Annotated in this window: 108 protein-coding genes and 1 riboswitch (1 of these 109 only partly in view); of the genes, 59 read left to right on the top strand and 49 right to left on the bottom strand. The window is 53.2% G+C overall.

Translation table 11 applies throughout. The features are described from left to right. Both KA369_14425 and KA369_14420 read left to right on the top strand, forming a co-directional pair. On the top strand, positions 1 to 790 hold the 3' portion of the coding sequence (locus KA369_14425) for a GMC family oxidoreductase (GenBank protein ID MBP7737171.1). 506 nt of this gene lie to the left of the window's left edge; the window shows 790 of its 1,296 coding nt (coding positions 507-1,296); the start codon falls outside the window, past its left edge; its stop codon occupies positions 788 to 790. A 77-nt stretch (positions 791 to 867) separates the two neighbouring features. Then, positions 868 to 1,755 (top strand): 4Fe-4S binding protein, encoded by an 888-nt coding sequence (locus KA369_14420; protein MBP7737170.1) that lies wholly within the window; start codon positions 868 to 870, stop codon positions 1,753 to 1,755. A 92-nt stretch (positions 1,756 to 1,847) separates the two neighbouring features. Here the strand turns inward: KA369_14420 and KA369_14415 are convergent, their stop codons facing one another. Further along, complete coding sequence (locus KA369_14415) at positions 1,848 to 2,477, bottom strand: TetR/AcrR family transcriptional regulator (GenBank protein MBP7737169.1); 630 nt, start codon at positions 2,475 to 2,477, stop codon at positions 1,848 to 1,850. A 743-nt stretch (positions 2,478 to 3,220) separates the two neighbouring features. Between KA369_14415 and KA369_14410 the strand changes: the two genes are divergently transcribed. Further along, entirely contained in the window at positions 3,221 to 4,132 is a 912-nt protein-coding gene (locus tag KA369_14410; GenBank protein MBP7737168.1) for a 4Fe-4S binding protein, read from the top strand. A 13-nt stretch (positions 4,133 to 4,145) separates the two neighbouring features. Continuing rightward, on the top strand, positions 4,146 to 5,441 hold the full coding sequence (locus KA369_14405) for a GMC family oxidoreductase (protein MBP7737167.1): 1,296 nt from the start codon (positions 4,146 to 4,148) through the stop codon (positions 5,439 to 5,441). Between the two features lie 162 nt (positions 5,442 to 5,603). Here KA369_14405 and KA369_14400 read toward each other — a convergent pair whose 3' ends face one another. Next, positions 5,604 to 6,578 carry an adenylate/guanylate cyclase domain-containing protein gene (locus tag KA369_14400; protein MBP7737166.1) on the bottom strand — a complete coding sequence of 325 codons (975 nt, stop codon included), beginning with the start codon at positions 6,576 to 6,578 and terminating at the stop codon, positions 5,604 to 5,606. Positions 6,579 to 6,770: 192 nt separating this feature from the next. Here KA369_14400 and KA369_14395 point away from each other — a divergent pair, with 192 nt between their 5' ends. The 3 genes from KA369_14395 (at position 6,771) to KA369_14385 (ending at position 9,724) form a co-directional block, all read left to right on the top strand. Continuing rightward, on the top strand, positions 6,771 to 6,965 hold the full coding sequence (locus KA369_14395) for a hypothetical protein (GenBank protein MBP7737165.1): 195 nt from the start codon (positions 6,771 to 6,773) through the stop codon (positions 6,963 to 6,965). A gap of 323 nt (positions 6,966 to 7,288) precedes the next feature. Next, positions 7,289 to 8,371 carry a serine/threonine-protein phosphatase gene (locus tag KA369_14390; GenBank protein ID MBP7737164.1) on the top strand — a complete coding sequence of 361 codons (1,083 nt, stop codon included), beginning with the start codon at positions 7,289 to 7,291 and terminating at the stop codon, positions 8,369 to 8,371. A gap of 450 nt (positions 8,372 to 8,821) precedes the next feature. Continuing rightward, positions 8,822 to 9,724 (top strand): 4Fe-4S binding protein, encoded by a 903-nt coding sequence (locus KA369_14385; protein MBP7737163.1) that lies wholly within the window; start codon positions 8,822 to 8,824, stop codon positions 9,722 to 9,724. Between the two features lie 86 nt (positions 9,725 to 9,810). Here the strand turns inward: KA369_14385 and KA369_14380 are convergent, their stop codons facing one another. The 3 genes from KA369_14380 to KA369_14370 form a co-directional block, all read right to left on the bottom strand. Next, positions 9,811 to 10,641: an SDR family NAD(P)-dependent oxidoreductase gene (locus KA369_14380; protein ID MBP7737162.1), complete on the bottom strand. Its 831-nt coding sequence runs from the start codon at positions 10,639 to 10,641 to the stop codon at positions 9,811 to 9,813. Between the two features lie 140 nt (positions 10,642 to 10,781). After that, on the bottom strand, positions 10,782 to 11,960 hold the full coding sequence (locus KA369_14375; GenBank protein MBP7737161.1) for a pyridoxal phosphate-dependent aminotransferase: 1,179 nt from the start codon (positions 11,958 to 11,960) through the stop codon (positions 10,782 to 10,784). Between the two features lie 68 nt (positions 11,961 to 12,028). Beyond that, the gene (locus KA369_14370) at positions 12,029 to 12,418 is read right to left on the bottom strand and encodes a hypothetical protein (protein MBP7737160.1); all 390 of its coding nucleotides are present in this window, start codon (positions 12,416 to 12,418) and stop codon (positions 12,029 to 12,031) included. Positions 12,419 to 12,754: 336 nt separating this feature from the next. Here KA369_14370 and KA369_14365 point away from each other — a divergent pair, with 336 nt between their 5' ends. From KA369_14365 to KA369_14340, 6 genes are all read left to right on the top strand, one after another. Next, positions 12,755 to 14,053, top strand: coding sequence for a homocysteine synthase (locus KA369_14365; protein MBP7737159.1), 1,299 nt, complete (start codon positions 12,755 to 12,757; stop codon positions 14,051 to 14,053). Between the two features lie 39 nt (positions 14,054 to 14,092). Next, entirely contained in the window at positions 14,093 to 15,031 is a 939-nt protein-coding gene (gene cysK / locus KA369_14360; protein ID MBP7737158.1) for a cysteine synthase A, read from the top strand. 165 nt (positions 15,032 to 15,196) lie between these two features. Continuing rightward, positions 15,197 to 16,249 carry a type I glyceraldehyde-3-phosphate dehydrogenase gene (locus KA369_14355; protein MBP7737157.1) on the top strand — a complete coding sequence of 351 codons (1,053 nt, stop codon included), beginning with the start codon at positions 15,197 to 15,199 and terminating at the stop codon, positions 16,247 to 16,249. Positions 16,250 to 16,502: 253 nt separating this feature from the next. Further along, a complete protein-coding gene (locus KA369_14350) occupies positions 16,503 to 16,952 on the top strand; it encodes an Rrf2 family transcriptional regulator (GenBank protein MBP7737156.1) in 450 nt (149 codons plus the stop codon). Between the two features lie 131 nt (positions 16,953 to 17,083). Then, positions 17,084 to 17,881, top strand: a complete 798-nt coding sequence (gene fdhD / locus KA369_14345; GenBank protein ID MBP7737155.1) for a formate dehydrogenase accessory sulfurtransferase FdhD — start codon at positions 17,084 to 17,086, stop codon at positions 17,879 to 17,881. Positions 17,882 to 18,139: 258 nt separating this feature from the next. Next, on the top strand, positions 18,140 to 18,724 hold the full coding sequence (locus KA369_14340) for a chemotaxis protein CheD (GenBank protein MBP7737154.1): 585 nt from the start codon (positions 18,140 to 18,142) through the stop codon (positions 18,722 to 18,724). 65 nt (positions 18,725 to 18,789) lie between these two features. On the opposite strand, the gene KA369_14335 is transcribed toward KA369_14340, so the two are convergent. After that, positions 18,790 to 19,110, bottom strand: a complete 321-nt coding sequence (locus KA369_14335; GenBank protein MBP7737153.1) for a hypothetical protein — start codon at positions 19,108 to 19,110, stop codon at positions 18,790 to 18,792. A gap of 97 nt (positions 19,111 to 19,207) precedes the next feature. Next, positions 19,208 to 22,072, bottom strand: coding sequence for a PD40 domain-containing protein (locus KA369_14330; protein ID MBP7737152.1), 2,865 nt, complete (start codon positions 22,070 to 22,072; stop codon positions 19,208 to 19,210). Positions 22,073 to 22,363: 291 nt separating this feature from the next. On the opposite strand from KA369_14330, the gene KA369_14325 reads away from it, so the two are divergent. Both KA369_14325 and KA369_14320 read left to right on the top strand, forming a co-directional pair. After that, complete coding sequence (locus tag KA369_14325) at positions 22,364 to 22,678, top strand: antibiotic biosynthesis monooxygenase (protein MBP7737151.1); 315 nt, start codon at positions 22,364 to 22,366, stop codon at positions 22,676 to 22,678. After that, positions 22,675 to 23,829, top strand: a complete 1,155-nt coding sequence (locus KA369_14320; protein MBP7737150.1) for an iron-containing alcohol dehydrogenase — start codon at positions 22,675 to 22,677, stop codon at positions 23,827 to 23,829. Before KA369_14325 ends, KA369_14320 begins: the two co-directional genes overlap by 4 nt. A 21-nt stretch (positions 23,830 to 23,850) precedes the next feature. Here KA369_14320 and KA369_14315 read toward each other — a convergent pair whose 3' ends face one another. Continuing rightward, positions 23,851 to 24,993, bottom strand: a complete 1,143-nt coding sequence (locus tag KA369_14315) for an NHL repeat-containing protein (GenBank protein ID MBP7737149.1) — start codon at positions 24,991 to 24,993, stop codon at positions 23,851 to 23,853. 482 nt (positions 24,994 to 25,475) lie between these two features. On the opposite strand from KA369_14315, the gene KA369_14310 reads away from it, so the two are divergent. The 4 genes from KA369_14310 (at position 25,476) to KA369_14295 (ending at position 29,951) form a co-directional block, all read left to right on the top strand. Beyond that, positions 25,476 to 28,439, top strand: a complete 2,964-nt coding sequence (locus KA369_14310) for a formate acetyltransferase (protein ID MBP7737148.1) — start codon at positions 25,476 to 25,478, stop codon at positions 28,437 to 28,439. 254 nt (positions 28,440 to 28,693) lie between these two features. Continuing rightward, positions 28,694 to 28,966 carry an RNA-binding protein gene (locus tag KA369_14305; protein ID MBP7737147.1) on the top strand — a complete coding sequence of 91 codons (273 nt, stop codon included), beginning with the start codon at positions 28,694 to 28,696 and terminating at the stop codon, positions 28,964 to 28,966. 89 nt (positions 28,967 to 29,055) lie between these two features. Continuing rightward, positions 29,056 to 29,220, top strand: coding sequence for a hypothetical protein (locus tag KA369_14300; GenBank protein ID MBP7737146.1), 165 nt, complete (start codon positions 29,056 to 29,058; stop codon positions 29,218 to 29,220). A 509-nt stretch (positions 29,221 to 29,729) separates the two neighbouring features. Continuing rightward, complete coding sequence (locus KA369_14295; protein MBP7737145.1) at positions 29,730 to 29,951, top strand: hypothetical protein; 222 nt, start codon at positions 29,730 to 29,732, stop codon at positions 29,949 to 29,951. Between the two features lie 214 nt (positions 29,952 to 30,165). Here KA369_14295 and KA369_14290 read toward each other — a convergent pair whose 3' ends face one another. Beyond that, positions 30,166 to 32,016 carry a mucoidy inhibitor MuiA family protein gene (locus KA369_14290; GenBank protein MBP7737144.1) on the bottom strand — a complete coding sequence of 617 codons (1,851 nt, stop codon included), beginning with the start codon at positions 32,014 to 32,016 and terminating at the stop codon, positions 30,166 to 30,168. Between the two features lie 248 nt (positions 32,017 to 32,264). On the opposite strand from KA369_14290, the gene KA369_14285 reads away from it, so the two are divergent. Further along, the gene (locus tag KA369_14285) at positions 32,265 to 33,155 is read left to right on the top strand and encodes a diadenylate cyclase (GenBank protein ID MBP7737143.1); all 891 of its coding nucleotides are present in this window, start codon (positions 32,265 to 32,267) and stop codon (positions 33,153 to 33,155) included. A gap of 86 nt (positions 33,156 to 33,241) precedes the next feature. Here KA369_14285 and KA369_14280 read toward each other — a convergent pair whose 3' ends face one another. Both KA369_14280 and KA369_14275 read right to left on the bottom strand, forming a co-directional pair. Beyond that, positions 33,242 to 34,249 (bottom strand): PAS domain S-box protein, encoded by a 1,008-nt coding sequence (locus KA369_14280; GenBank protein MBP7737142.1) that lies wholly within the window; start codon positions 34,247 to 34,249, stop codon positions 33,242 to 33,244. A gap of 105 nt (positions 34,250 to 34,354) precedes the next feature. Beyond that, on the bottom strand, positions 34,355 to 34,780 hold the full coding sequence (locus KA369_14275) for a hypothetical protein (GenBank protein ID MBP7737141.1): 426 nt from the start codon (positions 34,778 to 34,780) through the stop codon (positions 34,355 to 34,357). A 252-nt stretch (positions 34,781 to 35,032) separates the two neighbouring features. On the opposite strand from KA369_14275, the gene KA369_14270 reads away from it, so the two are divergent. After that, positions 35,033 to 35,371, top strand: coding sequence for a hypothetical protein (locus KA369_14270; protein MBP7737140.1), 339 nt, complete (start codon positions 35,033 to 35,035; stop codon positions 35,369 to 35,371). A gap of 11 nt (positions 35,372 to 35,382) precedes the next feature. On the opposite strand, the gene KA369_14265 is transcribed toward KA369_14270, so the two are convergent. Together KA369_14265 and KA369_14260 are read right to left on the bottom strand one after the other, a co-directional pair. Beyond that, entirely contained in the window at positions 35,383 to 36,285 is a 903-nt protein-coding gene (locus KA369_14265) for an MBL fold metallo-hydrolase (GenBank protein ID MBP7737139.1), read from the bottom strand. A gap of 27 nt (positions 36,286 to 36,312) precedes the next feature. Next, positions 36,313 to 37,188: an HDOD domain-containing protein gene (locus KA369_14260; protein MBP7737138.1), complete on the bottom strand. Its 876-nt coding sequence runs from the start codon at positions 37,186 to 37,188 to the stop codon at positions 36,313 to 36,315. Positions 37,189 to 37,418: 230 nt separating this feature from the next. Here KA369_14260 and KA369_14255 point away from each other — a divergent pair, with 230 nt between their 5' ends. After that, a complete protein-coding gene (locus tag KA369_14255) occupies positions 37,419 to 38,336 on the top strand; it encodes a glycyl-radical enzyme activating protein (GenBank protein MBP7737137.1) in 918 nt (305 codons plus the stop codon). Between the two features lie 10 nt (positions 38,337 to 38,346). On the opposite strand, the gene KA369_14250 is transcribed toward KA369_14255, so the two are convergent. After that, positions 38,347 to 40,182 (bottom strand): hypothetical protein, encoded by a 1,836-nt coding sequence (locus tag KA369_14250; GenBank protein ID MBP7737136.1) that lies wholly within the window; start codon positions 40,180 to 40,182, stop codon positions 38,347 to 38,349. Positions 40,183 to 40,320: 138 nt separating this feature from the next. After that, positions 40,321 to 42,120, bottom strand: a complete 1,800-nt coding sequence (locus KA369_14245; GenBank protein MBP7737135.1) for a SpoIIE family protein phosphatase — start codon at positions 42,118 to 42,120, stop codon at positions 40,321 to 40,323. Positions 42,121 to 42,434: 314 nt separating this feature from the next. On the opposite strand from KA369_14245, the gene KA369_14240 reads away from it, so the two are divergent. After that, positions 42,435 to 44,015 carry an acyl-CoA dehydrogenase family protein gene (locus KA369_14240; GenBank protein ID MBP7737134.1) on the top strand — a complete coding sequence of 527 codons (1,581 nt, stop codon included), beginning with the start codon at positions 42,435 to 42,437 and terminating at the stop codon, positions 44,013 to 44,015. Between the two features lie 114 nt (positions 44,016 to 44,129). On the opposite strand, the gene KA369_14235 is transcribed toward KA369_14240, so the two are convergent. From KA369_14235 to KA369_14220, 4 genes are all read right to left on the bottom strand, one after another. Beyond that, on the bottom strand, positions 44,130 to 44,750 hold the full coding sequence (locus tag KA369_14235) for a TetR/AcrR family transcriptional regulator (protein MBP7737133.1): 621 nt from the start codon (positions 44,748 to 44,750) through the stop codon (positions 44,130 to 44,132). A 171-nt stretch (positions 44,751 to 44,921) separates the two neighbouring features. Then, complete coding sequence (locus KA369_14230; GenBank protein ID MBP7737132.1) at positions 44,922 to 47,168, bottom strand: molybdopterin-dependent oxidoreductase; 2,247 nt, start codon at positions 47,166 to 47,168, stop codon at positions 44,922 to 44,924. A 91-nt stretch (positions 47,169 to 47,259) separates the two neighbouring features. After that, the gene (gene modA / locus KA369_14225; GenBank protein ID MBP7737131.1) at positions 47,260 to 48,015 is read right to left on the bottom strand and encodes a molybdate ABC transporter substrate-binding protein; all 756 of its coding nucleotides are present in this window, start codon (positions 48,013 to 48,015) and stop codon (positions 47,260 to 47,262) included. An 87-nt stretch (positions 48,016 to 48,102) separates the two neighbouring features. Further along, a complete protein-coding gene (locus tag KA369_14220; GenBank protein ID MBP7737130.1) occupies positions 48,103 to 48,678 on the bottom strand; it encodes a PadR family transcriptional regulator in 576 nt (191 codons plus the stop codon). A gap of 180 nt (positions 48,679 to 48,858) precedes the next feature. Between KA369_14220 and KA369_14215 the strand changes: the two genes are divergently transcribed. The 3 genes from KA369_14215 to KA369_14205 all read left to right on the top strand — a co-directional run bounded on the left by KA369_14215 (position 48,859) and on the right by KA369_14205 (position 51,384). After that, positions 48,859 to 49,524, top strand: coding sequence for a YdcF family protein (locus KA369_14215; GenBank protein MBP7737129.1), 666 nt, complete (start codon positions 48,859 to 48,861; stop codon positions 49,522 to 49,524). Positions 49,525 to 49,694: 170 nt separating this feature from the next. Beyond that, on the top strand, positions 49,695 to 50,237 hold the full coding sequence (locus KA369_14210; GenBank protein ID MBP7737128.1) for a PadR family transcriptional regulator: 543 nt from the start codon (positions 49,695 to 49,697) through the stop codon (positions 50,235 to 50,237). Positions 50,238 to 50,307: 70 nt separating this feature from the next. Continuing rightward, on the top strand, positions 50,308 to 51,384 hold the full coding sequence (locus KA369_14205; GenBank protein MBP7737127.1) for a 4Fe-4S binding protein: 1,077 nt from the start codon (positions 50,308 to 50,310) through the stop codon (positions 51,382 to 51,384). A 47-nt stretch (positions 51,385 to 51,431) separates the two neighbouring features. On the opposite strand, the gene KA369_14200 is transcribed toward KA369_14205, so the two are convergent. Beyond that, positions 51,432 to 53,150 carry an MBL fold metallo-hydrolase gene (locus tag KA369_14200; protein ID MBP7737126.1) on the bottom strand — a complete coding sequence of 573 codons (1,719 nt, stop codon included), beginning with the start codon at positions 53,148 to 53,150 and terminating at the stop codon, positions 51,432 to 51,434. Positions 53,151 to 53,270: 120 nt separating this feature from the next. Continuing rightward, positions 53,271 to 54,473 (bottom strand): hypothetical protein, encoded by a 1,203-nt coding sequence (locus KA369_14195; protein ID MBP7737125.1) that lies wholly within the window; start codon positions 54,471 to 54,473, stop codon positions 53,271 to 53,273. A 241-nt stretch (positions 54,474 to 54,714) separates the two neighbouring features. Between KA369_14195 and KA369_14190 the strand changes: the two genes are divergently transcribed. Beyond that, complete coding sequence (locus tag KA369_14190; protein ID MBP7737124.1) at positions 54,715 to 55,179, top strand: DUF2007 domain-containing protein; 465 nt, start codon at positions 54,715 to 54,717, stop codon at positions 55,177 to 55,179. 180 nt (positions 55,180 to 55,359) lie between these two features. Here the strand turns inward: KA369_14190 and KA369_14185 are convergent, their stop codons facing one another. Further along, the gene (locus KA369_14185) at positions 55,360 to 56,292 is read right to left on the bottom strand and encodes a bifunctional methionine sulfoxide reductase B/A protein (protein ID MBP7737123.1); all 933 of its coding nucleotides are present in this window, start codon (positions 56,290 to 56,292) and stop codon (positions 55,360 to 55,362) included. A gap of 464 nt (positions 56,293 to 56,756) precedes the next feature. Between KA369_14185 and KA369_14180 the strand changes: the two genes are divergently transcribed. The 13 genes from KA369_14180 to KA369_14120 all read left to right on the top strand — a co-directional run bounded on the left by KA369_14180 (position 56,757) and on the right by KA369_14120 (position 67,704). Then, positions 56,757 to 57,542 (top strand): hypothetical protein, encoded by a 786-nt coding sequence (locus KA369_14180; protein MBP7737122.1) that lies wholly within the window; start codon positions 56,757 to 56,759, stop codon positions 57,540 to 57,542. A gap of 17 nt (positions 57,543 to 57,559) precedes the next feature. Then, positions 57,560 to 58,021: a hypothetical protein gene (locus tag KA369_14175; GenBank protein ID MBP7737121.1), complete on the top strand. Its 462-nt coding sequence runs from the start codon at positions 57,560 to 57,562 to the stop codon at positions 58,019 to 58,021. Between the two features lie 67 nt (positions 58,022 to 58,088). After that, a complete protein-coding gene (locus KA369_14170; GenBank protein MBP7737120.1) occupies positions 58,089 to 58,484 on the top strand; it encodes a hypothetical protein in 396 nt (131 codons plus the stop codon). A 157-nt stretch (positions 58,485 to 58,641) separates the two neighbouring features. Continuing rightward, entirely contained in the window at positions 58,642 to 59,094 is a 453-nt protein-coding gene (locus KA369_14165; GenBank protein MBP7737119.1) for a FixH family protein, read from the top strand. Then, a complete protein-coding gene (locus KA369_14160; GenBank protein MBP7737118.1) occupies positions 59,087 to 60,076 on the top strand; it encodes a hypothetical protein in 990 nt (329 codons plus the stop codon). Before KA369_14165 ends, KA369_14160 begins: the two co-directional genes overlap by 8 nt. 159 nt (positions 60,077 to 60,235) lie before the next feature. Beyond that, positions 60,236 to 60,850, top strand: coding sequence for a hypothetical protein (locus KA369_14155; GenBank protein ID MBP7737117.1), 615 nt, complete (start codon positions 60,236 to 60,238; stop codon positions 60,848 to 60,850). A gap of 42 nt (positions 60,851 to 60,892) precedes the next feature. Continuing rightward, on the top strand, positions 60,893 to 62,083 hold the full coding sequence (locus KA369_14150; protein ID MBP7737116.1) for an ABC transporter permease: 1,191 nt from the start codon (positions 60,893 to 60,895) through the stop codon (positions 62,081 to 62,083). A 1-nt stretch (position 62,084) separates the two neighbouring features. Further along, positions 62,085 to 62,768: an ABC transporter ATP-binding protein gene (locus KA369_14145; protein ID MBP7737115.1), complete on the top strand. Its 684-nt coding sequence runs from the start codon at positions 62,085 to 62,087 to the stop codon at positions 62,766 to 62,768. Positions 62,769 to 62,845: 77 nt separating this feature from the next. Further along, a complete protein-coding gene (locus KA369_14140) occupies positions 62,846 to 63,265 on the top strand; it encodes a hypothetical protein (GenBank protein ID MBP7737114.1) in 420 nt (139 codons plus the stop codon). 30 nt (positions 63,266 to 63,295) lie between these two features. Beyond that, on the top strand, positions 63,296 to 64,186 hold the full coding sequence (locus KA369_14135) for a PhzF family phenazine biosynthesis protein (protein MBP7737113.1): 891 nt from the start codon (positions 63,296 to 63,298) through the stop codon (positions 64,184 to 64,186). 369 nt (positions 64,187 to 64,555) lie between these two features. Continuing rightward, on the top strand, positions 64,556 to 65,779 hold the full coding sequence (locus tag KA369_14130) for a serpin family protein (GenBank protein ID MBP7737112.1): 1,224 nt from the start codon (positions 64,556 to 64,558) through the stop codon (positions 65,777 to 65,779). 9 nt (positions 65,780 to 65,788) lie between these two features. Next, entirely contained in the window at positions 65,789 to 67,006 is a 1,218-nt protein-coding gene (locus KA369_14125) for a M28 family peptidase (GenBank protein ID MBP7737111.1), read from the top strand. A gap of 68 nt (positions 67,007 to 67,074) precedes the next feature. Continuing rightward, positions 67,075 to 67,704: an isoprenylcysteine carboxylmethyltransferase family protein gene (locus KA369_14120; GenBank protein ID MBP7737110.1), complete on the top strand. Its 630-nt coding sequence runs from the start codon at positions 67,075 to 67,077 to the stop codon at positions 67,702 to 67,704. A gap of 47 nt (positions 67,705 to 67,751) precedes the next feature. Here KA369_14120 and KA369_14115 read toward each other — a convergent pair whose 3' ends face one another. The 3 genes from KA369_14115 to KA369_14105 form a co-directional block, all read right to left on the bottom strand. After that, positions 67,752 to 68,192 (bottom strand): hypothetical protein, encoded by a 441-nt coding sequence (locus KA369_14115; GenBank protein MBP7737109.1) that lies wholly within the window; start codon positions 68,190 to 68,192, stop codon positions 67,752 to 67,754. A 94-nt stretch (positions 68,193 to 68,286) separates the two neighbouring features. After that, the gene (locus KA369_14110; GenBank protein MBP7737108.1) at positions 68,287 to 69,267 is read right to left on the bottom strand and encodes a GGDEF domain-containing protein; all 981 of its coding nucleotides are present in this window, start codon (positions 69,265 to 69,267) and stop codon (positions 68,287 to 68,289) included. A gap of 21 nt (positions 69,268 to 69,288) precedes the next feature. Beyond that, positions 69,289 to 69,849 (bottom strand): DUF2179 domain-containing protein, encoded by a 561-nt coding sequence (locus tag KA369_14105; protein ID MBP7737107.1) that lies wholly within the window; start codon positions 69,847 to 69,849, stop codon positions 69,289 to 69,291. 239 nt (positions 69,850 to 70,088) lie between these two features. Here KA369_14105 and KA369_14100 point away from each other — a divergent pair, with 239 nt between their 5' ends. The 3 genes from KA369_14100 (at position 70,089) to KA369_14090 (ending at position 73,067) form a co-directional block, all read left to right on the top strand. Next, a complete protein-coding gene (locus KA369_14100; protein ID MBP7737106.1) occupies positions 70,089 to 70,883 on the top strand; it encodes a sugar phosphate isomerase/epimerase in 795 nt (264 codons plus the stop codon). 152 nt (positions 70,884 to 71,035) lie between these two features. Beyond that, entirely contained in the window at positions 71,036 to 71,974 is a 939-nt protein-coding gene (locus KA369_14095; protein MBP7737105.1) for a hypothetical protein, read from the top strand. A 97-nt stretch (positions 71,975 to 72,071) separates the two neighbouring features. Continuing rightward, positions 72,072 to 73,067 carry a hypothetical protein gene (locus tag KA369_14090; protein ID MBP7737104.1) on the top strand — a complete coding sequence of 332 codons (996 nt, stop codon included), beginning with the start codon at positions 72,072 to 72,074 and terminating at the stop codon, positions 73,065 to 73,067. 173 nt (positions 73,068 to 73,240) lie between these two features. Here the strand turns inward: KA369_14090 and carB are convergent, their stop codons facing one another. From carB to KA369_14050, 8 genes are all read right to left on the bottom strand, one after another. Then, positions 73,241 to 76,441 (bottom strand): carbamoyl-phosphate synthase large subunit, encoded by a 3,201-nt coding sequence (gene carB / locus KA369_14085; protein ID MBP7737103.1) that lies wholly within the window; start codon positions 76,439 to 76,441, stop codon positions 73,241 to 73,243. A 262-nt stretch (positions 76,442 to 76,703) separates the two neighbouring features. Beyond that, complete coding sequence (locus tag KA369_14080; GenBank protein ID MBP7737102.1) at positions 76,704 to 77,690, bottom strand: hypothetical protein; 987 nt, start codon at positions 77,688 to 77,690, stop codon at positions 76,704 to 76,706. A 437-nt stretch (positions 77,691 to 78,127) separates the two neighbouring features. Further along, positions 78,128 to 78,589 carry a hypothetical protein gene (locus tag KA369_14075; GenBank protein ID MBP7737101.1) on the bottom strand — a complete coding sequence of 154 codons (462 nt, stop codon included), beginning with the start codon at positions 78,587 to 78,589 and terminating at the stop codon, positions 78,128 to 78,130. Positions 78,590 to 78,719: 130 nt separating this feature from the next. Next, positions 78,720 to 79,436, bottom strand: coding sequence for a class I SAM-dependent methyltransferase (locus KA369_14070; protein MBP7737100.1), 717 nt, complete (start codon positions 79,434 to 79,436; stop codon positions 78,720 to 78,722). Between the two features lie 104 nt (positions 79,437 to 79,540). After that, complete coding sequence (locus tag KA369_14065) at positions 79,541 to 80,065, bottom strand: hypothetical protein (protein MBP7737099.1); 525 nt, start codon at positions 80,063 to 80,065, stop codon at positions 79,541 to 79,543. Positions 80,066 to 80,259: 194 nt separating this feature from the next. After that, positions 80,260 to 80,478 carry a hypothetical protein gene (locus KA369_14060; GenBank protein ID MBP7737098.1) on the bottom strand — a complete coding sequence of 73 codons (219 nt, stop codon included), beginning with the start codon at positions 80,476 to 80,478 and terminating at the stop codon, positions 80,260 to 80,262. A 150-nt stretch (positions 80,479 to 80,628) separates the two neighbouring features. Continuing rightward, on the bottom strand, positions 80,629 to 81,339 hold the full coding sequence (gene ribA, locus KA369_14055) for a GTP cyclohydrolase II (protein MBP7737097.1): 711 nt from the start codon (positions 81,337 to 81,339) through the stop codon (positions 80,629 to 80,631). A 101-nt stretch (positions 81,340 to 81,440) separates the two neighbouring features. Continuing rightward, positions 81,441 to 81,755: a hypothetical protein gene (locus tag KA369_14050; GenBank protein MBP7737096.1), complete on the bottom strand. Its 315-nt coding sequence runs from the start codon at positions 81,753 to 81,755 to the stop codon at positions 81,441 to 81,443. Between the two features lie 220 nt (positions 81,756 to 81,975). On the opposite strand from KA369_14050, the gene KA369_14045 reads away from it, so the two are divergent. Genes KA369_14045 through KA369_14035 form a run of 3 tightly spaced genes read left to right on the top strand, consistent with a single transcriptional unit; the run spans position 81,976 to position 84,400 of the window. After that, positions 81,976 to 82,605 carry an adenylate/guanylate cyclase domain-containing protein gene (locus tag KA369_14045; GenBank protein MBP7737095.1) on the top strand — a complete coding sequence of 210 codons (630 nt, stop codon included), beginning with the start codon at positions 81,976 to 81,978 and terminating at the stop codon, positions 82,603 to 82,605. A gap of 28 nt (positions 82,606 to 82,633) precedes the next feature. Then, the gene (locus KA369_14040) at positions 82,634 to 83,506 is read left to right on the top strand and encodes a hypothetical protein (GenBank protein MBP7737094.1); all 873 of its coding nucleotides are present in this window, start codon (positions 82,634 to 82,636) and stop codon (positions 83,504 to 83,506) included. Between the two features lie 27 nt (positions 83,507 to 83,533). Beyond that, positions 83,534 to 84,400 (top strand): hypothetical protein, encoded by an 867-nt coding sequence (locus KA369_14035; protein MBP7737093.1) that lies wholly within the window; start codon positions 83,534 to 83,536, stop codon positions 84,398 to 84,400. 3 nt (positions 84,401 to 84,403) lie between these two features. On the opposite strand, the gene KA369_14030 is transcribed toward KA369_14035, so the two are convergent. From KA369_14030 to KA369_14010, 5 genes are all read right to left on the bottom strand, one after another. Then, entirely contained in the window at positions 84,404 to 84,862 is a 459-nt protein-coding gene (locus KA369_14030) for a pyridoxamine 5'-phosphate oxidase family protein (GenBank protein MBP7737092.1), read from the bottom strand. A gap of 4 nt (positions 84,863 to 84,866) precedes the next feature. Next, complete coding sequence (locus KA369_14025) at positions 84,867 to 86,834, bottom strand: AAA family ATPase (protein MBP7737091.1); 1,968 nt, start codon at positions 86,832 to 86,834, stop codon at positions 84,867 to 84,869. Positions 86,835 to 87,170: 336 nt separating this feature from the next. Then, the gene (locus KA369_14020; GenBank protein ID MBP7737090.1) at positions 87,171 to 88,046 is read right to left on the bottom strand and encodes a hypothetical protein; all 876 of its coding nucleotides are present in this window, start codon (positions 88,044 to 88,046) and stop codon (positions 87,171 to 87,173) included. A gap of 88 nt (positions 88,047 to 88,134) precedes the next feature. After that, positions 88,135 to 89,934 carry an Ig-like domain-containing protein gene (locus KA369_14015; GenBank protein MBP7737089.1) on the bottom strand — a complete coding sequence of 600 codons (1,800 nt, stop codon included), beginning with the start codon at positions 89,932 to 89,934 and terminating at the stop codon, positions 88,135 to 88,137. A 436-nt stretch (positions 89,935 to 90,370) separates the two neighbouring features. Then, positions 90,371 to 91,351, bottom strand: a complete 981-nt coding sequence (locus tag KA369_14010; protein ID MBP7737088.1) for a bile acid:sodium symporter family protein — start codon at positions 91,349 to 91,351, stop codon at positions 90,371 to 90,373. 165 nt (positions 91,352 to 91,516) lie between these two features. Here KA369_14010 and KA369_14005 point away from each other — a divergent pair, with 165 nt between their 5' ends. Further along, a complete protein-coding gene (locus KA369_14005) occupies positions 91,517 to 92,854 on the top strand; it encodes a hypothetical protein (GenBank protein MBP7737087.1) in 1,338 nt (445 codons plus the stop codon). A 94-nt stretch (positions 92,855 to 92,948) separates the two neighbouring features. Here KA369_14005 and KA369_14000 read toward each other — a convergent pair whose 3' ends face one another. Further along, positions 92,949 to 94,340: a hypothetical protein gene (locus KA369_14000; GenBank protein MBP7737086.1), complete on the bottom strand. Its 1,392-nt coding sequence runs from the start codon at positions 94,338 to 94,340 to the stop codon at positions 92,949 to 92,951. A 215-nt stretch (positions 94,341 to 94,555) separates the two neighbouring features. Here KA369_14000 and KA369_13995 point away from each other — a divergent pair, with 215 nt between their 5' ends. Next, positions 94,556 to 95,128 (top strand): chalcone isomerase family protein, encoded by a 573-nt coding sequence (locus KA369_13995; GenBank protein MBP7737085.1) that lies wholly within the window; start codon positions 94,556 to 94,558, stop codon positions 95,126 to 95,128. An 18-nt stretch (positions 95,129 to 95,146) separates the two neighbouring features. Here the strand turns inward: KA369_13995 and KA369_13990 are convergent, their stop codons facing one another. Next, the gene (locus KA369_13990; protein MBP7737084.1) at positions 95,147 to 95,290 is read right to left on the bottom strand and encodes a hypothetical protein; all 144 of its coding nucleotides are present in this window, start codon (positions 95,288 to 95,290) and stop codon (positions 95,147 to 95,149) included. A gap of 58 nt (positions 95,291 to 95,348) precedes the next feature. Between KA369_13990 and KA369_13985 the strand changes: the two genes are divergently transcribed. Together KA369_13985 and KA369_13980 are read left to right on the top strand one after the other, a co-directional pair. Then, positions 95,349 to 96,248 (top strand): acyltransferase, encoded by a 900-nt coding sequence (locus tag KA369_13985; GenBank protein ID MBP7737083.1) that lies wholly within the window; start codon positions 95,349 to 95,351, stop codon positions 96,246 to 96,248. Positions 96,249 to 96,272: 24 nt separating this feature from the next. Beyond that, positions 96,273 to 97,163 carry a hypothetical protein gene (locus KA369_13980; GenBank protein MBP7737082.1) on the top strand — a complete coding sequence of 297 codons (891 nt, stop codon included), beginning with the start codon at positions 96,273 to 96,275 and terminating at the stop codon, positions 97,161 to 97,163. Between the two features lie 21 nt (positions 97,164 to 97,184). Here KA369_13980 and KA369_13975 read toward each other — a convergent pair whose 3' ends face one another. Together KA369_13975 and KA369_13970 are read right to left on the bottom strand one after the other, a co-directional pair. After that, positions 97,185 to 98,306 carry a 4Fe-4S binding protein gene (locus tag KA369_13975; protein MBP7737081.1) on the bottom strand — a complete coding sequence of 374 codons (1,122 nt, stop codon included), beginning with the start codon at positions 98,304 to 98,306 and terminating at the stop codon, positions 97,185 to 97,187. Positions 98,307 to 98,444: 138 nt separating this feature from the next. After that, positions 98,445 to 99,776 (bottom strand): hypothetical protein, encoded by a 1,332-nt coding sequence (locus tag KA369_13970; GenBank protein MBP7737080.1) that lies wholly within the window; start codon positions 99,774 to 99,776, stop codon positions 98,445 to 98,447. A gap of 437 nt (positions 99,777 to 100,213) precedes the next feature. On the opposite strand from KA369_13970, the gene KA369_13965 reads away from it, so the two are divergent. Together KA369_13965 and KA369_13960 are read left to right on the top strand one after the other, a co-directional pair. Then, positions 100,214 to 100,648 carry a hypothetical protein gene (locus KA369_13965; protein MBP7737079.1) on the top strand — a complete coding sequence of 145 codons (435 nt, stop codon included), beginning with the start codon at positions 100,214 to 100,216 and terminating at the stop codon, positions 100,646 to 100,648. 84 nt (positions 100,649 to 100,732) lie between these two features. Then, positions 100,733 to 101,194, top strand: a complete 462-nt coding sequence (locus tag KA369_13960; GenBank protein MBP7737078.1) for a hypothetical protein — start codon at positions 100,733 to 100,735, stop codon at positions 101,192 to 101,194. A gap of 22 nt (positions 101,195 to 101,216) precedes the next feature. Here the strand turns inward: KA369_13960 and KA369_13955 are convergent, their stop codons facing one another. Genes KA369_13955 through KA369_13945 form a run of 3 tightly spaced genes read right to left on the bottom strand, consistent with a single transcriptional unit; the run spans position 101,217 to position 103,143 of the window. After that, positions 101,217 to 101,513 (bottom strand): hypothetical protein, encoded by a 297-nt coding sequence (locus KA369_13955; protein ID MBP7737077.1) that lies wholly within the window; start codon positions 101,511 to 101,513, stop codon positions 101,217 to 101,219. A gap of 55 nt (positions 101,514 to 101,568) precedes the next feature. After that, the gene (locus tag KA369_13950) at positions 101,569 to 102,528 is read right to left on the bottom strand and encodes a nitronate monooxygenase (protein MBP7737076.1); all 960 of its coding nucleotides are present in this window, start codon (positions 102,526 to 102,528) and stop codon (positions 101,569 to 101,571) included. A 12-nt stretch (positions 102,529 to 102,540) separates the two neighbouring features. After that, positions 102,541 to 103,143, bottom strand: coding sequence for a transglutaminase family protein (locus KA369_13945; protein ID MBP7737075.1), 603 nt, complete (start codon positions 103,141 to 103,143; stop codon positions 102,541 to 102,543). Between the two features lie 238 nt (positions 103,144 to 103,381). Between KA369_13945 and KA369_13940 the strand changes: the two genes are divergently transcribed. Beyond that, the gene (locus KA369_13940; protein ID MBP7737074.1) at positions 103,382 to 104,392 is read left to right on the top strand and encodes a hypothetical protein; all 1,011 of its coding nucleotides are present in this window, start codon (positions 103,382 to 103,384) and stop codon (positions 104,390 to 104,392) included. Between the two features lie 84 nt (positions 104,393 to 104,476). Here KA369_13940 and KA369_13935 read toward each other — a convergent pair whose 3' ends face one another. Next, a complete protein-coding gene (locus tag KA369_13935; GenBank protein MBP7737073.1) occupies positions 104,477 to 106,423 on the bottom strand; it encodes a SpoIIE family protein phosphatase in 1,947 nt (648 codons plus the stop codon). A 218-nt stretch (positions 106,424 to 106,641) separates the two neighbouring features. Between KA369_13935 and nikR the strand changes: the two genes are divergently transcribed. Then, positions 106,642 to 107,049 carry a nickel-responsive transcriptional regulator NikR gene (gene nikR / locus KA369_13930; protein ID MBP7737072.1) on the top strand — a complete coding sequence of 136 codons (408 nt, stop codon included), beginning with the start codon at positions 106,642 to 106,644 and terminating at the stop codon, positions 107,047 to 107,049. Positions 107,050 to 107,184: 135 nt separating this feature from the next. On the opposite strand, the gene KA369_13925 is transcribed toward nikR, so the two are convergent. Then, positions 107,185 to 107,973 (bottom strand): DUF4198 domain-containing protein, encoded by a 789-nt coding sequence (locus tag KA369_13925; protein MBP7737071.1) that lies wholly within the window; start codon positions 107,971 to 107,973, stop codon positions 107,185 to 107,187. A 135-nt stretch (positions 107,974 to 108,108) separates the two neighbouring features. Beyond that, on the bottom strand, positions 108,109 to 110,427 hold the full coding sequence (locus tag KA369_13920) for a TonB-dependent receptor (GenBank protein ID MBP7737070.1): 2,319 nt from the start codon (positions 110,425 to 110,427) through the stop codon (positions 108,109 to 108,111). A 253-nt stretch (positions 110,428 to 110,680) separates the two neighbouring features. On the opposite strand from KA369_13920, the gene KA369_13915 reads away from it, so the two are divergent. From KA369_13915 to KA369_13895, 5 genes are all read left to right on the top strand, one after another. Beyond that, positions 110,681 to 111,127: a hypothetical protein gene (locus tag KA369_13915; GenBank protein ID MBP7737069.1), complete on the top strand. Its 447-nt coding sequence runs from the start codon at positions 110,681 to 110,683 to the stop codon at positions 111,125 to 111,127. A 189-nt stretch (positions 111,128 to 111,316) separates the two neighbouring features. Beyond that, positions 111,317 to 111,441, top strand: a riboswitch (cobalamin riboswitch). A gap of 147 nt (positions 111,442 to 111,588) precedes the next feature. Continuing rightward, on the top strand, positions 111,589 to 112,449 hold the full coding sequence (locus tag KA369_13910; protein MBP7737068.1) for an ABC transporter substrate-binding protein: 861 nt from the start codon (positions 111,589 to 111,591) through the stop codon (positions 112,447 to 112,449). Next, complete coding sequence (locus KA369_13905) at positions 112,430 to 113,440, top strand: iron ABC transporter permease (protein MBP7737067.1); 1,011 nt, start codon at positions 112,430 to 112,432, stop codon at positions 113,438 to 113,440. The genes KA369_13910 and KA369_13905 overlap by 20 nt, the downstream gene beginning before the upstream one ends. 1 nt (position 113,441) lies before the next feature. Continuing rightward, positions 113,442 to 114,230 carry an ABC transporter ATP-binding protein gene (locus tag KA369_13900; GenBank protein ID MBP7737066.1) on the top strand — a complete coding sequence of 263 codons (789 nt, stop codon included), beginning with the start codon at positions 113,442 to 113,444 and terminating at the stop codon, positions 114,228 to 114,230. 5 nt (positions 114,231 to 114,235) lie between these two features. After that, positions 114,236 to 114,865 (top strand): 2'-5' RNA ligase family protein, encoded by a 630-nt coding sequence (locus tag KA369_13895; GenBank protein MBP7737065.1) that lies wholly within the window; start codon positions 114,236 to 114,238, stop codon positions 114,863 to 114,865. Positions 114,866 to 114,901: 36 nt separating this feature from the next. Here KA369_13895 and KA369_13890 read toward each other — a convergent pair whose 3' ends face one another. Further along, on the bottom strand, positions 114,902 to 115,042 hold the full coding sequence (locus KA369_13890) for a hypothetical protein (protein ID MBP7737064.1): 141 nt from the start codon (positions 115,040 to 115,042) through the stop codon (positions 114,902 to 114,904). Positions 115,043 to 115,343: the final 301 nt, after the last annotated feature.

The raw sequence follows: 115,343 nt of genomic DNA, 5'->3' as shown, positions 1-115,343 counted from the left end.
CGGCCGCGTCTTCGGCGACGAGGCGGTGGCCGGCGGCGCGGACCTGAAGCTCCACGCCAACGTGAAGGACGTGATCGTGGAGAACGGCAGGGCCGTGGGCGTTGCCCTGAAGAACGGCGAGCGGTACTACGGCAAGGCGGTGGTCCTCTCCTCGGGGGGCCTGAACAACGTGCATATGCTCCGGGGCGCCGGCATCGAGGAGGCGGGCAAGGGCCTCTGCTGCGACTGGCTCTCCTTCGTGCAGGGGATCATCCCCGGCACCAACTCCCTGGGGGCCACGCCGATGAGCGTGGGTACCATCGAGCACTATGACGAGGACGGCCTCTGCATCCTGCCGGTGGCCCCGAACTGGGCGCTCTTCCTGGGGATTATCGCGCTGTCGGGACCCACGCATCTTTTGAAGATGGCCAACTTCATGCGGTATACCAGCATCATGGTGAAGGTGCAGGACGATACCACCGGCGAGATCAAAAAGGGGAGGGCCTTTTCCAAGCCCCTCACGGCCAACGACCAGAAGAAGATCGACAAGGGCGTGGAGATCATCACGAAGATCTTCAAGAAGGCCGGCGCCAAGGAGAGCAGCGTCTATCCGATGAAGGCCGCCGGCGCCCATCCGTCCGCGACCTGCCGCATCGGCCATGTGCTGGACACCAACCTGGAGACGCAGATCAAGGACCTTTACTGCTGCGACGCCAGCGTGTTCCCGTCGTCCCTGGGCGCGCCCGTGGTCTGGACCGTGGTGTCCCTCGGCAAGAGGCTCGCGAAGCACCTGGATAAAAGGCTTAAATAGGTAATACCGGATGGCCGATCCCTGACAGTGGGATTGGCCATCTTTGTCGTTTTTGGCATTATCTGACGGGAGGAACCATGAAACAATCGACGAAAGATATTTTTAAGAAGCATGGCCGCCGCTATGACAGGGCTATCCATAATTATATCTATTTTCGATACTATTATCCTTACATAAAAACGCTCACCACCGGAGTTCTCGCCCTGAAGCGCTTCATGTGGTTCAAGCCGCTGAAACCGGTGGCCAATTTCATCTTTCATCGCTATCATTCAAAAGTCCTGTCGATGAAGGACACGAGAAAGATATTCGAGCTGAACCAGGACCTTCGTCTTATTTCAGATGAAAACAAACAGATTATACCATATAAGTATGCGACGAAGATAATATTCCAGGAACCAGAATTCATCGCGGTGATGGATTGTCCCTGTAAAAAATCGACCGGCGCCCCCCAGGAAGACCTGAACTCATGCTTCATGGTCGGCAAGGCCGCTCAATTCTGGCTGGATAACAAGAAGTATAACGCGCGAAGGGTGACCCAGAAGGAGGCGCTGGAGATAATTTCCCGGCTGAGAAAAAAGAAATACATAAACCAGTCGTTTTTCAAGGTGGCCACCGGCGGGAGCACCGGCGTCATATGTACCTGCCATCCCGATTACTGCCTCAGCCTTATCGCGACTCGGCTCACCAAAAAGCTGGGCGACGGCGTGGTGCCCGTGTCGACCACATCGGGCTATTCCGTGAAACACGATCCGAAGAAATGCAAACAATGCGGCACCTGCGCCACGGTCTGCCATTTTGGCTCGATTACATTTAACGGCGGGAAACGGGAATACGGCAGCGCTGAGTGCAGGGGATGCGAGCTCTGCGTTGAGAGCTGCCCTAATGGAGCTCTGGAATTGTACGTCGATTCCGGCAAGCCGCTTCCGCTGGACCTTGACAGAATAAAAGAAAAAGTGATGGCATGAGTCGGGCATATTGCCCTGTAGAACCCCACATAGGATGTAACGATTGAAGCCCTGGTAAGGCAGGAAGCCTTACCGGGGCATTTTGTGCTGATTCAGGACTGCGCAGGCTGCCTGTTCTTGTAGAGGACGCCGAAAAACAGCATGTTGAAAAACTCGTTCACCAGCTCTTCAATGTTCGACGATGCCGCTTCGTCGCTTTTAAGGGTAAAATAGTAATAATGAACCCGGAAAAAAGCCCCTGCCACGATATTCGCCGCCAGTTTGACATTGAAGGATTTGTCGAGATATCCGAGGTCGCGCGCTTTTTCAAGATCTTTGATGATGTAATCGAGCATCTGGATTTCGAAATTCTTTAAATAGGGCTCGATGATTGCGCTCAGGCCGGGGGCTATGCGAAAGTAGAGGTTTGACAGCTCTTCGTTTTTTTTAAAAAAGATAAAGCTTTCCAGCGCGACTTTTTTGATGTAATCGATATAGGACGTGGATATGTTTTTATCTATGCCGATGGAAACGGAACTCTGCCAGTCATTGAGGAACATGAAGAGAAGCGATACGAAAATATCCTCCTTGTTCTTGAAATTTCTGTAAAAGGTGCCTTTGCCGACGCCGGCTTCCTTAATGATTTCATCGACATAGGTGCTGTAAAAGCCTTTTTCCGAAAATAATTTCTTTGCCGCTTCGATAAGACGTTGTTTGCGAATTTCGTTCTTTTTAAGCTGCATCGTTGTTCCCTGGATCTGGACAGAATTGTATATTGTCTTTATCGATTGTGCCACTGACATGAGGCAGTATATAAAGCTATGCCAGACATTTCAATTAGAAAAAGTTTGATGTGGCCCCAATGGAGCAGCTTTATTATAATTGTGACATTATTGCATATTAATGATATGACGCTTTTTACAAGACCAGGATGCTTTTTATATAAATACTAACATCTGTTAGCCGAAAATTGATGTATATAATCCGGTTTGCAGGTTACCTGTTTTTTATACCGGAGCTCTAAAGTGATGAACAGCACTGCATCCATGATTCCCAATTTTCTTAATAATCATAGAGCCGGTTATAATTTACATCATGGCTGGTATAGATGCTTTACTGATCCTGTATGGCCTTTTTTACTTATGTTTAAAGTGATAGTGTTATAAACTAATGTATTATTCAAAGAATATCAGTATTTAAAAATCTTAATATGAATATATTGTAAAAAATGTATAATTAAATTTTTACGAAAAGATTAAATAACAATTAATTACTGTTCAACCGTCTGGTTGTTATAATTTTTATTGACTTATATAGTTGAAATTGTAGTATTAAAATAGACCTGACGCGTCAGGTACATTTATTTTTATAAATATCAATAATGTTTATAAAGAAATTTAATTTCAAATATTAGACATGACACATCAGGTCAATTTAACCAATTTTTCCATCAGTTTATGAAACCAAATTTGGAGGGGGTCAGAGCATGAGAGAATCGACAAAATTATTAATGAAAAAGCATGGCTGGCGGATCGACAGGGCAATCCATAATTACCTATATTTCGCATGGTATTACCCTTATGTCAAAACCGTTTCTATGGCTTTCAAGCCTCTCGAGTACCTGACATGGCTGAAGCCTCTGAAATATGCGGGTAACTTCATTTTCAGCCGCTACCACAGCAAGGTCCTGTCAGCGGCGGACACTAAAAAGATATTTGAACTTAATGAAAACATCAATTTTGATGGGGAAGAGAATAAAAAGATCGTTCCGTTCAAGTACGCACGAAAGATCCTCTTCACCGATCCTGAATTCATCGTTGTCATGGACTGTCCCTGCAAGAAGGCCCTCGGCGATAAGGATGAACACATTAATTCATGCCTCTTTGTCGGCAGCGGCACCGGCAAGTTCTGGCTCGACCGGTGCAAAAAATACAATCCCCGTGTGGTCTCCCAGGAAGAAGCCCTGGACCTAATAAAATCTTTCAGGAAGAAAGGGTATATCACCCAGGCATTTTTCAAAGTGGCCACCGGCGGCAGCACCGGGGTCATCTGCAACTGTCACCCCGACACCTGCGTATCCCTCAGGGCAACCGCCCTGACCAGGAAAATCGACCCGAAAACCTACATGACAGAGGTCTCCGGCTATTCCGTGGAACATGATATCAAAAAATGCAGGAAATGCGGCACCTGCGTACAGACCTGCCATTTCGGCGCTGTCAGCATCAATGGCCGGGGCTGGTCCTATGACAAGGGAAAATGTCATGGCTGCGAACTTTGTGTCGAGAATTGTCCCAATAAAGCCATACGGCTGTATGCCGATCCTGATAAATCCAGACCCCTCGACCTGGATCTGGTCAGGGAACACGCCAGAAAATCCGCATACGCGCTGAGAAACTAAAAGGAGCCATACAATGAAAAAGGAACAGAAGAAGCAATACGACGTGATCGTAGTGGGGAGCGGGGCCGCCGGCTGCACCGTGGCCCGGGAGATGACGAAGAAGGGAAAGAAGGTCCTTCTCCTCGAGAAGGGCGGCCGCATGGAGTGGCTGGGCAATACGGCCACGGTGGCGACCATGATCGACCTGCCGACCCTGCTGCGCAACTACAAGGATATAGTCATTTTCGTGAACAACTACGGCGGCGCCTCGAACATAGCCGCCGGGTGCGCGGTGCCGCCGCCCAAGAAGATATTCGCCCCCCTGGGGATCGACCTTGCTAAAGAGGCGGCCGAGGCGAAGAGCGAGATGTGGATCCAGCCGATGCCGGACGAGCTGATCGGCGAGAACAACATGCGCCTGCTGGAGGCGGCCAACAGCCTGGGCTACCACTGGCAGAAGGTGGAGAAGTTCATCGATCCGGGCAAGTGCAGCGGCTCCGGCAACTGCATGCTCGGGTGCAAGACCGGGGCGAAGTGGACCGGCCGCGTCTTCGGCGACGAGGCGGTGGCCGGCGGCGCGGACCTGAAGCTCCACGCCAACGTGAAGGACGTGATCGTGGAGAACGGCAGGGCCGTGGGCGTTGCCCTGAAGAACGGCGAGCGGTACTACGGCAAGGCGGTGGTCCTCTCCTCGGGGGGCCTGAACAACGTGCATATGCTCCGGGGCGCCGGCATCGAGGAGGCGGGCAAGGGCCTCTGCTGCGACTGGCTCTCCTTCGTGCAGGGGATCATCCCCGGCACCAACTCCCTGGGGGCCACGCCGATGAGCGTGGGTACCATCGAGCACTATGACGAGGACGGCCTCTGCATCCTGCCGGTGGCCCCGAACTGGGCGCTCTTCCTGGGGATTATCGCGCTGTCGGGACCCACGCATCTTTTGAAGATGGCCAACTTCATGCGGTATACCAGCATCATGGTGAAGGTGCAGGACGATACCACCGGCGAGATCAAAAAGGGGAGGGCCTTTTCCAAGCCCCTCACGGCCAACGACCAGAAGAAGATCGACAAGGGCGTGGAGATCATCACGAAGATCTTCAAGAAGGCCGGCGCCAAGGAGAGCAGCGTCTATCCGATGAAGGCCGCCGGCGCCCATCCGTCCGCGACCTGCCGCATCGGCCATGTGCTGGACACCAACCTGGAGACGCAGATCAAGGACCTTTACTGCTGCGACGCCAGCGTGTTCCCGTCGTCCCTGGGCGCGCCCGTGGTCTGGACCGTGGTGTCCCTCGGCAAGAGGCTTTCAAAGCACCTGGATGCGCGGCTTAAGTAATGATATGGTTGGAGCTGTCCCGCCTCCCAAACCCTCACGGGTGGAGGCGGCCTTTTTGAAAGCGCGGTCACGCGACCGCGCTTTCAAAATACAAAGTCCCCCTTCCGGGGGAAGTCTCTCATGAGCATTATTCAAGGGACTAAACGAACGGTTTCCCGTCCCTCACTGCTGTCCCGCCACTGGCTGGCGCTTTTTCTTGTTTTCAAGAGCCTTAAAATAATCGTATGACATGGTATAAGCGGTTCTATCTTTAAACTTTATTTCCTGATTGAACATGCTCTTCAAACCCCGGGAAAGCTCATTGTAGATGTCCTGGGATATGCTCAGCCCGTTGGGGCATGTGCCCTGTTTCTCAAGATGCGAGGCATAGTTGATGACATCGGAAACGATTCGCCCTGTATCGTTAAAAAACTTGATGGTATTGGCATCCATCCCGATGCGGAGCTCGATGTTATCCTCGATCGGTTTATCGGGCATTGAATTGAATAATGGCAGCGTGAAAAGCACCTCTATGCAGCATGCCACCGCGTTGTTGATGCCGTCATCTTTCCGAAACGCGATTATGCCGCCATCGCCGGCCCAGAACCACACCCGGCCGTTATAATGATATAAGCTTTTATTTAAAAAATTGTTGAATTTATAATAAACCTTTTCCATCGCAGAGGGACTGTGCTTCTGAACAAGCTTGGAGTTGCCGCATATGTCTATCGATGCGATAATGATCTGATATTCCTTGCCTTCGCGGAGCACTCCCCAGCCTGGCATTATATCCTTGTTCTCATGGGACGAAATGAATTTCCGTTTCATGAAGTCAAAATAAACGCCGGTTCGGGACAGGCGGTAGAGAATATTTTCAAGCCCTATAAGCTTGACGATATTCCCGTTGAGCAGCGTGCCGTCCAACTCGATTACAAATGATAGAAGATCCTTGATTTTGCCCCGTGATTGACATTCGGAAACAAGAATGGTTGCCGCTTTCAGCGGCGCAATGGTAATATGTTTCGGTATGCTGCCATATAAATGAGCGCTGTAGTCCTTTAACAAATAAGAACCGATGGCCTCCAGATCACGGAAGAGAAGGCTTTTTGCCAGCATTTCCGTCAGGTCTTTAGTTAGTGTCAGATCAATTGTGACCATAGTAAATAATCATGGTATTCTGTATTTTGTATGCGAAAATTACACCAAAGTATCTCAGCAATCAAGTAAAAAAGCATCATAAAGAGAAAAAATTATCCGACATGCCAGGCCCATTTATTCAATTCCTGCATAGTTATTCGCATAAAATTGTAGTTGCCGCCATTTTCTTTAAACATCACCGGGGCGCTGCGGATGAATATGATACGTATACCGCAAGCAGGAAAAGGTGCCGTTCCTGAGGAAGAAGAAGTACTGACCGGGTCCTGTGGAAGCGGCACAGAAGTAAAAGCACCTGTCCGGAACTTTTTGCTTGCCATGGGCTTCAGTAATGCCATAATCATTTCAGATAAGGCCCGGTATATCGCTTTTATCGGCCCTGATGAGTAATCCCGGCTTCAGGTGAGGGGATCATAAAAAATCAATCTATGCATGAACGCAACAATACAGACATTGACAGCAGGTTCAGAGAATATGTCTATTCGCGCATGATACATCTCGGGCGGATCGGGGCTATCATTGCACTGCTATTGATTCCTGTTTTCGCGTTATTGGACCTGCTTGTCTTCTCGCTTCCCTGGCAGATTATTTTTTTTAGGACACCTCCCTTTGTGTTTGCGTTACTGTTTCTTGTAATGATAAAAAACGCTCCGCCAAAACACCATGCCCTGGTGCGGACCATTTATATACTTCTTCTATTGAGCTCAGTTTTAATGATGAACGGCATTGTCATGATCACCGCCGGCTCCGAATTCTATGACGCGGCGGTTTTATGGCTCGTTATTGTGATCTTCCTGGTGTTCCTGGGTTACCGCGGGGAGGTCATGACCCTCGCGCTGATGCTTCTTGCTCCGCTTCTTGTTCTTGCCATCCATATACTGCTCACTATTGAAATCGCCGTTGCCCGGATGGTATTCCTGACCATGCCCTTCGTGGTATCGGCCATCTGCGTTGCCCTCGCCATAAGCCAGAACAGGATGCGCTACAACCGATTCAGGCAGGCTGCGGTAATCGATTCACAGACCCGTGAGCTTGAGGAGAATTACCGCTATATCGAGCAAAAAAACGACCAGATTTTCCATGACCTGCTCCTCGCCCGGTCAATACAGATTAACCTGTTTCCCCAGGAACCGCCTGTCGTGGATGGTGCCGAATTTTATTCATCCTTCATTCCCCTGGCTGAACTGGGGGGCGATTTTTATGATTTCATAAGGTTTGGCGAAGACAATCGCATCGGTGTGTTCATCAGCGACGTGTCGGGACACGGTGTCGCCGCTGCCCTTATAAGCAGCATGGTGAAGACCCTGGTGCATACAGCCGGCCAGGAAAAACACTCATGCAGTGAATTCATGGCGTGCATCAATAATAAAATCATCGGTCTCACGAAGGATAATTTCCTTACGGCATTTTACGGAATCTATGACACGGGAACGAGGATCTTCCGGTATGCCCGAGGTGGCCACCCCTATCCCTACCTTCTGCGAGCGGGGGGTGCGATGGAGGAGCTCCGTTCTGAAGGCATTCTCCTTGGCGTTAAGGCTGGAATCGCCTTCACCGAGGGAGAGACGGTGCTCAACCCGGGCGATAGAATTCTCTTTTACACGGATGGCCTCATGGAGGCCAGGAATTCCCGGCAGGAGGAATTTGAGAATACGTTAATGAACGATATTATTCTGAAACACAGGGACCGGCCGATATCTGAACTTGTGCAAACCATCATACAGGGATTATTCGATTTCTGCGGTACTATGGCAATTAACGATGATGTTTGTATCGTTATGATGGAAACAAAGTAGTTGACCGGACAGGTAAGAAAAAAAGGACCACTTCGGAGTTGTCTGTGATACCAAACAGATAATATTCACCCTATCACCCAATTATTGATATATTTTTATTGACTTTTTCAAGTGAATATAACTATTTTGATAAAAACCTGACGCGTCAGGTCCATTAAGAAACACAATAACATATGGCAATGAGTATATAAATTCTTTATTCTGACATGACACGTCAGGTTAATATTATACTGTTTATATTACCATACAGTCGGGTCAGAGTACTAGAGAATCCACAAATGTTTCGATGAAAAAGCGTCGTGCCTCTGGGCAAAAGGCGTTCAAAGCACATGGATGCTGGGTTGCGATATGCCATGGCATCCGCTGAACTCGGAGCAAACTATCAAGCAGCCGGAGGGATTATTCCCTGTTCGGCTGTTTAACAAAAAATAGACCGGGAGGGGTAGTTACATGAAATCATCGACGGAACAGTTGTTCAATCTCCATGGAAAAAATCTCTATTTGAAAATAGACGGATATCTCTACCTGAAGTATATATCTGTATACGTAGGGATAATCGCGAGGGCCTTCACTATCGTGGGGAAGATAATCAATAAAGGGAATAAATTTCTCTTTATTCCCATTATCAGATTCCTCACCAGCAGGTACCACGGCAAGATAATGCTTGTGCAGGACGCCAGAAAAATCGTCAAGCTTGACAAGGACGTGGCTGTTCCGCGGGACCTCGCCAAATCAGTCATTCCCTATGACATGGCGCATCAGATCATTTTCCAGAACCCCGATTCCATCGTCGCGGTGGAATGCGCCTGCCGCAACGCCAGGAAGCACGACTGCCAGCCGGCGAACAAGTGCATGATCATCGGCGAGCCTTTCTCTTCATTCATGCTGGAGCATAACAAGGGCGCGAACCCTATCAAGCTTACCCGTGACGAGGCCCTTGATCTTCTCGCGCTGTGCAAGGAAAAGGGTTACGTGACAAACGCCTACTGCAAGGACGGGGCCGGCGACCGCATGTACGCGATCTGCAACTGCTGCCCCGAATGCTGCGTTTCCATTTCGGCCCATAAGCTCTTCGGGTCGCTGGATATCATGGAAAGCTCCCTGGCCCATTCGGGCTACGGCATGTCAATAAATGCCGCGAAATGCAAGGGCCATGGCGAGTGCGTATCCATCTGCCCCTTCGGGGCCATTACGAGGAATAATGAAAAATCAATCCCGGAGGTCCATCCGAGCCTTTGCATGGGATGCGGGAACTGCGCTGAAGCATGCCCCGAGGGCGCCATCACAATGGTCAGGCGGGATGAGAAGGCCCTGCCCCTGGATATTCATGAGCTTGTTCCCGCTTCAAAATAATAAATCAATGATGACTTGAAAACAGTAATGTCCAAACGATCACGAAACGTTCGTGTCGCAACTGCAGCAAAGATTTAAAGCCGCTCTCAGCGGCTTTTTTTATCGCCGTAACGCATGGAAAACATTTTCACCACCAGCGCGTCGAGAAGCCGGTTGGGAAGGAGTGTTTCCAGCCGCGAGAGAAATCGGTTGCGGGCGATGATGTACCGCTCCCGGGGGCGCGCTTTGGTGATGAACCGGTAGATCTGCGCCGCCGCCTTTTCGGTTTCCATGCCCCTGGTGCCGCCGGCGATGAAATTCTCCCTGAAAGCCCGGAGGCTTTCCCGGTATTTCTGGTCAGCGAAGGAGGAGTCCTGGTTAAGGGCCTTGTTCCAGATCGGGGTGGCGATCCCCGCCGGCTCGAGAAGGATTGTCTTCACTCCCATGGGATTCAGCTCCCGCCGTACGGAATCGCACCATCCCTCGAGGGCGAATTTCGACGCCGTGTAGGGGGAGAGAAAGGGCAGGGCGATCCTTCCCGCGAGGGAGCCGTTCACCACGAGACGGCCCCTGCTCCTGATGAGGCAGGGAAGGATCTTCTGGGTGAGGGCCGCCAGGCCGAGGAAATTTATCTCCATCACCGCGCGGTACGATTCGAGGGGCAGGTTCTCGAAGGGGCCCCCCAGTGCGACGCCGGCGTTGTTGATGAAGAATTCCAGGCGATGCCCCTCGCTGCAGTAGCGGTTGACCAGGGTCGCGAAGGAGATGATCGACGATTCGTCGCGAAGGTCGAGCCTGTGCGCCATGATGTTGTTCCTGCCCGGGAAGGGATTCTGCTCGAGATATGACGCGATGACCGTGTAGCCGGCGCCGGCGAAGAGGCCGGCGAGGGATTTGCCGATCCCGCTGTCGCATCCGGTTATCGCCGCCAGTTTCATTTGTGCGCCTCCTTTTATCTGGATGATGCGCAGGAAAAATATCTCTATATTAAATGTAATCGGTTATGGTTCCTCTGTCAAATAGTTCCGGGTGAGGATAAAAAGGAGCCGGGGGATGAGGGGATTGTGCACCGAATACGTTAGAGTCCTTCCAGAGCTCCCCGCATCCTCTCCATCGCCTCCTCCAGTATCGCCCTGGGGCAGGCGATATTGATCCGTTCGAAGCCGTCCCCTTCGGGGGAGCCGAAGATGTAACCGTCGTCCAGGGCGAGGCGGGCCTGGTCGCGGAGAAGCTTCTTGAGATTTTCATTGCCAAGGCCGTACTCCCTGAAGTCGAGCCACACCAGGTAGGTGGCCTCGGGCTCGATCACCTTCACCCGGGGCAGCTTCTCCACGATGAACTCCTTGAGGAAGGTGAGGTTCCCGTCGAGGTAATCCATCAGCTGGTCGAGCCATTCATCGCCGTGGCGGTAGGCGGCGATGAGGGCTTCTGCGCCGAAGAGATTGGGCCACTTGAGGCCGAGGCATTCTATGGTGCGGTTGTAGCGCTTCCTCAATTCAGGGTTTGCTATGACCAGGTTTGCGGTCTGGAGACCGGCCAGGTTGAAGGTCTTGCTAGGCGCCGTGCAGGTGATGGATTTCATGAGAAAACCGGGGCTGATGGACCCGAAGGGAACATGGCGATTGCCCTTGAATGTCAGGTCACAGTGGATCTCGTCAGATATGACGAGGAGATCATGGGCGGCGCAGATGTCGCCGATGCTCTTCAGCTCTTCCTTCGTCCAGAGGCGTCCCACCGGGTTATGGGGGCTACAGAGGATCAGCATCCGAGCCCTGGGATCCCTTGCCTTCTGCTCCAGGTCATCATAATCGACGCGGTAGGCCTTATCCTCGAGCTTCAGGGGATTGTTGATGATCACCCGGCCGTTGTTCTTTATCGCGCCCATGAAGGGATAGTAGACCGGCTTCTGCACGATGACGCCGTCGCCCGGTTCGGTGAAGGTCTGGATGAGGAGGTTCAGCGCCGGCACCACGCCGGGGGCGGGGACGATCCAATCCGGCGCGATCCTCCATCCGTGGCGCCTTTCGAACCAGTCCGTCACGGCCCGGAAGTATTCCGGCATCGGCGCCGTGTATCCGAACACGCCGTGGCGCGCCCGCTCTTCCAGGGCGGCCACCACCTCCGGGGGCGATTCAAAGTCCATATCCGCGACCCAGAGGGGGAGGAGTCCCGATCCCTTGAAGATAGAGTCCGCCAGGTCCCACTTGAAGGAGCCTGTTCCGGTGCGGTCGATGATCCTGTCAAAATCGAATTTCATGATTCCCTGTCCCGGTTTTTCCGGGCCGGGAAACAGTATAGGGCCAGGGCCATTGATGTCCAGTCATTTCAGGCGCAATCAGGGCTGTTCTTCCGGGAATTCATCCGGGCCATGAGGGAGGAGGCCGTCGCTTCCATCGTGGAGCCATCCTCGAAATCATAGGACCCTTCACGGACCCGCCTGTGCAGCGCTTCGATCCTGGCGGCGCGATTGTTATCGTAATCCTTTTCTGAAGTCCGCACCATCTCCCCTATCTCGCGGGAAAAGCTCATGATAGATTTTACCAGGGGAGTGCTGTTTTTCTCAAGCATCCGCCTCCGGGCCGCATCGGAAATATCAACGACATCGGCGCCTTTGGCCGTGGTCGTGTCCCTGCGGAGAAAACGCGGCGCCCGCTCCGGTCCGGCCTGCAGCGGCTGACGGTAGTTCCAGTATTCAGTGGTTTTGTTGATCATCATGAAGGTGCTCCTTTTTTACTTAAGTATTGACATAATTAGTATCGGTTAGTACACACAAATGTTTAGCTATTTTTTGTATAGCATAAATAATTTTAGTATTCAACCGATAACTATCGGGTAATATTTTTAAATAAATATTCGAGTTGTTGCAAATCTGATTCTTTTAATCGGGGTTAAGGGGCGAAGCCCCTTAAAAGCCCACCGCAGGGGCTATCCTGCGAGGGCGAGACGCAGTTTCGCAATAATTCTATTATTTATTATTGACAAAAAAAGCCTTAAATTATAATTACTACTAAATCTATAAGATTACTGGTATATAAATTTAGGAGGATTTCAATGAGCAAAATTGATGAAGAATTGAGGATTGAATCACTGGCCCTCCATGGCGGCCAGGAGCCGGATCCAACCACCGGTTCCCGGGCAGTGCCGATCTACCAGACAACATCATATCAGTTCAACGACACTGACCACGCTGCAAATCTTTTCGCCCTCGCGGAATTCGGCAATATCTACACCAGGCTGATGAATCCGACAACGGACGTTTTTGAGAAGCGGATTGCGGCCCTTGAGGGAGGCATCGGGGCCCTGGCAGTGGCAAGCGGTCAATCGGCCATAACCCTATCGATCCTCAATATCGCCCAGGCCGGTGATGAGATCGTTTCGGCCGATAACCTTTACGGCGGAACCTACAACCTGTTCCACTATACGTTCCGGAAGCTCGGCATTAAGGTCACCTTCGTGAAGTCCAATGACCTGGACGCGATCAGGAAGGCCATCACGCCGAAAACCAGGGCGGTCTACGCGGAATCGATCGGCAACCCGAAGCTCGATGTGGCGGACCTGGAAGGAATATCGAAGACGGCCCATGATAACGGCATCCCCTTCATCCTGGATAATACGGTATCGCCCTATATCCTGCGGCCCTTCGACCATGGCGTCGACATCATCGTGTACTCGGCCACCAAGTTCATAGGCGGCCATGGCACGTCCATCGGCGGCGTTATCGTCGATTCGGGAAAGTTTGACTGGACCAACGGCAAGTTTCCCCTTATCGCCGACCCAGATCCGAGCTATCACGGACTCAGTTTCGTGGAGGCGTTGAAGCCTATCGGCAATATCGCTTACATTATAAAGGCGCGCGTTAACCTGTTACGCGATATCGGCCCGGCCCTGTCGCCGTTCAACTCGTTTCTCTTCTTGCAGGGCCTTGAAACGCTCCATCTCAGGCTTCCGCGCCATTCGGAGAACGCCCTGGCCGTGGCGCAGTATCTCGAGAAACACCGTGATGTATCCTGGGTGAACTATCCCGGCCTTGCGTCAAGTCCGGAAAAAGAGCGGGTGAAGAAGTATCTGCCCAGGGGCGCCGGGGCCATCGTCGGGTTCGGCATCAAGGGAGGGGCTGTAGCGGGAAAGAAGTTCATCAACTCGCTTCAACTGCTGTCTCACCTCGCCAACGTGGGAGACGCCAAGTCCCTGGCCATCCACCCCGCCAGCACCACGCACCAGCAGCTCTCTCCGGAGGAGCAGCTCGCGACCGGGGTAAAGCCGGACTTCATTCGGCTTTCCATCGGCATCGAGCATGTCGACGACATTATCGCCGATATCGACCAGGCCATCGGCAGGGCAGCGTCATGATGGAGTTATATGGAATTTTTGAATTGAAAGGAGGCGCATATGAGCAGAATATACAATGATATCACGGAGACAATAGGAAATACGCCGCTGGTAAGGCTCAACAGGCTGAATAATCCCAATGAGGCGGTCGTCCTGGCCAAGCTGGAATCGTTCAATCCCCTGTCGAGCGTGAAGGACCGGATAGGCCTCGCGATGATAGAGGCCGCTGAAAAAGAGGGGAAGATCGATGACACAACGGTCATCATCGAGCCCACGAGCGGCAATACCGGCATAGCCCTGGCCTTTGTATGCGCGGCCCGGGGATACCGGCTGATCCTCACCATGCCCGACACCATGAGCGTGGAGCGGCGGCAGCTGCTGCAGATCCTCGGGGCGGAGCTGGTTCTCACCGAAGGGTCGCTGGGCATGAAGGGCGCCATCGCCAGGGCCGAAGAGCTGGTGAAAACCACGCCGAACAGCTTCATGCCGCAGCAGTTCAACAATCCGGCCAACCCGGAGATCCATCGCAGGACCACGGCCGAGGAGATATGGAGCGACACCGGCGGCGCCGTCGATATCTTCATCGGCGGCGTGGGCACCGGCGGGACCGTGACCGGCGTGGGCGAGGCGCTTAAAAAGAAAAAGCTCTCGGTCAGGATCATCGCGGTAGAGCCGGCGGATTCGCCGGTGCTGTCCGGCGGCAGTGCCGGACCGCATAAGATCCAGGGGCTCGGTGCGGGCTTTGTCCCGCAGATATTCAACAGGGACGCTGTCGATGAGATCATAACCGTTGCGCACACGGACGCGGGGGAAACATCCCGCCGCCTCGCGCGGGAGGAGGGGATCCTTGCCGGCATATCGGGCGGGGCCGCGCTCTGGGCGGCGCTGAAGGTGGCGAAGCGGAAAGAATCGGCGGGCAAGACCATCGTGGTGCTGCTTCCCGATACCGGGGAGCGGTATCTTTCCACCTGGCTCTTCGGCGGCAACGGCGCCCGGTAGCGATCGCGGATGACGCGGTGGAATGATTTTTTATTTTTGTGTTGCATTGGCGCGGCGCTTCCTGAGGAGTATACGTCGAACCCCGGCCCGGCGATGCCGGTCCGCGCGGTGTTACGCGGCTGCCGGACCGGGGAATGATAATTATTGTGCGGGTGTGTATCGATCATGAAACGCGTGGCAATCAATGGGTTCGGCCGGGTAGGTAAAATGGTGCTGCGGGCGCTCTGCGCGCGGGGTGTGCCGGGAGAAACAATCAGCGTGGCGGCCATTGCCGATTTTCCCGACGACGCGCGGTATTACGCGTACCAGCTAAAGCACGATTCGGTCCATAGAAGGCTTGACGCCTCCGTCCATTCCGGGAAAAGCGAGACCTGCGGAGAGAAGGATGACATGATCGTCCTGAACGGCTCCTCGATCAGGATCATCCCGGCTGTTCAGGACGCCGCGCTGCTTCCATGGAAGGACCATGAAATCGACATCGTCCTCGACGCGACGGGGCTGTGCGTGACCTTCGAAGACGCTTCGCGCCATCTCAAGGCGGGCGCGAAAAAGGTGATAGTTTCTAACATTACCGGGGACCCCGGCGTTAAGACCATAATCGGCGGGGTCAATGACAATAACTATGACCGGGAGAGGCACCATGTCCTGTCAGGGGCCTCTTGTACGACGAACTGCATAGTGCCCGTTATCCATGCCCTGGAAAAATCAGGCATCCCCGTTGAATCGGGCCACATGGCGGTGCTGCTCCCTTTCACGGCTTCACGAAAAATAGTCGATGCCTATTCGCCCAGGGGCCTTCGCGACGGGAGGTCCGCAGCCATGAATATTATCCCGTCCACGGCAAAGACGTCAACGGTGATAGATGAATTTTTCCCTTCCCTGAAAGGCAGAATAGGTGAAGTCGCCTTGCGGGTTCCCGTGGCGGAGGCTTCGCTGTTGGATTTTTCATTCGTGACCCAAAGGGATTCTTCGTTCGCCGCGGTGGATGAGGCTTTACGGTCGGCATCGGCAACATATCTCAAAGATATCGTCGGCACAAGCGACGAGGAGCTGGTTTCCACCGATGTCATCGGCGAGGCACGATCATCCCTCTACGACTCGCCCTTGTCCCTTCGGGCCAACATGAAAAATGAAAAGAGGCTCTTCAGGCTTTTCCTCTGGTTCGATAATGAATGGGGCTATGCAAACCGGATCGTTGACCTGATGCTGAAAGTTTAGGGTAGCAGTTGTAAAGTGAGGGGGCTTGGGCCATCCCGCTCGTCCGCCTCGTATTACATCCTGTAGACTCGGTGGAATCGGCGACGTCCATGTCGCCTGCTCGCCGGGATGGCTCCATGCCCCCCCCCAAAAAAAATTATACTGTTAACAGGTTTCGCACGGACCAAGGAAAAATAAAAAATGTTGACAAAAAGGGGTATGCTTTTGATACACTACTGAATTAGTAGTATATACACTTTACGGAGATCCGCCAATGAGGCTGTCCACTCGTTCACGGTATGGTGTCAGGCTGATGCTGGCCCTGGGTGCCAGCGAGAAAAAGGATCCGATCTTTCTTAAAGACATAGCGCGCGCCGAGGAGATATCCGAAAAATACCTGAGCCAGATAATTATTCCTTTGAAAGCGAAGGGGCTGGTGACGACCTTCAGGGGCGCCCACGGCGGCTATATCCTGAGCAGGCCCGCGTCGGAGATCAGGCTCAGGGAAATAATCGAGCCCCTCGAAGGCGACCTCTGCCTGGTCGACTGCGTGACGAAGGCCGAGGTCTGCAATCGATCGACGGATTGCGCCACCCGCGAAGTATGGGCCGAAATGAGCTCCCTCCTGCTGGATTTTCTCGATACCTTTACCCTCGAAGACCTGATTCGGAAGTATAAAGACAAGAAAATTTCCGATGCGGGAAACAACGATTTTTCGATTTGAAGCGATGAGCTGATAGCAAAAGCGTTATTATCAGGCGGCCTCGATTCGACGCCGGCGACGGCAGCCGGATCATCAGGACCCTTTAATAATAGTCATTACCGGAGGAGCGCTCCGTTGACGGGATGGATGACATGGAAACATTGAACACTATCTTTGACCTGAGGAAGGTCAAGAAAATACGCGGCAGCGGGTCTCGTATCGAGGACGATCCGGTCGTTAAAGAAGTGCCCCTGACGATCATGCTTAATAACGAAGAATTCGCCACCCTTGTCTGCTCGCCCGGGTTTGAGAAAGAGCTCATCGTCGGCTTCCTTGCCGGCGAGGGAATACTGAAACAGCCTGATGACATACAGGACTTTTTCCTGCGCGAGGGCCAGGGGGTGGCCTGGATCGAAACACGCGAAAAGGAGCTTCAAACCGAGGGATTCCTCTGCAGGAATTTCACAAGCTGCTGCGGGAAAGGACGCCCCTCCCTCTACTACGCCAATGACGCGTCACAGGTCAATCCCATCGAAGGGAATGCCGTGTTTTCAGTACGCCAGGTGCTCGAGCTTGCCAAACAGCTTGATGGGGCCTCTAAAATATTTCACATGACCCGGGGTGTCCATACCGCGGCATTGGCGGCGGGAGAAGCTATTGTGGCGCTCTATGAGGACATAGGCCGTCACAATGCCCTTGACCGCATCATGGGCCATGTTTTTCTCAATTCCATGGACACTTCAAACATGGCGGTCCTTCTCAGCGGCCGCATATCGTCCGAGATGCTGATCAAATCGGCGCGGGTGGGCGTGCCGGTCGTTATCTCCAGTAAAGCGCCCACCGGCCTCGCCCTCGACCTGGCGGATCAACTGGGTATCACGGTCGTGGGATTTGCCAGGGGGAATGATATCAACGTGTACTCTCATGAGGAAAGGATATCGGATCAGTAAAAAAGATAGTCTGGTCAAGAAGAACTTGAGCCTTTAACTTCGTAAAACAGATGGATATACGCCCCTGCCCATGTAATGTAATTGACAAAATCAGAAAAATTCATTATTATTAATATCAAGAATTACCGCCGCAATATGTTGAGCAAGCTTCGTAGTTTTCCCGGCGCTGGCCCTGGGCCCTTCCGGCATCCATGGTGACGTCTCAGAGCATCATGACAGTTTTGTTCGTTGCACGATTAAGAAAGAGCGAGGTATGATATGGCAGATCAAGGCAAGAAGCTGTTCGATGACGGGCTGCACGTTCTGAAGCCGGGAGAGTTCTTCGCCACGTCGAGCGACCGCATAATCGGCACCGTAACCGGTTCCAGCGTCGTGGTGTGCCTCTACGACATGGATAAGGGCATCGGCGGCATGTGCCACTTCATCGTTCCGGGGACCATCGGCACCGAGGGGATCGTCGCCGACGAGATCGCCCGTCACGGCGTGGCCAGCATGGAATATCTCCTCGGGGATATCGTCAAGCTGGGCGGCGACCGGAAGCGTCTCAAGGCGAAGCTGTACGGGTCGGGCTCGGTCAGCAGCGGCGACCAGCGCCTGAACGACATAGCCCGGGGAAACGTCCAGTTCGTGGAACAGTACTTCAACCTGGAAAAAATAGCGGTCGAGGACAAGGACCTGGGCGGCTCAGACCGGAAAAAGATCGTTTTTGAGCCGAAGACCGGGACCGTCCGCAAGGAATCGATCAGCAGCGATGACGCGGCGCTCTTCATGAGGCTGGAAGCGGAATACATCGAATCCGTCTTCAAGGACAAAGGCAAGACAGGGGACGTGCGGATTTTTTAGGTTCTATTAAAATCGAAAAGCCCCGGGCAGGGGCTTTTTTCATCAATGGTTATGATTCGATATCCCTATTTGAACTTCTGCATTTCCTGCTGGATCGTGAGGGGAGAAACGCCCTTGGCCATGAGGCATTTCACGATGCTGGCGGTGCTGGTACCGAGCTTCTGGCCGTCCTCGTTCGTCACCTTGGCCTCCGTTTTTTTCATGTCCTCCACAACGGCCATGAAGTCCTTGAAGGCGGCCTCGGCGCAGGCTTTGTCCGCGCATGCGCAGGTTTTGGCTTCAATATCGCCCAGCTGTTTCACGTAGTTCTTACCCTTGCAGCCGAATGCGATCGTCATGACAAATCCGACAACTATAAGAATGGCAATGTTTCTTAGCATTTTCATCTGTCCGGTCTCCTTGGTTTTTTATCGACGCGTATATCCGCCGCCGTTTTTGAGGATAATAAAATTAATAAAATAGTCAAGTGATAAATTGCGCCGGTCACTGGTAATTCCTTCTCCGGAAAACCGTCATGAAATCCGAGCCTATGCCGAAGAGGAATTCGAACCCGTAGGGGCGGACGTATACGTCATGCTGGTCGAAGCGGTAGTAGCCGCGCACTCCCAGTATGACGGGGACCTCGATGGTGAAGAGATAGAGTTCGGCGTAGAGCTCCAGTCCGGCGGAGCGGTAGTATTGGGTCACGTGGAGCTTCTTCTCCGATCCGTGCATGGCCACGGCGTAGTCGCCGAACATATTGGCGTAGAACCGCTTGAAGTGGAGCACGTGGAGCAGGTTCCAGTCCGGGTTGAAGATCGGGAAGGTGTAGTTGACGCCTCCCTTGGCGATGTACTTCGAGAATTCATAGTCGTAGCCCCGCGCGAAGAGCACCTGGCTGGCGAAGCGGTAATCATTGGGGGCCTGGCTCTCGTAGGCGCCCTGCAGGAAGAGGCTGTGGTGCGGAAGGATGCCGGGGAAATAAAAGGTCCCGCTCACCGACAGGAGGCTTCCCCTCGTGGCGCCCCTGAAGGGCGTATGGCGGTAGATAATGTCGATTGACTGGCCGATGACCGGGTGGATGTCGGCAAACCACTGGTAGCCGTTGTAGAAGCTCGCGTAATAGGTGATCGGGATGAACTGCCCGTTATGGTTCCGGTTCGGCGTGTTGTAATCCGTCGGGTAACTCATAGCGTACACCATGGTGTAGCTCCCGCGCACCCCCAGGGTGAGATAGGTGTCGAAGCGGCTCCGGGACAGGTTCAGGGGCACCCTGAGCCCCAGGGAGGGCCGCAGCTCCCTCCACTGGTAGCGGTGAGTCTGTTGTATCATTCCGTAATAATAGGACGTGTCGTAGGTGGAGGCGCGGCTCCCATAGAAGACGGTGGCGTCTATGACCGGGTACAATCCTGCGTAGCTCACTGCGGCCGTGCCTGCGTGGGTGCGCTCGTTCCAGTTGTAGTTGTACCCGGCCGATATCTCCGTGGTGCCCAGGAGGTTCAGGGACGAGACCGTCAGGGAGAGGTCCTGCGACAAAGGGTCCGCCATGGGGAGCCAGCTGTGTATGTTAAAGAGGTGCGTGAAGTGGTTGAATTTCTTCGACTCGTAGGTTTCCTCGGGGATCTCCTTCGTGATGTCGCCCCCCGCCTCCTGGGAGATGAGGGGCTCGTAGTAGCGGACGCTCCGGTCCAGCACTTTCTCGATGGGGGTCCACTTCGCCGGATCAAGGTCCATTTCCGCTGCGGTGTATCCGTCGGCGGTGACGTCGTTGAAAGCGAGCTTCTTGCCGTCCGGTGAGAGGGAGGGATAATAGGCGCCGAACTTCCTGCTCGTCACCTGGTATATCCTCCTCGTCGCGATATTGACCGCGTAGATGTTGTCGATGCCGGAGTGGGGCGAAACGAAAAAGATATGCCTGCCGTCGGAAACGGGATAATATAAATTCTTGTTGGTATAGGGCACGATGTCGGCCGATGTTCCGCTGCCGGCGTCCATGAGAGCGATGGCCTTTCCCCTGAGGCGGTCTATCCTCATGTACACGATCGATTTCCCGTCCAGGGACCAGTGCGGCGTCTGGATGAATTCCCTTTCTCCGGCGGCGTAGCGCGCCGTTTCCTTGCCGGTGTCCGCGTCGATGATCACCAGGGAGCATTCATTCTCCGGGGTGTATTCTACCGCGGCGATCCTCGTCCCGTCCGGCGACAGGGCGGGAGCGAAGAGCTTCGTGTTCCGCGTGAGGGTCCGCTTTTTTTTCGTTGCGAAGTCGTAGGTTACGATGACGGAGTAGCTGCGCTGGCCCCACCGGAGGTCCGGTATCTGCTCCGACCAGGCGATGCGGCCGCCCCCCACGGAGGGAGCGGTGTAATTGATCTTCCCCGGGTAGCAGAGCCTGGTTTCCTTTCCCGTGACAGGGTCTATCCTCATCAGCGAATAGATGTCCCTCATGCCGTAGCGCAGGGTTATGACGCTCCCGTCCGGCCCGTACTGGGGCGCGTTGTTGTAGGTCCAGTACTTCGGCGTGGTCTTATGAAGCGGCCTGGCGTCGGTGAAAGCGAGGCCGTCGAGCTGCGCCTTCCATAGGACCTCCATCTCGTCCATGGTGTCTTTGTAAAGGGAGTAGGCGCTGCTGCCGGTCTCCCTGATCAGCATGAAGTCGAACCAGTGCGGAAACACGGGGAACCACGTGGCCCGCACCATCATGCTGGCCCAGACGTCGGGGCCGTATTTTCTCTTCACGTGGGTCGTCATGTAGTAGCCCAGGAGATAGGGCGAGCTCAGGGGGTCCCAGTCCTTGTAGGATCCGAACAGGGCCTTGAAATACTTGTACCGCTTTCCCGAGAGTAGAAGGGCCCGCAGCTCCACGTCGAATTCAGGAACCCTGCCGCGGCCGCTCGAAGTGAGGGCCGTTTCCACGCCCACCGCGTCGCCCTCGAAGAACCACCAGGGCACGGAGAGGTCCTGCATGGCCAGCACTCCCTGCTCGCCGAAGAGGACGTGGAGGAACTTGTTGAAGCCCCGGTCCATGCCGTCGATCTGCACGATGTGCCGGAACTCGTGGATAGCCAGCTCGGTATACCAGTCGTTGGCCCCGGCGAAGGATTCCTGGGACGGCGTGTTCCACCACTGGGTTCGCCGGGGCATGTAGGTCGCCATGCCGTTCGATTCGACCGACTGCGTGTAGAGGAGCACCGGGAGGCGCTTCGGCTTGAACTTCAGGGACTTTGTGACATGTGGATAAGCGTGCTCCAGGGTCGCGGCCACCCGCCGGGCGTCCTTTTCGATCTCTTCCGGATAGATGACCTTGAAGTGGGGCGTCAGGATGACCCGCCACTTGATGCCGATGGGGTTCTGGTCGGCGCCGATGGCCATCACCGGTGTATTGCCCCCAATCATGAGGATAATACAGGCAATGAGAATCGAAATCGATTTACGAAGATTTGTAACATTGATATGCGTCATAGGACATAAAAAATATGTTGATATTTGACCTGGGATCAATACAATTGTTACCTGGATTGACAGCGTATATAGTTGAAAAAAGTCCAGTTACAGTGCCGTTATAATTTCCCTTTGTCAATTATTAAACCGTCTTTTTGCCGTGGCTTTGCATTGCCGTACTGTTGTGATGATGGAAATACCAATCATGCAGGGAGGATCCCGATGCTTATCGTCCATGTCAATGTCCACGTAAAACCAGAGCGTATCGAAGAATTCAAGATGGCCTCCATACAGAACGCCTCCGAGAGCGTGCGCGAGCCGGGGATAGCCCGGTTCGATGTGGTCCAGAAAGAGGACGACCCGACGCGGTTTGTACTGGTGGAGGTCTATCGCGACAGCGACGCCACGGCGCGCCACAAGGAAACGGCCCATTACGCTGCATGGCGCGATGCCGTGGCCCCCATGATGGCGGAGCCGCGGAGCAGCGTGAAATATTATGGAGTGTATCCCGACGACAACGGCTGGGCCACGGCATGACCTTCGAGTTTTCCACGGCCGGCCGGGTCCTCTTCGGCGAGGGGACCGTACGCCAGGTGCCGGAGATGGCGTCGTCCTATGGGAACAGGGCCTTCGTGGTCACCGGCAAGACACCGGGGCGCCACGACGGCCTGGTCAAGTCCCTCGGCGCCGCCGGCATCCACGTTGAGCTGTTCCCGGTACGGGGCGAGCCCACCGTGGACATAGTGCGGGAAGGGATCGAGGCGGCGCGGAAGTTCTCGCCTGCGATAGTTATCGGTATCGGCGGCGGCAGCGTCATCGATGCGGCCAAGGCAGTGGCGGCCTTCGTTACCAACGGCGGCGACCTCATGGACCACCTGGAGGTGATCGGCGGGGCCCGGCCCCTGGAGCGGCCCGGGATCCCCTGCATCGCCGTGCCCACCACCGCCGGGACCGGCTCGGAGGTGACCAAAAATTCCGTGATCGCGTCGCCGGAGCGCCGGATCAAGGTAAGCCTTCGGAGTCTTCATATCATCCCCCGGGTCACGGTGGTGGACCCGGAGCTGACCTATTCGCTTCCGCCGGAGGAGACCGCCGCCTGCGGCCTCGATGCCCTGACCCAGCTCATCGAGCCTTTCCTGTCGTCCCGGGCCAATGCCCTGACGGACTCCCTCTGCCGCGAGGGCATGGTCCTCGCCGCATCGTCCCTTCACATCGCCTATGAGGACGGGAGCGATCGGGACGCGCGCAGGGACATGGCCCTGGCTTCCCTCATGAGCGGCATGGCCCTGGCCAACGCCGGCCTCGGAGCGGTCCACGGCCTGGCCGCTGTGATCGGCGGCATGTTCCCCGCATCGCCCCATGGCGCGGTGTGCGCGGTACTGCTTCCCCGGGTGTTCCTCGCCAACTGGCGCGGGGCCCGCAACCACGGATCGGCCGAAGTTTTGGAAAAGTTCCGGGAAGCGGCGGCGATCCTCACCGGCGACCCCCATGGCGCCGTGGAGGACGCTGTCGACTGGCTCGGGTCCCTCTGCGCGGACCTGGCCATACCGGGGCTGTCGCGCTACGGCGTCACCGCGGACCATGTGAGCGCCATCGTGGAGCAGGCCCGGAAGGCCAGCAGCATGAAGGCCAACCCGGTGCAGCTCACGGCCGCTGAGCTGGCCGGCATCGTCAACGCGGCCCTCTGAGGCGCGACAGGGGGCGCATCATTAATACATGATCACCCGGTTGTTGCTGTAATCCGCGATAAACAGCCTTCCCCAGCCGAGAACCAGGCCATAGGGCCAATTTAAGCTGGTTGCGCTGATCCCGCCGTTATTTGCAGTATTACTGATAAAGTCGGGCTGGCCATAGACGCGGGTAGCCGTGGTGCTTGTGCCTGCGTAATATAACACGCGATGGTTGACGCCATCTGAGATATAGATCCCGCCGGCGGCAACAAATACGTCAGAGGGGGTATTTAAGCTGCCCGCGCCTATCCCGCCGTTATTGACAGTGTTGCTGGTAAAATTTGGTTGTCCATAGACGCGGGTCGCAGTTGTACTTGTACCTTCATAGTAGAGCATACGGCTGTTTTGCGAATCGGCAATGTACACCCCGCCTGCATCGACCGCCACGCCATAGGGGCGTCTTAAGCTGTTTGCACTCAACCCGCCCTTATTTTCAACAGCGGTGGTAAAGTCCCCGCCCTGTCCATAGACACGGATTGCCGTGGTGCTTGTGCCTGGATAATAGAGTACGCGATTGTTCCAATATTCGGTAATATACACCCCACTCGCATCGACCTCTACACCGTAGGGACCGGATAAACTGTCTGCGTCCGGGTTCGCTCCACCCCTGTTGGCGGTGTTACTCGTAAAATTGGGCTGGCCATAGACGCGGGTCGCCGTGGTGCTTGTGCCGGCATAGTATAACACGCGGTTGTTGGGGCTGTCCGCAATATACACACCGCCGGCATCGACCGCAATGCCGCGGGGAATACTCAAACTGGTAGCGCTTACACCGCCGTTATTGGATGTACTGCTGACAAAATCCGGCTGGCCGTAAACGCGGGTCGCCGTGGTGCTTGACCAGGCATAATACAACACGCGGTTGTTGCCCGAATCCGTAATATAGACCCCGCCGGCGTCGACGGCAACACCATAGGGACTATTGAGACTGTTGGGAGTCACTCCGCCCTTGTTCTCATCACTGGTGGTTAAGTTGCCGGACTGGCCATAGACCCGCGGTGAGTTGAGAAGGAGCGCCATGAAGAGATTTTTCGTGTCGTCCTTTTTTTCCTTATCGCATGAGATGAATCCAAGGGCGACGCACAGCAGTAGTATGGAAATCGGTTTTAATTGAGATTTCATGAGACCTCCGGAAGACTTTATATATATATTTATTTGGAAGGGGAAAAGACGAAAAGGATGAAAGTAACTTCACCATAATCGTCTTTTATCTATTATTACAACCCGGTTTAGTTTTTTGTCAAGACTTTTGAATCGTAAGGCTGAAATCTTCAGGCAGGTACCTATCGAGGGGAGAATGAAATTTTAACTTGTGCAAAAAATAGTATGACTTTATAATTACGGTCGATTAATATTTAGCCTTGGGTATAATTATTATATCAGTGATTTAGTAGGAAAGCTGTTTTTATTGGTTGTGTCATCGCGAGCACAGCGAAGCGCCCCTCGACTTCGCTCGGGGTACAGCTGGTTGCCAAGCGGAGCGATGCAGTGAGCCTGTCGAACTGTCGAGGCATACTTCGTCGCGGAGTTTATCCCGAGCCTGTCGAGGGGCTCCTCGCAATGATAGGGATTATGAATCTGATTCTGAAAATAGAGGTACTTCCATGAATTCCACCAACATCCTTGTCAGGTTCCTGCTCCACATGATGGCGGCGATCTACAACCGGCAGCCTACGAAGCGGGCCCTCCTGGGAAGCGATGACGGATGGATTAACTTCACCATCGGGGTGCGCACCGAGGACGCAGCCGTGGAGAGCGCCATCAGGTTTCGGGATGGATCGGTCACGGTCATGAAGGGCATTCCCGCCGACGCTGATTCGGTCCTGGTCTTCAAGGACGGCGCCTCCATCAGGGAGGCGATCAATCTGCCCCCCAATGAAATGGTTTTATTTTTAATCAAGGGCCGCCTCCGCATCGAGGGGAACTTCGTGTATCCCAATGTCTTCAATTTTCTGATCTCGCAGCTCCTGTATAAAAAGCATAAAAAGATGCAGGATAAATTGATCCGGGACCACGGCCGCCAGAAGCTGGCCGATTCCATGAAGAGTGACATCAGGCCTGCGCCGGCGGAGAAGAAGGTGCGCGAGGGGATGCTGAAGGCCCCGGCCCGGGACCCCGGCGTCAAGTGCCTTGAGGACCAGTATCTTCCCGAATATTCGCTGGCCGATTTTCCCCGCCTGAAGAAATTCCTGGACCTGCATTTCACCACCAAGCCGGAGATCTGCCACGAGCGGGCGCTGCTCATGACCCGGTGGTTTCGCGAGAACGGCTTCGAGAAGAAAATGGACGGCGCCGAGTGGCCGCCGGAGCTCCGCCAGGCCCATGCCTATAGGTACATGATGGAGAACCGAATGCCCATCATCAGGAAGGACGACCTTGTGGCCGGCACCTCCACCATGAGGGAGATCGGCGTCATCATCTATCCTGACGCGGTGGGCACCATGCTCTGGAGCGAGCTCGGCAACGTGGGGGACCGGGAGCTCAACTCCTACGCTATCTCGGAGGAGTCGAGGCGGATACTGCACCGGGAGGTGTTCCCCTTCTGGGTGGATCGCAATTTCCGGGAGTGGGTGCGGAAGGAGTACGGCAATCCCCTGTGCCAGCGCATCGACGAGCGCTTTGCCGTGTATTTCCTCTGGAAGACCGTGGCCCTGTCCCACACCATAGCCGATTTCCCGAAGCTCCTCAGGGTCGGGACAAGCGGATATATCGATGAGATCCGCGCCGAGATGGCGAAGACGCCGCCATCTGATAGCGCCAAGAAAAATCTACTGGAGGCCATGATCCTCTGCCTGGAGGGCCTTGCAGCCTATGCGAAGAACCTGTCGAAGCAGGCGGCGCTGGAGGCTGGCGCGGAGAAGGACCCCGCGCGGAAAAAGGAGCTGCTCCGCCTTGCCGAGATTTGCGTGAAGGTGTCGGAGCGGCCCTGCGACACCCTGGACGAGGCTGTCAACGCGGCGTGGATCGGGTGGGTGGGGCTCCACATGGAGAGCACCAACGCCGGCCTCTCCCTGGGAAGGATGGACCAGTGGTTCCAGCCCTATTTCGAGGCGGACATGGCGAAGTGCGCGACCAGGGAGGAGCGCGACGCCTGTGTCAGGAGGGCCATCGATCTCGTCGGGTGCTTCTACATGCGCTGCACCGACCATCTCCCCCTGGTGCCGGACATCGGCAACTACCTCTTCGGCGGCAGCTCCTCGGACCAGGCCATCACCCTGGGCGGCGTCACGCCGGACGGCGGGGACGCGGTCTGTGACATGACCTACATCTTCCTGAAGGTGACGGAGATGCTCAGCATCAGGGACCCCAACGTGAACGCCCGCTTCAACCGGGAGAAGAACAGCGAGGCTTACCTGAAGCGCCTCTGCGAGGTTAACCTGATGACGACGGCCACACCGTCCCTCCACAGCGACACGGCGGTCATGGCCTCCCTGGAGGAGTTCAACTACGATCCCCGGCACCTGCGCGACTGGTCCGCCACCGGGTGCGTGGAGCCCACCCTGTCGGGCAGGCACATCGGCCACACCAACTGCATGATGATGAACATGGTGGCGGCCCTGGAGATGGCCCTGAACGACGGCCGCCATCCCCTCATGAACTGGAAGGCGGGGCCCGCCACCGGCGCGGTTGAGACCGGGAGCTTCGGGACCTTCGAGGATTTCTACGGCGCCTTCACGAAACAGTTCAAGTTCCTCATCGACAATTCCATCGAATACAACAACATGCTCGGGAAGGCCCACCAGTACCTGCGGCCGACGCCCCTGCTATCGGCTCTGATCGAGGGACCCATTACAAAGGGAGTCGACGTGACAAAGGGCGGGGCCACCTACAACAGTTCCGGCGCGGCCTGCATCGGCCTGGCGGACATCACCGATTCTCTCATGGCGGTGAAGACACTGGTGTACGAAGAGAAGAGGATCACGCTCCCGGAATTCAAGGAGGCCATCGACGCGAACTACGAGGGATATCCCCAGGTGCATGCCATGGTGATGAGCCGGGTGCCGCGCTTCGGTTCAGGCAGCGAAGAGGCCCTGGCCATGGCCCAGCGCGTGGCGCGGTTCGCCCATGACGCGTACTTCGCCCATGAGAACTACCGGGGAGGCCGCTACACGGCCGGTTTCTGGTCCATGTCGAACCACGTGATTTTCGGCAACATGACCGGCGCCCTCCCGTCGGGAAGGCTCGCGGGCAAGGCCTTCACGCCGGGTCTCACGCCGGAGCCGAACGCGTCGAAGAGCCTCCTGGACAACATCCGCGACGTGGCGCGCCTCGACCCGAAGACCATGAACAACAACATCGCCTTCAACGTGAAGATCGTGCCGGGCCCGAGCGACACCCACGAGGCCATGGTGAACAACATGTTCTCCTACGTGAGGACCTACTTCGACCTGGGGGGGATGCAGATGCAGATGAACGTGGTCTCCTCGGCGGTCCTGCGCGACGCCATGGCCCACCCGGAGAACTACCGGAACCTCATCGTGCGCATATCGGGCTACAACGCCTATTTCGTGACTCTCAACCGGGAGATGCAGATCGAGCTGATCGAGCGGGCGGAGTACGGGGTGTGAGGATTGCCGCCTGCCCGCAGGATGTTGTCCCAATTGAATAGGAAAGCCGGATGCCGTGAGGCCCCCTTCGATGTAACAATACGACAGCCCTGATGTCAGCTTAATCAATCATCCGGGAAAAAGGTACTTGCACTTTCAGGCATGATATGAGACAATGAGCCTTATCTGAACTACAATACCCCCATGTCAATAGAAAAGGTTCTGGACAGGGGCCTTAAAATTTGATCAGAAATACACGTATGGAGAAAATGAAGATGAATATCTATGTGGGAAACCTGTCGTACAAGATGACGGATGAAGATCTCAGGAAATTGTTCAGTGATTTCGGGACGGTTGCGGAAAGTAAAATTGTCAGCGACAGAGACACCGGTCGTTCAAAGGGATTTGGATTTGTTGAAATGCCGAACCAGGCTGAGGGCGAGGAGGCCATCAGGCAGTTGAATGGAAAAGAAATCGAGGGGAGAAGCATTAATGTTAATATTGCCAAGCCCAAAGAAGATAGGCCGCGCAGGACCCAGCGGTATTAACAAGCTGATGCATGCTATTATTTCCCTTCCGGAGAATTACCCAATTTTCCGGAATGGCATCAGTAATATTAAAATTAAGGATTAAGACATTGGCCAGAAACAACTATCAGTATGAAAAACGACAGAAAGATATTGCCAAGAAAAAAAAGCAGGATGAAAAACGGCAGAAAAGATTAAACAAAAAATCAGACACCGATATACCTTCCGAAAATATTGATGAAACTGCAAACACCGATGAAGTAGTTAAGGACTAATCTATATCTTCATTCCCGAAAATCCGCAGAACCCAGGGCGACCATCCCCGCGCTGATGAAGGTAATGGGAGCGCCCTTCAGGTTCATCATCCGGTATAAAAGCCCTTGTGCTACCACCCAATCATTGAATGATTTTCATAAATATTTTTACTTGATTTTTTATAATATCTTGGGAATATATTTAAAATTCACCAACAATGAACGTGGGCATGTATGGATGTATATCTTTTTGAAATAATGACACCGCTTAAATTTACTATTCACACGACCGGTGAATATTGGCACAAATTACTGAGAAAACATCCGGAACTTGAAGGAAAATTAGACGATATTAAAAATACGATCCAAAAACCGACTGAAATATGAAAAAGCAAACGGGACGAACTGATCTTTTTATTCTATTCTGAAAGTGAAAAATATTGGCTTTGCGCGGTAACAAAAAGAATTGGACTTGAAGGTTTCCTTGTTACTGCGTATATTACTGATAGAATCAAAGAAGGGGAAACTGTATGGCGGAAATAAAGGTGTTTTTTGAACCTGAAACTGAGCTCATGACCATTTTCTGGCAAACTCCCAGAAAGAATCAGCTATGCACTGAATTGGATGATGGAATTATTTTGATCAAGGACTCTGATACTAATGAACCCATAGGCATTGAGCTCTTGTCATATAAGCCTGAAGACAACAGAATCAGTGGTATTTCATTGCAAATCGAAAAAGTTTCCGCATAATCGGTTATTTCCTGAATTCAAGCCCTCAACTGTTGTCTGTATCAAAGATTATCTGATAAAATCGTAATATAGGAAAAGGCCCTTGTGCTACCAGGTAGCACGTGACGCAATGGGCATTGTCTGAAATGATTATGGCGCTACTGAAGCCCCATTGCAAGCAAAACGTTTCGGACAAGCGCTTTTTCAGATTTTTGCCGTTACTACCAAGCCCGTATCAGTACTTCTTCGTCCTCAGGGCCGGCGCCTTTTCCTGCTTCTGGTATTCTTCAGCGTCATATTCCTCCGCCGCGCCCCGGGACAGCTGCTCCAGATAGGTCGAAGGGGCCAGGTGGGTCCGGAAGAACGCCGCTTCCTGGCCCTTGGGGACCGTGACCGTGAACGAGAAATTAAGGTTCACCGTCTCTTTCGATTTCATCGGGAATTGCCACTTGCAGATGCCCTTCTTGTCCCGCACCTGCGGCGCGTGGGAGAACTCGACGTTCTTTATCTCGATCTCGCTGGTCCTGCTCACCGGCAGCTGGTCGAAGATGTTCATGGTGATGTCGCCGCCGCTGTAATTTTCGATCTTGATCAAGAACCTGTAATTGATCTTTTTCGTGTTGCCCAGGAACCCCGGCTCTATCTCCTCCTTTTCCTCCAGCGAGCGGGTGACCCGGATGTTTTCGTTGACGCTCAGGATCAGCTCGAAATTCTGGCCCGGAAGGATATTGTCGGTGAACGAGGACCCGACGAAATCATTCCCCATGAAGATGTTGAGGTCGCCCCTGAGGATCGGCGTGTCCAGCGTGTTGGATCCCACCGCCTGGAGAAACGCGTGGGTGTTCAGTTTCGGGATGCAGAGGTACTCGAATTTCACCGGCAGCGCATGCCTGCTGATGGGGGTCCGGTGGGGGGACCCGTCGCTCGGGATATCGGCGCGCTTGGGGACATGAAAAACAAGGGATCCCACCTTGCGCTCCGCGCCCCGTTCAGGAGACGTGTCGCTGATCGCCTCGTCGCCCCGTTTCCCGCTTTTGCCGCCCATCCCGTCGATATTGTCAAGGATGGCCTTGTTGAGCTGCTGCTGGGAAGCGTAGCGGTCCCTGCCCTTGCGGGAAGACCCCTGAGGCATTTTCGATGAGAGCGTGGCGTACACCGGTATCAGCTCCGGGAGATAGCCCCGCACCGCGGGCTGCGCCGTTGAAAAGGAAATTTTCGCGTTTTCCCATGATTCACCGCTGCTTTGCGCGACGACCCCGTATCCGGTAAAATCGGTCCTTTTCTCCTCGGTGAAAACGCGGATATCGTATCCCGGGTTCCAGGAGATGTTCCGGTTGAGGTATGACACTTCCATGATAACGGGCCCCCGCTGCTGCACTTCAACGGTCACCTTGATGAACTTTTTTCGTGTCAGGGTATTGAAGGCGCCCTGCATTTTTGTGAGCTTTTCCTTCGCCAGGGCGATCTTTTTATCCAGGCCGTCCAGGGCCTGCTCCTCCGACTGGAGCGCCGCGGCGTTCTCCATCTGCTTCTTCTGGAGGTAGGATAGCATGCGGTCGTAATCCTCGACCGCCAGCCTTGTCTTATACTGCAGTCCCAGGGCCCTGGCGCCGCCTCCCTTGGCGGCGTGCGCCGGAACCCCGAGGAAGCTTTCACTCACGCCGTCGAGGTATTCCGCCGCGCGTTTTAGCACGGCAATGCGGTTATCCGCCGTTTTTCGCCTGTACTCAAGCTCCTGAAGATGCTGCTGGGCCTTTAACACGTCGCTGTCGGGCGATTGTTCCAGGTGGCTGGTGCGCACCTCGACATCCAGGATCTTGACGTCGCCCCGGGTCGACCTCGCCCGGACGCTGTCGTCCAGGAGCAGGGACGGCATGTTGTTGAACAGGATCTCGTAGGCCCCTGCCTCCAGGTCGCCGCACGGAGCCACGCGCGTCACCAGGGCGCGGTCATGGTAGACCATGACGCGGTCCACCTTCGAGACCGGCGTTACTTCTCGCTTCTGTTCCGCCCGGACCAGGGGATGGCGGCCGATCCCGGCATACAGGGCCAGCATTATCAACAGTATGGACAACGTGGTTTTCATAGTGCATGCTCCAATACTTTATTATAATGGATGATATGACACCGTCAGGCTGAGCTATTGTATCAGGGGACTGCCGGAATTAAAAGCACTTTTATACTGTCCCCCTTGGGCGCATTCAAGCCTCATACCGTTAGATCAATGATCCTATTGTGGGGTTCTCAAAATATTACCCGCCTGTAACGGTTCATCCGGTTAAATAATTTACATAATTCAGTGATGTATGCATACTGCCCCTGTTTGGAGGATTGATGGACCAGCGGAGCGTCATGGTGGAAAGCGCGATCGGTATCGCCGAAAAGGCCGGGTGCGGGCATATATTCATTTTTCTCGATACCGTATCGGACTGCAAATGGTTTTCACGGCAGAAATTTTACGGAGACAGCCGAATGGCGGTCGTGGTTCCGCGCGCCCTGGCCTTTAGCGAAAAGGCGCTTGCGAAAAAGGCCTCCGGGGTGATCAGGAACTGGCCGGGCAACCAGAGCCGCTTTTCCCGCATAAAGTACGCCTTTCTCCAGGGGGTTTACGACGGGGTTATCACGCCGGAGGACAGGATTGTCTGCGTCCTGGGGCCATCGGGCAAAAGCCATCTCGATACCGTTACGATACATGATCTTTCACTCTCGTGGAGCGAGGAATTTCCGTTCGAAGTGAAACCGCTGTTTGACACCGGTTTTTTCCATACGATCATGGCCGTGATCGACATTGCCCTCGATGTGGGGGCCCTGGGCAGGGAAGGGAAACCCGTCGGCACGATTTTCGTGATAGGGGATTCCAATACGGTGATGAAGCATTCGCACCAGGCGGTCTTTAATCCGTTCAGGGGCTATGATAAGAAAGAAAGGATGATCTCGCGGCCCGAGGTCGTGGAGAGTCTCAAGGAGCTCGCCAAGCTCGATGGGGCGATTGTGGTTTCTGCCGACGGAAAAGTTGAGGCGGCGGGGCGCCATCTCGATGCGGGAGGAAAGAAGTCGAGCTCATTCCGGGGACTCGGGGCGAGGCACCGCGCTGGTGCCGGGATCACGCTTGAAACCGCGGCCGTGTCCGTTGTCGTTTCCGAAAGCACGGGCAGGCTCACCATCTTCCATAGGGGAAAGCCGCTGGCCTCCCTGGAGCCGCTTATCAGCAGACGGCTCATGTAGCTCCCTGGCATGGCATGCGCCAGAGCGTTGTGGGCCGCGCCGCCTGAAATCACCGGGGGCAGAAGCTGTTTGAAGTGTCGGAACGTTCACCCCCGGGGGAAATCCAGAATGAACCGTGAGCCGTTGCCGGATTCCGCCTTGATGGTTCCCCCCATCTGTTCTGTCAGCATCACAATGAGCTGCAGACCGAAACCTTGCGGCTTGTTCAGGCTGAATGATTCGGGCAAACCGCGGCCGTTGTCGGAGATCTCTATCACAACATGGGCGTCCCTGACACTCGCCTTGAATCGTATTGTCCCCGGCGCATCGGGAATGAAAGCATATTTCATTATGTTCGTGATGAGCTCGTTTATTATGATGCCTATGATAAAAATGTGATTTTGCTCAAGGGAGAAGTCTTCTATCTCTTTCTGGACTCTAACAGACCCGCTATGCGGGAATAGGCTTACTATTTCATCCACGAGGTCGGAAAAATAATCACTGATATTCAATTCGCGCGTGTAGTGCGTCATGTGAAGCTTGTCATACAGAACCACCATGCTCTGTATGCGGCTTTCGGCGGCCCGTAGCGCGGAAATGGCTTCCTGATCATGCAGGGTGTTTATCTGCAGTGCAATCATGCCTTTAATGGCGCCCATGTTGTTTTTAATACGGTGATGAACCTCCCTTAGAATGAGCTCCTTCTCCTCAAGAAGCGCGTTGATTTTTTTCTCCATCCTTTTCCGTTCGGAAATGTCGTGAATCACGGAGAAGAGCAACGACTGACCCTTTATGGTGACGGGGGAGGAGTATACCTCCACGGTATGAACCTCTCCATTGGCGAGTTTATGGGGGAACTCGAAATAATTCCTTTCTTCCGATACCGCTCTCATCAGCTCCTCTTTAACCTCATCCGGCGGCAGTATATTTATTTGAGCAATGGACATGCCGCGGAGTTGTTCGATTGAGTACCCGTAGAAATTCTCGGCGGCGTGATTGGCGTATAAAATTCTGCCTGAGTCGGGCTCAATCAGGAGCATTATCGCCTTATGCTGAAGAAACATCTGCTGATAGATTTCGTTGTTTTCAGAAAGGAGATCCTTTACCCACGGCATATGGCACCCCGTACTTTAAACATGGGATTACTTTAATAGTAGCAATAAAGCGAGTGAATATCAAATTTCGAGAAACTTATCCGGAACCCCGGGTCCCAAAGTATATCAATCCGGTTTTTTCCCTGTATCCGCTTCGCCGGTTTCAAAGATTCCCGTCCCCCATAAGCCTCCCGGGACTCCCCCATGCTTTTTAAATGCGGCGATAACCACCTGTCCCTCGGCGAGGCCCTTCGGGACCGGAGGGAGGATGTAATGAACGCTGCGGCATCCCATGCCACGCCTCCAGAAATGGACGCTGTAGGAAAATGTTATCCTGTTTTTCGTGAACGATCCCTTCCTGATCTCAACGGGGACCAGCTCTATGCTGTGGCTTGTCGAGCATGTTCCCGATGAGGTTTTTATCTTCGAGACCTTTGCGGTCATGACCAGGTCGGCTTCCTCGATGATCTCATCATGACCCTTCTGGTACGCCTTATGGGCCATGAGGAATACGGGGAGGATCAACAGAACGGACAGCAGCAGTTTTTTCATGGGGCCCTCCGTGTGACAATTCGTAAACCGTGAATGATGTTAAGGCCGTTCGCCGAAATTGGCAAGATAAAAATAGGGCGCGTAAGGCCGTTTATGACCCGCTTGGCCCGGAAGCATCAATGCCCCCGGCCAAATCTTTTTGTGTTGAAATTATCCGTCATCTGTCATAAACTGATTCAGATAAGAGTCATGTTGTCCCCTATGCCGATGCTGATAGGAAAGTAAAAAAATTAATAAACAAGGATACGTCATATGGATAACTTTGAAGCTTTTCTTGAAAAAGTGCGCGGGCAGATACCTTCCTCATATAAATGGGAAAGGGACGACAGAATGAATGCGTGGCTTGTTGTCATAAATATAAGTGATTCGGAAAAAATAAAGGAAAGTATTGCCGGGCTGTTTGGCAACATATGGGACTCATCGTCCCTTGGCAAGGCATCTAAGCCCGAGAAAGCAGCCGCAAAGTCCTTCGGGGGCATTCAAAAAGGACAGCTGCTTTTCACGGCCCTTGAAGGCGATTCCGTTTTCTTCGGCGCATGGTGGCCCTGGGGCGACGGCACCAAGGTTTCGCTACGAGTGGGGTGTTTTTAACTGCAGGGCCGTTACAACTCCATCCCTTCCTTCGCGAAGAGTATGTTCATTTCGGTCTTTCCGCGCGCCATTTCACGGTAGCGCGCCTCGAGCTCGTCGAGCTGCGCGTCCGTCCGCTCCGGGTCGTGATGGGTGAGGACCAGCGTTTTCACCCCCGCCTTCGCGGCGGAGTTGATGGCAACCTCGTAGGACGAGTGTCCCCATCCGAGCTTGCCCGCGAGGTATTCCTTGTGCGTGTACTGGGCGTCGTGGATCACGATGTCCGCGCCGCCCATGAATTCGATCACTTTCCGGTTCTGCTCGTCCGCGACCTTCTTCCCCTCTTCGGCGGCCACGGCGTCGTAGTCGGGATGGGCGGGATCGGTGATGAAGAGATTGCGAAACGGCTCATGGTCGAAGAGGGTGACCAGGGTCTTTCCATTCTGGGTGAACCGGTAGCCGAGGCAGGCGATCGGATGGTTCAGGTATTTTGATTTCATCGTAATGCCGTCTCCAAGATGGAGCTCGGTTTCCTGGAGGCGGTGCCAGCTTAGCTGGGCCGCGAGCTCCGCGGATGCGACCGGGAAATAGCGGTACTGGAGTTGGCCCCCGATCACCCTGTCCAGCGGCTCGTCCTCGAAGGTGACGGGGCCGAAAATCTCGAGCCTGGTGGTGGGAATATAGATCGGCGTGAAAAAGGGGAACCCCATGATGTGGTCCCAGTGCGTGTGGGATACGAATATCTGGGCCTTGATGGGGCCTTGTTTGAAATCGGTCCCCATGATTTTCCCGCCCAGCGGCCGTATGCCGCTGCCCGCGTCGATAATGACGAGACGGTTTCCCGGATCGAACCGGAGCTCGATGCAGGTCGTGTTCCCGCCGTATTTCGCGGTTTCCGGACCGGGGGAGGGAATGGAGCCCCTGGTCCCCCACATGATGATCTTCACGCGCTCCTCCCTTCGTCAGGATGCTATTTTCAGGAAGATCTTTGCCCGCTCGATCTCCTGCTTTACCTGCGGTTCGAGGGCGGTGATGGATTCCCACGTCACTCCCAGATACCGGAACACTTCATCGGGAGGCTTGACGGGGTAGCGGTCGCCCGCGAACCCGATTTCCATTATGTTGACGAAATAGTTGGCGAGGGCCACGGTATAAACGACATCCTTGAAACGTCCCTGGTATTCACCGACATTGTGATGAAAACGGGCCGAGTCGAGGATCTCATCGCCGAGTTTCCAGGCCTCCATGATAAGACCGCCCGCCATGGAGTGGTTGAATTCCATGACCGATATTTCCGCCTGGTACAGCGAGATGAATCCATGGTCCGCCTTGTCGAGGGCCGCCTGGAACGATTCTGGCGTCTGGTTGTTCAGCGGGATCTTGCCGATATCGTGAAGGAGGCCGCAGATGAAATAGTTTTCCTCTTCCTTCGAGTCTATTTTACGCGTCCTGGCGATGAACTTCGTGGTGACGCCTACGCCGAGGGAATGGCGCCAGAACTCCTCCATGTCGATGACCTGTTCTTTGCCTGATGAAAGCCCCGAGTTGGCCAGGACGGCAGTGGAGAGGGCCAGGTTTTTGATGGTGTTCAGCCCCAGCATGATGATGGCCCTTACCAGGGAGGTGATCTCGTTAGGCAGGGAGTAGTAGGCCGAGTTAATGAGCTTCATCACCCGCGCCAGGAGCACCGGGTCCAGCGAGATCACCTTGTTCAAGTCGTTGGGATTCGTGGCCGGGTTCTGGCATATCTCCAGTATTTTGCCGATACTGGTAGGCAGCGGCGGCATGCGGTCGATATAATTGGAGATTTTTTTTATCAGCTGTTCGCCCTTAAGCATCGAGTTTGACCTGTATTATTGTTAATATATGGGAAAATCCCCTTATCAGTAAAAGCCCACGGGATACAATGGACCTAACGTGAACTATTATTGTAGATCAAATGGTGAAGCCCCCGTCCAGCATTTTTCCTGTTGACATGGGCAAAAGTTTTAGCGGATAATACGGATCGTTCCACCGTTACAGTACCCGATGAAGCGGTAAAAACCTTGAATGTATCTTCAAGAGAAACATGAATACGACAGTACCCGCTCCTCTCATCTTCGAAATAAAAGGGAATTCCCTGGACGACGGCCCGGGGATCCGCACCGTGGTCTTTTTCAAGGGGTGCCCCCTCTCCTGCGAATGGTGCCACAACCCGGAGAGCCAGCGGCGGGAGATCGAGCTTTCCTTCGAAGGCAAAAAGTGCGTCGCCTGCGATACCTGCGTCGGCCTCTGCCCGGAAAAGGCGCTGGATCGTAAGAACCCCTATTTTATCGACCGGGGCAAGTGCTCCCTCTGCATGGCCTGCGCCGACGCCTGTCCCTCCGGCGCCCTGTCCGCGGTGGGACAGGCGATGTCCGTGGAGGAGATCGTCCGGATCGCGGAGAAAGACATCCCCTTCTTTGCGAATTCCGGCGGCGGCGTCACCCTTTCAGGGGGAGAGCCGACCCTGTTCATGGACTTCACCGCGCGCCTGGCCGGCGAGCTCCGGAAGAGCGGCATCGCCGTGCTCCTGGAAACCTGCGGCCACTTCAACCGCGACGCTTTCATGGAGCGTATCTATCCGCACCTGGAGATGATTTTTTTTGATATCAAGATAATCGACCCGGACGAGCACCGCCGCCTCTGCGGCCGGCCCAATGACGTGATACTGGAGAATTTCAGGAGACTGCACGGCGCCTTCCTGGATGGCGGGATACCCGTGCTGCCCCGGGTGCCCCTCATCCCGGGCCGCACGGCCACGGATGAAAACCTTTCCGCCATCGCCGCTTTTCTGAGGGAGCAGGGCGCGCGCAGGGTGGGCCTGCTGCAGAACAATCCACTCTGGTTTGAAAAGAACGAAATACTGGGCCGCGCCGCAGCCGGCACCGCGGACATGCGGGGCTGGATCGACCGGGAGAGGATGGGCCGAATACGCTCCTTCTTCGGCGGCTTCGAGATCGTGTAGGTGCCCGGCCTCAGTCGTTTTTGATCTTGAAGCGGGACACGACCGACCGGAGCTCTTTCGAGTTGTCCCCGAACTTCGCCGCGGCGTCCTGGATTATCGCGGCCTCTTCGGCCGTCGACTGTGAAATGGCGTTGATCGAGGTGACCGATTTCATGAGCTCGTCGTTGGTGTGTTTTTGTTCCTGCGATGAATTCTTTATGTCGCTGGAGATCCCGTTCAGCTCGTCTATCTTGAGCTTGATCTCCTCGTTCATCTTCATGAGGTCCTGCGTGAAGTCGAATACCTTCCCTATCACGAGGTCGATGGCGCCGATGCTCGCCTTCATGCTGTGAAAGGTGTCCACAGATCCGCTCATCTGCGAGAGCTCGGTATTGATGTTCTTCGTGTGCTCGCTTATCTCTTTTTTTATGATCTTCGCGAGCTCCGTGGTCCTGTCCGCCAGCTTGTTGACCTCGTCGGCGACGACGGCGAATCCCTTGCCGTGCTCCCCGGCCCGCGCCGCCTCGATGGCCGCGTTGAGGGCGAGGAGGTTGATCTGGTCCGCGATGTCGTTGATCATGCCCGCCGTCTGGTCAATGGTGTCCATGTACCCGATGAGGTTCGAGATGGTGGTGACCGACTTGTTGATCTGCTTTTCTCCTTCCTCCGCGATCGAAACCGATTCCTTCGCCTTTTCGCTCAGGGTCCAGGTCTCTTTAGCCAGCATGTTGCTCTTCTCGCTTATAAGGGATATGTCGTTTTTGACCGACATCGATTGCTCGACCTGTCTCATGACGCTGGTCATGTTCGATTCCGACGATGCCGCCATTTCCTCGAAGGAGCTGGTCAGCTCCTCGATAATGGCCGCCAGCTCGCGGGCCCGGTCGGACTGGTTGTACGATGATCTGACCAGCCCGCCGCTGGATTGATCGAGGGTTTCGACCGTTTCGGAGATCGCCTCGACCAGGGACTTCAGGTTGTTCCTCATCTTGAACACCGACATGTTGATGAGGGTCAGCTCGTCCATGATGGCGATTTTTTCGGACGCGGCCACGAGGTCGCCGTCGCCGACTTTTTTCAGGAACCTGAGGATGATGGCGACCTTGTTGATGATGGTCCTGTTGAGCACCGAGGCGACAAGGATCGCTCCGCCCAGGCCGATGAGGCCCATGAAGGAGAGCTTCAGGTACACCATGGTCGTGTCCACGTTGAAGCTCGCCATGAAGCCCACGAAATATGTCAGGAGGATTGAGAAGGGAAGGAACGATATCATAAGGATAGACAGGGTGAGCTTGGTGAGGAGGCTCATCCTGTTTTTTATCTTATCCCGGGGCCACCGCGGGAAGCAATTGGTCTGGAGAATCTTCTGGACGAAGAGCTCGGTCAGCAAATAGTAGAGGACGGCCCCCAGGGGGGCGTTGATGACGATCATCATCCACATGCCGAAATCCTGCTGCGGCGACGTATTGCCCAGGATCTGCATGGGTATGACCACTCCGCCGAGGGCGAAAACCCATCTGAAAAAGGCTCCGATGCTGTGGATAAGGGGAAGGTAGAGCAGGCGGCGATGAGCCTTTTGATACTCATCATCGGTGCATTCGTCGCCGCGCAGGATCTTGTTGAAGTAGCGGACAATGGGCCGTATCGCGATAGTGTTGTTTATCTGCGTTGTGAAGACGGATGCCACGGCGATAATGGCGACCACCTTGATTAACAGGCTGAGCTGCTCGCCGGTGAAACTGAGATTGGACCAGATGTAGAAAAGGATAAGGGGGACTATGATGAAATAGCTTAGTCCCTCGGTCCGGATATTGAACTTTAAAGCAAAGCTCTTAATCGTTTTTTTGTCATCTTTTGGGTCAGTCATTGTATATCTCCTCCTGCGAGCTGATATGACGACCCCCCCGCACTTCTGCCCTATGTTGACTAATTGCATTATGCAAATAATATATTTCAATCATTAATTATTTTTTTCACAGGATTATTTAAACCTGGCGCCCTCTCCCTATTTTCGTTGTATGATGATAACGGTCAGGTCATCCTTGAGGGGAGCGCCGCCGCGGTGGTCGCCGAATGCCCTCAGGATGTGGTCCAGGATATCCCGGGCCGAGCCTTTCGGGGCCGTTCGCAGCGCCTCCATGATCCCCGATTCGCCGAAGGTTTCGCCGCTGACGCCGGCGGTTTCGATCATGCAATCGGTATAGAGGAGGAGGCAGTCGCCGGGGCCGAGCTTCAGGGAAAGGGAGGGGAACGTCTGGCTGACGCCGGCCACGCCGATGAAGGAGGACTTGTTTTCGACGCCCGATTTGGCCATGATCATCCCCACCCTGCCGGAGACCCCGGACCTGAAGACAATGTCCGGATGGGCGCAGTTGACGTACTCCACGCGGTCATCCATGAACCTCAGCAGGATTCCCGTGATGAAGTTGTCGATCTGGCCGAATTCCCCGATCATCTCGTTGTTGATGCTTTCAATGATGACGCTCAGGGGCCGGTCTTTCTGGAAATAAAAATGCCGTGAAATGATCGATTTCGAGAGGAGGGTCAGGAGTCCGGAGGAGAGGCCGTGGCCGGACACGTCGAAAATGCCGGCACCCTTCAGCTCGCCGTCACTCCCGTAAAAATCGAAGAAGTCGCCCGATACCTCGCTCCAGGGATTATAGGCGAAGGCGATGTCATAGGACCTGCAGGAGGGAGGCTCCTTCGGCAGGAAATCGCTCTGAATGCTCGCCGCCAGGGCCATGTCTTTTTTTCGGATACGCTCCGTGTCCTCGAGCTCCCTGTTGACCCGCATCAGGTTGTCGTTCATGGCCTCCAGCTCGCTCATGGCCGCTTCCAGCTCCTCGGTCCGCTCCGCCACTTTCTTTTCCAGGTTGACGTTCATGTCGATGAGGAGGTCCCGGGCCGTGCCGAGCCTCTTCCTCATGTCGTCCACCTCGGCGATGACATCGCTGAACTCGTCATGGGACACGAGCTCCCGCGGCGCGGCGTCGAGGTTGCCGCCGCCGATGCGCTTCAGGAAATCCGTCACGGTGTTCATCCGATCCCTGATGGCCAGGTTGAGGAGGATCGGCGTGAAGAGCCCGAACAGGATCGAGATGCCTATGATGATGCCGACCCGCACGTAGAGGAGGGTGGTGCCGATATTGTTGGTTTCCATCGTGATGTAAATGAAGAGAAAGAGCAGGAACACCGGCAGAAGCACGGCCGATACGGAGAGCACCGTGAGCCGCCGCACCAGGCTCAGGCGGGACGAGTGATCGGCGCCGCTTTTCCCGGCGAAGACGCCCCTGTTGATGACGCTCTGAACGTACAGCTCCGTTATCGTGAAGTAGGACATGACGCCGAGCATCGAGCAGAGGGGCGGCCCCAGCCACATGTTGACCGCCTGGGGAACCGTGAGGTCGGCAAGGATGTTGAACACGAGGACCGGGAGCGACAGGAGCAGCAGCCACCGGAACAGGGCGCCGACGGCGTGAATCATCGGGAGCCTGAAGAAGCGCTTGCGCGCCCGATCGTATTCCTCCTCCGGGACATCCAGTCCCCGGGAGGCTTTCTTGAAATACCTGAGGACCGGCGCCAGGACAATGAGGTTGTTCACCAGCACGAAGACGATGCCGAAGACGAAAAAGGGGGGCCATACCCTGTTGAAGAGAGCAAGCTGCTCCGGTGTAAGCTGGATGTTGGACCACACGTAGAAGAGCACAACAGGGACCACCACGAAAAAGCTGATGCCTTCCGTGAACAGGTTGAAGAGTATGTAAAAGCGTTTCACCGCCTTTTTATCGAAGCTGTTTTCCGTCATTCGCACTGGACCTCGCCAAACACCACGATACAATTTATTTTCATGACACGCTCCTCGTTTCATGGAAGATCTTGATGGCGATAAATGCTGAATAAACCGTTATAGAGATTATTAATGAAGGTTATTCTGTCAATGTAAAAAGTATTATCGGGCGGATTGCGCGCAAAACATTAAGCGGCACAATACATGACAGCTTGCTGCGGGGTATTTGAAAATCCAAGGATATTACAATATTAAATGGCAAAATTTTAGTTTGACAAAAAAATAACCAATGGTAACAATAGTGACCAATGGTTATCATCAAGGAGAATAAAATGTCATTCCCAAACAGAAACAATCCATACGACTTTAATACATTCCTGGAATGGAGAAACGGCGTCGATTATTACGCCGACGATCTATTCTTGCAGAAAGTCCTCAGGCACTATTCCGGCGCCGCCTGGGAGGAGGCGGACCGTGAAGCGAGAAAGACTTCGAAAAAAGCGTCATTCCGGTGGCGTGACATGGCCGTGTCGATCGCCGTTCCTGAAAAAAGGCCGTTCATGACGCATTACGACGGTCATCACAACAGGATCGACAGGATCGTACGTCCCCGTGAAACAGAGATCATGGAAAAGGAAGTGTTCGGGGAGAAACTGTTTTCCGACGAGTTTTCCCCCTGGGTGAAGCTCATTCGAATGATGATCATCTATCAGAACGGGGAGGCCTGCATCGCCTGTCCGGTTACCTGCACGGAAGGGCTGGTGAAGCTCCTTGAGAAATACGCGGATACGCCTGAGACAAATCAGATTCTCCGGCACTGCAAAGAGGGCATTGACGGCGATTTGGCCATCGGCGCCCAGTACCTTTCCGAAATACACGGCGGCTCCGATGTCCCGGCCAATGTGCTCGAGGCGGTCAAGGAGGGCGATACCTGGCGACTCTACGGCGCCAAGTTCTTCTGTTCCGCGACCCACGCTGACTATGTCGTGGTAACGGCCAAGCCTTCCGGCTCTGAAAAGGTGGCGCTTTTCGTCATGCCTTCGTGGCTTCCGGGCAATAAAGAAAAAGAGATCCGCAACGGCTACACGATCGACAGGATAAAATGGAAAATTGGCACCAGCGAACTGACAACGGGGGAGCTGACCTTCAACGGGGCTGTCGCCTATCCCGTCGGGCCCCTGGACAGGGGGGTCGCCAATGTGGTCGGCATCGTGCTGACCTATTCCAGGCTTACCGTCGGTCTCAGCGCCGCGGCGTTCATGTCACGGGCGTCAAGGGAAGCGAAGAAGTACAGTGAATTCAGGGAGGCTTTCGGCATGGCTGTGGGTAATTTCCCCCTCGTCAGGGTCCAGCTACGGGATATTGAGAACGCTACAAAAAGGACCTCGGCCGGCGCGTTCAAGCTCTATAATGAATTCCTGGGCCTTGATAATGATGCGGGCGATTCCATGGAACAAAAGAAAAGAAAATTCAAGGTCCGCGAGCTTATCATGCTTCAAAAAATAGCCGCCGCCTGGGATTCGACCGACGTCATCAGAACGGCCATGTCGATCTTCGGGGGCCACGGCGTGATGGAGGATTTTTCCTCCCTGCCGCGGCTTTACAGGGATTCGGCCATCAACGAGCTCTGGGAGGGACCACGGAATGTGCTCCTGACCCAGATATTCAACGACCTTAAAAAAGCCGCAGGCTGGTACGGGCCGGCTGAATTCATTTCCGACCTGTTATCCGATTCGGACGCCGCCACCGTTAAAAAATTCGCGGCTGAAGCCGTATCGCTCCTGTCGCATCCCAATCTTTTCCAGCCGGACGAGAAGACGCTGGAGGTCTGCCGAAGCTGGGACAATTTTTGCCATCGCTTGTTCCACGCCTACCAGGACATGGCGCTGGCTGAAGTTGAAGGGAAGAATTGATGAGTTGTGTATAAGTCAATGATTCTGGTTCACTCCCCGCGGTCGTGAACAGCGGGGAGCGAACGACTGGTTAAAATACCCCGCAGTAAGCTACGGGGGTTGCGCGCGCTGGGATCAATCTTTAAATTTTGACGCTATTATTTTCCCTATTTTTCTCATATGGAGCGCCACGTCTTTCTTGCTTCTCCCCGGATAATTCCTGAAGGTAATGAGAACGCCGTTCATTGATGCGAAGAAGGCGTGAGAGAGCATCCTCTTGTCGCCCTTGACGTTGAGCTTGGCGAAAAGTTTTTCCAGCTGGTCCAATAGCAATCTCTCGGTCGTGTTGAGCCTCTTTAATAATTTCGCGTTAAGGGACCCGTCGAGCATGAAGTGTGTCATCATTCTGAAATACTGGTCGTCTTCGATGAGATAGGTGATGAACTGGTCGGTTATTGCCTCAATGCTGACCTTTTCGTTATTGTCTATGAGGTCGCCGAAGAAGCTGATTATCTTCTCTCCGCCCCTGATAAAGGCCTCGACGAAGAGTGTCTGCTGGTCGGGAAAATATCGGTATATCGCGGCGTGGGAAATGCCGGCCTCACGGGCGATGTCCCTGATACTCACCTGGTTGAAAGGCTTGTTCGCAAAGACGCGCTCAGCCGCCTGAATGATATGCTCCTGGCGCACTTTCCTTTCCTGGATTTTCATGGAGGCGAAGGGGCTGGCAGTACCGGCTGATATTTTCTTTTTCATTATCCAGTGTTGCTGTTGATAAATAATAGACTTGCTGCAATACTGATGATTGGCTGAATTAATTTTTAACAGTTATACACCAAGTCTATTGTTTACTGATATGCTTTATCGGAATTTGTCAAGAGTATTAACAAATAGAAGCGGCTGGATAAATTGCAACTGTTATTAATATTAACCTCCCTGAATCTTCTCCACCCTGCACGGAATATACCGGTGGAACGGTGTTCCGGCGAACCGGTCCCTGTGGGAGCCGCTGGAGAGCCGGTTGGCGTTGGCGCCGCAGGCCTTCCCCTGGTACTCGAGTCCGAAGCCGTGGGGGATCATCACGTATCTTTTACATGTCTGGTCCGTCACTTCGAGCTCGACCTCGACGGACCCCGCCTCGGTGGATACTCTCACCATGTCGCCGTCTTTGAGGGAGAGCTTATCCGCGTCGGCGGGATTCATAATGCAAGTGCAGGCCCGCTTCCCCTCGTTCCATGCCGGATCGCGCATGATGGTGTTGGCGTTATAGGGCATGTGCCGTCCCGACGAGAGGATGAAGGGATACTGCGCGTCGAGTTCCAGCTCCCGCCTCTCCCTCTCTGTCTCGATCTCCGAGAGCCACTCCTTCATTTCAGGAGCATGGACATTGATCTTCTTGTCCTCGGTGCTCAGGTCTGAGAAGTTGTCCTCCGGGTCTGATTTGCCTATCCAGAGCCCTTCGGGATGGTCCATGATGGCCTTGAATATCTCCTCTCCCATGAGGGGGCCCTTGGCGAAGCCGGCCCGGACCGCGCACTTCTTGAAGCTACCCGGCGCGGCCATGAGCATTGCCCAGAGATTGGCAAGGTTCCCGGACCCCATCTCTTTTCCCAGGGTTTTTGCCACGATAAAGGGCATTGCTTTCAGGGCGGCCGGATTGGCCTTGGCGAAGTTCATCAGCTCCATGCCGAACTTGAGCCTGTTCTCCTTCGCGGCGGCATAAAGGGCTTCCGGTATCTCCGGGATGAGTCCCATTTTATCGGCTATGCGCAGGTGGATCTCGCCGAGCTCAAGGCATTCACCATCGGGCTCCACCACGGGCCGCCTCATCTGGAAGTAGATCTCCGGCCAGGTCCAGGTAAAGAACGTGGAGTCCCATGACTCGTACCCGGTCCTTGCCGGCAGCACGTAATGGGCGAGCTTCGCGGTTTCCGTCATGGCGACTTCGAATACCACCAGGAGCTCCAGCTTCGAGAAGGCCTTCTCGTAGGCGGTCGTGTCCGCGAAGGAGCGGAGAGGATTGCACTGGGTGCACAGGACAGCGCGGAGCCTGTCCGGTCCATCGCTCAGTATCTCTTCCGGCATCACGTTCGGCGGGAAGACCCCCGCCAGGGCGGGATACCCGGTTTTACGGGTGCGCCAGGTCTTCTCGTCCCGCTCGTCGCTGTGGCCCACGATGGGCATGAGCATTCCGGGGATGACATTCCCACCGGGAACGCACAGGTTTCCGGTTATGGTGAAAAGGATTATTTCAAGATAGAGCGTCAGTGTGCTGTGGCGGTTCATGTATACGCCCAGGTCCGGGTGGCAGCAGGCCTTCCTCAGTCTCAGCTGCCTGCAGACTTCTTTCACCTGTTCGTAATCAAGGCCGCAGAATTCGACGGCCGCCCGGGCGTTAAAGCCGGCGAACCAGCCTTTGATCTCCTCATAGCCGGATACGTGGTCCCGGATATATTCTTCGTCGGTCCATCCCTCATCGATCACGATGGCGATCATTGCCTTGGTGAGCAGGGCGTCGGTCCCCGGCCTGACGGCCAGGTGTATGTCGGCGATCTCGGCAGTTTCGGTCTTTCGCGGATCGATTATCACCAGGAGCTTGTCCGGATTCTTAGAAAATTCCCGGAGGAAGAGCGGGGCCCGCGGCAGCTGGTGGCTCACCATGCCGTTCCAGCCGATACCGACGAACATGTCGCAGTTGTGCTCGTCCGGTATGGCGAACTTGTACTGCTTGCCCGTGGCCCGGCCGTAGGCCCAGAAGAGGCCGGTTAGCTCCTGGCCGAGGGCGTTGTAGTGATACCTCGAACCGATCGATTTCATCAGGGTCACGCCGGAGGCGGCCTCGAAGTGGCAGCCCTGGCCGCCGCCCCCCATGTAGGCATAGGAGTGCGGGCCGTTCTTTCCTGTTATATCCTTCAGCTTCGCGGCGATTTCGTCTATCGCCTGGTCCCATGATATGCGCTCAAAGCCTCGCTCCGTCCGCTTCAGGGGAAACTTCAGCCTGTCCTCATGGTGCTGGTGGTGGGCGATCTTCATCCCCTTGCGGCAGACGTAGCCCCTGCTCCGGGGATTGTCCCTGTCGCCCTTGACTTTCACTATGCGGTTGTTCTCGATCTCAACCTCGAGTCCGCAGTTTTGCGCGCAGAGAATGCATCCGGTTTTGTGCCAGGTGCTCATATTATTCTCCTGTCATGGTTTTTTAACAGCGTATAGTAATCGGGGATTTTCTCCCTTCCCCGCAGCGATGCCGTGTTCATTGCCTGCATGCTCAGTCGACGCCGAAGCCGTTCTCCTTCAGGATTGATTTGCCTTTTGGCGATAACACGAAATTATGGAATTCCCCGCATGGCTTGTTGCCGCGCCCATTTTTGAGGATCACCATTCCGTGCTCGATGGGGGAGTGGAGGACCGGATCGATCTCGACCCAGTATTTTCCATTCCGGTATTTTTTCATTGCCGGCGTGTAAAGGGCGGACATGGATATGAGCCCCGCGTCCGCGGATCCGAGGGCCAGCGACGCGGCCTGCATGACGTTTTCGGTGGTAATGAGCCTTTTAGGCGTGCCGATGCCCATGTTTTTCAGGGTCTCGATCGCAGCCGTTCCGTAGGGAGCGGTGCGGGGATTGGCGATTGCGATGAGGGACCCACTGTTTTCTGAAAGAAAGGCGCGGCTGGTGCCGCGAATCCCTTTTTTGCTGAAAAGGATCAATCGTCCCCGGGCGTATATCACCGGGGCCTTGACGGCGAATCCCCTGTCGTAGACCCTTCCGGGGCGCTCCATGTCCGCGGCCAGGAATATATCATAGGGAGCGCCGTTCAGTATCTGCGCCGTCAGCGTGTCGCTTGCCGACGGTATGATATCGATGGTCAGTCCGGGATGGGTCTTCACGAATTCCTCCACGAGCATCTCGGTTGCGTGTTTCATGCTGGACGCGGCGGCAATGGCGAATTTTTTATTCGCCGACTCCTTCTGGCATCCCGTGATGAGGATTATCGTGACCAGTGCCGTTATTACTTTATTCATGGTTTTAGATTCAATCCTGTCTTTTATAATATCTTGCAGGGCAGGTGTCACCGTCTGCGAGGGAATATGCCTCGCCGAAGATCGTGTTCATTGTTTTGCTTTCACTCTTTTCCTGTTGTTCCCGGAGGGCGCAAAGAATCCCTCCATCTCCCTGAGCCAGCGCACCCGCGTCTCCAGGCTCATGATGCAGTACCTGACGATCATCAGGTGTAGCTCTTCGAAATTCCGGCTCTTCATGTCGTCGTAGGCGTTCTGGAAATCCCCGATGGTCACTTCGGTCTCGGCGATCTGGCCCCTGAGCTTATCCGCTGAAGCCGCGGCGTCCAGGAAGCGGAAGTACATGCACTTGTTCAGGAACTCGTCCTTCCGTATCATCTCGTACCGGAAGGCGCGCTCCTCTCCCTCGGCGCCGGTGAGCCAGGAGGTGAATTCCTTCCGTCCCGCCGGGGTGATGTGATAATTGTGCCGGTTGGGGCCCGATTCCCGGTATTCGATTTCCTTTTTTATGAGGCCCTCACCGGTCATCTTTTTGAGAAGGGGATAGAGCTGCCCGTCGTTGATGCCGAATTCCTCCAGCACCTTTATCGTGCCTTCAGACCTCAGGCTGTATCCGTGGGCGGGGCCGCTCATCAGCGCTCCCAGTATCATGTGTTTTGTCGACATATATATATCCGATATACCTTACTTATAAGATATATCAGGCATCTGGCATTTCCTGTCAAGCATGTTTTTGCCGCCGCTCTGTCATGCGCCGGAGATGCTTTTTCATCTTGCAATTTTTTACGGTGCCGATGATAGGGTTAACAGTGGAAATGACAAAGCCTCAAATATGAATCATGGCGAATGATGAAAAAGTTTAAGATACTACTCGGCATAGCTGCCGTCCTGCTGATCCTTTCCCAGGCCGTCCTGGTTTCGATTTACCTCCAAGTCCGCGGTGAAGCCGGAAAATATATCGTGGAGGAGATCGGAGACGTTCCTTGCGCCGCAACATGCATTGTCCTTGGCGCCGCGGTGTACGAGGACGGCAGGATCTCCGACGTGCTCTACGACAGGCTGGCGAAAGCCCTGGATCTGTACCGGGCCGGTAAAGTGAAGAAAATCCTCCTGAGCGGCGACCACAGCACCTTTGAATACAACGAGGTGAGGCAGATGAGGGATTTCATGGCGCGGAGGGGGGTGCCGCCCGGGGCCCTTCTGCTGGACCATGGGGGATTCAACACCTACAGCTCCATGGTGCGGGCCCGCAGGGTCTTTCACGCCGATGACTGCATCGTGGTGACACAGCGCTTCCACCTGCACCGGGCCCTGTATATCGCGCGGCGCGTGGGGCTCCGGGCCTGGGGCTATCCGGCTGACCGTCGGCGCTACCTGTACAGGAAGCGCTACGCCGTGCGGGAATACCTTGCCGGCGTGAAGGCCTTTCTGGACCTGCTGGTCGGCCGGGAGCCGCAATCAGAGGGAAGAGCCGTACCCCTGACCGGGGAAGGCCCTCGGGGCCGTGACTGATCGCAGCGCGCCCAATTCCAGAACCCTGCTACGGGATGAGAGCGCGCAAAACAGTATTTTGCCGGCCCACCTTAATCCATTTTCGGATTGTAAAAATTAAGATTATCTTGTTGACAATAAATATATCATAATGATATATATCACTATGATATAATATACGGCGGTGGGGTATGCCGAAATCCAATAAAACGAAATACGCGATCCTGGGGCTTCTCGCGTCAGGCCCGCGGTCGGGATATGACATTAAAAAGACCGTCGACCACAGCATCGGCTTCTTTTGGAATGAAAACTATGGCCACCTCTATCCGATCCTGAACCGGATGGAGCGGGGAGGACTGCTGTCGATGACGCAGTCAGGCAGGGCGTCGGGACCGGTGAAAAAAGTGTATGCCATCACGGCGCGAGGTAAAAAAGAGCTTCTGGCGTGGCTCAGAACGCCGGTTGACGATCAGCCGATACGGAATGAGCTCCTGCTCAGGATATTCTTCGGCAGGCGTGCTGGAGCCGGGGACGTTAAAAATATGGTGCGTGCTGAAAAAAAGAAGAACCAGGAGCTGGTGTCTATTTTCAATGAGATAAAATCAGGCATAGAAAGAGGCAATTCGAGTGATGCGCCCTACTGGGCGATTACCCTCGATTTTGGAATACGCAAATCAGAAATGATCATCCAATGGTGCGACGAGACACTGAAGGCGCTGGGACGCATGAAGTGAGCCGTGCCGGACAGGCGCTTCCATATCTTCGATAAACATGAAAAATGATGTCATCACAAGGAGGTATTGTATGGAGGACCAGGTATATTACAGGCTGCGTGAGGTGCTTGATACCATTCCGAACGGCTTTCCCGCCACCGAGAGCGGTGTCGAGATCAAGCTGCTGAAAAAGATCTTTACCGAGGAAGAAGCTGAGCTCGCCATGAAGCTCAAGCTGCAGTTCGAAACCCTTGATGATATTGCAAAAAGGACGGGTCTTGACCGCGGCTATCTTGATACCACGCTGCGCGCGATGAATCAGAAAGGGCAGGTCTTTCGTATCAATTTCGGCGGGACTTCCGTTTTCAAGCTCCTTCCGTTCGTATTCGGCATCTATGAATTCCAGCTTCCCCGGATCGACCGGGAATTCACCGAACTATTTGAACAATACTCCAAAGAGGCGTTCCAGAAGGAATTCTTCAGCCGGACGCCGGCCCTCATGAAGGTGGTGCCCATCGGTGTTGATGTTTCTCCCGACTCAACGGTCGAACCCTATGAAAGCGTGGTAAAGCTCATCGAAGGGGCGAAATCGTGGATGGTCAACGAATGCGTCTGCAAAAAGGAACGGGCCCTCATGGGCCATCGGTGCGACCGGCCTATGGAGGTCTGCCTTGCCTTCGCACCGGTGGAACATGTATTCGATAATGTAAAGACGGGGCGCGCCATCACTAAAGAGGAAGCGTACAGGATACTGAAAGAGTCGGAGGAGGCCGGTCTCGTTCACCAGGTGTCGAATACGGCGACGGGCCATATCTATATCTGCAACTGCTGCGAATGCTGCTGTCTGCCGCTTCGCAGCTTCAAAGAGATCGGCACAAACGCGACGGCGCGCTCAAACTACCGGGCAGCGGTAGATGCAAGTATCTGCACCGCCTGCGGAGTCTGCGTTGACCGCTGTCAGGTGGATGCGATCGAGGTGGGAGAGTGCGCAGTCATCGGAGATTGCATCGGCTGCGGACTCTGCGCGACATCCTGCCCCGCCGGAGCGATACGGATGGTCCGGCGTGATCAGGCCGAACAGTTGCCGGTTCCCAAAACCGAGCTCGAGTGGTTTCAAGAGCGCGCAAAATCCCGCGGCAAGGGAGATGAATACAAACGCATGCTGTAACGTGCATCCCCCAGGGGCTCTGAATCCGGAGCATCCCGGGGGCGGCCCTAGTCGCTGAAAAGGTCCAGGAACCGCACCAAGTTGAGGACCCCGCCCTCGATCTTCACATCGCCCCGGGCAAGGGCCGCCGCCGGGTTGACAAGTTTCGTCACGATATCCTTCCACGTGTTTGAGCTTACGGTGACGGTGATATCCGCCCTGTTCGGAAAGGCCGGCTCGATGAAGGCGATGCCGCGCCGCACCTGCACGGTATAGGCCTCCTTCGTGTCGGGGAAGCGGAATCCCACGGTCTGCGTCACATCCTTCGATTTTTCGGGATTGAGCCTGGCGCCCATGGCGTTAAAGATCGCGGCCAGGGGAACGCGGTGAGCCAGTTCCCTGGTGATCTTCACCCCGGTGAGTGTGAGCTTCCCGTCGGCTTCAAGGGCCTGGGAGAAGTAGTAGTTCTTTTCGTTGGCGTTGCCCGATTTCGCTGCGAGGGCCCGCAGGGCCGAGGACCTTATTTCCAGGGCTTCTCCCATGGACGGATCAAGGCTGAGGAGGTGTCCGGAGAGCTCCAGTGTCCACTGGAGGTCGCCGTCATTCAACGCTTTCCGTGTTTTTTCAAGGAGGGTCTTTTTGCCGCCGGCAAGGGCAGCCATGCGCTCTGCCCGCTCCTTCGGCGGCAGGGGATTCAGGGCCGTGGAATCGCCGCTGAACCATCCGAGGTAGCCGTTGAAAATGTTCCGGACCGACCATGCCACGGTGCCGTAATACTCGCGGAGATAGGGTTTATCTGCCAGGTGCCGCGGCAGCTTGACCTGTTCCACGATCTCGTCCGGCGTGAGACCCCTGTTGATGCCGCGCACGGTCTGGTCATGGACATATTGGATGGCGTCGCGGTAATCCGCCAGCACCCGGCCGATTTTCGCCCTGCCGGTTATGGGACGGCTGTGGCAGGGGACCAGGTAATCGGCCTGGAGCTTACGCATCATTTCCAGGGACCGCGCCCAAGCCTGCACGTCGCGGTACCTGGTGCCGCGTATGGTATAGAGGTTCGGGAAGGACTTGTAGAAATTGTCCGCGGCTATGAGGACCTTCTTTTCCGGGAGCCACACCACGATCTGGTCGTCGGTCTCGCCCGGGGCGTGGATGAGCTCCATGGCCATCCCGGCGATCTTCACCTTCATCCGGCCGCCGGAAAAAGTTTTTGTGGGGCGGATGTGGGAGAAGGTTGTTTTGTCATTGAATTTCAGCAGGGGCCCGATGCCGCAGTTTTCGAAATCTTCTTTCCGTAGAAAAGTCCCGAACATCCGCATGCTTCTTTTATAGGTGATCTCCTGGGTGACCGTGGTCACGCGGTCCAGCTCCTCCAGGGTCTTTTCATGGGAATAGATGTCGACGCTCCTGCCGCCGGTGAACACCTCGGCTCCTGAGACATGGTCCGTGTGGAAGTGGGTGAAGATGATCGCCTTCAGGGGTTTCTTCGTTATCCTGTCAAAGGATTTTTTTACCGGCAGCGCCGCCTCGTTGCTTTCCATGACATCGACAATCACCGTGCCGCCGTTGCCGACCAGGAGGACCGAGTTGGCCAGGCCATAGCCGACGGCCACGTACACGCCGTCGGTCACCCTGATGAGGTCTTTTTTAAATTCCGCGGTGTGCGCTGCAAGATCCCGCGCCTTCGTGCCGGCCTGGAACGGGCCGGCATCCCTGGAACATGCGCACGGGGCGGACAGTGCAATCAATGCAAAAAGTAATACTGCGGGGCGGTTGCGATCTATCATCACAGACCTCCGAGGGATATGATTGGAGAGGAAGCGGCTGATGATCAGCCGGTGACATGCTTCATTTATATGGGAGCCCGGCCATGATGTGGGGTCTCCGTAGGGAGCGTCCCCGGCCGGCTAAATCTTCTTCTTCGCCACCATCATGTTGGACTGTCCCCGGCCGAAGAGGATGCCGTACCCGAAATTGAAGGGAAGTGGTTCAGCTCCTTCGCTGTAACGCTCCTTCAGATCAGGCTGGGAAACGGGCATGCAGTATTTCAGCGCCATGGCGGGGCGGTATTTGCCGTAGAGGGAGACCTTCCAGCCTTCGGTGAAAAAGCGGTAGGGTATGCCGGAATCATCCTGTACCATGACGACGCTTCTTTTCAGGATAAAATCGCGAACGCCGTCGAAGGGGCGGTGATGGAGCAGGTAGACGGCTGATTTCATCATGGTCTTAATACCGCTCATGCGCCCCAGGTATTTTCCCTCCGGCGTTGAAGGGTTCACGGACCGTGGGCCGATCTTCATCGACAGGTACACCAGCTCCCGCGAAGTCCCGTCCCGCCCGGTAAATCCGATGTGAATGCCGTAAATTGTATCTTTCTCCTTTTTGACTGGAGCGCCGGGAATGACAACGAGGTCGCCTGTTTCGCCGATATAGATGTTGTCGACACTGGTGATCACGAGGCCCATGCGGGCCATGAAGATCAGGAGCGCCGGGACCGTGCCCGGGAGGAGCTTGTTCGTCATCTCCTGGGACATGACCTTCGACTGGAAGTAGTTGTTGACGCCATAGAGGTAAATGCTCCTCTCCACCGGCCCCAGGCCGTCTATTAACCGCCGCGACCGGTGGTCCCTGAGCACGGCGGCGTCTCCTTCCGGCTCCAGGGCGATCATGAGATAGCGCCGCGAGTCGGGGAAGAGCGTGTGCAGGTTTATGAAATCGGCCCCGCTGAGGGGATAGAAGGCGGTGGCGCGGCTGTGGACCGTGGGCACGTTCCTGTCGCGCCAGGGAACGATGATATCGATGGTTTCCTTCTGGATCTTCGCCCAGAGACCGTCCATGAAGCGGCGGTGGTCGAGGTACCGGGATTCGGTCGTTTTGGGATAGAGCACGCTCTTCTCGCGCACTTCCATGCCGGCCAGGTAACGGGCCACGTCGTTCCAGTATGGATCCACTGAAATGTTCCGTGGCTGCATCAGGCAGGTGATGTTGACCCCGGCGGCCATGATCGGGAAGACAAGGATGCAGAACACCAGGATCCGCTGCAGAATCTCCGGCGATTTTTTCCGTATCAGGCTTTTTCCGTACAGGCGCTTGTTCTGGTTCTTTTTCATGGTATTGCTCGGCATGGAGGTTTATATTTTCTTGGGAGCCAACTATACAGACCGTTCTCCGGGTTTAAAGCATTTTTTTTGATTATTCGCCCGCCGGATAAAAAAATGCGGTCAAGGTCGAGGCTCAATTTCATAATTAAGCTTATAATTGTTTGAATACATTTTACATTTATGTATATTAATAATGCAACTATTTATTGTTGGTGCCGGATATCCTTCAGCCTGACATAAGGCGGTGGCCATGAAAAAGAACGGGTATGTAAAAATCTATTCAACCCTCAATATAGCCGAAGCTCACACGGTCAAGTTTCTCTTTGAGAATAATGGCATCGAAGCGGTCATAGAGAACCAGGAGATGAACCCCCTCTTCGGCATGGTCGCCGCCAGGGACGCGGAAGCGCAAGTATGGGTCCCGGAGGGGAAATCTGGTATGGCATCGGCGGTCCTTGCCGGGGCTTCATCCATTGACCTGGATCATATCAAGCTCGCCACATGCAGGAACTGCGGCGAACTGGTATGCGACCGTTTCGATTATTGCTGGAATTGCATGGCCACAATGAAGACCGGGAAGGTGGACCGGGAACGGTTTCAGCCTGATGATGCCGTACGGCAGGCCAGGTTCCCGGCTTTGTATATTCTCTTTATCATTATCATTGTGTTGATGCTCCTCGGTTTTATTGCCAGCCGCTTTTTTCGTGGGGGATGAGACGATAACTATCGCACTGATGATTGCCCTGACCACTGTTTCTCCGATAACTGTCGGGGTGGGTTTTACTCTGATACCCGGAAATATCGATATCTATATTCTTAACGAGTGTTTACCGATAACTATCGGTGTGAGCATTCCCCTTTATCATAAAATTCCCGATAACTATCGGATTGATTGTCACCTGTCCCTGAGGATATGGCAAGATCTACCGGGATTCTTGCCGAAATAATCCTGGTGGTACTCTTCCGCATCGAAAAATTTTCCCGCCGGCACGATCTGGGTAACGGTCTTTTTCCTGAAAACGCCGGAGCGGTCGAACTTATCCCTCGATTTTTCCGCCGCTTTTTTCTGCTCCTCGTTATGGAAAAAGATCGCCGAGCGGTACTGCGTGCCGATATCGGGCCCCTGGCGGTTGAGCTGCGTCGGATCATGGAGACGCCAGAAATAATCAAGGAGCTCTTCGTAGGTCACCACGGCAGGATCGAATTCCACGAGGACCGCCTCGGCATGGCCGGTTTCGCCCGACGCGACATCATAGTAACCGGGATGCTCCATTGATCCGCCGGCGTATCCCACAGTGGTCTTCACCACTCCCTTCACCTTCTTAAAGATATGCTCGACGCCCCAGAAGCATCCTGCGGCGAAGGTGGCCAGCTCGGTTTTCTTTCCAGATGCCGCTTCTTTATTAAAGAGCTTTGCGTATTCACCGTAGCCTTCCTTTTCAAGGTCTTCCACGGCGATGAACCTGAGGGCGGCGGAGTTCATGCAATAGCGCAGTCCCGTTGGAGCGGGTCCGTCTTCAAAGACATGGCCCAGGTGGGAATCTCCGTTTTTGCTCCGCACTTCTGTCCTCACCATGAAATGGCTCGAGTCTATCTTCATTTTGACATTATCCTTGACCAGGGGCCTGGTGAAGCTCGGCCACCCGGTGCCGGAGTCGAATTTATCCAGGGAGCTGAACAGCGGCTCTCCTGAAACAATGTCCACATAGATGCCAGGGCGATGGTTATTCCAGTATTCATTATGGAATGGGGGCTCCGTGCCGCATTCCTGGGTTACATGGTATTGCTGCTGTGTAAGTTTCTTTTTAAGGTCATTTTTATTATTCATGGCTGAATATCCTTCTTTATTACAATTTAAGAAAATTGGCAATCCTGCTAATAGTGCCAATAGTGTTATGGTATATATTGATCGAAGCATCAGGCCTCCATTATATTCTAAAATATTAAAATTATAGTAATATGGTGTTAAAATTTTGTAAAGGATACTAAAAAAGGATTTATACAGGTAAAATTTTTATGAGGGCCGATAGCTATCGGTATTATAGGGTGTCAGGGTAATATGGGATCAATCTCATTTACTAAAAACCGTCTTTTAAAGCTCTATTGTTCAGTAAATCTGGATAGTTATCGGCAGTGCTTTAAGAATCAGCATAGGATATTCCCTGGTGTCAGAGCAAAAAAGGCTTGTAAAAACCGTTGTAAGACAACTAATTATTTTACAGAGGTCTTATTATATTTTTTTTCAAGGCATGGTGCGTTCAAGCGCAGCTTCTGAAATAGAGAGGAGGGATCGTGGAAGGGCAAAAGTATGGCCGTACGGCACTGGTTGCCTTTGTATCAAGCGTGATAACATTAATACTGGTTGTCATACATGAAACGGTCCGGTATTGCACCGGAAGCCCCATCATGGCCATAGATTGGGCGGCAAACGCCCTGATGGTGGCGACCTCATTTTACATCCGCAGTCATGTCGATGTTGAAGAGTACCGGTTGGCCGTGCTTGGATCTGTCCCTGGCGGAAGATCGCTGAATCCTCTGCGTTTCATTAACGGTATGCCAGCTGCAATGACCATTGGCTTTGGGGCGGCGATAACAATCCTCTACAATTTTATCGCCGGCATGATTCTCTACTTTATAATGCAGATATTGCTGATCTATACGTTCTCTGGCATTGTGCCTCTGGATTTGCGTGACTTTAATATCGGTGAATCAAGAGGTTATTATCGCACGGTCATCCTGATAGCTTTCCTTGTGCCAGTGGCTATCTTCTGCGAGGTGATTTATAACGGCCTTCAATCCCTTGTGGTGGTGCCCTATATGCTTGTGCTAAGCGCGATGGCAGTGATGACCTACGCCGCCCTGGCTGTGGCCGGTAGGCCTCTCCTGTTCAGGGTGGCTCCTGCCGCTGCGGCATCCTTCTTTATTGCGTCGGACATTCTTGTCGGCTATGTGGCGTTCAATAATCCCTTGGATAAATACTACGCCGCCATATCGATGACCTATATAATCGCAATGGTGCTGTTTAATATAACGATACTATTCTTGAAAAACAGGAATGGCGGTTATATCCTGTCATGATATTTACGGATAGAACAATGAACAGAACCGCCGCGGCGTTCCTCGCATTGCTGATCCTGATTTTATTGGCCGGTACGCATGTCGACTCACATGGGGGCCAATCCCGCCCAGGTCGTAACGGAGCAAAGGATTCCTCCGAGAAGTCCGATTTCGGGAATAAGAAATTGAACGACTTCGAGGAGGAGCGGTCATATAGGAAGGATAATGTTGCTATCACCGTGAAAAAGCTCTACGCAGAGGAGAAGCTCTACTGGAATTTCGAGATATCCGTCGAGAACGGGAATGACATAAAGAAAACCGTGGAAGGAGCTCTCTGTCTGTTTAACATGTATATTCAGCCGCGCGAATGCGGAGCCGAAGAGTGCAGCGTGCGGATGGCGGTCCAGCCAAAATCGATCCTTATCCAGAAACTGAGATGCAAGGGGAAAGTGGACATGAATTCCTGGACCTTCCTGATTTCCAGGGTCCATAATTACTAGCGTCCCGCGCCCGGCGCGGACCACGACGCGCGGGGCAAAGATATAACAATGTACGGAGGTATGGATAATGAAAAAGATTCTTTTCTGTTCATTCTCGGTAATCGCGGTATTGTTCTTTGTGTCAGTCATTGGCCTGTCCCAGGACCAGGACCAGGAAGTGGCACCGGCCAAGGGGAAGGGCGTCTGCAGGGCCGATGTCGACAAGTTCTGCAAGGGGATCAAGCCAGGCGGCGGCCGCATATGGGCCTGCCTGAAGAGCAACGAGGCCAATATCTCCCAGCCGTGCAAAGATCGGATGGGTCAGGCTCGGGAGAAGGGGAAGGATTTCCAGAAATCCTGCAATGACGATGCTAAAAAATTCTGCAAGGGCATACCCCGCGGCAAGGGAAGGATCGTGGCATGCCTGAAGAGCCATGAAGCCGAGCTGGCGGAGCCGTGCAAGGCGTTTTTTAAGAAAAACTGATTGTTGTCACTTCCATCTGAGTATTAAAGCCGTCAATCATGACGGCTTTCTTTCCACTTTTTTTTGTTTTATGCATTAAATATCACAAAAATAGTTATATTATTTGAAACATTAAGAATTTTTTTAATATCTTACTATATCATAAGAGGTGGAATAAATGATAAAGTATACGATTATTACACTATCATGTTTCATGTTTCTTTTAAATGTATATTCTTATGGGCGCCATGAGGGCCATAGAGAACCAGGGAAGAATCCACGGGAACACTTTGTTTCACTGGGTGATACCGGGCACAAAACAGTCATCGGTAAAGACCTTGTTGTCACCTATGATTTTGATAAAAAACCATCAATGGGAATGGTAATAGTCAAGATCCAGGTCTTTAATAAAAAAGGCGATAAAGTTACATCATTGAAGATTTCCGGTGATTCCGGCATGCCTTCCATGAAGGGAGCCCATGATTCAGGGGACCTATTATTCAAGCTCAACAAAAAAGGGGATTACCTGATGCCGGTCAATATCGTCATGCCCGGAGATTGGGCAATTAAGGTGAAGTTTATGAAGGATAATAAAGTCATTTTTTACGGAGTTATAAACTTCGATGTTTAGAGATGTCCTGATAGCGGCGTCGGCCATGGCGCTGTTAACCGTAACGCCACTGATGGCATCGAGCTCTCTCTTTTATCTCGAAGCACAGGGTATTGCGGGGTATTCCTCATCCGAAAAAAAGGAGATATTCTATTCCATTCACCAGCAGGACTCTATGCAGAAGCCGAGCGTCGGTTTTGACTATGTGCAAAAGTTTTCCGGCGACACCGGCGATATCGCCACCCTGGCGGTGCAGATGCGTGCGTCCTTTGACCGGACCCGCAGCATGGATGGCTACATTGAACCGCAGCTATACAACGCCTATTTGAAGTTCAAAACGCCGGTCTTCGACCTCTGGATAGGCCATGACAGGCCGGCCCTTGGGCTCTCATCGTATTTCGACAGTCACGGGCTTCTCCTGCCGACCCTGGCCATGGAGGGATTCGGCTTTGACCGGGACTGGGGTGGCGGCCTGTACCGGCAGTTCGATTTCGGCGATCTGAGCGTATCCGCCACCACGGGCTCCGGCATGCCGCCTTACTTTAAAGGGAGCTATCTAGCGTCGGCCCGTATTGGCGTGGGAATACTTTCACGCGATAATTATACCGTCGGGTTTTCCGGCGGGTACGGCCGCATCCTTGATACAATGGGTATCAACATTATCTCCCGCACCCTCCATGATTTTGGAATGGGCGGCATTGATTATGCCCAGCTCTGGAATAACCTGGAGTTCCGTCTCGACTGTTTGGCCGGGAAGAAGGATGGAAAATTTGCGGCTGCGGCCCTATTCAGGCTGGGAATCAATCTATTGGAGGAAGACAGGCTAAAGATTGAGGTTCAGCCTGTGTACTGGCGCATGGGCCATGAAAATAATTACCAGGCATTCGGAAGCATATCTTACATTATTACGGAGTATCTTACGGTAAGGACAATGTATGAATATGATTATCATGCTAATGATCATAAGGTCGTGGGGCAGTTATATTTTTACTGGAGGGTTTAACGCCGATAACTATCGGCTAAGTAACGATAACTATCAGCCAGGCACCGATAACAATTGGATAGATAAGCGATAACTATCCGTCCAAACGGGTGTATGGGCAAGGCGCCGATAACAATCGGGAAAAAATCCGATAACTATCTCAATATAGGAGTCTGGATCATGAAAAAAATAATCATTTTTTCCATAATGTTAATCTTATCCGCCCCGCGGCTCTATGCGGCTGTGGGATGCGATCTCAATGACCCTGACCGGGATGTCAAACGCCTTTTCCCCGGCTCCACAGGTTTTAAAACCCTTTACATCTCAATTGATCGGAGGGGCGGGAAGCCGATGCTGCAGCGCATCGAGAAGAGGCTGGGGGACACCTTCCATGGACTCTATGAGACCATCGACGTGCCCTATACACTTTATGAGATATACCGGGGCAAGGAAAAAATCGGCTATATCCATGGTGTGAACCAGAAGGGGCAGTATGGCGGGATCCAGGTATTCCTCTCCCTGGACCTGAAAGGTGTCATCAAGTCCCTTTATTTTCAGAAGCTGACAAACAAGGAGGCCGCGTCCCTGAGAAGTCCGGCTTTTTATAGTCAGTTTATCGGGCTTTCGCTGGATAGTTTCAATGGGTATGATGTAAAGGCAGGAAAAGCGTCTAAGGGCCCTGTGGCGGCCATTAAAAATCCGACGCTGGGGTCTGACCAGGATTTCCGGGCGACCCTGAGGGCGGTAAAGAAGAACTTAATTTTGATGGATGAATTCGTCTATGGAATAAGATAGTTATCGGTCGCACCGATAACTATCGGCCAAAGGAGGTCGATCATGATTCGCATCTGGCAGATAGCCTATAAGAACCTACTCCGGAAAAAGGTCCGGAGCATCCTCACCATAACCGGCATAGCCCTGTCGGCCTGGGTCCTGGTGAGCCTCCTCGGTTTCAACAAGGGCTATGAGAATGCCCTGAATAAAGATATCGATTCCATGGGGTACCAGGTGCTGGTGGCAGCCAAGGGATGCCCCTACGAGGCTGCGACATTGATGCTCAAGGGAGGCACCGGTCTCCGATACATGGATGAGGGGATCGCGAAGGATATTCTCAAATATACGGAGGTGAAAGACGTCACCCCCATGGTGATGCAGGCCGTTTTCGACCCGAACAAGGGTGAGAGCGGCGGCATCTCCGCGTACCTGGGGGTTGATCCGAAGACATTCCCGCAAATGAAGGGGTATTTCCAGTTCCAGCAGGGAAAATGGTTCACTGATCCCGGAGCGAATGAAGCGGTCATGGGCTACGAAGCGGCGGAGCTGGAGCAGCGTGAGGTGGGAGATAAAATTTTGATTCCCGAAAAGAACGTTGAGCTCACGGTGGTGGGCGTGCTGAAGCGCACCGGCACACAGGACGACGGCACGATCTTTGTGCCCATACGGACGGTCCAGCGCATATTCGGCGTCACCGGCAAGCTCACCGCCATCGGCGTGCAGGTGGACAAGAACGCGAAGATGGCCGATGTGGAGCAGAAGATGTATAACCTTCCGGACGTGCAGGTGGTGTCCCTGGCCCAGGTGAAGCAGACCATCATAAACCTTGTGTCCACGGCCCGTGTCATGGTCTTTTCGATAGCGGTGATCGCTGTCCTCATCGCCATGGTGGGAGTGGTCAATACCATCCTGATGTCAGTGTTCGAGCGTTTCCAGGAGATCGGTATTCTCAAAAGCATGGGCGCCCTGCCGGGAGACGTGTTCAGGCTGATATGGATCGAGACATTCATTCTCTGCCTGTTAGGCGGTATTGGCGGAAATGTCCTGGCCCTGGGCCTTGTCCGTATCACCGATATCCTCATACGGCGGCTCCTCCCCTATTCGCCGACGGGGTCCCTGGTCATGATCGACCTTACCCTGGCGGGCACCGCCATGGCGGCCATTATCGGTGTGGGCCTTCTCGCCGGTCTCTACCCGGCCTGGAAGGCGGCGCGGATACGGCCCATTGAATCCATCAGGAGCCAGGAGGCGTGACATGAATGATAATGACATAGCGATAAACGCACAGGATATCAGCAAGATATATCTCCGCGGCAGCGAGAAGATCACGGCCCTTGACGGGATATCCCTCCAGATCAAAAAAGGGGATTTTGTCGCCTTTGTGGGCCCGTCAGGATCTGGGAAGACCACCCTCTTGAATATACTCGGGTGCCTTGACAATCCCACGGCCGGGGCCCTCTCGATCGGCGGCACTGGCGTTTTCGGTGAAGGCCGGCGCCTCGGAGAGGGGGACCTCACCAGGATCAGGCGCAGCCATTTCGGCTACATATTCCAGAATTTTTATCTCCTTCCAACGCTCACGGTCCTGGAGAACGTCACCGTTCCATTTTCGTTTTACCGCAAGGAGAACGCCGTTAAGGACATACCGGCCCTGCTGGCTTCGCTGGGGATCGACCGGCGCATGCACCATCTGCCGGGACAGCTCTCAGGAGGCGAGATGCAGCGGGTGGCCATCGCGCGCGCCCTGGTGAACCGGCCCGAAATCCTCCTTGCCGACGAGCCGACGGGCAACCTCGACTCGAAGCGGAGCAGGGACATCGGCGAGGTGCTCGGGTCACTGAATCGCGATCAGGGAATTACCATCATCATGGTGACCCACAATGCCGAGCTGGCTGCCCTGGCGTTTCGTCAGGTGGAGTTGAGGGATGGCAGGATTTGAAGTAATCGATTTTGCTCCCTGAAAAGTTCTTGTAAATAAAGCGCCCCTGCCGCACTCCATGGTCAGGGAGAAGACCCATGAAAACGCAATTCGTAATAATCGCGATGGCCGTTGTTGTGATTGCCGTCGGACAGGGCTGCAAAAAAAAGGGGGAGGGAATGGAGGATTTTTCCGGCGCCCTGAACATGCAATATGAATCATACAAGATAATAAAAGACAACCGTGATAATCCAGTCAGGGCCGGTAAGCTTTTTACGGAATATTATAAAAAGAATCATGATGCACTGGCCGGAGCCTTCAGGCGATATTATAAACAGTACGGTGATGGATCAAATCTCACGAAGGAAGAAGCGGATTTCCTGGACGGAGAGATGCGGAAGGTGGATGCTCTCTTATCGGACAGGGATATCCGGAAGGTAATGGATGATCCGGCCTTTATCGAGGAGGCCCGGGAGGGCACTGCAATACTGAACGAGTCGAGGGAAGGAGCGAAATGAACCGGCGGTAAACCGGAATAGGATGCTTCCATGAAAAAATTCAGGTTCAAGAAAATCGACGCCTTTGCCAGGGGATTATCAGCGGGTAATCCGGCGGGGTGCGTGTACCTGGACCATGCCGGTGATATCACCGATGAAGAGATGCAGGGCATCGCCGCGCAGCTGAAAGGCTTTGTCAGCGAGGTGGTGTATGTGTTTCCTGACAATGATGGATTTCTTCTGCGTTATTTTTCATCGGAGCGTGAGGTCGATTTTTGCGGCCATGGGACAATCGCCGCGATGTATGATGTGATAAAAAGCGATGGCCGGCTCCTCGAAAAAAGTAATCTATCCATACGGGTGAAGGGAGAGATTCTCGATGTGGTCAATGATATCGGCGGCAGTGATTCGGTTTTCATAACGGCACCGCTTCCCTTATACAAGGACACGATGATCGGTGCTGATAATGCCGCGGCGGCACTGGAGATTGACACATCAACTATCGATGCCAAACAGTCGATTGCGGTCGTCAACGCGGGCCTGAATACGCTGATTATCCCGATCACAACCCTGGACGCTTGCCTTGCCATCAATCCGACACAAAAGGACCTGAAAGAATTTTGCCGTGACCTGGGAATCGACATTGTCCTCGTCTTTTCCGCGGAAACCTCCTCCGATGAGCATCATTACCGGACGCGGGTCTTCGCGCCGCGATACGGCTATCTCGAGGACCCTGCCACCGGTTCCGGGAATTCAGCCTTTGCCTGCTATCTGCTCCATCGGGGAGCATGGGATGGCCGGGAGCTGGTCATCGAGCAGAACAATGACCGGTGCAATCCGAATATCATTCGTGTTCGCACTATCAAGAAGGATGGGACGCGTCGCGTTCAGTTCGGCGGCGGCGCTGTCGTCAGGATAGAAGGGGATTATATTCTCCCGTAGCGTTTATTATCCAACAGTTTCCTGAAAAACTCCCTTCTTGGAGTTTTTGCCGACGCTTTTTAGCACATCCTGCGCTCCGTCGGCATTCGGACATCCTGTCCAGCACATGTCGGTTTTACGAAGTGAATTCGTAAAACCTCACATTTTTCTCGGCTAATGCCTCGAAAAATGGCGATACATCCATGTATCGTTTAGCAGTTTGCTGTTTTTCAGCAAACTGCTAATAACATGATACTAATTGAATTTCTGTAAGATCCAACTGTCATAAAATCTACTTGATTTTTTTCTATTTAATAGAACAAACTTGAGTGATAGTTGATCTGATATCTGTTGTAGCCGAATCAGAAAAATAAAACCTGCGAGAATACCATGAAAAAAATATGCATTCTCATCATGATCTCGTTGATCATTCCGATCATTATATTATCAACCGCTGCCGCCGGGGAGCAAAAAGTGCCACAGGTTGCAGGAATCGTAGCCGGGAACAATGAGTTTGCCTTTGATATCTACCGGAAGATCGCTCTTCCCGGGAAAAACCTTTTTATATCACCCCTCAGCATGGTAACGGCTTTATCCATGGTCTATGCGGGGTCGCGGGGAGCCACCAAGCTGGAAATCGAAAAGGTCTTCCATTTCAAGGTGACTGACGAAGACATGGTGCGGGACTGGAGCCTGCTGATGGATGATATGAAGGGCCGGGCAAAGAGCGGGAAGTATCGACTTGATTCGGCAAACCGCATATGGGTCGGCAAGAACATTTCACTTGAGAATTCCTTTGCCGCGACCATGAAAAAGTATTATGATGCCGGATTGAAACAGTTGGATTTTGCCGGGGACCCCGAAGGATCGCGCGCCGCCATCAACAAGTGGGTAGCTAAAAATACCAGTGACAAGATCACCGGTCTTGTGCCTGAGGGAGCGGTCTCGAAAGCGACAACCATGATGCTGACCAATGCCGTGTATTTTCTGGGCAGCTGGGAGCAGCCCTTCGATGAAAAAGCCACCGCCAGGGCCGATTTTTTTATCACACCGGCGAAGAAGACGGAAGTCAGCATGATGAAGAAATTCGGGCATTTCAAATATTTTGAAAACAATGAGATTCAGGCTATATCCTTACCCTATAAAACACAGGGCAATAAAGAAGAGGCCCTGTCTATGATTGTTCTCCTGCCGAAGGGCAGGACCGGCATCGCGGGCCTTGAGAAGAAGCTGACTGTTGATAACTGGAAGAGATGGAATGCCGGCCTGGCAGTGAATGAAGTCCATGTGTATCTGCCGCGTTTTGAGGTGACTTCCTTCGCAAGCCTTGCCGAATCCCTCCGGCAGCTGGGAATGAAAACCGCTTTCTCGCCGCAGGGGGATTTTTCCGGCATAGCCCCATCCCTGGCTATCAACGATGCCTTTCACAAGGCCTATGTCAAGGTGAATGAGAAGGGGACCGAGGCAGCGGCGGCCACGGCCATCATCATGGTCAAGGCAAACGGCGGGAAGAAGTATACATTCCAGGCCGATCACCCCTTCCTGTTCGCCATCTGCGATAACAAGACCGGGGCCATTCTGTTTATCGGCCGTGTTATGGACCCGGCACAATAGCAGTGTGCAATGGATCAGATCCTGAAATATCAGCGGGAGTTCATCCAGAGGATCATTGACCGGTGCGGACCGCGTCTTCCCGGCTCAGAGGAAGAGAATCGCGCCTCCGGTATCATCGCCGACGAGTTCATGTCTGTGACCGGCAATGCTGTTGTGGAGGAATTCAGTTACGCGGCAAAGGCGTGCATCGGGGCGATCCCTGCCATTGGAGCGGGCCTCATGATAGCCGGACTCTTTTTCTTCTGGCTTCCCCTGGTAACGCTGATCCTGACTGCGGCGCTTCTCATCTTTGCCGTCCCGCAGATAATCCTCTACCGGGAATGGTTTGATCGTTTTTCCCCGAAATCAACATCACACAATGTGTACAGCATCATAGATCCGCCGGGCGGCGCGAAGTACGTGCGGGCGACACTGGTTCTTTCGGCGCACATCGACTCATCATGGCATTGCCCGCCCTTTGCAGAAAAGAGCCACCTCGCGCGGTACAAGCTCAACTTCGGCGTCATATCAGCTATACTGCTTCTGCTGTTATCGGCGGCACGATTGGGCGGCGCTGAATTTTTGGGCCTGCTGCCCTGGCCGATGTGGTGGACCATGGTGATTGTACCGTTCCTCTTTCCGGGATTCTTTTTCTTATTCCGTTATCTGGTCTATGATAAGTCAGTGGCTTCGCCCGGCGCAATGGATGATCTATCGGGAATTGCGGTGAACCTGGGCCTGGCCAAGATATACCGCGCCCAGCGGAAAAAGAGACCGAGGAACATTCGAATACTCCTTGTCGCCTTCGGAGCGGAGGAAGCCGGTCTCAAAGGTTCGCGGGCTTTTATCAGGCGGCACCGGGACGATCTTCTTGCCGGAGACGTATGGGTCCTCAACGTGGATGGCGTTGCGGATAAGGATGAATTTCTGTGTATTGAAGGCGAGGCGTGGCAGATGGTCTGGTATGACCGGGAATATGTTGAGATGGTGGAGAGTATCATGAAGGGGATGGGACTCAGCTATAACCGGTGGATCATGGATGCGGGCGGAACCGACGGCGCTGAATTCGTCAAAGCCGGAATAGGCCAGGCTATCACGGTCGTAGCCCAGGATAGGACGCCCCGTTTCAACTATCATACCCGTTTTGATACGCTGGAACACCTCGATCCGGAAGCGATGAGGCTAATGAACGATCTTTGTATGAATATTGTTGAAACAATTGATATAAAAGTCGCGGGAAAATCCTGATAATACTGTATCGAATTATTTAGAATTATTTTTTGTTCTATTTGATTAATTAGATATGAAGGCATTGTATGAAAAAGTATGCCATGACCGTTTCGCCGTTTTCTATTATAGCCTGCGGACTTTTGATCTCCCCGGTTTGGAATAGTGAACTAGTAGTTCTGTTTATCATTAATGGCATCTGGCTGGTTCTGGAGCTTATAATCGCAAAGCGGCAGGTGTTTCAGGATCAGGTGCCCCGTCAATGGTGGATCATGGCGAGCAGGGTGTTGTGGCTTTGCAGCGTGGTCCTTATTTTCGCTGATTTACGGTGGGAGCTGGTTCCGCTGAGAACACCGAGACCGATTGTTATCGGTACTTTGTATTTTCTTGCCGCGGGGCTGATCATACGTTTGGTTGCCTATATTCAACTGGGGCGGTTTTTCACCTATGATATCCGCGTCGGCGAAGGTCATAAACTCATAACCACGGGGATATATTCTATTATCCGTCATCCGGCATATCTGGCCGTATGCATCCTGGGAAGCCTTCCAGGTCTTGCAGCAGGAAGCGTGATCGCTTGCATACTCATGACCGTCTTCACGATCCCGCAAACCCTTTACAGGCTCAATTCCGAGGAAAAGATGCTTTCGAATATATACCAAGAAGTGTTTGATAAGTATCGCGAAAAAAGCTGGCGTCTTCTCCCGTTTATATATTGAGATCTTGAAAAATAAAGTTTAAAAGCCGGCATCAAGAATTCATGTGACTATAACTTGAGCTTCTTAATGAAGTTGACTGGGAATCCCCATATGAATTTCCATGAAATGATATTGTCGACAACTTCTCTAATGACTGTATAATTTTTATATCGATAGTTATCGCTAATACTGTTTTTCAATACCTCGTCTAAAAATTTTTCCACTGCATAGGCAAGAATAAGAGAAACCGACATCTTGAGGAGTTTCCTGAGATCCAAAAAATATTCATAATCGTCCATCCTCAGGCGCACATGAAAAGTGTGCCATTCTTTCGTATTTCTCTTTTCCTGGTAACGGACCATCTTCCCCATATGAGCCTCGAGGGAAACATCATCCATGGTCTTTTTAATAAGAAAGATGATCATATCTGTACGCGAAATGCCTTTCAAATGCGCAGCTTGTGAAATTCTTGATAAAATATCAACATCGACATTTAGTGTGGTTTCCATATTTCCCTCCCCTGTCGAGTATTATAAAGAGCGCATCCACAAACCCGGGATGCGCTTTAAAGGGTATACGAATAGAAAATATGGATTTAAAAAATTATTTCAGGGCAATGATGCGGTTCCCGCCCTTTTCACGGGCGCGATACATGGTGTCACGGGCGCACTGAGTAAGGCCGGGAGCGTCCGAGCCGTGGGCCGGGCGAAGAGAGATGCCGATGCTTACGGTGATCTTTAGATCGGGCACGCCGGTTACCTGCTCCAGGTCGATGCCGTGCAGAACGACCCCCAGGTCACGGGCAACGGCGATCGCTTCCTCCCTGCTGGTGTTCTGCAGCACCACGGCAAACTCGTCGCCGTGGAAGCGTGTCGCTATATCCGAGTCACGCAGCACAGACTGGATGAAGATGGACATGAGAATGAGGATCTTGTCTCCCGCTTCGTGGCCGAAACGATCGTTAATATCCTTGAAGTTGTCCGGCTTGATGATCAACAGCGCCAGGGGAGCGTCACTGCAGGTTTTAAGCTCGTCAAACTCCTCAAGAAGATAATTCCTGTTGTAGAGACCGGTAAGCTTATCAACGAGCATCTGCTTTTTAATGGCGCGGACCCAGGGGGTTTTTTCGTTTATGAGCCGTTGCGTATTTCTGATTCGCTGGGTGATAACGCTCAGGAGCTTATAGGTCATCCGTGCCGACATCTTCGGATATTTCTGCAGAAATATGGGAAAGGTGATGCCCTCCCGCGGGAAGACCAGCAGCACGGAATCCCGTATGGCAATGGCCGTGGCCACCCGGGGTGTATTGGCGATGAGATCCCATTCCCCAAAAGATTCGCCGGTGATGAACTGCGCGATATCGACATCGTCGTCATCCCGGTGGCGGGTGATGAGCACTTCGCCATCCTTGATGATAAAGAGTTCATTGCCCGGCGAATTTTCGGAAAATATCAGCGAGCCCTTGCGGTAGCTGACCAGCTGGCTGTTATATGCGACAATTTCAAGCTCGTGGGCTCCCAGGGTGGAGAATATTTCCATCTTGCGGAGGAGATTGATTTTTTCGTTTACGGCTGTGTCTTTCATTGATAAATACCTTGACGACGGTTATTTCCCTTTCCGTGTTAACCGTCCCCAAAAGCCGGGATAGGTTTTTCTCGATATAAAACCAGGCCGGTAAGCACGGACCTCTTCAATGGTGATGAAGGCTCCCGGCTCCAGGATATTGACAATTTCCAGATAGCGGGCCATGGTTTTTTTGGGTACCAGGGAGTAGAGGATATAAACAGGTCCTTTCAAGCCCAGGCCTTCGCTTATGGTGACCCCGAAGCCCTCGTCGCGCAGCATGAGGGGCAGGGCCGATACCTCCTTGGTCGTTATGACCCGTATCGATTTATATCCGAAGGGAAGCCGTGTCTCCAGGAGCATGCCGACGTAGTTTCCCGTGGCGAAACCGGCCGCATAGACGAGGTAACTGTACACGCTTTCCAGGTGCGCCAGGGCCTTGCTGATGGCCGTTATCCAGATGAGCACTTCAACAAAACCGAATATCGGAGCGATATACCGGTATCCCCTGGAAATAAGGACGATCCTGACGGTCCCGATGGAGACATCTATAATACGGGCGAAAAATATGTAGAGCATCGTCAATAGTTCGGGCTGTGTCATTTTTATTCCCGTATGTCCGGACGGTTTTTTGTAAAAAGCTCTGCACCCCACCCCAGAGGTTCCAGAATATCGCTCATAATGTATGTAATAGCAACGACGGTTGTCAAAATAATTTTTTAAATATGGAATTTTTTCAATTGATATTACATGGGGTTGTGCCTAAGATATGATGAACACATACTCTACCATGATGCATTGGCCCTGTGCTCCCCTCCGTGGCCCTTGCCGCGGTAAACGAAATGGTATCATATAAAAACAGATTTCCCTTTAAAATAGGAACCACATCGTTTATCCTTCCCGTAAAAGACGAGAGCGTGGTGGCCAACGTGGTGTACCTCAAGGACAGCTTTGACCTTGTGCAGCTTCTTTTCTTCGGCAAGGAGTATCTTGACGAGGTGATGTCGCCCCGCATCATCAAGGAATTGAAGGCGATCAAGGATGAGAGCGGTCTCCGTTTCACGGTGCACCTGCCTTCTGACCTGGAGTTGCTCAGGCCGTCCGCCGCTCATATGGAAGAATCCCTCTCTATCATTGAGAAGATCATGATGGAGACGGAGATTCTCGATGTCGACGGCTATGTGCTCCATGTGGACAAGCTGGTGAGGGGCTCGCCCGGCGTAGAGCTCGACAGGGAGCATTTCAATCTTTTTCACAAGGCTCTTGACGCGATTTCCGCCAGGCTGGGCAACTCGGCGAGCAACATACTGATCGAAAATACATCCTACGATTTGACTTTTTTCAGCAGCCTGATCATGAGGAGCAAATGTTCTGTCTGCATGGACGCGGGTCACGTATCGCTGTACAACCATGACTATGGCCGGTTCATTGAAGTGTTTCACCGGAAGATACGGCAGGTCCACCTCCATGGCGTAAGTAACGGGAGAGACCACCAGGCGCTGACCGGCCTCGATGCTGTCGCGGCCGGCCTGTTCGGCCATTTCCTGAAAGAATTTACCGGATCGGTGATCATCGAGGTTTACAATCTGAAAGATCTGGTTAAATCAGGGGAATACATAGAGCGATTTTGCAAATAAGCGAATCATCATAGAGAATGTCCGTTCAGGCTAATCCTCCAATATTGTTACCCAATTTTTTTATTTTTTTATGGACATTAGCAACTCCATTTGTTAGGTATGCCCCATACATTATCAACTTATACATAATCAAAGCATTATGGGGGTTTACAATGAAGAAGTTAGTTGTATTGATAGTTGCAGCCTTGTTTGCGGCAGGCCTTGTATTTACGCCGACCGCTTCACACGCTGTAGAAGCCAAGCTTGGCGTTTCCATGATGGGTGACTGGTGGCAACCGGCTTTTCTGAACTTTGAGAGGGAAGATGCGGCAAAGCTTTTCAGTAATAATCTGAAACACGATTCTAAGGGTTCATTCATGTTGGGCCCCATGTTCTGGGTGCAGCTCACCGGCAGCTGGAGCCTTAACGGACAGGTTCTCTTCGGTCTCAGCAGAAATGAGTTCAAGTATACGACCGCTGCCACTGATTTGCATCTTGCCCGGGGAATTCCGCTTGGCGGCTGGCCTGGCAGTATCGTAGGCGCTTATTTTGACGTGGGAGATTCAAAATGCCGCAGGTATGACGCGGACCTGGGGGTCGAATATGCCTTCCATAAATACCTGAATCTGCTTATCGGTGTGCGCTTTAACTATGCTGATGGCGAGGGTGATTCATTCCGCCTTGGGTTTTTACCGATGTTTTTTGATATGAAAAAGGAAGAATACAGCGCCTGGTATTTCGGGCCTTCCATCGGCATTGGCTTCCATTATGAATTCGTCAAAGGCCTTACCTTCAGCACCGGCGTATCGGCCCTGGTTCAGTTCGGCGAATACAATAATGAAAAGAAATATTTCTGGTCATTACTCATGATGCTGCCCTATGAATATAAAGTCGGCTATTTCTGCATCGGCCTTGACATGAACATGAAGCTGGCCTATTTGATAGAGCCGGCGCACCTCGAAGTCTTTGTCGGCGGCCGGTATGTCATGCTGCCTCATTTTGCCGCCGGGGATGACAGCTCCGGATTTGATCTTACGTATAAGAATGGGTGGATCGATACCGAGATCGAGCACTGGGGAGGCATCACCTTCGGAGTCGCATATAAATTCTAACAGAATCGTAATCGTATCGTAATCAAATACTGAAACCGCCGCGGAAGCGGCGGTTTTTTATCTTCATGCAGGCATTGGCACGGGGAGAGGAACTCGTATGAGAAATGGTATACTGATTGTTATTGCGGCATTGGGTATCACTGTCCATGCGGCACTGCCCGCTTATCCGCAGCATAAATATCATAAGGCCGTCATATCTGTAAAAAAGCCGACAATGCCCAAGGACGTGGAAGTGAAGCTGGGCATCAATATGGCCTACGACTGGTGGCATCCTGGCTATATGAAGCTTGAGAACGGCATGACCGGCAATCTTGTGTCGAAGGATCTGAGAATGCACCATGGGGGCTCATTCATGATGGGGCCCATGTTATGGATCAAGGCGGGAAGTAACTGGAACGTCGGGCTTTCGGCGCTTTTCGGCCTCGCAAAGGATAAGTTCAAGTATACCACCCTGGGGATGGATAATAATTTCCTGTATCTGACCATCCCGCAGATCATGACCAGCGCTTTTATAGAAGACGGGAAAATGAGCTCCCGGAGATACCAGGCTGATCTGACTGTAGAATACTTTTTCCATAAGTATTTTAACCTCCTTTTTGGAGTGAAGTTCAAGTATAATGACGGGGAAGGGAAATCGATGAGGTTGATGGCCTTCCCGACTCTGCTCACGATGGCGAAATCGGACCTGGAGTATAATGCCTGGTACGTAGGCCCTTCGCTGGGAATCGGTTTTTACTACGAAGTCAAGGGCTTTTCCATTAAGGCCGCCATAGCCGCCCTGATCCAGGGAGGCACCTACTATTCCAAGAAAAAATTCCTGTGCCCCCGAAACCCGTTGTTTCTTTTCTACTATATTCCTGACGAGTTTGCCGTTGCCTACCTGGCCATGGGCGGCACGGCTGACCTGAAATTAGCCTATTTCGTGGAAAAGATCCGCGTTGAATTCTGGGTGGGAGGATACTACGCCATACTGCCCCATATCAACCTCTACGATGTCGGGTCCGCCTACAACGGCGGGTACCAGAAAGGATGGCTTACCGGCGAGTATGAGCAGTACTACGGCGTCAATTTCGGGGCTGCGTACAAGTTTTAAGATGCATAATAATTATCACATGCCCTCACCCGCCCCTCCGGGGCCGCCCTCTCCCATGAAATTCGGGAAAAAGGAGAGGGCTCCGCTATAAGACGTTTAACCTGTTTCCCCCCTCTCCTTTTTTCAAATTTAAATGGGAGAGGGGGCAGGGGGTGAGGGATTTCGCAGTTGCTCTATCCAATCCCCTTGTGATATTCCTGCAGCGACTTCACCTCGCTCTTGCCCTGCCTGATGGCCTGTATGCCCTTGACCGTCGCCGTGGCCGCGGCCATGGTGGTCAGATAGGGAAGCTTGTAATGCACCGCGGCCTTGCGGATGTACGAGTCGTCATATTCGCTCTGCCGTCCGCTCGGGGTATTGACGATGAGATGTATCTCGTTGTTCTTGATCCGGTCGATGATATGGGGTCTCCCCTGGTATATCTTGAATACCGATTCGGTCTGGACGCCGTTTTCCGAGAAATAGCGGCTGCAGCCTTCGGTGGCAATGACTTTGAACCCGAGCTGCTGGAATTGCTTCACGGCTTCCAGGGCCTGGTCCCGGTCGTTTTTATTCACGGTGATTAGAACGGTCCCGTTAACGGGCAGCTTCATGTTGGCAGCTTCCTCCGCCTTGGAGAACGCCAATCCGAAGGAGTCCGCCATGCCCAGCACTTCGCCGGTTGAGCGCATTTCCGGCCCCAGGACCGGGTCCACTTCCGGGAACATGTTGAAGGGGAAGACCGCCTCTTTAACGCCGAAGTGCTTCACCTCTTTCCGCTGAACCTTCAGATCCTTGAGCTTCTTGCCGAGCATGACCTGGGTGGCGATGCGGGCCATCGATATGTTGCATACCTTCGACACCAGCGGCACGGTCCGGGACGCCCGAGGATTGGCCTCGAGGATGTAGACCGTGTCGTTCGCTATGGCGTATTGTATGTTCATGAGGCCTACGACCTTGAGCTCCAGGGCGATCTTCTTCGTGTACTCCTCTATGATGGCGATATGCTTTTTCTGGATGGTCACCGGCGGTATCACGCAGGCGGAGTCGCCGGAATGGATGCCGGCCAGCTCGATATGCTCCATCACCGACGGGACGACGACTTCCGCTCCGTCGCTGATGGCGTCAGCCTCGCACTCGATGGCGTTCTCGAGGAACTTGTCGATGAGGATGGGCCGTTCCGGCGACACGTCGACCGCTGCGGCCATGTACTGCGTGAGCATATCCTCATAATAGACGACCTGCATGGCCCTGCCGCCCAGGACGTAGCTGGGCCGCACCATGAGGGGATACCCTATCCTGCTGGCTATGGCTAGGGCCTCCCCGAGGTTGCTGGCCATGCCCGATTCGGGCTGCGGGATGTCGAGTTTCTTCATCACCTGCCGGAACCGGTCGCGGTCCTCGGCGAGGTCGATCGATTCCGGCGAGGTGCCGATGATCGGCACACCCGCTTTCATGAGCTGGTTGGCCAGGTTGAGGGGCGTCTGGCCGCCGAACTGGACGATGACGCCTTCCGGTTTTTCCTTGCCGTAAATCGATAGCACGTCCTCAGCCGTCAGCGGCTCGAAGTAGAGCTTGTCGGAGGTGTCGTAGTCGGTGGACACGGTTTCGGGATTGCAGTTGATCATGATCGATTCGAACCCCTCGTCGCGGATGGCGAAGGCCGCGTGGACGCAGCAGTAATCGAACTCAATCCCCTGGCCGATGCGGTTGGGACCGCCCCCGAGGACCATGATCTTTCTTCTTGATGACACCGGCACCGTGTCCGTGCCGTTGTAGGTCGAATAATAGTAGGCGCGGTTCTCGACGCCGCTTACGGGCACGGCGTCCCAGCGCTCGACCACGCCCATGGCGGTGCGCTGGCCGCGGATATCGTCCTCTTTCATGTCGAGGATTTTCGCCAGGTATTTATCGGAGAAGCCGTCTTCCTTGGCCTTTTTCAGCAGCGCGTCGGGCAGCTTGTTCCCCTTGTGCTTCAGCATCTCCTCTTCCAGTTCAACGAGCTCCTTCATCTGCTCTATGAAATATGCCTTGATGTTGGTCCGGGCGTTCAGCTGGGCGATATCGGCGCCCTTGCGCAGCGCCTCGTACATGATGAACTGGCGCTCGCTCGTAGCCGTGGAAACAAGGCGCATCAGCTCGTCGAGGGGAAGTGAATTGTAGTTCTTGGCGAACCCGAGGCCGTGGCGGCCCGTTTCCATGGAGCGGATCGCTTTCTGGAACGCCTCCTTGTAGTTCTTGCCGATGCTCATTGCCTCGCCGACGGCCCGCATCTGCGTGCCGAGCTCGTCCTTCACTCCCTCGAATTTCTCGAAGCCCCACCGCGCGAATTTCACGACAATGTAATCGCCGGAGGGCGTGTATTTTTCCAGGGTCCCGTCGCGCCAGTAGGGGATCTCGTCGAGGGTAAGGCCTCCGGCGAGCATCGAGGAGACCATGGCGATGGGGAAACCCGTCGCCTTGGACGCCAGTGCCGACGAGCGCGACGTGCGCGGGTTGATCTCGATGACCACCACGCGGCCGGTCTTCGGGTCGTGGGCGAACTGGATGTTGGTGCCCCCGATGACCTGGATGGCCTCGACGATGGAGTATGAATATTTCTGCAGCTTCTGCTGCAGCTCCGGGCTGATGGTAAGCATGGGGGCGGTGCAATAGGAGTCACCGGTGTGTACGCCCATGGCGTCCACGTTCTCGATGAAGCAGACGGTGATCATCTGGTTCTTGGCGTCCCGCACCACTTCGAGCTCCAGCTCCTCCCAGCCCAGCACCGATTCCTCCACCAGTATCTGGTGTACGATGCTGGCCGCCAGTCCCCGCGCGGCCACGGTGCGCAGCTCCTCAATGTTATAGACCATGCCGCCGCCGGTGCCTCCCATGGTGTAGGCAGGCCGTATCACCACAGGGTACCCGAGGTCCTCCGCGATTTTCTCGGCTTCCTCGATGGAAAACGCGGGATTGCTCCGGGGCATCTCGATGCCCAGGCGGTTCATGGTCTCCTTGAAGGCGATGCGGTCTTCGCCGCGCTCTATGGCGTCCGCTTCAACGCCGATGATCCGTACGCCGTATTTATCGAGGATCCCCTTTTTATGCAGCTCCGAGGATAGGTTCAGGCCGGTCTGTCCGCCCAGGTTTGGGAGGAGAGCGTCGGGCCGCTCCTTTTCTATGATCTTGGTGATGGTCTCGGCATTGAGGGGCTCGATATAGGTCACATCCGCCATGCCCGGATCGGTCATGATGGTGGCCGGATTGGAGTTCACCAGGATAACCTTGTAGCCCAGCTTTCTCAGGGCCTTGCAGGCTTGGGTGCCGGAATAGTCGAATTCGCAGGCCTGGCCGATGATGATGGGGCCGGATCCGATGATGAGTACTTTGTGGATATCGTCGCGTTTTGGCATAGAGTGACCTCGTAGAGAAATTAGGGATGAATTGCGCTCTGATACACCTCTCCGGATGGAGAGGGTTGCTAGCATCTCGCTCCGGCGGCAGCCGGTCGGGATGTCCCATGAACCTGAGGCCGGATAAGCCTGACCATGGGATTTGATGTGTTCCTTAGTAACACTAAAAAAAGGGGCGGATTATGTCAAGTATGGATTAATAGTGACGGTAATTAATTTTAGGATGAAATTAGAAAACACCCGATCCGGTGATCCGGCGCTCTTATCGAACCTTGACAAGATAGGTGAAGGCCCATGAATAGTCTTTGGGCCTGTCAGCGGGGCTTATCCAGCCAATAAGATGATAGTCTCCGGGATTTTCAAAAACAGCATGAATGAGTATATCCCCGTGGTCCCGTACGGCATCGGGCCGGGAAACGATAGTTCCCATTTTATCCCGTATATTGACGGTGATAATCAATCCGGCCGGAGCGGAAAAGCGAAGATCCAATTCATGGGAACATGTTATAACACTGGATCGGTTCCCGTCCAGCTGACGAAGGCCATACTGAAAATACCCGTGGCGGTAAAAAGGGAGACTCTCGAAAGCCTTCTTTGAAATCTTACCCGAAAGGAGCTGCCACCGCCGCAGTTCCGGAAGATTAGTATAGATAAACTCGGCCGGCGGGGTAAGGAAATAATGCTCCCGGTATTCCCTGAAATATTTTCCTTTATTGAAGTGCCCTGCGCCGTAGGTGCTGTCCAGAAGATACCATTTGCCATCTAACAGGACAGCGTTCCAGGCATGGTCATTGACCACCCTGTCCCCGGGGCTATAGGCCGATCCCCTGGTGTAGCCGGTGATCTCTATTGCTCTGACCCCCATGCGCCGGGCCGCTTCGACAAACAGCTCGGAATAGCCCTGGCAGACGCCTTTCCTGTCGCGCAGGGTCTCCCGGGCGGAGTAGTTTTTCTTATCGATGTCATAGGTGATATGGGCGGTTATCCAACGCCATAGTGCTCTGACCCTCCCCAGGTCGTCGCTGGCAGCCCCGGTAAGATACGCCGCCAGGGTGTCAATGGATTCTCCGGCTGAACCCGGAGCCTCCAGGGCAAACCGGTCAATATCCCTGAATCGGGCCGGGTCAAAGCGCTGGTTTCCAGCGAGGGTGTCTATATTCCGGATAATCTGGTGCTGTTGCGACATCAGGCACGCGGTGAACTGGACGGATAAAGCGATAACAATAGGGATAAACAACAAGCCTTTCATGGCCCTGGATAATCTTACAAAAATAAGTGATTGTCAAGAAAAATGGGGATAGGGTCAGAGCAAATTTGTCTTGCAAGTGATTTTTAACGATAGTTATCGGTAGTAATACCTATAATAATCTCATAAGAACGATAACTATCCATATAAAAAACTCATTATGAGAAGAAAGAAGATCCCGCAAGGCGAAAAAAATCCCCGCTGTGGCGGGGATATAATGAATAGACGCGTATAAATCATGACTGGTTTTCGGCATCAGGGGAGGTTGGATACAAACCAATCCTATTCTGACCGCAACCAAAATAATCTATAGAAAAACCGGGCGATCGTCAAATTTTCCGGTGATTTTTTTGAATTTTTTATGGAAAAACGTGGGCGGGTATTTGTTTAATATTACAGAATCAATCCATAAAATAGCCGTGAAATGGAAGTGGAAAATGCTATGTTCTCTTTTTCGCGAGGCGATCCCTGTCCTTGAGAAGGATATCGCGGTGGCCGTATTCCTGCCTGGCTATCTCTTCGATATTCTGCGCGATCATAAGGTTGTAATCGGCCATTTTTTTCAGAAGCCGTGCCATGCTCTCGTACAATTTGCCGAGGGATTCCTCGGAATTCGCCAGCATTTCGAGAGCCTTGACCGCGTCTTTTTCCTCTGAAATCTTCTTGAACACGGTATTGAGAAGATTATTCTGAAAGTCTGAGATAATGGCTTCGTTCATGACCGGCTTAGGAAATTTTTCTTTTATTTCTTCAATGATCTTCGCGTGTTCAAAGGAGTGGACCTCCATGAATTCAAGGACGTCCCGGGCTCCTTCAAGGCGGGCCAGGTTCTTTATTTTCTGATAGTAGGTCGCCAGGGTATTTTCAAGGAAGATGATAAAGTTGATGTATTCATTGGTCATGGCGGCGCCTCGCGTATCATGGAATGGAGCGGATCATGCCCGTAATCTTCGGGCGTTTATAATATATACAAACAACGATAATGCGTCAACGGCATTAATGCGCCGCGCGCCGGAATGATAGTCCGCCGGTCTATTCCCGGCGGGCTTTTTTGCAGATATACACCGCCATGAAGTTTTCCCCGTACCGGGCGTCCTCGATGTCAAATCCCGCCCGATAAAGCATCTCTTCCATGATCCAGTCGAAGGTCGAATACTCGTTCTTGATGTGATTCGAGAATTTCGTCGTCATGTCGTCACCGGAAGTTTTCTTGAAATTGTCGAGGACATGGCTCACGGATGCCTCGTATTTTTCGAGCTTAAGAGAAAACACGACATCACGGAGATAAAGCCTTCCGCCGGGTTTCAGGAGGGAGTTCATCTTCATCAGGGCTATCTGCTTCCAGAAATCGGGAAGATGGTGCAGGGTCAGCTGGGTGACCACGGCGTCAAGGTGCTCTCCCTCATGGAGGTAATTCAGGAAACCGGCATTGACGAAGCGGATGTTGCCCCGGCCCCGGGAAAGGGCCTTTTTCTCCGCGTAGGCCAGCATGATGGGCGATATGTCCACGGCATAGACCTGGCGGCATTGTTCCGATACGGCGGCGGCGAATTCACCGGTGCCGGAGCCGAACTCGATGACGGCCGCGTCCGCCGAAAGATCGAGGGATGAGATGATCTCACGGATTTCCGATTGTATGTCGCGGATGGTTGCCATGCGACGGTCATAGTTCTCGACTTCGGCCTCGCTATTGTAATCGGTGCCCACGTGCTTCATCTCTTCATACTGCCATGGGTGTGTGGATGTCATCATGATGCTCCTTGTGCCGTCGGTTCAATAAGCCTATAGTATTGAAATGAGCAATCTCTATATGATAACCGCCGCGATGAGCGGCGGTCGGTGGCCTCGGGGAGTTATTTGGAGGAGCTTCCTGATGATGAGCTGGAGCTGGTGCTTGAGCTTGTACTGGAGCTCGAGCTTGAAGTTGATGTCGTGGTCGTGCCGGAGGTGCTCGACGATTTGTCGTCGCTTACCTTATATTGAAATGCCAGGGTATTAGAGCAGTAGGTTGTGGTGCTGCTCGTGGTGCACGTCGGAAGGATCGAATATCCCTTTTCATCCAGCTTGTTGTCCTTGTAGGCCAGGATCATCAGTGAATCGGAACTGTCTGCCCGGGTCAGTGTAATGGTCGCGGTTTTGATTTTTCCGGCGGGGATGACCATGGTTCCCGACAGATTGCTCAAGGCAATGGGCGTATCGTCGTCCAGTATCACGGTGGCGCTGAAAATATGAGTGGACGTTGTGCTTCCCGTACAGATGAGAAAAAGATTGATTTTATAATCGGATGTATCCTTGAAAGTGTCGCATGATAGGAATAACGTCACGATCGTAAGGGCGATGGTGATTGATGTTTTTGGAAAATATTTCACTATGTTCATATTGTTGCCCTATCACCGATTATCTATGCTTAGAATAACAATCCGCCGGTTTTTTTCAACTATAAATTGTGATTTCCTGGATTTAATAATGTTACCACGGACCATGAAGATATCATCGGGAAGATCTGTTGCTGTTACCATGACCTTTAATACGCTGCAACTCCATGGTCCTGCCCTATAGGCCTTGGCGGTGATTATTCCTTGCCCCTGGGCTCCGCTTCTCTGGTGCGTTTTGATACTATGATATCGGCGATGAACGACGCGGCCAAGGCCACAGTCATGACGACGCAGACGCCGATCATGACGCTGCGACTGATATGGATTCTTTCGTAGAATTTCCCAACCAGAAAACTGAATGAAAGGAAGCACAATGTGAAGACAAGAGTCATGATGAGCTTTGTTTTTTCGAACATAAATGTACCTCGTGGTCTGTATTACTCCGGATTATCTGTTTGCGCGTATCCGCGCTGCCTTCGGTGCCGCGCCGCATTTCTTTATATTGTTGCAGCATGTTTATCCTATGGATATTTTTTTGTCAATACAGTTGTTGAATTATGGGCCGGTCAGTACCGCTCATCCTCCCTGTGGTCCAGGCGCAGGAGATGGCCGAAACGCTCCTTCTTGGTTTCCATGTAGCGCCGGGAGTGGCGGTCCGGCGCCAGCTCGTGGTGGACCCGCTCCGTGACGCGGATGCCGTACCGCTCGAGCTGCTCGACCTTGTCCGGGCTGTTGGTCATGAGGCGCACGCTGGCGACGCCGATTTTTTTCAGCATTTCCGCGGGGATGCGGTAGTCCCGCTCGTCCGGCTTGAAGCCGAGGATGGTGTTGGCGTCGACCGTGTCCAGGCCATGGTCCTGGAGCGCGTAGGCCCGGAGCTTGTTCATAAGCCCTATGCCGCGTCCTTCCTCCATGTGGTAGAGGAGGATGCCGCGTCCTTCCTTCTCTATCATTTCCAGGGCCTCGTGGAGCTGCGGCCCGCAGTCGCAGCGGCGGCTGCCCAGGGCGTCGCCGGTCAGGCACGAGGAATGGATCCGGGTGAGGATGTCCTCGCCGTCGCCGACATCGCCCTTCAGCACGATGGAGTGGTCCTTTTCATCCTTGTTGTTGACGAAGCCGATGATCCTGAATTGGCCGTAATCGGAGGGAAAGTCGGCCACGGACACGACCTTGACGCAGATGTCGTCGGGACAGCCATCGCAGTCAAGGCTGTTTGGACATCTGCGGAGTGATTCTATGTCCTGCCGGATGATTTCTTCGAATGTCGGCGCTTTCATTTTTCACATACCCGGATATGCATGGTGGAATACAATCTGCAGCGGTATGCAATATTTGCAATAACAATTTTGCGCGGATTCGGATGGAGGGCGGGACCGCCCTATTCGCAGAGGGTCCTGACCTGCCGGGTGCTCTTTGATTTCTGCTCCGTCATCTCGACTGAACACCCGGTATCGGCTCGCATGCAGCGCTTGAATTCTGCAATGGCCTTCTTTTCCCTGGTCTTAAGGTTCTCGACGACCACGCCCCCCTCAAGGACTTTGAAGAACTTGAAGCAGCAATCGTTTTTGATGCCTTCGGAGGTGCAGAGTGCGAAGGCCGGTTTGCCTATATGGTATTCGCGGGTATCCCGTGAAAGCGAAGCCAATCCCAGCAGGATTACAAGAAATAGCATGGTGATTATGATTTTTTTCATGGTCGGTGCCTCTGTTCATTTGTTTGATCTATGCATAATTAATCGGCTGAAAAAATAATTATCATAACCGAAATATAAGAGACTGTGTTTATAAAGCATTATTGTGAATATTTTCATGGTCCCGGTATTAATATTGACACCCTATCGGAGGGGGTGTATCTTTTCTGTGAATAAAAATCCCCCTGCGCCGGGGGAAATGATACATCATCGAGGAGATATCATGGGAGACAGGAGATCGATAAACAGCAGCGCTTCCGAGGACCGCCTTGAGAAGCTCATAGCGGAACGGCTCAAGCCGGGTTCCGACAAGGAGAAGATCGATGAACGGATCTGGGACCTATTCGGCGAGACCTGGTGCGTCATGTTCACCGACCTTTCGGGATTTTCCCGCGGCGTGGCGAAGTTCGGCATTATCCATTTTCTGCAGACCATCCATGAATCGGAGCGGATCCTCATACCCATCATCGAGAACAATGACGGCATATTGCTCAAGGTGGAAGGGGACAGCTTCCTGGTTATTTTCCGCAACGTAGCCAAGGCGATCCAGTGCTCCATCACCATGCAGCGCACTCTCAAAGATTATAACGTGGACAGGTCCGATGAGGAAAAGGTGCTTCTCTGCGTGGGCCTCGGGTACGGGAAGATGCTCCGGATCGGCGACACCGACGTGTTCGGCGCTGAAGTGAACGCCGCGAGCAAGCTCGGCGAGGACACGGCCGATGCGTGGGAGATCCTTGTGACGGACGCGGTGTACCAGCGGGCCAGGCAGAGCAAGGGCATCTCCTTCGAAGAGCTTCCGGATGCGCCTCCGGGGAGCAACGGGGCGTACAAGATCATCTACACCCTGTAAGGCATCGACAACAACCGGAGGACGATCCATGACCTTGCTTTCGAACAGCGCCGGGCCGGGTTCAGCCATAGAGTCGAAGCTCCGTCTTTACAAGATCGGCCTGTACGGTTTTGTCGGCGGTCTGGTCCTTACCGTTTTTTCCCTCTTTCTGATGGGCGCCATTTCCCTCGTTGGCCTTCTATGGAGCGACGGCGGCATAATCGAGAATATCGGCTCCGCCATCGGGATCATCATACCCCTGTTCTTCGCCGTCCCGTTTGTTTCTTTTATAATCCTCATGGTGTCGCTTTTCAAGAGTCCCCGGGAAGCGGACATGAGGGAGTACATGAAGCCGTCCATGGGCGGCCTCGTATTGGCCTTCAGCGGGGGCTTCGCCCTCTGCGCCCTTACCATTCTCGGCGCTTTCGTCATCGTAATGGCGTCATTCTACTTCAGGGGCGGCGGTATCATCTTTCTCGCCATTGCATACTTCGGCGTCGCGGGAATCATGTTTTTCCTGTCCGGTAGCTATACACTGGTCCGGGAAATCGCGGCCAACAGGGATATGGCTACCGATATCGCCTGGGTGAAGCGGTCCTTCCGTGTCCTCCGCGTCGGCGGCCCTGATGCGGGACCCGAGATGGGTGAGAAATCAAGCAGGATCCTTACGCGTATCGAGCGTATTGCCGGATCGATGCTCGGCGTGGTCATGTTCTTTCTCTTCAAGGGACAGGAGATGTATGAGGCGGGGCGGAGCGTCACCGGCCACGGGTCCGATTCATCATGGCTTGATGTTCTTGCCACGACGGACTTGCTGCTGGCTCTCTTTTCCATGTTCATATTCATCTTTTCCACGCTGTTTATCATCAGGTCCATCAAGATGGTGTTCAAGGTAAAGGGCGGTAATGCCGCTGACTCATAAAATCCCATAGTGAGGGATAGCCATTATATGCGTATATCGCCGGCCAAATTAAAAATGATACTGATGGGCCTGCAGATGGCCATCGTTATCGCCCCGGCAATCGCGGCCGATATGCGTCAGCGCCTGGATGAGGAAGTCCGGCGCAGCCTCCCTGCCGGCCAGGAGACTGCGTGCGTGTCGCAGGGTGATTTCGGTCCCACCGTGGGCGGCGCCATCGTGATATACCGGGAAGAGGAATGCTCCGAGTGCCGTTACTCGGGCCTTGCCCTCGTCCCGCAGAAGGGCGGTCCTCGCCGGGTTGTACAGCTTCCCGATATCCGCCAGTTCGACAATCTCACCGTGGACAACAGGGGCGCGGGTCCGATCCTCTTCGCCGACGTGGACTCCGATGGACAGAAGGAGGTCCTCATCCTCGTCAGCGGATACCGCAAGGGACCGGAGGGATACCCCCTGACAGTCGTCGCTGTCATGGACTGGAACGGGACCTCTTTCGCAGCCCTTACGAAGGTGGAGAATTATTTCAGCGATCAATGCTCGAACGCGACACAGGTCAGGGCCATGATCAACACCCTGGTGACCTGCGCGGGCTCCTACATGTCGGAAACCGCAGGGGTATCGGCTGACCTGGCGGTCTCACTGGGCGAGAACGGCGAATTGAAGGGGACGTGGAACTCGGTTTACGGCCAGGCCCACCTGTGCGACAGGCTTACCTTTAATCTCAGGCAGGGCAGGGGGAGGATCGAGCTGGTGAAGGGCGGGGCATCCGGCGCCGACGAAGTCATCGGGGCGATGCAGGTAACGGGCAAAAAGGCCGTCATCAGGTTTTTAAAAGATCTCGGCGAGTTCGACTGCGGCGCGGGCCATCCTCCGGTGGTGAAGCTACGGCGCAAGTGACGGCTATCCCGCCTTTCGCCCGGTCATTGTCTCGATGGCCACCTTGATGATACAGGTCCGCTCAAAGGAATTTTCCCGGTAGTCCCATCCTTTGCGCTCCGAGTAATGACCCATGATGATATCGAGAGCTTCCCGCTTGCCCTCCCGGTCCTCCACAAACTGCGCCCTGCCTGCGCCGACGACGCTCCGGTATTTCATGCCGTAGCCGCAGGCCGTATCGGCGCTGATGAGCTCGGCGTCCATGTCGACCTCGAAACAGACGATGTTGTTCTTCTTCAAGATGTCGATTTTTTTTCCCGCATGGCCCGTATGGAAGTAGAGAGCCCGGTCGCGGTATCCGAAGTTGAGGGGAACGATGTAGGGGACGGCGCCGTCGGTCATTGCCAGTCGGCAGACATCAGCCTTCATCAGAATGGCTTCGATCTCCCCAAGGTCTGTGATTTCGTATTCTTTTTTTCGCATTGAATTATCCTATGAGGTCCTTCTCCTCCGGGATGTCCTCCGGCGCGATGGTGCAGAGGATCTCGTCCGTGAGGGGCGAGATGCCGGCGATGCGGTTCGCCTGGCGCTCCACGATGCGCTCGAATATGTTGCGCACGGCCCGGCCGTTGCCGAAGGTGCGGTCGCGCTTTTCATAAAGTGTTGCGAACAGGGCGAGGGCCCTGGAGCGGGCCTCATCGGGAACCCTGAACTCGGCGTTCTTGCAGAAGGAGTCAAAGATCCTGATCAGCTCTTCTGGCTTGTAATGGTCGAAGTAGAAATAGCGGCTGAAGCGTGACTTCAGGCCCGGGTTCGAAAGGATGAAGCGGTCCATCTCCTCCGTGTAGCCCGCCACGATCACCACCAGTCTCTCGCGGTAGTCCTCCATCCTCTTGAGTATCGTGTTCACCGCCTCCTGGCCGAAGTCCTTTCCGCCGATGTCGTCCGGGATCAGGGCATAGGCCTCGTCGATGAAGAGGACGCCGTCCAGCGCCTTCTGCACCACGTTGTCCACGTTGATGGCGGTCTGTCCCACGTAGCCCGCGACAAGGCCGGCGCGGTCCGTTTCCACGAGCTGGCCGCGCTTGAGGAGCCCCAGGCTCTTGTACACCTTGCCCAGGAGCCGGGCGATGGTGGTCTTGCCGGTCCCCGGTGGGCCGTAGAACACGGCGTGAAGCGACAGCGGCGTCGCCGGGAGCTTCCGCTCCTCCCGCTCCTTCTGCACCTTGATGAGGTTCACCAGGGTCGCTATCTGCTCCTTGATCTTGCCCATGCCGACCAGGGCGTTGATCTTTTCCATTACCTTTTCCAACGTCTCTTCCTCTTCGGCCTCCTTGATAGCGACCGCTGTGGATGATACGGCGGTGCCACGGTAGATCAGCTTATGGATCTGCTTGAGCCGCTCTTCCTCCTCCGGCGACAGCGTGCCGTCCGCCTTCATGAGGCACTGGGCGAAGGTGTAGAGGGCGGTGCCGGCGCGGTCCGCGTGCCTGGCCCCGGTCTCCCGGTCAAGGTTCTCCAGGAGGTTCATGGTCTTCAACGAGTAGCCCTCCAGGTCAAGGCCCGGCTTCGTTTTCTTGATATATCCCGAGATGCTGTTCCAGTAGCTGATCAGGTCGCCCTTACGGTCCGGCGGGAAGGAATCGCCCCAGAATATCTCACCGGCAAGGGCGGCAGTTGCGGTCGATCCGTCAGGGTTAAGGGGCATCAGCACCAGGGAAATGAAGATAAGCTCCGCCGGTGACAACGCGCCATCGGGCATGCCGCAGAGGGATGAGAGCAGTATGATGTCGTTTGCCAGGGCGTCTTTGAAATCCTTGTTGTTAACCTGGCCCATGAGCTCCGCTATGGTCCTGTTTATCTTTTTCGCTTCTTTATAGAGAAATTCGAGGCTGGCATCGTCGATGGCAATCTCCGCCCCGGCTGCCTCTCCGGCCGTTGGGGCGCCGCTGATGATGTTCCTGTTCATTTCCTCCAGGGTCTTCATGGTGCTGTTGATCTCGTCAAGGATCCGCAGGGTGGAGTCCTCCCGGGGCGTTATCGCTCCGTCACCTTTGCTGTTGATGATGTCTATGAATTTCGTCACGGCGGACCTGTTGTCGAAGGTCTTGAAGGTGACCTGTGTCGATTTGAGCTTCATGGTTATGATGATGGAAGAGAAAGCTCGCTCGAAGGCGATCCCCCTGATGTCGCCAAAGGAGAGCTCCTCGTACTGCGGGCTGGAAAGCTCGCTCGTGACGAAGAGAATGCGGCGGTCCGTGGCCAGGAGGACGCCGGCAAGGTCCCTGTCGCCGGAGATTTTTATCCCACGGTACAGGCCGTCCAGGACATCGATAACGCTCTCCCCGCGGCCGAGGAGCTTTTCAAGGCCCCGGAGCACGTTTTTCTTGTTGGATATCAGTATCCAGTTCTGGATTGTATTGAGGTTCTGTTCAATTTCTTTAGATGATGCCATGGGGCTTGTCCGGATTATTATCGATGCTCTGACCCCAGGATATGGTGATGGGATGGTTTTTCACAAGCATTATTTTACGTAATGGATCCCGGCGGGTTGACGGATAGTTATCGGCATGTTTTTCAAAGATGGTATCAGAGCAGATGGTGATTTACTGGAATGTCCCGATAGTTATCGGTAAACAATCGTTCACTATTATGAGCAGGGCAAAGTGTTGACGGATGAGGGTATTACACAACGGGTTTCCGGCAGCCTTCCAATAATTGGGGATGTCAGAACAACAGCGGACAGATAGTTATCGGCCTATCCCCCAGGGCCAGAGCTCCTCAATGCAGCCTAGAATTTTCCTTCAACGCCTACCTGAAATGAGACTAAATGCAAAATATTGCTTTTTTCTATAATAATGCCGTATCCGGCGCCGATAGTTATCGCCACGGCCTTTGAAACAAAGAACATTGTATCCAGTCCGGCCATAACCAGGGGCTCAAAGCTGTCCCTGGCGGATTTCCTGATAATCGAAGGCCGCGACACCATGCTGTTATAGGCGCCACCGGCATCTAAAAACGGGCAAAGGGTGAGCCATTTATTGATCGTGAACTCATAGCCGCCATGGATAGTTATCGGGGCGATAACTATCCGCCTGAACTCCTGGCGGGCCGGGAAAAGGTACCAGCACCCGCCGTGGATACCAAGGCGGAAGGCGCTGCCGCCAATGGCGAGCCAATCGATGCCTGCAATGCCCCCGGTGCCGCAGAGGGCGATGTCCCTGAAGCCGAAAAGAGGCACGACGCCTGCCGGCCTTGCCGATACCGCGATCAGGGGCTTTTTAGGCACCGGGCGTTTTTTCGAGTAGGAGTTGATCTTTGTCTTGAGAATGACCTTTTCCCGGGGACTATAGAGGTCAGGTCGCAACCTGTAGGATAGGGCATCCTCTTCAACAATGTAGCCCTCCACCATTTCATCTCCGTCTAGCTGGAAATAGAACATTGTCTTGTAATGATCATTAAAAAGAGTGCGGATTATCTCTTTCCGGGGAACGGCACGGGACTTGCCATTGTACTGTTTGACGGTGATTGTTTCAAAGTTCTCGGTCGTGATGGTCCCTTCCACGATGGAGCCGTCCCTGAGGAAGATGGACTCGGCGTGGAGGGATGAACTGATTATTGCTATTGCAGCGGTAAATAATATAATGTAATAATATTTTTCTTTCATATCATTGCCATTGGTTCGTTATTATATCGACCCGTAATCCTTAATGCTGCATCATGATTAAATTTATGGTATCACGGGCTGTTTTTGATTACGGCAATCCGGGCGGGGTCCCCGCGCTTATATATAGATAACCTGTTGTATAGGAATCTCCACAATCGTTATAAAATATTATATTGACAGTACCGGTGATTTGCTGTAATTTCCAATACCAAAAAAAGGCTGAATCGTAGACCTTTACTTTTTCTTTAATCAGCATCGAATCAACATCATAAATGATTGGTTGTGTGACATCAGCGGGCGGACCTCCTGCAATATTAGATAGAAATGCTTTATTCAGGTTAACATGGGCTGAATAACTAACCGCGCCATCGGGAAGGTCCACGTTTAATAACAAATCAGAATAGTATGTAGTTCCGGAAAGAGATGAAGCGGTCCATCCAAGAGTGGGCTTGCCAAACTTAAAGGTTGAACCCGTGGTAATTTGTGCCGCTTTTGAATATGAACTGGCATTTCCAAATAGATTGTAACTGCGTACTCTTACTTGATATCTCATCCAGGGTTTCAATATGTCAGTAGTGTATAGTAGAAAAAAATTGGTGTCGATTGTCCCTGTATCATAACTGGACCAGTTTGCATTATTAATGTCCCATGGTTGCCATTCAATAATAAATCGACGCGCTCTGTTGGCATAAATGTTTTTCACATTTATTTTTCTTTGATCGGATGAGAGCTCAATAGTAAATGTCGGTATCTCAGGAAATGTATTATCAAGAGTAGAAAAGGAGAATGTAAACGGTTCTTTAAGCATGTTCCCGGCAAGGTCCTTTATATTTGTAGCGACAATCACACTGTACATGGTATTGTTTTCCAGAGGTGAAATGTCCCTGAGCTCTATCATTTTGTATTTATAGACCACATTACAGTCAATCTTATGTCCGTCCTTTATGAGATATATACTTGCTCCTGTCACTGTGGTGGGATCTATCGTTTCATTGAAAAAAACACTCACACCCTGCATCATAGATATATCCTTTATGCCGTCGAGAGGCTCTGTCTGAACAACAGATGGAGGCGTATTGTCGATGTGGTTGGAGACATAAAAACTCCATGTGTAATTCCCGGTCAGGAAATTGCCCGCCATGTCGCTGACGCCGGAAGTGATCCTCACGCTGCACCCCCCATTTGAATTCAGTCCCATCTTTGGCCGGAACATGATTATATTCTTCTTGCATATTATTTCCCCGGGGACGACAATCCCATTATTGGAGACTATAAATGTGTCCGGCCTAACCGTAACTGGATCGACGCTTTCACTTAGCACAATATTAATAGCTGTATTCAGTGGTACTAATATGGTCTGGTCTGCCGGAACGGTCATGGTCACAACGGGTGGCTCCGTATCCACCTGCGTGCCGGTTGTGAAATGCCATGTGAACCTTCTTTCCAGGTTGTTGCCGGCCAGGTCCTTGATGCCTGTTTCTATGGCGATGTCATAATTGGCATTGGGATCAAGATTTGATGAGGGTCTGAAGGTGACGCTGTTCCGGGAACACCTGAAGGCACCTTGCACTGGTTGCCCGTCCCTGGTAATGATGAAACTCGATTCTAAAATAGTAGCCGGATCAATGTCTTCGCTGAATATGGCGCTGATACCGGAGTTGCGGGCAACACCTGATGCCTGGTTGTCGGGTATGATCGATGTTAATGATGGAGGGATCGTTTCATGGATCATGAACAATTGAGCGAGTAAAGACAACTCATTCTTGCCCTCCTTTAGCTCTGCCAGTGCGTTATTGTAAAATCTGTCGCAGCCGGTTAGGAACAGGGCGAGAAAAAAGATCATGACAATACAGTACGGGAATTTTTTTCTAAGAATATATTCTTTCATAATAACCCTCGGGATTTTTGAGCGAAATTACGGCATACAATTTTGGCGATTACCCGCCGTGGTATTGCCGTAGATTCTTTTTTATTTTTTTATTTAAAAGAGTGGAGAAACAAATATTGTATTTAATGTGCAAAATGTATTTGTGGGTTGTTGTGTGCCAATCTTTTTTTTTCTTGGCGGAATGTTATTTTATAAACAGTAGTCAGAGTATTGTATACAGGAAACAGGCGTGAATAAGATAACAACTGTTATCTTATTCATCAGATTTTAACTGGCTGTAATCGAAAGTATGGGAGGGTCAGAGCGGCCACTAGGGCGGTTTGGCGCCCATAGTTATCGGTAAACAAGTGGTAATTTTTATCCTTTGGGGCGATAGTTATCGATTATACAGGGGGTCAGAGCAATATCGACACCGATAGTTATCGGTAAACAACCGTTAATTTGTTTCTTTCAAATGAGCCATCCCTTCCGCCTTCTCAGAAGAAGCTTCCCGATAACAATCGGCGTTTCGCTTCCACACAGCGGCAAGAAGGCTCGCAATGAGAGAATGGAATAGGCTAGAAATGGCGCTCGGAATGGCGGTGACGGGGTTCGCGAAATTGCTGCGGGCCAGCACCACTCCCAGGCCGGAGTTCTGCATTCCCACTTCGATGGAAATGGTGCGAGCCGTTATAACATCACGGGTGATGATAAAGGCAAGGCTATAGCCAAGGAGAAAGCCCCCGGCATGGAGAGAGAACACGGCTGCGATGAGCTTCCATCCCGCTTCAAGGATATGCTCCCGGCCGGCGCCGATAATGGACGACACGATGAGAGTGATGAAGATCACGGCCACAAGGGGCATGGCGGGAAGGATCGTCCTGGTGAAACGCGGCATGAACCGGTTCAGGAGGACCCCGGCCGCGACCGGCAATAGTATAACCTGTACTGTGGAGAGAAAGAGGCCAAAGGCAGGAACATCAATACGGCTCCCCGCCAGGAGGGTGGTGAAAAAAGGCGTGGCAACAATGGCGAGTATCGTGGTGATGCTCGTCATTGTTACGGACAGGGGCACATCGGCCTTTGCAAGGTAGGATATGACGTTCGACGCTGTGCCTCCCGGACACGAGGACACCAGGATGAGTCCCACCGCCAGGGGAGCGGGCAGATCGTAGAGATACGCCAGTGACCAGCCCAGTATGGGCATGATGCCGAATTGGAGACAGACCCCGGCAATGACGCGACCGGGGAATTTCACTATGCGCCGGAAATCGTCCACGGTAAGGGTAACGCCCATGCCGAGCATGATGATCCCAAGGCCGATAGTTATCCAGCGGCCGGAAAACCAGGCGAAAGCCGGGGGATAGGCGAGGGATATGATGCTGGCTATGAGGACCCAGGCGGGGAATCCTCTTGTTATGATGTCGAGTATTTTCATGTGTTTTATATTTATTCAAAAGAGTAGAAGTATATTCCATCCTGTACTGGAACCAAATTATTCATACAATAATAATTGCGGTCATTGTCAATATTATATTAGGAGTAGTGCGAATTTATTATTACTTTATTAATCAATATATTGCTTACCGGGAGGAACATGGAGATGAAAAAAATATGTGCGTTATCTCTGGCTGTAATGATGCTCTTCGGGATCGCCTGTAAAAAAGATGAGAAAAAACTCGATCCGGCTACTCAGATTGTCCTCTTTGTCGTGGCCATGGCCCCTCCCTGCAGCGCCACCGGCGCAATGTACCATGAGCTTACCCTTGATTACATAACAACCGGCTATACCCCGATTCAAATGGGACAGTATTTCGGCCAACAGACCAAGGCGCTGGTACCTGATTTTGAAAGGATCTTTGACTGGTACATCTATACGGCTTCTATCATTGTCCCTTATACTACAATGATAACACGGGCGTTGGAGATCAAGAAACAGATACGGGCGGAATACCAGCAGGAAATGGAAGGACTTGCCAGCGTGTGCACCGGCACTGAAGACAAGGCCCTTGACGGTAAGCTGTCCCCCAATGAATTATACCTCCTCCAGGTGCTCCCGGATGCGTGGGTCTCCGCGTCGTGCTCTTCAGTGGCGGTCTTTGGCTCATCGGCATCTCCTACAAACAAAACAATTATTGGGAGAAACCTGGAATGGTTCGGCGGCTTCCCGAACAACTATCTTTCAAAACTGCAAGCAGTGGTGACCATTAAGAACACCGTTGCCTCAAGCCGGAAGGATGTCTGTCTTATCGGCTACCTGGGATTCATCGGCTGCATAACCGGGTTCAACGACCAGGGCCTCTTCGGCGCCATACAGGTGTCCAACGGCGATCCGGATGTTTATAACGCCACCGGCAAGGGATCGTATAACATGAATCTTCGCGATGTCCTTGAGACACAGAATTCTGTGGCGAATGCGGGGAATTATTTGACGACATCTGATCCATATGAATATGCTGCCGGTCACCTCCTGGTCTTTGCCGATCCGACTGAAGCGCAGGTTTTCGAATACGAGCCCGATACGCCCCGGCGGGGGATGCGCGCCTATAATTCTACTCGAAAGGGCAACGCCGGCTGGGTCACGCAGAATAATACCATCGGCGCGGTCAACTCCTTCGTGCTGGAGGGATTCTACGATAACCATTCAGGTAACAATGTGTCGCGGTGGAATTCCATGAGGGACCAGCTTCAGTTGAAGCTCGATGATGGCGGCTCGGCAACAGTGGATGAAATCAAGCAGGTCATCACCTACTACCAGGGAACCTCCCCCGGCGCGGTTGAGGGCGACCTGTATCGGGAGCATATCCAGCAGACCATTATCTACCAGCCCGCAGCGGGTCAGAAAAATGTGGAAGTGCACTTCCATCCCCTCTGCGTGGCATCACCGGGATATCCTTCAACAGCGGAGGGATTTTTTACGCCGATTGTCGCGGCTTTTTAGTCTCTCTGTCCAGAGGGCATCATTTAGAAAGCGCGGTCATGTGACCGCGCCTACATGATAAATGTACCCCGGTGGGTATAACATTCAACCGCGCCTACAGCCATTTCTTCTTTATAAACAATAAAACGGCGGTTACGGCAAGGAGCAAACTGACTGCCAGGACAAAAATGAACCCGAGAGGATGCTCCTGGAGGGGGAGCTTCACGTTCATGCCGTAGAAAGCAGCCACGGTGCCCGGTATGGTGATGATGATGGTCATGGAGGTGAGGAACTTGATTGTTATGTTCAGGTTGTTCGATATGACCGACGCAAAGGCGTCCATCATGCCGCTCAGGATGTCGCTGTACACGTTTGCCATTTCCAGGGCCTGCCGCGTCTCGATGGTGATGTCTTCATACAGGTCCTCGATCTCGACGTCCATCTTCGAGAAGCTGTGCCTCTGGAAACGCCCCAGCATCAACTCGTTTGTCTTTAGCGACGTGGTGAAATAGACAAGGCTCTTTTCGAGGTTCATCAGCTTGATGAGCTGCTTGTTCTTCGATTCCTGCTCCAGCTTTTTCTGGATCATGTTTGCGGCGTTGTTTATCTGCTTCAGGTATTGGAGATAGAGCACCAGCGACCTGAGGATGATCTGCAGGATGAACTTGACGCCGGTGACCGTGGTGATGTTCCTCACCTTGCCCTCGATGAATTCCGGCAGGATCACCTCGTCTTTCTGGCACACGGTAATAAGGACCCCGCCCAACAGTATTATGCCGATGGGGAGCGTCACGTACATGAGATCGGCATTATCCTCGTCGAAGAAGGGGACTTTAACGATGATGAGGGTCGCGTTACCCTCGACTTCCACCCGCGCCGTCTCATCGATGTCGAGGGAGGCGGTGATGAAATCGAAGGGTACGTTGAAATGCCGGGCCAGGAGGGGAAGGTCGTCCCGCGACGGATTGACGATGTTGATCCAGCAGTCCTTTTCGATGCGGTCGATTTTTATAATCTTGCCGTCTGAAAGCTTGTACACCTGAACGAGGGGCTGGATCTCGCTGGCTATCTCCTCCGCGGTCATTTCCTCTTCGAGGGGGACCTCCGATTTCAGCAGCTGCTCCAGCTCCTCGGTGAGCGCCATGGCCTCCTTGTCAATTGACCGCCGGGAAAGCGCTAGTAACTCTTTCTGCTTGCCGATGGGGAGCTCCGGTAGGAACTCGCGGCGCTTGTCGTCATGCATGCCGGCGATGAGCTCCATCAGGCTCTCACCTTCAAAGAGATCCGCCAGGGCCAGCTTGATATCGGCATCGTAATAGCTGTATATGCTGGCGCGCTGTTCCGACGGCAGGCCGAGCAGGATGGCCCTGTTTTCCTCGGGCGTCATGGCGCCGAGAAAATCGGCAACGACCGCGGGCGGTGTGGTGTTGCAGAATTCCTTGATTTCGTCGAGATTGTCGGAAGCGAGCATCTCGCGGAATTCCGGCACAAGCAGTGGGTTTTTCATGGAGCGACTCCTTTGTGTGATATTGCCGATATCAGCCGCGAGAATATCAATGCATATATGCTTTTTTTTGATTCTGTCAAGTAGTTTTGCTGCCATTACTTTCTAACCAAAGACTTCGTTAAAAAATTATTTTTGAATGTGGTTAATTATTCTATTGACAAATGATAAAATCATCTGACTATTTAGTGAAATCAAAAATTAAACATAGGAGGAATATGAGAGTGAAACGGATAAGTTTACTCGTCATCATTGCCGCATGTGTGTTAGCGTTGGCTGCGCCGGGAATGTCCGCTGATTACATGATAGGCGGCAAAAAAATGGCTAAAAACGGCAGCGGTGTCCGGACCAAATCGATCTTCGGCACCCTGTATTTCCTGACCCTGTATGTTTCCGAGAATCTCAAGGGGAAAGATGGAAAGACGATTATCGAAGCCAATGAGCCGATGCAGATGATCCTTACCCTGGATAGCAAGCTCGTCACTCGTGAGCGTTTTCTTGAAACGGTCAACGAAGGATTTGCCAAATCCGCGAAAGCAGGATATACATCACCCAAGACAAAGGCTTTCATGGATCAGTTCAATGCTATTAAATTTACCAAGGGCGATGTGGTTTATATAACCTACACACCCGCCGGTCTGTCCACGCAGTTTAAATTCAAAGAGACCGGTAAAATGCAGAATCTGGGCTCCATTGCCGGTCTTGACCTGAAAAAGGCTCTTTTTGCCATCTGGCTTGGATCAAATCCGGTCCAGGACAGCCTGAAAGCGTCACTGCTTTCCGGAAAATAATCAGATAGTATTACGCAATCAAAAAAAAGCCACACGATGTGTGGCTTTTTCATTATTTTTTTGCAACCGTAATAAAAGGTTGACGGTCTTGTGTTGCGTAACATAATCCTCCGGAATAATCACTCCCGATAGTTTTATTGTTGCAATATCTAATTTTGCCATGGAGAATACCATCCCTATGAATATGAAAAAAAATGCGGCTGACGTGCAGGATGATGTTATGAAGAACAAGGAATCGGTATTGCTTACCATTGGATACAATCTCAGGGGATTGCTCTCCATGCTATTGTTGTACATCAATACTTTATTCTGGTTTGGCCCGCTGATGGTATTGGCATTCTTGAAGCTTATAGTGCCGATCAGCGGATGGAGGAAGCTTTTCGGTATCATAATAAACGGCCTTGCCGTTACCTGGATATCGATCAATAATTTCAACATGTCTTGGACGCAGAAGATCAAATGGGACGTCCGGGGACTGGAAGGCCTGTCCCTGAAGGAATGGTACCTGGTCATATCGAACCATCAGACCTGGGTGGATATCGTCGTGCTCCAGAGGATCTTCAACAGGAAGATACCCTTCCTGAAGTTCTTTCTCAAGAAGGAGCTGATATGGGTGCCGTTCCTCGGCATCGCATGGTGGGCGCTCGATTATCCCTTTATGAAGCGCTACAGCCCGGCCTTTCTGAAGAAAAATCCCCACCTCAAGGGCAAGGATATTGAAATAACGAGGAAAGCGTGCAGAAAGTTCAAAGGCATCCCGGTTTCAATCATGAACTTCGTGGAAGGGACGCGCTTTACGAAGGAAAAACATGATCAGCAAAAATCCCCCTTCATGCATCTCCTGAAGCCGAAGGCGGGAGGGATCGGCTTTGTCCTGTCAACGATGGGAGAGCAGCTGAGCAGTATCGTTAACGTCACCATCGTGTACCCCGGCGGCGACACGAGCTTCTGGCACTTCATCTGCGGCAGGATAAAGGAAATAAGGGTCATCATAGAAAAAATACCGGTAACGCAGGACCTCCTCGGCGACTATGTCGATGACAGGGAATTCCAGAACAAATTCCAGAATTGGGTGAACGACGTCTGGACGGAAAAGGACAAGTTGCTTGATAAACAGTAGGTCAGTGCTTGTTTGTTTTAATTCATGGCCATTAATTATAATAACCTCGGGTTCGTGCGCGGTATCGCCTTTGATCTGATGTTCTGTCTCTACTTGTTTTTCCTGGAGCCGCTGCTGCTCCCGGAGCTTAAGAGTTATGTTGACCACCCCTATACCGGCATGCGTCCCACCTACTGGATCGCCTTACTGCTGATTGCGGCGCTTCTGTGCGAGGTCCCGGGTATTTACTTGAAGTTCAAAGCAATCGGCGAAAAAATGCTGAAAAGAGGCCTTGGAAAACCGGGGCAGAGGATATGGCTGAAATGGGGATTCATCATCTACCTGTTTCATGCGGCCGTGTTTTTACTGGTCATCATGAGCGCGTTCCGGGCCCTTGGCCTGACGTTCCGCGGGGATAAAAATCTTTTCCGGCTGGCGCTCATCAGCTACCTGGCCATTGAAGGATGTATCACCTATTTTATTTTCAGCGCTAAAATACCGGAGCGGCCGCGGACCCATGCTTTGATCATGAATATCCTGGGCGAAACATGCCTTTTTATCTTCGGCACCATAGCCTTCACGGTCACCTGGCGCCTTATGCCTCTAAGCATAATGAAGGCATCCTCCGGTATCGAAACCGCGCTCTCCCTGTTCTTCGCTTCCATTCTTTTCCTGATGTTCTATCTTCCCTGCAACCTGGGAACAGTGTTTGATCATTTTCTCACGGCAATTTCACGAAGGCAGGTTTTATACAGGGTTGCCTCGCTAGTTCTGGTCGTGGCCGCGGCGCTTTACCCGATGCGCAGGCAGGCGGAGGCAAAATGGAAGACGGCGCCGGAACGTTCGGCTTTTGAGGAAATCTTCAAGGTTGTGGATTACCAATTATATAAACAGCGCATGATTGATGAAATGGATGCGCAGAGGCGGGCCCGATGATGGGCCCAGCAACTTGCCTGGTTATTCGAATTTAGAAATATCCTTCTTCTCGTTCCGAGCCTTGATGCTGTACCATTCCTTTTCGTCGCGGGGCGGCTCTATGATGCGTTCCGCGCTTTTATGGATAAGGGTGACGGCCCCTGAGGGGCAGGTTGAAACGCAGAGGCCACAGCCGATGCATTTTTCCTCGTTAACCGCGCGATGTCCTTCGACGGCGTCGATCGCCTTGACCTGACAGCGAGTTTCTGAGCAGAGACCGCAGTTTGTGCAGAGGGACGCGTCGATCCTGGCGAAATAGCGGGAGTTGACCGCTCCCTTCCATCCGAACCGCGCCGCCAGGAGCTGGCTGCAGCAGCAGCCGCAGCAGTTGCATATGAACCAGTGCCCCTCCTGCACATTGGCGGTCATGTGCACCAGTCCGGCTTCCTCGGCCCTGTTCAAAATGTCGCGGGCCTCCTCCCTGGTGATGAGCCTGCCGGCCATCGGGTGATTGTCGTAGAATCCCGGCTTTTCGGCTATGAGGAGGCACACCTCCCGCGGTTTCGCGCAGCCCCTGCCGATCAGGCCCGACTGCTTCTTGCAGATGCATTCATTGACGGCGAAGGACTGGCTTTTCTCTATGAGGGCCGATACCCGGGCAAAGGGCAGTGCCTCGTTATGGTCCGGCACTTCCTTCTCGATGGGCAGCACCTGCATGACCTGCGGCTTTTTCTTCATGAAGAAGAGCCCGGCAGTCTTGATATACTCCACGTGGAGCCGCGCGAATTCCTCGTCCATGTTCCCGACCTGGAATTCGAAGATCCCGACGACCCAGGGGACGAGGTTGTACCGCTTTTCTTCTCCCGTGGGGTCGCATTCTATCTGGCCTTTCCACCACATGGCGCTGAGTTTTTCATCGAGTCCCTGGAGGGGCCTGCCGGTCCTCCGGGATATCTCGGCGGCCGTTTCCTTTGCCATCTTCATGTCGCAAAAGAGCTCCGCCTCATCGGGTGTGAAGATCTTTTTTAAAAGCTTAATCTCTACCCCGCTTTCCGTACGGGGAAAGCCGTTGGGAAGATAATCGAGGATTTCGGCCAGCTTCAAATATATTTCATCGGTCATCATGTTTATCCTGATGGTCTTGATATCATGATCGGCTTCCATTCCGGGTGTCTACCAAATGATCAATGCCGGCTTTTGGCGGCAAGAATTATTTTTCAAGATAGGTCGCAGGTGTGCGGAGATTTTGAGCCATTCATAACGATCAATAAGGCCTGTCCCGTCACCGCGGCCAGCGTAAACCTATTCCTTTGGCGCTGTCGCGGCAAGATACTTTCTGATCATAAGGCCCGCGATGAACAGGGCGCCGAAAACGACGAGCATAGGCATGATAAAGTGCCAGCCCGCCGTGAAGCTCAGGTGCTTCACATAGCTCCGCACCGACAGGTCCTGGAGGATATCCGGATAATAAGCGAAAATGTTCCGTGAAGTCCAGGTGAAGACGCCGCAGGCGAGAAGCACCAAGAGTGAAGGGTATATGAAGAGGCGCTTCAGCATGGCGAGTTTACGCCTTCGCTCAACGGTTGAGAATATAAAATAGAAGATAAAAAGTACCAGGATGCCGGCGGCGCCAAATGCCGCGTACTGGGCCCATGACATTGCTTCCATTATGGAGGATACCGTTTCCGCCTGTTCATCTTTTAATATAATATTGGACATTCGGATGACGCCGCCATCAATGGTCAGACCCAGCTTTTTCAGATACTTGCCGGTGAAATACTCGCCAAGGCTCGTATCGGAGAGCCTGAAGAGTGTCTTTAACAGCATGCGGTTCTCCAGGGAGTCGATCCTGTCAAGCTCCTCCACGAGGAGCTGGCTCAGCACATGGCGCTTACGCGGTTTCCCTTTGGATTCATCATTGACCCATAGGCTTATGGCAATATCGGGCAACTTGACCCTGAGCGACCTGGCCGTGAGGCCCCGGCCGTCATTGGTGCGGGCATAGTAAATGTTATGCTGCTCTATCTGGCGGTCGTAGCTGGTAAGAAATCTGAGGATTTTTGCTATTTCGGCACGGACCGCCCCGTCAATGAGCTTGTCGTTGAGTATTTTCGAAAGAGGACCCTCGATGCGCTCCAGATCGTTATACAGTTTCCCGGAAAAAGTGTTTTTATGCTTTTCCGCGATTTTTTCCGCGTCCTTTTTTTTATCTTCAAGGGTTGATAGAGCGTCTTCGTAATCATTCGAGGCCTTTTTCATGGCCTTGCGTGCTGTTTTAATCTGATCTTTGTTCTGTTCCTGGTATTCCTCCTTCTCCGTGATCATTTCCTTGAGCTTGGCGAGCACTTCCTCGCGGTTTTTTTCAAAGCCGTTCTCGTCGGGGAAGGTGTCCCTGACAAGCTTCCATTTGAGGGCCTTGACGTCTCTGTGCTGCTTTTTCAGGGATTCAATTTCGTTTTCCCGGCTGATACGGGCATAGTCCTCCTTTGCCTGCTCGTAGCGGGATTTGATCGTATCATATTCCCTCGTGTATTCCGTGATTTTTACATCGCGTTCGATCTCATCGCTAATCTGCCTTTCAACCTGCCAGTTCTTTGCCTCGATAAAAGCGGTGATGAACTTACCGTCTTTCAAGATGCCTGTATAGAAACCCGGCTGGAGCAGCACGGTGATAACTATGGCGGCAATAGTTGCTAACGGTATGATGATAAATGCCGCGGTACTGATGATAGTGAATATAACGCCCCTTGGCTTTGCTTGCTTTGGCGGAGTTACTTCAGCTTTATCTCTGATATCCGGGTCTGTCATCTTTATTACCTTCAATCGTGATTATGCAGATTAGACTTGTTGCATAACTTGTTCTTAAATGGGGTTTAAGGGGCGAAGCCCCTTAAAAAGCCTCTGCAGGGCGTCCCTGCGAGCGCGAGGCACTGTTTCGCAACAAGTTTATTATTTGATGATAGCATTCTTGAAGATATGTCAATTAGAATATTAACCATGGAATTATTCAAAAAAGTTTAACATGTATCCGCTCTATTCGTATCTCCATGTATAAACATGGAGATATGACAATGGAAACAACTGTGAATATTCATGTCGCTATTTTAAACCAGATCGCCAGGGCGGCTGAATCAAGAGGGATTTCCCGCTCTGAGGTTATAATATTCTTAATAAAGAAAGTAATGAGCGAGAATTATAAGAATCTCAGTATGGGCAGGATGGTGAAGTACCAGCAAAAAGACAATCCGGATAGCTGGCATGTCTTTCATCTGAACCTGCGGGAGGACGACTATGAATATTTTCTGGATTTGAGGAAATTGAGGAAAATGTCGGTTTCGTTGATTCTTGCATATGCTGTTGAAAAATACTTGGGGAAAAAGGGAAATAAAGTTTTTACCGATAACTATCGTTTTATTAATTATGTTATCATTAAGGAAATGGTTGATGATGTAATTTGCTGGAGGTTCTACTGGGGGTACCCGCCCAATCTCCCCAAATACATCTGATGCTTCCAATATTATACCCCGATCCAAAAAAAAATTGACTCAAAACCTTGTGCTGTTCGTTACTTGGTAGTAGGAGATTCCATTATGAAATACATCGCGCAATGCTGTAGTATTCTTGCCGCAATGATGTTCTTTGCCGGTTGTTCCAGGGCCCTTATCAAAGCTCCCATCATGCTTTCCAATGACCGCTGGCACATCTCACTTGAGAAACTTACGGTTGGCCCTGACCAGTACAATACCGCCGGCGGCTACTGGGAGCCCAAAAAAGGCAAGCGCTTCATCTGGGCCACTATAAGGGTCCGCAACGATCTGAAAACCGACCAGCAGTTACTGCTGGACCGGATCATGCTCTCGGCGGGGGAGAAGCGGGTGAAACCCTTTATCATGGACATGAATTCCGCCGTTACGATGAGGGCTAACCCGGCGCCCAGGCTTAAGGCCGGTGAAACCATTACAAGAGGGTTGATCTATATCGTGCCGAAGGGAATAATTCCGGAGAAAATTACCTATGAAAAGAAAGAGCTGATTATTCCTGTGCTTCTCTAGTGTTGCAGGGGATGCCGTTTTTTTATTGGAGCTTGGCCCCGCATTTCCTGCAGACTTTCGGGTTCGATGATCTTCCCAGATACTTTTTGCAAGCGGGACACCTCCAGTTCAGCAACAATGCCGCCAGGCCGCCCAGGGCGAGGACGGCGATACCGTAGGTAATGGCTGTTCGTGTGGATTCGTCGGCTACCATGGCGCGGTTGTTCGAAAACCAGAATGCAAAAAATGCCGTGGCGAAGATCACTATCGTGATGATGATGTGATTCCTTTTTTTCTTTTTAAAGCTCTCCTTGATGGCATCCTGTTTTTGTATGGCCATGATCATTTCTCCTTCGGTAATTATACTCGTCGCGGGCCGATGACCGGTTCCCGTATCAGACCCAGTTGTCGAACCCTTTATTGCCGATTATCCGGCGTGTAAGTGATTCGGCTTCAGTGATTATCTCCGTCAATATTTCCGCCGCGGTCTGGCGTTTCGTGATCTGTCCTATCACCTGGCCCGCCGGGAGGGAGCCGGCGGCGATATCGCCTTCCATGAGTCCGGCGTTGATCTTCCCGGCTCCGAAGTTGAGCATTTCGTATCCCCGCGTGATTTCTTCCTTGCGGAACGTGCTGGTGAATTCATTGGCGATGCAGCGCATGGGAAAGCCGGTGAATCGCCCGGTAACGGTGGTGTCCTCGGCCCCGCAGGCCAGGAGCCGCTCTTTCACCGCGTCATGGATGGGACACTCGTCCGCTATGAGGAACCGCGTTCCCATCATCACGCCCACGGCGCCCATGGCCAGGCAGGCCACGAGCTGTGTTCCGTCTCCGATGCCTCCCGCCGCTATGATGGGCACGTCCGCGGACGCGGCCCTGCGCACCTGGGCCACCAGGGGCAGGGTGCTGATCGTTCCGATATGGCCGCCCCCTTCCTGGCCCTCGGCGACGATCATGTCGGCGCCGGCTGCGATGACCGCCGAGGCGTGCTTGACCATCGCTATGGTAGGCACCACCGGGATGCCGGCTTTTTTAGCGAAGGGCACCACCGGCAGCGGGTTTCCAATGCCGGTGAAGAGGGCGGCAATGCCCATGGAGCAGGCCGCCTCGGCCTTGGCCGGCGTGTCATCCCGTTTCATGAAAACGTTGATTCCCACCGGCCTGTCAGAGAGCTTACGATAGGCCTCGATTGCCGCCACGAGTTCGTCCACGGTCATGTTGCCGGAACCGATTACGCCGAGGCCGCCGGCGTTGCTGACGGCGGCAGCGAGACGGTGATCCCCGGCATAGGCCATGCCGCCCAGGATCACCGGGTGCTTGATTCCGAATAATTCGCAAAGTTTTGTCTTGAGCATTGAGGGTCCCTGTTATCGAGCTGGTATCATTACCGGATCGATATCCGGCAGATTCTTTCGTACGTCAAGATAATTATCGTATTTGGACAGGACTTCAATCACGGCGGGAAGGGGTTCGGCCCATATGCCGGGGAGCGTCATTTCGCCGTTCTTATCCGCCCGGTAAGCCAGGCGTTCCGCCGGCGGCGTGAATTGCGCGTCAACGCCCTCCTTGTTGCCGCGGGCGTCCGCGCGGTACCAGCCGGTCTCCGGCAGGTACACCGCGTTGAAACCATGGATGCAATAGGTCCCGAATTCCTCGAGGAGCAGGCGCTGATAGCAGAGGCCCGCGGGAATATCGTTGGCCCTGAGAAGGGCGGCCAGGAGGTGGCTCTTTGCGAAGCAGTAACCCGTGCGATTGGCCAGCACGTCCGACGCCTTCAGCGTAACCGGGTTCATCCGATAATCGTAGCTGTGTAATATGCCGTCCCTTACGAACTCAAAACACCGCCGGGCGGTCTCGTTAATGCCTGTGGAGCCATTCGACAGCTCCTTCGCGGTCCGCGCGATATCGGGATGACCGCAATCGATAATCGATGACGGTTCGAGATACCGTCGGAGATCAGCGTTATCCATATAGTGGCCTCGTGCGGTTAATGGTAATGACCGGTCATTATTGAGCAAGAAAAAAAACGGTGTTCCGATCGGGGGAATTTTACATTATGATACAGCATATTTGATGAAAAAATATTGACATGGATTTTTTATTATTCATTTACTTCTTTATATGGATGTGATTGATTCATTAAGGGATGGATCGTAGCATTGATCACATAAAGCGATTCTATAAATACACGGCATGTATAGGTGGATTATGAAAAAAATACTATTAACGATCATGGCAATAATGATCATATCGACCCAGGTGTTTGCCCAGGCCGGCGCGAAAGAGCAGGAGGCCGCCAAGGAAGACAATTCCCTGGGCCTCGGTTTTTCCATTAACTATTACAGCAAGTATATATGGCGCGGCATAGATTTCTATGCCGGGGACGGCTATTTTTATCCTTCCGTTTCATGGGAGCCCTTTGGCTCCGGCTTCAAGGTCACGGTGGCCGCCGAGGTTGCGTCGAGCTGGGTTTTCAACGGATTCACGAAAAAGCCGGATAAATACTATTTCGACGACTGGTCCATGAGCTCCATACACAAGAAAAAGAAGCAGGTCAATGCCTATGCCTACGCCAACCAGGGTCTTGATTTCGGCGCCGAATACTCCCACACGTTCGAAGGTATCATCACCCTGGGGGCTAATTTCTGGTATTATTACTACTACAATTCCAAGTATGCCAGGGAAATGGCCTGGACGCGGGTGGAGTCGGTCAATGCCGTGAAAAAATGGGACACCAGCTATTTCAGCGTCGGCGTCAACGTCGGCCTTGACTGCGTGCCCTGGATCAATCCGACCATAGCGGTCTTCTATGATAACTATGTCGGCTACAAGAGGGCCGGCGATTATTATGTGCAGCTCGGCATCAGCCATGACTTCGAGCTTCTTAAAGATGTCATCACCATCACGCCGTCCCTGACCGCCGGCTATTATATCGGCCGGACCTACGGGTTCAATAACTGGTACATCATGTCCCTGAACGGGACTGATTTCGATCTTACTCCGGTGGCCGATGGCGGAGACGACCTCATATGGCGCCAGCACGTGGCCCCCAAGAAAGGCGTGAGCGACGTGGTTCCGTCAGTCACCATGACCGTGTCGCACGGCGGCTTTTCCTTTACCTCGGGGTTCTTCTGGGTCATCGTGCCGGCCAAGGCGTGGTACAAGGGCGGGCCCGTGCATAAGTTTTACGCGCAGCTGGGAGTTGCCTATAATCTTTAATGGTGTGCTTTCTTAAGAATGCGAAAAGCCCCCTCTTCGGGGGCTTTTTTGTAGGCAGGTCCGTAAATACGCCGCCGGTATTTCTCAGCCGTTATACTCGGATACCATGAGGGTGATGTCGTCCTCGAATTCCGGGGACGTGGTGCCGATGTAGTTGATGACCATCCGGTAGATCTCCTCGCACAGCTCCGTCGCCGGGCGCAGCCGGTGCTGGCGGATGAACCGCACCAGGTTGTCCTCGCCGAACATGACAAGGTCGTGGTTCCGGGCCTCGGTGATGCCGTCCGTGTAGAGAATCATCTTGTCTCCTTCCTCGAGCCTCGTCGTGACGTTCGTCGCGTTCAACGGCAGCTTTTCGCTGATGATCCTTCCCTGGGAGCCGACGAATTCAACGTCCCCGTTTTTCCGGATGATGATGATGGGCGGATGCCCGGCGTTCGACGAGGTCATGGTCCCGGCCGCGAGGTCGATGTGGCAGAAAATGGCCGAGATGAAGTGGCCACCCATCTTGCCCTGCAGAGACTGGTGGAGCTTTTCCATCGCCAGGGACGTGTTGCGGCCCGCGTTGTAGCATGCCGGCAGGGACATCTTCACCATGGCTGAGAGGAAGGCCGCGGGCACGCCGTGTCCCGACACGTCGCAGATGAAGAGCATCATTTCCCGGTTGTTGTAGTAGAAATCGATGAAATCCCCCCCCACCGCCATCATCGGCTGGTACTTGAAGCTCAGGGTCACGGCGTTGATGTCGGGCAGCCGCACCGGCAGGAGCGATATCTGGATGCGCCGCGCCATCATGATCTGCCGGTTCAGCTCTTCCGACTGCGCCTGTATGGTGAGGGTGCGGTCGATGACGCGCTGCTCCAGGTTTTCGTTAAGCTGCGTGATCTCGTTGATCAGGCGCTTCTGCTCCTCCGAGGAGGCGTGGAGGCTTTTGACCATGGAGTTGAAGCTTTCCGCGAGCCTGCTGAATTCGTCGCCGCTGCGGATGTCGACCATGGTGGTCATGTCGCCCGACGCCAGGTTGTTGATCCCCGTCATCAGCTTCCCCAGGGGCTGCGTGAAGTGCCGCGACAGGTATATCGTGAAGAGGGTCGATATCACGAAGGTGACAAATGCCATGGCCACCGCTACGATAAGTATGCTGCGCCTGAATTCCTCCACTTCCTTGAAGTTGATGTCGACGCAGACGAGGCCGATCCCTTCGCCCTTGCCGTTGACTATGGTCGAATAGGCCGTTATGTAGTTGCCATAGGCGTTATGGATCAGATCTTTTTCGACGTAATCCTTTTTATTCTTGATGATGTTTTTCATTTTCGTGACGACACTGCTCGTTTCGATGAAGGCGTTGCCCGGATAGGAGCTCGGCTCCCCCTTTCCCGAATAAGTGGTGGTGCATTCCATCGTTTTGCCGTTGACGGTTATGGGTCCGGCTTTTACCCGGTCGTCCCGCCGGGAGACACCGCCGGGGCAGCGCGCGGACAGGGGATCGGTGGTGAGCACTTCACACACGGGCTTGCCCTGCACGAAGAGCAGCTTTTTATCCTTGCCGTTCAACATGGAGATCTTTATCTTGCCGATTTCGCTGTCGATTTCGAAATCGCTCTTGAAAATGGTGTAGTTGTATTCAACGGTGATGAGGCCGTCCTTGCCGATGAAAAAATCGAAGGCGAAGGAGGGGGTCTCGAACCACATGAGGTCCTGCTCGGGAATGTTGCCGTCCAGTCCGTAAAAGAGCTTGTCCCGCTTCCGGTCGTAGTTCACCGTGTATATGTAGCGGACTTCCTTTTCGTTTTTCCAGACCGTGCTGATCAGCTTTATGTAGTTCCAGAACCTGGGGTTTTTCGATGATTCGGGCGTGGTGAACGATTCATGGATATCGCCGTCGATGGCGGTGGAGATAAAGCGCGCTATGGAAAGCTTGTGATCGCGGAAGGTTTGGAAAAAACGGTCGCTCGAAGCTTTATACATGAAGAATCCGAGGAGGAGCGCCACGGTAAAATTCAGGGCCATGAAGCCCAAGAATAATTTCATGCGAAGGCTTAATTTCATTGTGGAACCTCTATGATGAGGTTATCATGCTGCAAAGCCCGATAAAAATCAAGAGTTAAATTATTATTGCCGGTGGGGTATTTTCTTGATGCGGGGCCAAAAAATGATTTGATGGGATTTCCGGTTCCCTGTATAATGCGTGGATTGTGAGGGACCTGCCGGTACGGACCGTTATTCTAAAAAAGAAACAGGAAAAAGACATGAAATCATTGATCCGTTTTGGCGTATCGATTGAAGAGAAGCTGCTGACGCGATTCGACGAGCTCATCGAATCGAAGGGGTATGTCAACCGTTCGGAGGCGATCCGCGACCTTATCCGCGACCGGCTGGTTTCGGAGGATCTCTCCGACAAGAACGCCGAGTCCATCGGCACCCTCACCCTGATCTACAGCCATGACGTGAGGGAGCTCTCGGACAAGCTGAACGAGATCCAGCACCACAACCACCGCATCATCGTGTCCACGACCCATATACACCTGGACGAGCACAACTGCCTGGAAGTCCTCATCCTCCGGGGAAAGACGAAGCAGATCCAGGCCATTGCCGACAAGCTCCTGTCGATCAAGAACGTGCGCCACGGCAAGCTGACCTGCACCACGACGGGGTAAGAAACAATTTATTGATAGCTGCTTTATGTTGCAGCGGGAATGTACATGAGGGCTTGTATAAAAGGTCTCAGGGCCCGGCATTGCGCATCCGGGTCCTGAGGGCGAGTAATTTGGATATGTATTCTTGCACTCTTCTTATTTTATTTGAAACGTCAGGGTCGCCGCGTACATCTTTTCGTCATAGAGGCGCGTATCGGCCGGTGTTTCCTTGCAGCCGGTTTGTATCAGCCATTTCCCCTTCTTGCCGATTTTTATTTCTCCCATTCCCTGCTTGTTCGTTTTTATCGTTACGGCAAAGACATTGCTTTTCGATGAGTAGCCATCATAGGTTGCTTTTACCTCCATCTCCGCCGGTTTGCCCTTGAGCAGCACCTTGATCGGCAGGATGTCCCCTTTTTTCAGGGTCCCCGGGTCCTTGATGGGGATGATTTCGAGGTCCTGGCCGACAACTTTCGAGAACACGGTGCCCCCCGGCTTTTCCACGGTGATTATGGCCTTGCAAAACTTCCCGCTGTAAATTCCCTTTACGGCGTTCTTTACCTGGGTCTTGTTCTTACCCTCCACATGGCCGTCTGTGGTCTTGACCCAGTGGGTCCACTTTTTACCCGACACGGCCAGGTACGATCCGGCCTGGGCCAGCTTCCGGGAGCTCCGGTTCAGGTTGTTGCCGACCGCCGCAACGGGTATAACGGCTCCCGAGGGGGCGATAAGATAGCTCGGTGCCGTCCTGTCGGCAGGAACGAATTCCTTGTTTGATGACGGGAACGTGTGATCCGACGGATAGGCGCACTCCAGGGCCGATCCCTTCGCGACATTGAAATCCTTCATCTCGAACCACATGTCGTGGGCGCTCAACGCCACCGGCAGGGCGGTAGCCAGCATCAGCGCCGCTGTTTTAATCATCGTTGTTCTTTTTATTGTCATAGATTTACTCCATTTAGATATTCCCCTCCCTCGATGGGAGGGATCAGGGGAGGGTGATTATGGCGATGGCAGCTTCACCATCAATTTTTCACCCCCTCCTTTCCTCCCCCATCAAGGGGGAGGACTCGGCAGTTGCTAAAACTTCATTCCCACCGATCCCTCAAAGGAACGGGGCGCCCCCGGCGCCCAGGTATTGTAATTGCCTGTGTATCCGGCATAATACGTATTCAGGATATTCTTCGCGTCAAATCTGAACGTGAGGGGGTACTTCTCCGACTCCATGGTGTAGGTCAGGTAGAGGTCGAAGGTATTAAATCCCTTATAAATCGGGCCTGCTTCACCCAGCCCCATGGAGTAGACGCTGTTGAGATAGTAGAGGATGAGGGCCTTGGCCCATGTCCTTGTGCCGTACACATCCGTATACTGCGGTCCCAGCCAGTTCCACGCGAAACCGCCCCCAAGCCCGATGGGGGTGCTCCAGATGATCTCGGCCCCGGCCTTGTATTCCGGGATGTTGGGAAGGGGCGAGCCCTTGGTGAGCATGTTGCCGACATTGACATAATTCGTCGAGGCCCTGGTGCCCCAGAGCGGTATCTCCCGCACCTTGCTCTTCATCCAGGTGAAAGTGCCGTCCAGTTCAAGGTACTTCACCGGCATGATCTTGATGGTTGATTCAATGCCCCAGCGGCGTGTCGTTCCCATGTTGCCGTACAGTCCCGATCCCACCGGCTCTTCCTTTGCCTCGTTGGTGACGTCGATCATGTAGCCCGTTACGTCGGCCCAGAGGTATTTCTCGTAGGTGGCGGTGAGGCCCCCTTCATACTGCCAGATCTTCGACGGCGACAGGTGCTGCCAGGTCTGGTAGATGGTGGTGTCCGGCGGCATGATGAAGCCGTTGCTCGCGTTGGCCCTGAATCTGAGCACGTCCTTGACCAATTCCGATGTGAAGCCGAACTTGGGATTCACCGAGGTGTAATCTTTCGGATCGATGGTCTGGCGCCGCTCCTTTGATTTTATGAAGAGCTGTACGGGATTTGTGATGCTCGTCATGTCTTGCAGGTACATGGCGTTCTTGAAATTTCCCGCGAAAAGATCGGCCCGCACGCCGATAACCGGCGTAAAGTACTGGCTCAGGCTCCATTCGGTTTCCAGGAATAATCCGTGGGTCTGGAAGGTGGTGTATTTTTTCTGTGACAGGTTCTGCCTGATCCTGTCAAACGTGGCATACTGACGGTACACCGTACTGTCGCTGAAAAACTCATAGCCGAGTATCGCCTTCAATTTAATGTCACCGTACAGGGGCACGTCAATGTTTGCGTTGGCGCCGCTCCCGTACTTGCCGATGCGGTAGTCCTGCTCTGTTTGAGTCGAGGATCCGCTTTTATTGAACCGGGTCCACTTGGTCTGGAGGCCGAAGCCCCAGGCCAGTATTTTCACATTTTCGTTGAACGCGTAGTTTATATCGAGGCGCTCCGTGAACTGCCTCCGGTTGCCGCCGTCATTCTGTGCGAAATCATTGATGTCAACGGGAAGGGAGAGGATGTTAAACATGCGCTGCTTGAAGCCGTATTTCCTCATCCCCCACTGGGTCCGCGAATAATATCCCGGGGCGTTCCACTCGTCGCCGTGGGCCCTTAGAGAGAGGGTTATCTCCAGGTCGCTGGTCGGCCGGTAGGTGAACCGCGTGGAGCCGTTGCCGTAGAGCTGCTTTGAATTCTCCTGGAAGCCATCGGTGCGGTAGAACTGGACTGCCGTGTTGTTCGTCAGCTTGTCGCTTATTATGGTTTTTCCAATGGCGCTCTGGACATCCACCGTGTTCCAGGAGCCGTATTTCACGTTCCCGTGGATGTAATCCCCGCCTTTTTTGGTCAGGTACACGATGGTGCCACCCCGGGAAAAGTTGCCGTACAGGGCCGACGAGGGGCCCTTGTACACCAGGACCTTGTCGAGCTCCATCGGTATCAGGATGTTGGGGTCCGCGTATCCGCCGCCGTGGCCGTAGTATTCATTCAGGGGAATGCCGTCGAGGTATACCCCCATGTCTCCGCCGTGGACGCCGCTCTGGAATCCGCGTATGCTTATGGCGTTGGAGACCCCACCCTGGTCGTATTCATGCATCTTCACGCCCGGCACCATCTTGATGATATCGGCCGTGCGGGATATTCCCTTCTTTTCAATATCATTGGAATTGACGACATTGATGGTGTAGGGCGATTTCTTGATGAACTGCTCGCCCTTGACCACGATCTCCTTCAGGGTGATGTCGCCGCCGCCCTGCTTTTTCGCGGTATCGGCGTCCTTTCCTTCATCTTCCTGTTTTTTCTGCTCTTCGGCCTCCTGCTTTTTACCGGCCGGATTATCCTTTTTTTGCGCCCCCTGCTGCGGGTAAAGGACCGTCGCCGGCATCGTCACGCAGAGCGCGATGAATATCAAACGACTTGCCAACTTGATCATTAAATCCTCCTTTCCGGTGCCGATGATGGCACTAAAAAATTATCAGTAACACACTTTTTATGTAACATAAAATGTCAATACATATACTAAAAGTAACACGAAAAAAAATTATGTGTGAAATATGTTTGACATAAAAAGAACGGGGGCAATAGTGTCCATGCGGTCGGCGGGTCCACGGAAGAGTGGCCTGTCGCCGGTTTCAGCGCCGCGCCACTCGTATCAAATTACCATAAGATACATGGAGATTATTACTATGTTAAAACAAAAAATTATTATCGTGGCCATAATCGTCCTGGCTTCAATCAACACGGGGTCTCTTCTGGCCCACGGCATCACCCGCACCATCGAACAGGGAAAGGCGATGGTGATCAGGGCCTATTACGATGACGGGGAGTCCATATCCTACGCCTCCCTGAAAGTATTCGCCCCGGGGAATAAGGAAGTGGAATACCAGAACGGCCGCACCGATAAGAACGGCCGCTTCGCCTTTGTGCCGTCCGTGGCGGGGAATTGGCTGGTGCGCCTCGACGACGGCACCGGCCACGGCTTCGAGGAGCAGGTCAGCGTCGACGCCGCCATGGGCGGAAAGGCGTCGTCGCCGGTGCTGGTGAAATTCGGCCAGAAGGTGATCGTGTTCCTCCTCCTGGCCTGGGGCGGCGTCATGACGTGGCTCTATATCAGGAAGAGTTGGAAGGTATAGGACTTCCTTCGCGTTTTCCCGTTAACCTGCAGGAAGGGAGATGCGTATCAACTATTCATCCTTTTTTTATTCTTGACAATGAAAAAGAGTATCAGACATGTATCATAGCTTGATAATTAATACCAATGTGCCTCCGCCGCCAAAAGCGTGGGAGCATATCAATGATTATTAGCGGTTTTACCGCAAGTATAGTATCAATTGTCAGTAATTGCTCTTTAATATTTTGGGAGGAAGTCGGGTGAGAATCCCGCGCTGACCCGCAACTGTAATTCCGCCCCGGCGGATAAGCCAGAGCTTCCATAACTGAGATCTCCTCGAGGAATGGGAACCGGTGAGTCGGACTTCGATGTACGGTCATAGTCTGACACAGTCAAGCATGCCCTCGGGCATGCTTTTTTGTTTAACGCATAGGGCGCAATATAAATACCCGGATGATCGTGGTATGACAAGGATGAAGATGTATGGTTAAGAAAGCGGCTGCTTCATTTATGCTGATCGCTCTATCTATAAACGGTTATTCCGAGCACCATGAAAAAAAGAGATTGAAAATAGTATCCCTCGGACCGGCCATAACCGAGAACCTTTTTCTGCTGGGAGCCGGGGACAATGTGGCCGCCGATACCGTGTATTGCACCAGGCCGAGTGCCGCGAAAAACAGGGAAAAGATCGGCAATGTAACCATTGTCGACGTGGAAAAAATCTTGTCTCTGAAGCCGGACATGGTCATTGCCACGTCCCTGACGAACCCGGAGCAGATCGTAAAAATGAGGAACCTGGGCATAAGGGTGGAGGTTCTGCGTATGCCCCGAAGCTTTAATGAACTCTGCGATCAGTTCATGTATATGGGGCGGCTTGTGGGAAGGGAGCAATACGCGAAAAAGATAGTGGATGAGAATCGCGCAGGGGTTGAAAAGATAAAGGAAAGAACCAAACGGCTTGTGAAGAAAAAAGTGTTCGTTCAGCTTGGGGCCAATCCCCTGTTTACGTCCACCAGGGATTCTTTCGTCCATGACTATATCGATTTTTCCGGCGGCGTCAATGTCGCCGGTGGTTCGAAAACAGGGTTCTATTCCAGGGAAAAAGTCATCAGCGACGATCCGCAGGTCATACTTATCGTCACCATGGGCATAACGGGTGAACGCGAAAGGAACAACTGGCGGCGATACGCGACGATTGACGCGGTAAAGAACAGAAGGATTTATATAATCGATTCCTACGGGGTCTGCAGCCCCACGCCCGCAACGTTTGTACGGACGCTGAAGGAAATCGCCGAATACCTCCACCCGGATAGCAAGGTGAAAGATGGAAAGAAGGACCGATAAATGGATCCTGTGGACAGGAGCGCTGGCGCTGGCGCTCTGTTCAGTGACCGTGGTGGCGCTCTGCACCGGTTCGGCGGGAATATCGATGGGCGGGATCGTTCAGGTCCTGCTGGAGGGTAGGGGGAGCCCTGAATACTCCATAATCGTGGACGTGCGCCTGCCCCGCATAATTCTCGGAATCGTCCTCGGCGGCGCCCTGAGCGTCGCCGGCGTTCTGCTGCAGGGGCTTTTCCGCAATCCCCTTGTGGAGCCTTATACGCTGGGGATTTCCGGCGGCGCCGCCTTGGGTGTGTGCCTTAATATCGTTTTGGGACTCCAATCCCTGATAGGCGTCGTTTCGTATCCATTGTCCGGTTTTTCCGGCGCCGTCATCGTGATCATTCTCGTGTATTTTCTGAGCATGAAAAAGGGGCTTTTAAAAATAAACGGCATCCTATTGACGGGAGTTATGATAAGCTTCATCGCCTCCTCCCTTATAATGCTAATCATGGCTTTATCGCGTACGGAAAACCTCCACGGCATCGTCTTCTGGATAATGGGCTCCCTGGAAGAACCGAACACTTCCCTCATATTGCTCTCTTCGGTCGTATCGCTGGCGGGGCTTGGAGCCAGCTGCCTTTTCTCCCTGCAGCTCAACGCCTTTGCCGTCGGCGAAGAAGAGGCGTTCCATCTCGGCGTGAACACGGAAAGAACAAAGAAGTATCTTTTTTTCATTGCCTCGGTGTTAACGGGGGTGAGCGTTTCAGTGGCCGGCATCATAGGCTTTGTCGGCCTGGCGGTCCCTCATTTCGTGCGCATGTTCGTGGGGGGCGATCACCGGATTCTCATTGTCTGCTCCTATCTTGCCGGCGCTTCGTTTCTCGTGCTTTGCGATACCATAGCGCGCGGTCTTGTGGCGCCCATGGAGCTGCCGGTGGGAGTAGTAACAGGGATCATCGGCGGCATGCTTTTTGTGTACGCGTTGAATAAAAAAGGGGGCCTCCGGGGGTGATATGACCATGGTCAGGCTTGAGAATATTTCAAGCGGTTACAACGGGGAGGTCATTCTCCATGATATCGATTTGACCATAAACAGCGGTGAAATTGTGGGAATCCTGGGCCCCAACGGATCGGGCAAGACGACGCTTCTGAGGACGATCAGCCGGATACTGGCGCCATGTGCGGGGAAGGTGTTTTTCGAAGATAAAGACATGGCCCATTACGCCATTAAAGAGCTGGCGAAAAAAATAGCGGTCGTGTCGCAGGATGTCGAGGTTGAGCACATGACCGTGGAGGAATACGTTCTTCTGGGCAGGCTTCCCCATTACGGGAGCTGGCAGTTTTTCGAGACCGGAAAGGACCGGGACGTGGCGGCCACCTATATGAACATGACCGATATCATTCAATACAGGGAGAGGCAGCTTGACAGGATCAGCGGCGGAGAGAAGCAGCTGGCCCATATCGCGAAGGCGCTGGCGCAGCAGCCGCGGCTCCTCCTCCTCGATGAGCCCACCTCATATCTTGACATCACGCACCAGGTGAAGATAATGGACCTCATTAGAAAGCTCAACAGGGAATTGGGCATTACGATACTGATGGTGCTCCACGATCTCAATATCGCCAGTGAGTACAGCGACAGGCTGGTCCTGATGAATAATGGCGCAATAGTCAAGACCGGCGACCCCGATACGGTTCTCACCTATCAGAACATCGAAGAAGTGTATAAAACCAGGGTCGTGGTGAAAAAAAGCCCCGTGTCGGGAAAACCCCATGTGATGATTGTCCCCGGTGATATGGTTTAGCCTCTATGTTCGGTGAGGCTGATGAAACGATCCCTTCCGTGCCGGGAGATTACGGCGGATGGCACCGGGGCCGCAGCGATTACGCGGTATGGCTGATTCGGCTTGACGGCGACGGGATACAGCAAACCATCGAAGCCGCCAGGCTGCACATGGCCGATTATCTGCTCCCGACCTATGGCAGGCAGGGACATATCACGCTTTTTGTATGCGGCTTTTTGGCGAAGCGGCGCGATCATGATGACGATTTCACGGAAGAGCAGTTCCGTGACCAGGCGCGCCTGCTGAGGCACGCCGGCATAATGCCGTTCCGCATCGAGGTCGGCGCCATGCAAAGCTTCGCTTCGGCTCCCTTCCTGGAAGTTTCCGACCCGGAAGGCGGGATCGCGCGGGTCCGGGACGTCTTGACCCGGCACTGCCAGGAAATCGCCCGTGACGCATATATCCCGCACGTAACCATCGGGCTCTATTCAGGGGCTTTTCCCCGCGGAATCGTTGAAAAAAGAATGGCGTCCTTTCATGCGGCGCCACGGAGCGTGGAAGTCGGCCATGTCACCTTTGCCACCTATGGGGCGAGTCGGGTGGGTGGGCCTCTCACCTATCGGCATGAAGTCGAGCTGAGAGGGCCATTGTCATGAATCACGGCGTTTCCTTGCCTTATATCGATAATTACCCTATCTCTGACCATCAGCCACTGTTTTAATCCGCTCAAGGGAAAGATATTTTCTGTTTCTAAATTCCTCTCTTTTCCCCGGGTTGAAATGACTCACGGGGCGGTAGAATCCGGTTACGCGTGTGTATACCTCGCATGGGATGGATAGTTCCCTGTATCCCTGGAGATATCATCGCGTCATATCTCCTCCTGTGCCAAAAAAAATACGCCCCGAGGGCGTATTAGAATATAGAGCATAATAGAATGTTTCGTTCGACGGCATGAACCGAACATCTACTATTACTGATCCCTATCCTCGAGGATTGACAGCCTTGAGTTGATCTGGCTTGTTTATTTATCGATAATCATACGCGAATATATCTTGACAGTAACACGTTATATTATAAAATAGCACAATTCGAATAAGAACGCATCCCGCAATGCGGGACGCGCTCCAAGTAAAG

Source organism: Spirochaetota bacterium, assembly GCA_017999915.1.
Lineage (GTDB): Bacteria > Spirochaetota > UBA4802 > UBA4802 > UBA5550 > RBG-16-49-21.
The sequence above is the reverse complement of the archived record's forward strand: the minus strand, read 5'-3'. Positions and strand labels throughout refer to the sequence as shown.

Coding starts and splice junctions, on each gene's coding strand:
- KA369_14090 (MBP7737104.1), top strand. CDS start 72,072: ATGAGAAATGGTATACTGATTGTTATTGCGGCATTGGGTATCACTGTC.
- KA369_14185 (MBP7737123.1), bottom strand. CDS start 56,292: ATGAATAATAAAAATGACCTTAAAAAGAAACTTACACAGCAGCAATAC.
- KA369_14080 (MBP7737102.1), bottom strand. CDS start 77,690: ATGAAAGGCTTGTTGTTTATCCCTATTGTTATCGCTTTATCCGTCCAG.
- KA369_13955 (MBP7737077.1), bottom strand. CDS start 101,513: ATGGCCATACAAAAACAGGATGCCATCAAGGAGAGCTTTAAAAAGAAA.
- nikR (MBP7737072.1), top strand. CDS start 106,642: ATGAAATCATTGATCCGTTTTGGCGTATCGATTGAAGAGAAGCTGCTG.
- KA369_14220 (MBP7737130.1), bottom strand. CDS start 48,678: ATGTCGACAAAACACATGATACTGGGAGCGCTGATGAGCGGCCCCGCC.
- KA369_14160 (MBP7737118.1), top strand. CDS start 59,087: ATGTTTAGAGATGTCCTGATAGCGGCGTCGGCCATGGCGCTGTTAACC.
- KA369_14385 (MBP7737163.1), top strand. CDS start 8,822: ATGAAATCATCGACGGAACAGTTGTTCAATCTCCATGGAAAAAATCTC.
- KA369_14235 (MBP7737133.1), bottom strand. CDS start 44,750: ATGAAAAAGAAAATATCAGCCGGTACTGCCAGCCCCTTCGCCTCCATG.
- KA369_13940 (MBP7737074.1), top strand. CDS start 103,382: ATGAAAAAAATACTATTAACGATCATGGCAATAATGATCATATCGACC.
- KA369_14115 (MBP7737109.1), bottom strand. CDS start 68,192: ATGGAAACCACACTAAATGTCGATGTTGATATTTTATCAAGAATTTCA.
- KA369_14260 (MBP7737138.1), bottom strand. CDS start 37,188: ATGCTTAAGGGCGAACAGCTGATAAAAAAAATCTCCAATTATATCGAC.
- KA369_13995 (MBP7737085.1), top strand. CDS start 94,556: ATGAGAGTGAAACGGATAAGTTTACTCGTCATCATTGCCGCATGTGTG.
- KA369_14330 (MBP7737152.1), bottom strand. CDS start 22,072: ATGGCCATCGGCGCCGACCAGAACCCCATCGGCATCAAGTGGCGGGTC.
- KA369_14380 (MBP7737162.1), bottom strand. CDS start 10,641: ATGAAACTGGCGGCGATAACCGGATGCGACAGCGGGATCGGCAAATCC.
- KA369_14230 (MBP7737132.1), bottom strand. CDS start 47,168: ATGAGCACCTGGCACAAAACCGGATGCATTCTCTGCGCGCAAAACTGC.
- KA369_14190 (MBP7737124.1), top strand. CDS start 54,715: ATGAAAAAGAACGGGTATGTAAAAATCTATTCAACCCTCAATATAGCC.
- KA369_13935 (MBP7737073.1), bottom strand. CDS start 106,423: ATGAAATTATTCTTGGGCTTCATGGCCCTGAATTTTACCGTGGCGCTC.
- KA369_13910 (MBP7737068.1), top strand. CDS start 111,589: ATGGTTAAGAAAGCGGCTGCTTCATTTATGCTGATCGCTCTATCTATA.
- KA369_14125 (MBP7737111.1), top strand. CDS start 65,789: ATGGATCAGATCCTGAAATATCAGCGGGAGTTCATCCAGAGGATCATT.
- KA369_14130 (MBP7737112.1), top strand. CDS start 64,556: ATGAAAAAAATATGCATTCTCATCATGATCTCGTTGATCATTCCGATC.
- KA369_13945 (MBP7737075.1), bottom strand. CDS start 103,143: ATGGATAACGCTGATCTCCGACGGTATCTCGAACCGTCATCGATTATC.
- KA369_14015 (MBP7737089.1), bottom strand. CDS start 89,934: ATGAAAGAATATATTCTTAGAAAAAAATTCCCGTACTGTATTGTCATG.
- KA369_14045 (MBP7737095.1), top strand. CDS start 81,976: ATGGGAGACAGGAGATCGATAAACAGCAGCGCTTCCGAGGACCGCCTT.
- KA369_13980 (MBP7737082.1), top strand. CDS start 96,273: ATGGCCATTAATTATAATAACCTCGGGTTCGTGCGCGGTATCGCCTTT.
- KA369_14420 (MBP7737170.1), top strand. CDS start 868: ATGAAACAATCGACGAAAGATATTTTTAAGAAGCATGGCCGCCGCTAT.
- KA369_14405 (MBP7737167.1), top strand. CDS start 4,146: ATGAAAAAGGAACAGAAGAAGCAATACGACGTGATCGTAGTGGGGAGC.
- KA369_14395 (MBP7737165.1), top strand. CDS start 6,771: ATGAATATGATACGTATACCGCAAGCAGGAAAAGGTGCCGTTCCTGAG.
- KA369_13915 (MBP7737069.1), top strand. CDS start 110,681: ATGTTAAAACAAAAAATTATTATCGTGGCCATAATCGTCCTGGCTTCA.
- KA369_14335 (MBP7737153.1), bottom strand. CDS start 19,110: ATGAAAATGCTAAGAAACATTGCCATTCTTATAGTTGTCGGATTTGTC.
- KA369_14305 (MBP7737147.1), top strand. CDS start 28,694: ATGAATATCTATGTGGGAAACCTGTCGTACAAGATGACGGATGAAGAT.
- KA369_14060 (MBP7737098.1), bottom strand. CDS start 80,478: ATGTTCGAAAAAACAAAGCTCATCATGACTCTTGTCTTCACATTGTGC.
- KA369_14050 (MBP7737096.1), bottom strand. CDS start 81,755: ATGAAAAAAATCATAATCACCATGCTATTTCTTGTAATCCTGCTGGGA.
- carB (MBP7737103.1), bottom strand. CDS start 76,441: ATGCCAAAACGCGACGATATCCACAAAGTACTCATCATCGGATCCGGC.
- KA369_13950 (MBP7737076.1), bottom strand. CDS start 102,528: ATGCTCAAGACAAAACTTTGCGAATTATTCGGAATCAAGCACCCGGTG.
- KA369_14265 (MBP7737139.1), bottom strand. CDS start 36,285: ATGTGGGGGACCAGGGGCTCCATTCCCTCCCCCGGTCCGGAAACCGCG.
- KA369_14010 (MBP7737088.1), bottom strand. CDS start 91,351: ATGAAAATACTCGACATCATAACAAGAGGATTCCCCGCCTGGGTCCTC.
- KA369_14390 (MBP7737164.1), top strand. CDS start 7,289: ATGATGAACGGCATTGTCATGATCACCGCCGGCTCCGAATTCTATGAC.
- modA (MBP7737131.1), bottom strand. CDS start 48,015: ATGAATAAAGTAATAACGGCACTGGTCACGATAATCCTCATCACGGGA.
- KA369_13905 (MBP7737067.1), top strand. CDS start 112,430: ATGGAAAGAAGGACCGATAAATGGATCCTGTGGACAGGAGCGCTGGCG.
- KA369_14170 (MBP7737120.1), top strand. CDS start 58,089: ATGAAAAAGATTCTTTTCTGTTCATTCTCGGTAATCGCGGTATTGTTC.
- KA369_14270 (MBP7737140.1), top strand. CDS start 35,033: ATGGATAACTTTGAAGCTTTTCTTGAAAAAGTGCGCGGGCAGATACCT.
- KA369_14315 (MBP7737149.1), bottom strand. CDS start 24,993: ATGAAATCTCAATTAAAACCGATTTCCATACTACTGCTGTGCGTCGCC.
- KA369_14355 (MBP7737157.1), top strand. CDS start 15,197: ATGAAACGCGTGGCAATCAATGGGTTCGGCCGGGTAGGTAAAATGGTG.
- KA369_14105 (MBP7737107.1), bottom strand. CDS start 69,849: ATGACACAGCCCGAACTATTGACGATGCTCTACATATTTTTCGCCCGT.
- KA369_14215 (MBP7737129.1), top strand. CDS start 48,859: ATGATGAAAAAGTTTAAGATACTACTCGGCATAGCTGCCGTCCTGCTG.
- KA369_14205 (MBP7737127.1), top strand. CDS start 50,308: ATGGAGGACCAGGTATATTACAGGCTGCGTGAGGTGCTTGATACCATT.
- ribA (MBP7737097.1), bottom strand. CDS start 81,339: ATGAAAGCGCCGACATTCGAAGAAATCATCCGGCAGGACATAGAATCA.
- KA369_13900 (MBP7737066.1), top strand. CDS start 113,442: ATGACCATGGTCAGGCTTGAGAATATTTCAAGCGGTTACAACGGGGAG.
- KA369_14320 (MBP7737150.1), top strand. CDS start 22,675: ATGACCTTCGAGTTTTCCACGGCCGGCCGGGTCCTCTTCGGCGAGGGG.
- KA369_13920 (MBP7737070.1), bottom strand. CDS start 110,427: ATGATCAAGTTGGCAAGTCGTTTGATATTCATCGCGCTCTGCGTGACG.
- KA369_13965 (MBP7737079.1), top strand. CDS start 100,214: ATGGAAACAACTGTGAATATTCATGTCGCTATTTTAAACCAGATCGCC.
- KA369_14250 (MBP7737136.1), bottom strand. CDS start 40,182: ATGACTGACCCAAAAGATGACAAAAAAACGATTAAGAGCTTTGCTTTA.
- KA369_14030 (MBP7737092.1), bottom strand. CDS start 84,862: ATGCGAAAAAAAGAATACGAAATCACAGACCTTGGGGAGATCGAAGCC.
- KA369_14415 (MBP7737169.1), bottom strand. CDS start 2,477: ATGCAGCTTAAAAAGAACGAAATTCGCAAACAACGTCTTATCGAAGCG.
- KA369_14295 (MBP7737145.1), top strand. CDS start 29,730: ATGGCGGAAATAAAGGTGTTTTTTGAACCTGAAACTGAGCTCATGACC.
- KA369_14255 (MBP7737137.1), top strand. CDS start 37,419: ATGAATACGACAGTACCCGCTCCTCTCATCTTCGAAATAAAAGGGAAT.
- KA369_14155 (MBP7737117.1), top strand. CDS start 60,236: ATGAAAAAAATAATCATTTTTTCCATAATGTTAATCTTATCCGCCCCG.
- KA369_14375 (MBP7737161.1), bottom strand. CDS start 11,960: ATGAAATTCGATTTTGACAGGATCATCGACCGCACCGGAACAGGCTCC.
- KA369_14070 (MBP7737100.1), bottom strand. CDS start 79,436: ATGACATCCACACACCCATGGCAGTATGAAGAGATGAAGCACGTGGGC.
- KA369_14350 (MBP7737156.1), top strand. CDS start 16,503: ATGAGGCTGTCCACTCGTTCACGGTATGGTGTCAGGCTGATGCTGGCC.
- KA369_14280 (MBP7737142.1), bottom strand. CDS start 34,249: ATGCCGTGGGTAAAGGATCTCCTTTCTGAAAACAACGAAATCTATCAG.
- KA369_14065 (MBP7737099.1), bottom strand. CDS start 80,065: ATGAACATAGTGAAATATTTTCCAAAAACATCAATCACCATCGCCCTT.
- fdhD (MBP7737155.1), top strand. CDS start 17,084: ATGGAAACATTGAACACTATCTTTGACCTGAGGAAGGTCAAGAAAATA.
- KA369_14175 (MBP7737121.1), top strand. CDS start 57,560: ATGAACAGAACCGCCGCGGCGTTCCTCGCATTGCTGATCCTGATTTTA.
- KA369_13925 (MBP7737071.1), bottom strand. CDS start 107,973: ATGACAATAAAAAGAACAACGATGATTAAAACAGCGGCGCTGATGCTG.
- KA369_14135 (MBP7737113.1), top strand. CDS start 63,296: ATGAAAAAATTCAGGTTCAAGAAAATCGACGCCTTTGCCAGGGGATTA.
- KA369_14110 (MBP7737108.1), bottom strand. CDS start 69,267: ATGAAAGACACAGCCGTAAACGAAAAAATCAATCTCCTCCGCAAGATG.
- KA369_14210 (MBP7737128.1), top strand. CDS start 49,695: ATGCCGAAATCCAATAAAACGAAATACGCGATCCTGGGGCTTCTCGCG.
- KA369_14240 (MBP7737134.1), top strand. CDS start 42,435: ATGTCATTCCCAAACAGAAACAATCCATACGACTTTAATACATTCCTG.
- KA369_14365 (MBP7737159.1), top strand. CDS start 12,755: ATGAGCAAAATTGATGAAGAATTGAGGATTGAATCACTGGCCCTCCAT.
- KA369_14145 (MBP7737115.1), top strand. CDS start 62,085: ATGAATGATAATGACATAGCGATAAACGCACAGGATATCAGCAAGATA.
- KA369_14075 (MBP7737101.1), bottom strand. CDS start 78,589: ATGACCAATGAATACATCAACTTTATCATCTTCCTTGAAAATACCCTG.
- KA369_14310 (MBP7737148.1), top strand. CDS start 25,476: ATGAATTCCACCAACATCCTTGTCAGGTTCCTGCTCCACATGATGGCG.
- KA369_14100 (MBP7737106.1), top strand. CDS start 70,089: ATGGTATCATATAAAAACAGATTTCCCTTTAAAATAGGAACCACATCG.
- KA369_14150 (MBP7737116.1), top strand. CDS start 60,893: ATGATTCGCATCTGGCAGATAGCCTATAAGAACCTACTCCGGAAAAAG.
- KA369_14195 (MBP7737125.1), bottom strand. CDS start 54,473: ATGAAAAAGAACCAGAACAAGCGCCTGTACGGAAAAAGCCTGATACGG.
- KA369_14025 (MBP7737091.1), bottom strand. CDS start 86,834: ATGGCATCATCTAAAGAAATTGAACAGAACCTCAATACAATCCAGAAC.
- KA369_13895 (MBP7737065.1), top strand. CDS start 114,236: ATGTTCGGTGAGGCTGATGAAACGATCCCTTCCGTGCCGGGAGATTAC.
- KA369_14035 (MBP7737093.1), top strand. CDS start 83,534: ATGCGTATATCGCCGGCCAAATTAAAAATGATACTGATGGGCCTGCAG.
- cysK (MBP7737158.1), top strand. CDS start 14,093: ATGAGCAGAATATACAATGATATCACGGAGACAATAGGAAATACGCCG.
- KA369_14400 (MBP7737166.1), bottom strand. CDS start 6,578: ATGGTCACAATTGATCTGACACTAACTAAAGACCTGACGGAAATGCTG.
- KA369_14005 (MBP7737087.1), top strand. CDS start 91,517: ATGAAAAAAATATGTGCGTTATCTCTGGCTGTAATGATGCTCTTCGGG.
- KA369_14245 (MBP7737135.1), bottom strand. CDS start 42,120: ATGACGGAAAACAGCTTCGATAAAAAGGCGGTGAAACGCTTTTACATA.
- KA369_14165 (MBP7737119.1), top strand. CDS start 58,642: ATGATAAAGTATACGATTATTACACTATCATGTTTCATGTTTCTTTTA.
- KA369_14200 (MBP7737126.1), bottom strand. CDS start 53,150: ATGATAGATCGCAACCGCCCCGCAGTATTACTTTTTGCATTGATTGCA.
- KA369_14410 (MBP7737168.1), top strand. CDS start 3,221: ATGAGAGAATCGACAAAATTATTAATGAAAAAGCATGGCTGGCGGATC.
- KA369_14290 (MBP7737144.1), bottom strand. CDS start 32,016: ATGAAAACCACGTTGTCCATACTGTTGATAATGCTGGCCCTGTATGCC.
- KA369_14120 (MBP7737110.1), top strand. CDS start 67,075: ATGAAAAAGTATGCCATGACCGTTTCGCCGTTTTCTATTATAGCCTGC.
- KA369_14370 (MBP7737160.1), bottom strand. CDS start 12,418: ATGATGATCAACAAAACCACTGAATACTGGAACTACCGTCAGCCGCTG.
- KA369_14325 (MBP7737151.1), top strand. CDS start 22,364: ATGCTTATCGTCCATGTCAATGTCCACGTAAAACCAGAGCGTATCGAA.
- KA369_14020 (MBP7737090.1), bottom strand. CDS start 88,046: ATGAAAGAAAAATATTATTACATTATATTATTTACCGCTGCAATAGCA.
- KA369_14285 (MBP7737143.1), top strand. CDS start 32,265: ATGGACCAGCGGAGCGTCATGGTGGAAAGCGCGATCGGTATCGCCGAA.
- KA369_14000 (MBP7737086.1), bottom strand. CDS start 94,340: ATGAAAAACCCACTGCTTGTGCCGGAATTCCGCGAGATGCTCGCTTCC.
- KA369_14140 (MBP7737114.1), top strand. CDS start 62,846: ATGAAAACGCAATTCGTAATAATCGCGATGGCCGTTGTTGTGATTGCC.
- KA369_13975 (MBP7737081.1), bottom strand. CDS start 98,306: ATGGAAGCCGATCATGATATCAAGACCATCAGGATAAACATGATGACC.
- KA369_13985 (MBP7737083.1), top strand. CDS start 95,349: ATGAAGAACAAGGAATCGGTATTGCTTACCATTGGATACAATCTCAGG.
- KA369_13990 (MBP7737084.1), bottom strand. CDS start 95,290: ATGGCAAAATTAGATATTGCAACAATAAAACTATCGGGAGTGATTATT.
- KA369_14275 (MBP7737141.1), bottom strand. CDS start 34,780: ATGAAAAAACTGCTGCTGTCCGTTCTGTTGATCCTCCCCGTATTCCTC.
- KA369_14040 (MBP7737094.1), top strand. CDS start 82,634: ATGACCTTGCTTTCGAACAGCGCCGGGCCGGGTTCAGCCATAGAGTCG.
- KA369_14095 (MBP7737105.1), top strand. CDS start 71,036: ATGAAGAAGTTAGTTGTATTGATAGTTGCAGCCTTGTTTGCGGCAGGC.
- KA369_13960 (MBP7737078.1), top strand. CDS start 100,733: ATGAAATACATCGCGCAATGCTGTAGTATTCTTGCCGCAATGATGTTC.
- KA369_14340 (MBP7737154.1), top strand. CDS start 18,140: ATGGCAGATCAAGGCAAGAAGCTGTTCGATGACGGGCTGCACGTTCTG.